Source organism: uncultured Tenacibaculum sp. (genome assembly GCF_947498805.1).
Taxonomy (GTDB): domain Bacteria; phylum Bacteroidota; class Bacteroidia; order Flavobacteriales; family Flavobacteriaceae; genus Polaribacter.
This window is the reverse complement of the sequence record NZ_CANMLT010000011.1, coordinates 1-113,332: the sequence shown is the minus strand read 5'-3', so window position 1 is coordinate 113,332 and position 113,332 is coordinate 1. Positions and strand designations below refer to the sequence as shown.

Genomic DNA, 113,332 nt, shown 5'->3' with positions numbered 1-113,332 from the left:
CAGTACGTTATACAGTAACAAATGGAAGTGGATGTAGTGATTTTGCAGATGCTTCATTAACGATCAATGACTTACCAACGGTAGCAGCGATTGCAGGAGGACAAGCAGAAGTATGTTTAAATGATACAACAGCAGCCTTTACCAATGCAACAGCAGGAGGAACATGGTCTATCGTAGCAGGAACAGGAACAGCAACGATCAATGGATCAGGAGTTGTAACTGCAACAGGAGCAGGAACAGTAACAGTACGTTATACAGTAACAAATGGAAGTGGATGTAGTGATTTTGCAGATGCTTCATTAACGATCAATGACTTACCAGTGGCAAGTTTAACTAGTAGTGATGTAGATAATACAATTTGTACAGGAGACAGTGTAACTTTTACAGGTTCAGGAGGAGATGAGTACGAATTTTTAGTAGATGGTTTAGTTGTTCAAGCGCAATCAACTACGGCAACTTATACAACAACAAGCCTAACAGATGGTCAAGTAGTGACTGTTCGTGTGGTGAATACTACTACAGGATGTGATGCAACTAGTGCAGGAATTACTATTTCAGTAAATTCAACCGTACCAACAGTAAACAATTTAATTACTAACGATACTACACCAGTAATAGGAGGTACAGCTAATTCAGCATACTTAATTATGGTAATGGTAAATGGAGTAACATATACTGAGGGAGACGGAAATTTAGTAGATAATGGTGATGATACATGGACATTAAATATTCCAGCAGGAAACGCAATTCCAGAAGGGACTTATGATGTATCAGTAGATAACGTTTGTAATGATGTAACCACAGATGAATTAGTAATCGATACTACTGCACCAACAGTACCTACAGTGAACAGTCAAGTTACTAATGATACTACACCAGTAATCACAGGAACTGCCGATTCAGCAGATACGATTACAGTAACAGTAAACGGAGTAACGTATACAGAAGGAGACGGAAACTTAGTAGATAATGGAGATGGTACATGGACATTAAATATTCCAGCAGGAAATGCAATTCCTGAAGGAACGTATGATGTATCAGTAACCGCTACAGATGCAGCAGGAAATACAAGTTCAGATGTAACTACAGATGAATTAGTAATTGATACTACTGCACCAACAGTACCTACAGTGAACAGTCAAGTTACTAATGATACTACACCAGTAATCACAGGAACTGCCGATTCAGCAGATACGATTACAGTAACGGTAAACGGAGTAACATATACAGAAGGAGACGGAAACTTAGTAGATAATGGAGATGGTACATGGACATTAAACATTCCAGCAGGAAACGCAATTCCAGAGGGAACATATGATGTATCAGTTACCGCTACGGATGCAGCAGGAAATACAAGTTCAGATGTAACTACAGATGAATTAGTAATTGATACTACTGCACCAACAGTACCTACAGTAAACAGTCAAGTTACTAATGATACTACACCAGTAATCACAGGAACAGCCGATTCAGCAGATACGATTACAGTAACAGTAAACGGAGTAACATATACAGAAGGAGACGGAAACTTAGTAGATAATGGAGATGGTACATGGACATTAAACATTCCAGCAGGAAACGCAATTCCAGAAGGAACTTATGATGTATCAGTAACCGCTACTGATGCAGCAGGAAATACAAGTTCAGATGTAACTACAGATGAATTAGTAATTGATACCACTGCACCAACAGTACCTACAGTAAACAGTCAAGTTACTAACGATACCACACCGGTAATCACAGGAACTGCCGATTCAGCAGATACGATTACGGTAACAGTAAACGGAGTAACATATACAGAAGGAGACGGAAATTTAGTAGATAATGGAGATGGTACATGGACATTAAACATTCCAGCAGGAAATGCAATTCCAGAAGGAACATATGATGTATCAGTAACCGCTACAGATGCAGCAGGAAATACAAGTTCAGATGTAACTACAGATGAATTAGTAATCGATACTACTGCACCAACAGTACCAACAGTGAACAGTCAAGTTACTAATGATACTACACCAGTAATCACAGGAACTGCCGATTCAGCAGATACGATTACAGTAACAGTAAACGGAGTAACATATACAGAAGGAGACGGAAACTTAGTAGATAATGGAGATGGTACATGGACATTAAATATTCCAGCAGGAAACGCAATTCCAGAAGGAACATATGATGTATCAGTAACCGCTACTGATGCAGCAGGAAATGCAAGTTCAGATGTAACTACAGATGAATTAGTAATTGATACTACTGCACCAACAGTACCTACAGTAAACAGTCAAGTTACTAATGATACTACACCAGTAATCACAGGAACTGCCGATTCAGCAGATACGATTACAGTAACAGTAAACGGAGTAACATATACAGAAGGAGACGGAAACTTAGTAGATAACGGAGATGGTACATGGACATTAAACATTCCAGCAGGAAACGCAATTCCAGAAGGAACGTATGATGTATCAGTAACTGCTACGGATGCAGCAGGTAATACAAGTTCAGATGTAACTACAGATGAATTAGTAATCGATACTACTGCACCAACAGTACCTACAGTAAACAGTCAAGTTACTAATGATACTACACCAGTAATCACAGGAACTGCCGATTCAGCAGATACGATTACGGTAACAGTAAACGGAGTAACATATACAGAAGGAGATGGAAATTTAGTAGATAATGGAGATGGTACATGGACATTAAACATTCCAGCAGGAAACGCAATTCCAGAAGGAACTTATGATGTATCAGTAACTGCTACGGATGCAGCAGGTAATACAAGTTCAGATGTAACTACAGATGAATTAGTAATCGATACTACTGCACCAACAGTACCTACAGTAAACAGTCAAGTTACTAATGATACTACACCAGTAATCACAGGAACTGCCGATTCAGCAGATACGATTACGGTAACAGTAAACGGAGTAACATATACAGAAGGAGATGGAAACTTAGTAGATAATGGAGATGGTACATGGACATTAAATATTCCAGCAGGAAACGCAATTCCAGAAGGAACTTATGATGTATCAGTAACTGCTACGGATGCAGCAGGCAATACAAGTTCAGATGTAACTACAGATGAATTAGTAATTGATACTACTGCACCAACAGTACCTACAGTAAACAGTCAAGTTACTAATGATACTACACCAGTAATCACAGGAACAGCTGATTCAGCAGATACGATTACGGTAACAGTAAACGGAGTAACATATACAGAAGGAGACGGAAACTTAGTAGATAACGGAGATGGTACATGGACATTAAATATTCCAGCAGGAAACGCAATTCCAGAAGGGACTTATGATGTATCAGTAACCGCTACTGATGCAGCAGGTAATACAAGTTCAGATGTAACTACAGATGAATTAGTAATCGATACTACTGCACCAACAGTACCTACAGTAAACAGTCAAGTTACTAATGATACTACACCAGTAATCACAGGAACAGCTGATTCAGCAGATACGATTACGGTAACAGTAAACGGAGTAACATATACAGAAGGAGACGGAAACTTAGTAGATAATGGAGATGGTACATGGACATTAAATATTCCAGCAGGAAACGCAATTCCAGAAGGAACGTATGATGTATCAGTAACCGCTACTGATGCAGCAGGCAATACAAGTTCAGATGTAACTACAGATGAATTAGTAATCGATACTACAGCACCAACAGTACCTACAGTAAACAGTCAAGTTACTAACGATACTACACCAGTAATCACAGGAACTGCCGATTCAGCAGATACGATTACAGTAACAGTAAACGGAGTAACATATACAGAAGGAGACGGAAACTTAGTAGATAATGGAGATGGTACATGGACATTAAACATTCCAGCAGGAAACGCAATTCCAGATGGGACATATGATGTATCAGTAACCGCTACGGATGCAGCAGGTAATACAAGTTCGGATGTAACCACAGATGAATTAGTAATTGATACTTCGACACCAACAGTACCAACTGTAGATAGTCAAGTTACTAACGATACTACACCAGTAATCACAGGAACTGCCGATTCAGCAGATACGATTACGGTAACAGTAAACGGAGTAACATATACAGAAGGAGACGGAAACTTAGTAGATAATGGAGATGGTACATGGACATTAAACATTCCAGCAGGAAATGAAATTCCAGTAGGAACGTATGATGTTTCGGTAGAAGCTACTAATGGATTAGGTAATATGAGTTCAGATGTAACAATAGATGAATTAGTAATTATTACAGATACTGATGGAGATGGAGTTGCTGATGAAGATGATTTAGATGACGATAATGACGGTATTCCAGATGCGGAAGAAGGAACTGGAGATACAGATAATGACGGTATTCCAAACAATTTAGATTTAGATAGCGATAATGATGGAATTTTAGATGTAGACGAAGGAGGAAATGGTGATTTAGATGTAAATGGAGACGGAGTTATTGATTCTAATGATGGTACAGCTGGAGATGATTTAGATGGAGATGGACAAGCAGATGCGTCGGTAGATGCGAATGAAGAGCCAGATACAGATAATGATGGTACACCTGATTACCTTGATTTAGATAGTGACAATGATGGAATTAATGACGTTATTGAAGATGAAAATGTAGATGCAAATAATGATGGTATTGCAGATGGAGCTGATAGTGATGGAGATGGTATTGCTGATAGTGTAGATCCTTTCGATGGATTTGGAGAAGGCCCAGGAGGAGAACCTGATAACACTGACAGTGATAATGATGGTACACCAGATTATTTAGATTTAGATAGTGATGATGATGGTATCAATGATATTGAAGAAGGTGGTAATGACGATCCAGATGGAAATGGTGTTGTTGATGGAGCTGACAGCGATGGAGATGGTATTTTAGATGAAGTAGATGATGATGTATCTAATTTTGGAGATACCGGAAATACAGATGTAAATGATACTGATCCTACTGATCCAGATAGTGGAGGTTCTGGAACTGTTGATGATAGTGGAACAGATAGTGATGGAGATGGTATTGCTGATAGTGTTGATGGATTAGATGGATTTGGAGATGCAGCTGATGAAGGTTGTATTAAAAATGAGAACTACATCATTAGTCCTAATGGAGATTCAACGAATCAGTTCTTATACATTCCTTGTATCGATAGTCCAGAGTTTAGAAATAATAGTATAGAAATCTTCAACCGTTGGGGTAACGTAGTATTCAAGATGAAAGGATACTCTAACATTGAAGCTGATAAGAGATTTGAAGGTATTTCAAACGGAAGAGTGAATATAAATGTAGATGAGAAATTGCCGGTTGGAACATATTTCTATATATTAGATTTAGGAAACGGATCTAAGTTAAGAAGAGGTTGGATTTATATCAATAGGTAAAAATGGTTATGAATAAAAGTTCAGTTAGAATGAAATCATTATTAAGTATATTCTTATTAAGTGTCATAGGTATTTGTATTAATTCAAATACCTATGCACAACAAGATCCGCAGTATACACAATACATGTTTAATACAATGTCTGTAAATCCCGCTTATGCTGGATCTAGAGGGCATACTGTAATATCTGCTCTAGGGAGAACACAATGGGTAGGTTTTGAAGGAGCACCAGATACTCAAAATTTAAGTTATGATACTCCTTTAGGATATACCGGTTTAGGACTTGGAGTAAATTTGGTCAATGATAAAATTGGACCTTCACATGAGATTTATTTAGATGCAAATGTGTCTTATACTATAGAAACAGGACAACAAGGTAATTTGGCTTTTGGTTTACGTTTAGGAGGAAGATGGTTAAATATAGACTGGTCTAAAGGAACCACTACAAATCCTGAAACGTTTCCTCCAGTTAATAGGGTATTACCAACAATAGGAGCCGGGTTGTATTATCACGAGCCTCAATGGTATATTGGTTTATCTGTACCAAATATTATAAGAACAGAGCATTATGATAATGATTTACCAAGTGGAGAAGTAGCATTAGAAAGAATGCACTTTTTCCTTATATCGGGTTATGTATTCGATTTGAACGAAGATTTAAAGTTTAAGCCAGCAGTTTTAGTAAAAGGAGTTTCTGGAGCCCCTCTATCGATAGATGTCTCTGCTAATTTACTGTTTAGTGAACGCTTTAGAGTAGGTGTAGGTTGGAGATGGGATGATTCTATAAGTGCATTATTAGGATTCCAAGTTTCCGACTCATTACTATTAGGATATGCGTATGATTTAACTACTTCAAATTATAACGTAGTAAATTCTGGGACGCATGAAATTATGTTACGATACGAAATATTTAAAGAAATAAAATATAGGTCTCCGAGATTTTTCTAAGGAGAAAATAAATTATTTAATCCCCCCATTTTTTTTAAATTTATATTAAAGGGTATGAATATTAGGTTATGGCCTATACTATTATTAATAGTAGGGGGAAATGTTTTTGGTCAAAGTTTAAGAGTAGCAGATCGCTATTTTGATGAGTTTTCATTTGTAGAATCTGCAAAAATTTATGAGGCGCTTGTACTTCAAAAAGGAGATAGTTCTAAGCATGTACTATCAAGACTAGCTGATTCTTATTATAATAATGCAGACACGGAGCAAGCAGAGAAGTGGTATGAGAAACTAGTGCAAAATTTTGAAGAAATAGATAATTACTATTTATTTAAATATGCACAAGTTTTAAGAAGTAATGGAAGGTATAAAAAATCAGACTCTATCCTTCAGATTTACGCTTCAAAAGGAGCATATGGTAATTTGAGTGACGAACTTGAAAATGAAGATTACCTATTAGATATTTCAGAAGATAAGGAAAAGAGAATTAGTGTAAGAAACCTTGGAATAAATACGCCATTGTCTGATTTTGGAGGTTTTTTATTAAACGGGAAAGTGTATTTTACATCAGCTTTACCTAAAAACACTAAGAGAGAAAGAATCTATAAATGGAATAACCAGCCTTTTTTAAATATTTATAAATCTGATGAAGATATAACTACATTAGAGGAAAGTAAAAAAGATACCATTTTAAGATTAGTAAATCAAGAGCTTTTTGAAGCTCCAATTACTACAGATTTACATGAATCGACACCGGTGTTTACGAAAGATGGAAAGACTATTTATTTCACTAGAAATAACTCCAATGGTAAGAAAATTGGAAAAGACAAAAAGAATACTTCAAACTTAAAAATTTATAAGGCAGATTTTGTGAATGGTTATTGGATCAATGTTACAGAATTACCTTTTAACAGCGATGAGTTTTCTGTGGGACATCCAGCATTAAGTACCGATGAGAAAACCTTGTATTTTGTTTCCAATATGCCAGGAGGAAAAGGAGCCACTGATATTTATAGCGTTACCATAGATGAAGATGGGGCTTATGGAGTACCAGAGAATTTAGGCGATAAAATTAATACATCGGGTAGAGAGATGTTCCCTTTTGTTGGCGCGGACAATACATTATACTTTTCATCAGATGGACATTTAGGATTGGGCTTATTGGATATTTTTCAATCTAAAATAAGAGAGGACAAAACATTCTCTACAGCGAAAAATTTAGGATATCCATTTAATAGTAAAAGAGATGATTTTTCGTTCTTTATAGCTGAAGAAGGAAAGAAAGGTTTTTTCTCATCAAATAGAAAACAAGGAAAAGGAGATGACGATATCTACAGCTTTTTTATATATGCAGACCCACCTATTTGTTATCAAGAGATAAATGGAGTTATTTCAAATTCTAAAACAAATGATTTAATTGATGGAGCAGTTGTTAAGTTAGTTGGAGCTAATGGAGAGGTGTTAAAAGAAACAGTCTCAAATTTAGACGGATCATATGTTTTTAATGAAGTTTTGTGTGGTGGTAAATATACGGTTCAAGTAAGTAAGTTCGACCATAGATCAAATAAAACATCAGTTTCTGTAGGAGCTAATAGAGGGGGAAAAGTTAAAAAGAATGTTACTCTTACACCATTGATTATAGGAAATCAAATAGTTATTAATCCTATTTATTTTGATTATAACCGTGCTTTAATTAGAGATGATGCACAATATGAATTGGAGAATATTGTTACGGTAATGACGAATCACCCAGGTGTAGTTATTAAAATAGAATCGCATACTGATAGTAGAGGAGGAAAAGATTATAATAGAAAGTTATCAGATAGAAGAGCTAAGGCAACACGTGATTATATAGCTTCTAGAGGGATTTCTAAAGATAGAATTGAAAGTGCGATTGGTTATGGAGAAGATCAGTTATTAAATGATTGCGATGACTCTAATAAAAAGTGTTCTGATGCAGACCATCAAAAGAATAGACGTTCTTATTTCTATATTGTAAAAGGAGGAGAAAATATCAAAGCACGTCAGCAAGCTGAAAAAATTAAAGTGCAGAAACGAGTATCTAGAAGAAATAATTTCTTACAGTTTTTAAGAAAGAACTTTAAAAAGACAGATAATAGAGGTAATAACAAATGTTTAAAAGAAGAAGAAGATTGTACTGAGGATAAAACACTCAATCAGATGAAGTTATAATTTTAAGTTTCCCCTTAAATTCAAGTCGTAGTAATACGCGTCTGAGCTCCGTTATTTTAACGGAGCTTTTTTTATGGATATATAATAAAAACAAAGAGAACAAGTTATAAGAGTAAACATTAAAAGTATAAAGTATATCATGAAAAAAATAATTTTCCCTTTAGCAGTACTTGCTGTATTAACTAGTTCATGTGTTTCAAAGAAGAAATATGTCGAGCTAGAACAGCGATATAATGATACCAGAGGCAATTTGCAAAGAACAACTCTTGAGAAGGAACAGTTAGAAGCGAAGTTTGCTAAAATAGAATCCAGAGTTGATGATTATAATAAGAAAATTAATTCTTTAAGAAATGTAAATGCTTCTTTGGAAGAAGAAAATGAAGTGAAGCTAGATATGGTTGAAAACACAGTAATTTCTAATTCTATGAAGAAAAAGATGAGGGCTACCTTGTCTAAGGTGGATCCATCTGAATTGGAGAATGCTAAAACGTTAAAAGACTCTATGAATGTTGCTATCGCACATAACTTGAAGAAATCTATTGACACTACAGAATTAGAAAACTCTGATGATATTAATATAAATATTGATGAAACTGTAGTAATGATTTCTGTATCGGATAAAATGTTGTTTAATACAGCTAGTTATAGAGTAAAAAGAAGTGCTTATAAGCTAATCGAAAAATTGGCTAATGTTATCAAATCAGAACCGAGTATGGATGTAATGATAGAAGGACATACGGATTCTCGCAGTATTAATACACCAGTTTTACAAGACAATTGGGATTTAAGTGTTAAGCGAGCAACTTCTATAGTGAGAATATTGGAAAAGAAATTTGGAGTGGAGTCTAGTAGGTTAATCGCTTCAGGTAGAGGAAGTTCTGTTCCTTTAGTAGAAAATAATTCAAGAGCGAATAGAGCAAGGAATAGAAGGACTAAAATTGTAATTTTACCAAATTTAGATAAGTTTTTTGGCCTACTAGCTCAAGAGGACCAATTGAAGCCTTAAAAAAGCTAAAAAGCTTTTTACAGGAAAGAATTTTAAAAATAAATAAGGCTCAAAGAAATTTCTTTGAGCCTTATTTATTTTATTTAGATATTTAATGTTTTAGATTCCTAAATCATCAAACATATCTATAAGTTTTTCACCTTGAGATGGGAATGGAGCGTTTGAACTAACTATATTTCCATCAGGATCAATTAAAATAAACTTAGGTAATCCTTTAATTAAGAAGTTCTGTGCCCACGGTAAACGAAGATGACTTTGTCCACTGAACAATTGAACTCCTGTCATTTCTCTATTAACAATTGTTTCTTTCCACTTTTCAAGATCATTTGCTTTATCAACACTAATACTAACAAATTCGATATTTCTACCGTGGTATTCCTGCTCCAACCTTTTTAATAAAGGAATCTCTCTCTTACAGAAACCACACCAAGTAGCCCAAACATCAATATATAAATACTTTCCTTTTCCTAATAAATCATCTAAAGAAGTTTTACCTCCATCATAATTAACAAAATCTTTAAACTTAGGAGCTGGTTTACCTTTAGCTACAGTTTTTAATAAATTGTAATCTTTGGAAACTTCGTCTTTATGGGTTTTATTAGTAGAGTACCCCATAAATTTATTGTAGTACTCTTTTAAGTTTTCAGTATATGTGATATCATTTTTAACTCGCTTGTATAATAAGTCATTCTTTATTAAACTATCAGTTACTTCTGTTTGAATAGTTTCTAAATAAGTTAAGTAATAATCTTCACCTTCTTTATTATTCTCCTTAGCCTTTTTCTGAAGTTCTTCAGATATCAACTTGGAATAAGAAAAAGAATCCATGTAGTTATCAGTTTCATTAAAAGATAATTCATCTAATATGTTAGGGAAGTTTTCAGAAACTATATATTCATTATCTCCAGAAAGTAATCTATAGTTTTTCTGATATAAGCTTAAGTTTCTTAAACACTCACTATCGATGTTTTGTACTTCTCTTTTTAAGAAATCAGCTGGTAAATCACTTGCGATAGTTAATTCGGTTAAAGCCTCTTTATACTCATCAACTTTATCTAAGAAATCAGCTTCTTCTAAAGAATAAAGTTTACGAGGACTTTCAAAAACTTCAGGATATACTTTAGCTCTTTTAATAAAGTAAGCGTTAATTTTTGCATTTTTTCCTTCAAAATTAACAACATCCGATTTTTTTGAATCAAAGACAATTCCTGTATCGTCTGTTTTTGAAAGGTATAGCGTTAAAACTTTGTTTTTATCATAGATAAGGTTATAATAACCATCTCTATCGATTTTAAGAGTGTCAACAAAAGAACTAGTTTTTCTATCGAATTTTATTCTTTTCTCAAAGTTATAACCAGTTAGTGTTAGATTTCTCTTTTTAAGATTTTCTATCTTTCCTGAAAGAACTAAATAATCTTTAGCAGGTTTTTCGTCCTTACACGATACAATAGCTAATCCTAAGAGAGTTAGAAATGCTAATTTTTTCATCTTACGTAGGTTTTTAGGGTTTATTAAATATAATAAAATATCTAATATTTTGGGGTAATGATACTTTAAATAAGAGCCGAAAATACTTTTTTTACGGTTCTTTTCAAAGAATTTAACAAAATATTTAAGTTTTGGAGACAATAACTGATTTTTTCACCTTCTTAGACATCAAATCTGGGGTCTAATAATAGTATTTTAAATGGTGTAGATAAAAATAAAACCGAAGTAGCAGCTTCGGTTTTTAGTTTTTCTTTTTTCATAACAACTCTCCCCCAGAATGTAAACTTAAAAGTAGATAGTTTATCATAGTATAGATGTTTTGTTAAGACAATGTTAAAACAATTATTGTGCCGAAATCATATTTTTTGGGTTAAAAAATTGTATAAATCGCAAAAATAAAGTTAATAGTTTGGTAGAGTTATACTTAAGGAGTGCAAAAAAAAGATTTTCTTAATTAAGTATAAAAATATTTAAAAGAATAAAGCTGTTTTAGACTCTAAAAATTTAAATATTGAAGTAAAACGTTATGTTTTAAACCACTAGACTGATTGAAAAAAGAACTTTTATAGAATTAGCTTGTTAATTTTTTCAAAGAACTGCTTTTTATACGTATCACCAATTGGTAAATTTTTTCCATTAGTTAAATAAACGGAAAGAGAATCTGTCTTCGAAATATGTTGAATGGCTACAATAAAAGATTTATGAATCTTTACAAAGCTTTTTGAAGATAGTTCTGTTTCAAAATGCTTTAACGTACTGTAAGTGATTATTTGATTATCATTTAGATGAATAGAAACATAGTTTTTCAAACTTTCAATGTATAAAATTTCATTAGTATATACCTTTTCAAAATTATTTTTACCATCAGTTTTGATAAAGATAAAGTTATCGCTATTAGTTATAGGCTTTGTCTCTTGAGTAGGTTGAATTTTTAAAATAGCTTGGTAAAAGCGTTCAAATTCAAAAGGCTTTAAAAGATAATCAACAGCATTGAGCTCATAACTTTCCAAAGCAAATTGTGGATATGCTGTTGTGAAAATAATACTGATTTTATCTTTAACAATTTTTGAAAGTTGAATACCAGTAATTGTTGGCATTTGAATATCTAAAAAGACCAAATCCAAATCTTCTTTTTCTATGAAACTAATGGCTTCAATAGGATTTGTTGTGGAACCAACTAACTCTAAAAAAGATACTTTTTTTACATATGATTCCAACAATCGTATTGCAGGAGCTTCATCATCAACAATTAAACATCTTAAGGTTTTCATAGTTTATTGGTTTTAATTGGTAATTTTAGGTAAGTAGAATAGGTATTATTCAATTCTTTATGTTCAAATGAAAAGTCGTTGTCAAATAGTAGTTCTAATCTTTTTTTAAGGTTTTCTCTACCTATTCCGGTACTACTATAGTTTTTAACATTAGAAACTTTGTTATAGGTTTTTAATTCTAAAGAGTCTTCTGAAATATTGATCGAAATTTCAGCAGGATTCTCTTTGTCATTAATGATACCATGTTTACATATATTTTCAATAAAATGAACCAATACCAATGATGGAATTTCTTGATCTTTTATGGTTCCTTTTATAGAAAGATCTAAAAACAAATTATTCTCAAATCGTTTCTCATAAAAATAAATATAATCCTTAATGAATTTTATCTCCTTTTTTAAAGGCATATAGTCCTTTTGAGCCTCATAAGTTAGATATCTCAATAGTTCAGATAGCTTATGAATTCCTTTTGCGGTTTCAGGTTGTGTTTCTGCTAATTCTGAATAAAATACATTTAATGTATTAAACAAGAAATGTGGTTCTAATTGTGTTTTTAAAGCATCTAATTCAGCTTTTTGATGTTCTAATTTAAGTTCATGAATTTTGTTTTTGTTTTCAAGAAAACGAAACAAAAGATAAATAAACGTACTAAATAAAATTACTTTTAAACTATAGTAAGAATTGTCAAAAATATAATACCAAAAAGTACGTGAACTATCTGAGTAATTATGAAAACCACCAATAGAGTATATAATAACCTCTTCTAAAAGGAATCTAATTGCTGCAAATATGAAGAACAATGATATTTGACCTAAAACAAAATAAACGAGGTTCTTTTTTACTAAGGTTCTTGGACAGATAATTCCAACATTAATAGCATATACACTAAAAAAAGTAATGTAAAAGGTAGTTTTATATAGAAGTCCAAGTTGAATGTTTGAAAAGAAACGATCATGCCCACCTGTAACATAAGCTCTAAAAAAGTCCATAGCAACAATAATGAAACCTAGTATAAGGTGGTATTTAAAGGTGTTTTTTAATTCCATAGTTCAAAAGTAGGCATAAAGGTAACTTTCTTTTTCTTTTTAAGATGTAGTTTCTGTTTTTTAGGACAAACCGGTAAAACCATACAACGAAATGAATGATGTAATTTTTTGTAGGGTTGATACCAAATATTTTGGTGTTGGTTGAAACTTAAATTTTCCAGCGATTAGTCTCAATACATTTGAAGTATCAAACTCAAAAAATAGAGAATCATGAAATCAAGAATTTTATTAATCGTTTTATTAATTACTACTTCATTGTTTGCTCAAAAGATTCAAATAGAAGAGCATTTTAAAAATATAAAATCATCAGACTTATTAATCTTAGGGTCGTTTCATTTTGCGAATCCGCAATTAGACAGTTACAAGCCTAAACATACTGTTAATATATTTTCAGAGAAACGTCAGAAAGAATTAAGAGAATTATTGGATGTTATTAAGAAGTATGCTCCCACAAAAATAGGAGTAGAGTGGAAGGCCAGTAGACAAAAGAAACTTGACTCTTTATACAATGCTTATTTAGCAGGAGATTTTAAATTGAAATCTAATGAAATTTACCAAGTAGCTTTTCGGTTAGGAAAAGAATTAGGACATAAAAAATTATATGCAGTTGACGCACCCTCTAGGAATTTTAAAAGTGATTTAACAAAAAAGGAATATAAGGACAAGAAGAACTATTATGTTCAGAAAGCAGGGTCAGCTAAGTTTAAAAGAGAAATGGAAATTAATGATACATATTTCGGTTTGTATGAGAAAGGAGATAAGTTAAAAACAGAAATCACCTTAATCGATTACTTTAAGATTATGAATAATCCTGATGTTGTAAGTCATAATCACGGACATTATTTAATTGGAGAATTTAAAATGGGAGAGTCAGAGAAAGGAGATTATTTTGGAGCAGATAATTCAATTTGGTGGTACAGCAGAAATTTGAGAATCTTTCAGAATATACTCAATATTAATAAAGCAGGGGAAGATAAAGTATTTGTGCTAATGGGGGCAGGCCATTTACCAATATTAAACTTCTTAGCGAAGTCATCGGTAGACTTTAATTTAAAAAGCTTTGAAGAAATTACTAAACAATAAAAAATAAGTAAAATGAAAAAAGGATATTTAATACTTGTAGCTATAGTCTTATTAATGAGTTCTTGTGTAAAACAAAAAACAAATGAAGCTACTAACGAAAAAACTATCAAACAAGAAAAGCAAAGTGATTTAAAGAAGATTTCGGTTTTAAATTTTGGGACCTTTCATATGGGAGAAACCGCAGATGCAACTAAAACGGAATTTGATGAGCATGATAAGAAGAATCAAAAAGAAGTGCATAAGATTGCAGCAATGCTAGCAGCCTTTAAGCCAACTGTTATTATCGTAGAAACACCTCTTTCATATAATGAAAAGTTACAGTCTTTATACCAGCAATATATTGATAATCCAGAAATGGATTTTAAAAGACCAGATGAAGTAGAATTGTTGGCTTATGAGTTGGGAAGATTATCAAATACGAAACGTATCTATGGTATAGATCATAAAATGAGTTATAATTATAATGTAGGAGCTGAAATTAAAAATGAGTTGGATCCTGCATGGCATGATAAATATTACAAGAACCCATTAAAATTTTATCCAGAGGTCAATTATGATGAAAATGAATTAAATCTTTTAGAGAAGTTGAAACAAACAAACCATGATCGATTTTTAGATTTCTTAATTACTGTGAATGCAGATATGTTAACACACGCAGGAACAAAAGATAATTTCGAAGGAGCAGATGAAGCAGCAAAATATTATCAAAGAAACTTAAGAATGTACTCAAATTTAAACAGACTAGAACTTAATGAAGATGATCGTGTATTTATTTTAATGGGAGCAAGTCATACAGCATTTTTTAGAGACTTTATTAGTAGAAGTCCGAAGTATACAATGGTAAATACTTTTGATTATTTAAAATAAAAACGATGATGTTCTATAACTAAAAACCTCGCAATTTGCGAGGTTTTTTATATCTATTTTGTTGATTTTCGTTTCTAAAAAACTAAAAGTATTTATATTATAAATGATATTCAATACCAAGACTAAAAATAGATGGTTTGGCTAAATCATCCCTTTCTAAAAGGCCTAAGAAATACCTTGAGTTTACTCTTAATTTTTTAGAAATATCAAAGCCAATACCTATATTAAAACCTATATCTAACTTATCGTAATCTTTTTCAATTACCGGATTTTCATGCGTAAGACTACCAGTGAGGGTCTCTTTTCTATTAATAATATATCCAAATTGAGGACCACCTTCTAAACTGAATTTTTCATTCAAAAAATATTGTAGGACTACTGGAATAGAAATAGTAGATTCATTGATTGTAGATTCAAAGTCTCCAGTTGCTATGTTCATACCATTAGCGTCAGTCAAAGTAATATTGTCTATAATAATTCTAGTTCCTTGGGTACTATATAACAGTTCTGGTTGAATTCTAATTTTATCAGAAATAAAAAAATTGACATAAGCACCAACATAGTATCCAACTTTAAATTGATACTCGGATATTATTATGTTTCCAATACGCTTTTCGGGAGTATATTTAGATAAGTTTACACCGGTTTTTGCACCTAATTTGACATTAGTGTTTTGAGCTTGTATTGAAAAACAGGCAAGAAGGATAACAAGAATAAGAGTTGTTTTTTTCATTTTTTAGCAATTTTACGGGTTTCATATTTTTTTGAAAGTACAAAGTAAGTTTGTATTCCTTTTTCGCATGCGAAATTATTTAAAAATAGGAAGGTAAACAACGAAAATAAAAACAAAAAACCTCGCAATTAGCGAGGCTCTTTATATCTATTCTCTTGATTCTTGTTTCTAAAAATCTAAAAGTCTTTATACTCTATTATAAGTGAATTACTTCATCATAAGCATCAGCAACAGCTTCCATAACTGCTTCACTCATTGTTGGGTGAGGGTGGATAGCTTTTAATACTTCATGTCCGGTAGTTTCTAATTTACGAGCAACAACCGCTTCAGCAATCATATCGGTTACACCAGCACCAATCATATGACATCCTAACCATTCGCCATATTTAGCATCAAAAATTACTTTTACAAATCCATCAGGAGTTCCAGCAGCTTTCGCTTTACCCGAAGCAGAGAATGGGAATTTACCAACTTTTAACTCATATCCAGCTTCCTTAGCTTTCTCTTCAGTTAAACCTACAGATGCAATTTCTGGAGTAGCATAAGTACATCCAGGAATGTTTCCGTAATCGATAGCTTCTGTGTGTACACCAGCAATCTTTTCAACACAAGTAATTCCTTCTGCAGAAGCAACGTGTGCTAATGCTGGCCCAGGAGTAACATCACCAATAGCATAATAACCAGGAATGTTTGTTTGGTACCAATCGTTTACTAAGATTTTATCTCTATCAGTAATAATTCCAACATCTTCTAATCCGATGTTTTCGATATTTGTTTTAATTCCAACTGCCGATAAAACAACATCAGCTTCTAAAACTTGCTCACCTTTCTTTGTTTTAACAGTAGCTTTTACTCCATCACCAGAAGTATCAACAGACTCTACAGAAGAGTTAGTCATTACTTTAATACCAGCTTTCTTGAAAGAACGTTCCATTTGTTTAGAAACATCTTTATCTTCTACAGGAACAATATTTGGCATAAACTCAACAATAGTAACCTCAGTTCCCATTGAGTTATAGAAATGAGCAAACTCAACTCCAATAGCACCAGAACCTACTACAATCATAGATTTTGGTTGTGTTGGTAAACTCATAGCCTCACGGTATCCAATTACTTTTTTACCATCCTGTGGTAAGTTAGGTAACTCACGAGAACGAGCACCAGTAGCAATAATAATATGGTCAGCACTGTATTCAGTTACCTTTCCATCTGTACCAGTAACATCAACTTTCTTTCCAGGCTTTACCTTTCCAAATCCGTCAATGATATCAATTTTGTTTTTCTTCATTAAGAACTGAACACCTTTGCTCATTCCTTCAGCAACACCACGACTACGCTTAATAACAGCTTCAAAATCTTTATCAATAGCTTCTGCTTTTAATCCGTAATCATCAACATGTTTTAAATAATCATATACTTGAGCAGATTTTAATAATGCTTTGGTAGGAATACATCCCCAGTTTAAGCAAATACCACCTAAGTTTTCTTTTTCAACTACGGCAGTTTTAAATCCTAATTGTGATGCTCTAATAGCGGTTACATAACCTCCAGGACCACTTCCAATTACTAATACGTCGTATTTCATGATGTTTAATTTTCTTGTTGTTTGTTTTAATATTGTTTTGGGCGTTCGAGCGGGCTTTCATTACTCGCCGTTGCATTCTTCAACGAGCTCAAACAAACCATTCAATCCCTAACGCTATACTCTTAATTTAATTACAAATTATAATTCACAATTCGTAATTACAAAAATTACATTCTCTCAGGAACCTGAATTCCTAATAATGCGAATGCAGATTTTATAGTATCCGCTACCTTTTTAGATAACTGAACTCTAAATACTTTTTTATCTTGATTCTCTTCTCCTAAAATGGATACGTTTTGGTAAAAAGAATTAAACTCTTTTACTAAATCATAAGTATAATTAGCAATAACAGCTGGCGAATAATTCTTAGCTGCTTGCTGAATCACTTCAGGATATAATTCTAATTGTTTGATTAACTCCTTTTCTTTTTCGTGTAACTCAACACTTACTTGAGCTGAATAATCAAATGTTGCCTTACGTAAAATCGATTGAATTCTCGCATAGGTGTATTGCACAAAAGGACCAGTGTTTCCTTGGAAGTCTACAGAAGCTTGTGGGTCAAACAAAATTCTCTTCTTAGGATCTACCTTTAAAATGAAATATTTTAATGCACCTAAACCAATCACTTTGTATAATGCCTCTTTTTCGTCATTAGAATATCCTTCTAATTTCCCTAATTCCTGAGAAATTTCGCGAGCAGTACCTGTCATTTCATCCATTAAATCATCTGCATCTACTACAGTACCTTCACGAGACTTCATTTTACCAGAAGGTAAATCAACCATACCATAACTTAAGTGGTATAATTGGTCTGCCCAAGAATAACCTAATTTCTTTAAGATTAAGAATAATACTTTAAAGTGGTAATCTTGTTCATTTCCTACTGTATACACCATACCGTTTAAATCGGTAAAGTCTTTTGCACGTTGAATGGCTGTACCAATATCTTGTGTCATATATACTGCAGTACCGTCAGAACGTAGAACTAACTTTTCGTCTAAACCATCTTCTGTTAAGTCACACCAAACAGAACCATCTTCCTTTTTAAAGAAAACACCATTCTTTAAACCTTCTTCAATAATATCTTTTCCTAAAAGGTAGGTGTTACTTTCATAATATAATTTGTCAAAATCAACACCAATGTTTTTGTAGGTAACATCAAATCCGTCATATACCCAACCATTCATTGTTTCCCATAAAGAAACAGTTTCAGTATCTCCAGATTCCCATTTACGTAACATTTCTTGTGCTTCTAAGAATAAAGGAGCTTGTTTCTTAGCATCTTCTTCAGAAACACCAGAAGTAACTAAATCGTTGATTTCTTTTTTATATTCTTTATCGAATTTTACATAGTAATTACCAACTAATTTATCTCCTTTTAATCCAGTAGACTCTGGAGTTTCACCGTTTCCAAAACGCTTCCAAGCCAACATCGACTTACAAATGTGAATACCACGGTCGTTGATAATTTGAGTTTTGTAAACCTTATGTCCAGCTGCTTTTAAAATTTCTGCAACAGAATACCCTAATAATACATTACGAACATGCCCTAAGTGTAACGGCTTGTTGGTATTAGGAGAAGAATATTCTACCATACGACTATCTACTGAATCTGCTTTTGCAAATCCATAACGTTCATCTGTAGAAATTTGATTAAAAAAATTCGTGTAAAAACTATCCGCAACAACTAAGTTTAAAAAACCTTTTACTACGTTGTAACTAGTAATGTCTTCAACATTTTCAACTAAGTAGATTCCTAAATCTTCACCGATTTGAACTGGATTTCCTTTTTTGTACCGCAATAAAGGGAAAACCACTACAGTGATATCTCCATCAAAATCTTTACGGGTTGCTTGAAATTCTACACTCGGAATTTCTACATCATACAAGGCTAAAAATCCTTCTTTTACTTTAGTTTCTAGTAATGTTTGAATACTCATTAGTTAATTAAAATTGAAGTGCAAAATTACATAATTTATTTGGATGATATTTAAACTCATTCTAACAATTTATATAGGTATTTTTGTGGAGTGTTTTACCTAAAAAGAATGTTTAAAAATATAGTAGTAATAAGTTGTGTTTTTTTGATTTTAGCATGTTCCCAAAACAAGAAAAATAGTACAAAAATTCCGAAAGCTAAATTGCTAGAAATTATTGAAGACACAATTTTGGAAAAGAATAGCCCAGATTTTTTAGATCTATCAAAACATCAAATATTTATTGATACTACTAGGAGTTCAGATATTTATAAAAGTATTCTTTCTTGGAAAGCATCAGATTTAGATAAGGAGTTGATAAATGCCTCAATAAAAGAGTTAGGAGGAGGTTTAAAGACCAACAGTATTCAGATAAATGATTTTCCAATTCATTATATTACTTTGAGAAGATTGAATAATGAATTTGTATTATATGATCCATGTGACGGAATAGCAACTAGATTTGCGATAAAAAAGAATGTCTTTCTTTTTTATGGACCTTTAGAGTCCTATGCTGAAGTAATCATTAGCTCAAATTTAATTTCTAAGAATAAAGTTAGATTGGAATTAAAAACGCATAAATCATTATCACCGGATCGAAGGTCTATTATAGAAATAGAAAGAATGGAAGATTTCTTATATAGAATGACGTACCAGAATAAAAATATTAAAGAAGAACATTATTTAACCAGTGTAGATTATATAAAAGATTTTGATGTGGTTGTAAATCATTGCCCAACTATGAAGATGCCTGCCATAATTAACAGGTTTGATGACTATGTTGGAAATGAAATAATTGAGATTGTAGAATAATAAAGAATGGATTAATGGACAAAGATTTAGAAAACTTAAAAAAGTTATCGGAAGATAAGTTAGATGAGAATAAAAAATACTTTCAACGCTTAAAAAAGAGAACACCTAAACGATTGGATTTAGTCGTTCAAGAAATTCACGAAGAAGAATTTGAACGTACCGACTGTTTAGACTGTGGAAACTGCTGTAAAACTACAAGTCCGATGTTTACCTATAAAGATATCGAACGTATAGCAAAGCACTTGAAAATGAAAGTGGCCGATTTCAAAGATCAATACTTAGAAATTGATTCAGATGATTTTCATGTGTTAAAAACAGCTCCATGTCCGTTTTTAGATTTAAATGATAATTCTTGTTTTATCTATGATGTACGTCCTAAGGCATGTGCCGAATATCCACATACCAATAGAAGGAAATTTATTCAACTAGCTAATATAACTATCAAGAATACAGAAGTGTGTCCTGCTACTTACCGAATTGTAGAAGAGTTAAAAAAGAGATTGCCAATGTCCGGAAGTAAGAGAGGATAATATGTTGCTATGAATAAGAAAAGATTGATTCAACATCATTTATGTTTTTTAAAACAAAATAGAGGAACACATCAAAGTTTTAAAAATATAGAAACAATTGTTAGTAAAAGAACAGAGTTTAATATCAGTATTATATTAGATCAGAATTTCAGTTTAGAACATCCTAGCGATTTTTTATATATTCCTGATGAAGGTGAGATCGTTCCTGAGAGTACTTATGCTTTGGTAAATAATATTACCTATATGACGGCTTCTTCAGAAGTAGTTAGTGAATGGGATGAAAACTCTTCTATACTTGTGAGAAAAGTTGAAAACTTAGATGATTTAGAAACTTTTAGCGAGGTGCAAGTAAGAGGGTTTAATGAAACAGAAGAAACTTATTTAGATTGGTATCCTTGGTTAAGAACAATGAATATTCAAGGGTTTGGTTTTGAAAATCAGCATTATTTTATTGCATACATTGATGAGGTGCCGGTAGGAGTGTGTTTGATAGTTGAAGACAAAGAGATTTACGGATTATATGCTATTGCAACCAATCCTAATTATAGAAAACAAGGAGTAGCTACTACTGTAATGAAGAAATCATTAGAAGCGTGTCAAACTCCAAAAGACAGTGTATTAGCACTTCAAGTATTGTCTAGTTCAGGAGCTGAACGCCTATACCGAAATTTAGGGTTTACAAAAGAGTTTTCTTTTGATATGTATCGAAAAGAGCACTAAAAGAAAAGATCGGATAACCTTTTGAACTATAAGGAAATTGAATAGCATAAATAACTATTCATCAGAAATTACTATTTTTAGAAAAAATATATCATATTGGAAACCCTTGTAAACTATTTCGAAACGATCCCCTCAACGCATCGAGCACTTATTTTAACTGGAGGAATTGCTTTTTTCTGGTTGTTAGAAAGTGCGGTGCCTCTATTTAAATTTGATTATAAAAAGTGGAAACACGCTTGGCCTAATTTGTTTTTTACAGGAACTACGGTAATTATCAACTTTATATTGGCCTTTTTATTGTTAAAAACTTCAGAATGGGTAGTTGCGAATGATTTTGGATTGATTAATTGGTTACCAGAAATGCCTTTGTGGTTATATGTATTGCTTGGAGTATTGTTTTTAGATTTCTTTGGAGCGTATTTAGCACATTTAGTAGAGCACAAAGTAAGACCTTTATGGATGGTACATTTAGTACATCATTCAGACCATAAAGTAGATACTACCACAGCGAATAGACATCACCCTATAGAAAGTGTAATCCGATTTACCTTTACTTTAATGGGGGTATTCTTAGTGGGTACACCAATAGCTATTGTAATGTTGTATCAATCATGCTCATTAGTATTAACTCAATTTAATCATGCTAATATCAAGTTGCCAAGAAAACTAGATAAAGCATTAAGTTATATCATCTGCTCTCCAGATATGCACAAAGTACATCATCATAATTTATTACCATATACCGATTCTAATTACGGAAATATCTTTTCTATTTGGGATCGTTTATTAGGTACGTATATGGAGTTGGATAGAGAAAAGATAGTATATGGAGTAGATACTTTTCCAGATGAAGAAAAGAACTCGAGTTTAAAGGAGTTATTAAAACAACCTTTTCAAGGGTATCGAAAACCAACGAATTTAGAAGAATTATCATAATAAAAAGCGAACCAAATGGTTCGCTTTTTTTAGTTAAATCAATATAGCTACTGAGTAGCTGAGTAAAAAAGAAATTGTTATGTGTTAGGATAGCAATCATATCCATTTAACATGGTATTGCTAAAATAATATGTCCCACCAGCTTGATAATTTTTTGGATAACATCTGTACTTCCAAGTAGGAATATAATCGTCTGGTTCATTATAAATTGGAGTAGAATTACCTTCGTTGGTACCTCCAGTCCAATAGTTACTCCAACCTACAATAATTCCACCTTGTGTGTTTTTTAAATCTTCTTTTGATAATTCTTTGACTCCTTTTAGGTCTAAAATGTTTTGTTTCATAATGTTTAAAGTTAGTATTTACACGAATTTAAAATGAAACAAAGAATTTTGGAATGGAAACTTTCCGAATGCCATGTTTTTGCTTTCTAGTGGATTATGAAAGAGAGGTAAGGATACTTACTAAGTTAAGAGGATAAAATAAATTCGGTTCGAACTTTTATTTTTCTATCTTTTTTTATAGCCTGTATTAATTGCTTTAATTCAAAGTAATCTTTCAAGTCTAAGTTTGGATTGATACTAATAAGAAGATTTTGTTTATCTAATGATGTATTCAATAAATGAAAATCTTCTTTGGTGTTTATTGTAATTTGTTTTGGATAATATTTTTCGAGATAATAATCCTTATTGTTTTCTTTTAATAATGGTTGTCTTGGATAGGGACTTAATTTATTTATTGAAATATAATTTTGAATTTGAAAATCCCAAAAATCGAATCTTTCAATGATACCAGAATACGTATTTTTTTCAAAATCGAAATCTGTAATTAATAATACTTGTCTAAGATTAGTTAAAAACAACTCTTGATAACAGGATGTAATGAGGTCTTTTAGTGTTATGTCTTTTCCAATATAAATAACAAAACTAGGTATATCAAAGTGAGCATTAGTATTATGAAGAATAAATTCTATTAATTTTTCTTTATTATGAGTATAAGTGTTATCTAACTTAAAAGTTAATGAGTCAGTAGTATCTTTAAAAATGTGAAAGCCACTTTCAAACCTTTTAATATAATTTGATTGTATTTTACTTTTAGTTTTTACTCCAATCAAATCATGGTCTATAATGTCGTTAAAGATGGAGTTATTTTTCCAGAGGTTGTATTTATGGTTGTCTAGATATAATATCAAATTTTTACTTTCGAATGTAACTTTTTGTACCAGAGTGTCATTTTTAAAAAAGAATGATATTTGATTATTGTGAATTTTATACTTACTTTTTTTTGCGTATTGATATACATCAAAAAAATAAGCAGAATCGTTTTTAAAGATAACGGAAGGTAAGTTAAAGCGGTTGTCAGTATTATCGTTATGAAACCAGAATCCATTGAATTTATGAGGTTCAAATTTTTCGTGACAAGCAAAAAAACTTGTAATAATTAAAAGTAAAGCAATTTTTTTCATAAGTATAAATATAGAAAATATATGCTGTAGTAGTGTGAAGTATACTAAACAAAAAAGCGAACCATTTAGTTCGCTTCTTTGTTTTAAGGTCTGATACCGTCAAAAGGATACAGGTGCACATCTTCTTCAACAACTGCAATTGGTGTACAGTGCACAGAAGAAGAAGATACATCTGTACTTGAATTAAAAGTGTTTCCTTTGGCGTCCCAACAATAATAATCGTTGGCACCACCATTAATGCTTACTAAGTTTTCTTTACTTAATTCTTTAATACCACTTTCTTTTAACATCTTTTTTAATAACATACTTTATAATTTATTTGGTTAATTGTTTTCTAAAGTAATTTGATAGTTAAAGTTTTAAGGAAAAACATTTCCAAATGATATAAATGGTTTTCCGAATGAAAGTTTTATAAAAAGAAAAAGCACCAATCTAAAGATTGATGCTTTCTTGAAACAATTAATTAGTTTTTAAACTATTGGTTTTTTGTTGGCATTAATGTTAGAAACATCATAACCCCCAAAATTCTTCATATAGGTTTCTATAGAGGTACCAAAAGCATCTTTAAATTTGTTTTGACCATTTGATCTCAAATACTTTTTAACATTACCAGCACCACTTAAATGAGCAGCTGCTAAAATACCAGACTCAGTAATCTTTATTCCGTTTATTGTTTTTCCAACACTTCTTCGAATATCTTTACGTAAAATCCATTTGTTTACCTTACAATAAGCAATAAATACTTTTTCCTGTAATTCTGGATTCGTTAAAAATTGTTGTGTGTTGTAAACTCTAAAACGTTTTAAAGTTTCTCTACCGAATTGATACTTTCCTAAATAACCTAATTTATTTACGATTCTGTATCTACCTTGCGACTCTTTAAAAGCAACTGCTTCTTTAAAACCTACAAAGTCATTTTGTAAAAAAGGAATGTTTACTTTTTCAACTTCGTTTAAAAAAGTAACCGTTGCGGTTGTAGTAGTTGTAGTTTTCCCCTTTTTTGTTGTTTTAAGTTTTGTAAAACCGCTTAGTAATACAAAGCTTATCATAATTAATACTAAATTTCTAATAATAAATTTCTTTCTGTTTAGCGGTACAAAGGTATGTCAAATAAGTGTAATAAACTAAAAATCAGAAATTTACAGTGTTTTTCATATTGTCAAAATAGGAAAAAAACGGTGTGTTTATTATGAGGATATGAATAGAATTAAAGAATAATTATCAACTTGATAAAATTTAACAAATCCTTTTGAAAATAAATTTTTGTTAAAATTATTTTTTAATTCCCTGTTGATTAATCCATCTCTGATATTTTGCAGCATTGCGATTATGTTGTGCCAGAGAGTTGGTAAAGTCATGAAACCCAATTTTATCTACGCTAGCACACATAAAGTAATAATTGTGCTTTCTTGGATTTAAAACAGCATCAACGGCAGAAATATCTGGCATTGCAATTAAAGTAGGAGGTAAGCCTCTGTTTTTATAAGTGTTATATGGAGAGTTTTTAGTCTCTTCAATATATTTAAACAAAACCCTCTTAATAACAATGCTTTTGTCTTGTTGTTGCTTTGCATAAATAATGGTAGGGTCTGCTTCTAGAGGCCATCCATCTCTTAAGCGATTTAAATATAGTCCTGCAACAGTTGGACGTTCACTTTTTTGAACTGTTTCTTTATGAACAATAGAAGCAAGTGTAATAACTTCTTGTGGAGTTAAATTTTGTTTTTTTGCTTTTTCTAATCGAGAAGTATTCCAAAAACGGTTATACTCTCGTAACATCTTATCTCTAAATTTTTCAGCAGAAGTATTCCAATATAATTCATAACTATTTGGAATATACATACCCAATGCCGATTTCTCAGTAAAGTTATTTTTAGTTAAAAAGTTAGCATCTGTAAAAGCTTTAATCAAAGCAGTAGAGTCTGCTTCAATCTGTTGGGCAATTCTACCTGCTAATTTTTCTAAGCTATCTTGATTGTTAAAAGCAACCTTAACCGGAGTTTGGTTTCCGCTTCTTAATAAATTCACCACATCATTCATATTCATCCCTTTTTTAAGTAGGTATTTTCCTCCTTTAGGTTTGGTGAATTTTTTCTTTTCAGCCACCCAAACAAAATTTTCAGGTTTGTTTATATACTCAGTCAATAATTTTTTTACATCTATTAAATGGTAGTTAGAACCAATATATATGGCTCCGTCTTTTTTAACAGCCGTACCAAATATTTTTTGATAAAAGTTAAATCCGATAATTCCACCTATAGCAAATAAAGCTAAAACTGATATGTATATAATTTTTTTATTCATTGATTAACTGAAAAAGTATCTCGTCTTTATATGTTTTGTTACTGTAAATCCAATCTTTTTTAATTCCGATTTGTTGAAATTGATGTTTTTTAAACAAATCCAAACTGTTTTGATTAGTGGCTGTAATATTAGCATATAATTGATGTAAATTCAAATGATTGAAACAATATTTTATCAAACATTGTAAAGCATCTGATGCAAATCCGTTTTTTTGAAAACTAGGATGAATTAAAATACCAATACCAGCTCTTTTATGTTGTGGATTGAAATCGAATAAGTCAATCATTCCTACAGCTTGTTTGTGCTCAGTTTCGATAACCAATCGCAATTGCTTAGCTTCATAAATATCTAAATGAGCATTTTCTAGATACTGCCTAAGTAAGAATTTTGAAAATGGAGTTTGAGTATGACTAACTTCCCAAAACTCTTCGTTGTTTTCAATATCAAACAAAAACTGAAGGTCTTCAGGTTCTAGAGCTCGTAAACGAATATGTTGTCCTATTAAACTTTCCATTTAAATCGAAATTTGTCCTTTAAAAACAAATGTGGCTGGTCCGCTTAAGTAGATATTAGAATAAGTTCCATTATGTTCTTCAAAACTCACCGAAAGTATTCCGCCCTCTACAGGAAGTGTAATATTTTTTTCAGTTGTCTTATGAGTAGCGTGCATTGCCAAAGCCACGGCGGTTACACCAGTACCACAAGCTAAGGTCTCATCTTCAACACCTTTTTCATAAGTTCTTACTCTAAAGGTTTTAGCATCTAATTGTTGTACAAAGTTGACATTACTTCCAGGAGCACCATAAACATCATATCTTATTTTTTTACCTTTTTCAAAAACTGGAAAGTTGGTTAAGTCCTCAACAATTTCAACATGATGCTGTGTGCCTGTATCTGCAAAAACATAATCGTCATGAATCTTTACTTTGTCTACATCAATCATATGTAAAGAAACAATCCCTTCTTCAGATACTTCAGCATAATGCTCACCATCATAAGCGGTGAAGTTGGTTTTAGAATCGATAATACCTAAATACTTAGCAAAGGCCACCATACATCTTGCACCATTACCACACATTGTTTGCGTTCCGTCGGCATTGTAGTAAATCATTCGAAAATCAGATGTCTCATGCTCTTCTAATAACATCACACCATCTGCTCCTATACCAAAATGACGATCGCATAATTTAGAAATTAATGCTAGGTTATTTTTTGGAAAGGTTTTTGCACGGTTATCGACTATAACAAAGTCGTTTCCTGTTCCTTGATATTTATAAAAATCTAAAATCATTGCACCAGCAAAGATACATATTTATAGAGTAAAACAGGTGTGTTAAATAGCGGTTAAAATGCGTTAAATTGAAGTTAAACGTATTTTGTTAAAATGTTAAAAATGTATATTTGAACTATAAAATATTTGTAAGCATATGAAGAAATTTTTTGGAATATTAGGAGTAGCGTTTATAGGTGGCGCAGTTGCGCTTACAGGCTACAAAATGTTAATTGAAAAGCCTCAGGTTATTGTAGAACAAGCAGAACCATCAATACAAACTGTAAAAGCGAGTTATACGCCTACAGTAGTGAATGCAACAGCTACACCAACCGATTTTACAGAAGCAGCAGAGAAGACAGTGAATGCGGTAGTGCATGTTAAAAATACAGCTGTACGCACGAAACAAGATCCGTATAGTTTCTTTTTTGGAGGAAATGGAACACGTGAGTATAAACAAGTAGGTACAGGAAGCGGAGTAATTATTTCACCAGATGGATACATTGTAACAAACAATCATGTTATTGCAAACGCAACTGATATAGAAATAACCTTAAATAATAGAAAAAAAGTCAAAGCTAAGTTAATTGGAGCTGATGAGAAAAATGATATTGCTCTATTAAAGGTTGATGTAGATGGAGATTTACCAAATTTACCATTCGCAAATTCAAATAATGTAAAAATTGGAGAATGGGTATTAGCTGTTGGAAATCCATATAACTTAACATCAACGGTAACAGCAGGAATCGTTAGTGCAAAAGGAAGAGATTTAGATGGAAATAAAAATATAGAGGCCTTTATACAAACAGATGCTGCAGTTAACCCAGGTAACAGTGGAGGAGCGCTTGTAAATACAAGAGGAGAATTGGTTGGAATTAATACAGCTATAAGTTCGAGAACAGGTTCGTTTATAGGGTATTCATTTGCGGTACCTTCGAATATCACTAAGAAAATTGTAGACGATTTATTAGAATTTGGATCAGTACAACAAGCATTGATTGGTTTTAGACCAGATTTAACAGATTCTTCTATTGAAGGAGTTAAAATTGGAGAGGTATTTAAAGATGGAGGAGCAGGAAAAGCTGGTTTGAAAGACGGGGATGTTATTACAAAAGTAAATGATGTAAAGATTTCTAAATATTCAGATTTAAAAGGACAGTTAACCGCAAAAAGACCTGGAGAATATATCAATGTAACTGTTGATAGAGATGGAGAAGAATTAACAAAAGTAGTAGAGTTAACCGAATTGATAGAATTACCAATTAGTCAGGTATTACAAACAGAGTTTGAAGAGGTGACTAAAGAAGAGAAGCAAAAGTTTAAAATAGAAGGAGGGGCCAAAATTAAAAGAACTGAAAATGTTGCGTTCAAACAGTTTGATGTTGGAGAAGGTTATATTTTAACAAAGATTAATGGAAAACAAGTGTCATCAGCTAAAGAAGCTGTTAAGATGTTGGATACTAATTATAGCAGAAACAAAAGATTGTTGTTAGAAATGGTAAGTCCTTCAGGGCAAGTTGAAAGATTTAGATATTAAAAATAAAGTTTAAATTATAAGTATAAAATCTCATCAAATTTTGATGAGATTTTTTCTTTTATAAAAGGTGTACGAAATCGTTTGAAATAACTACTTTTGCACCAAATTTTTAAATTTAGTTAACACACAACTATGTCAACAATAACAAATTACGAAAAAGAAGTAGTAAATCAAGCACAGGTAAGAAGAGCTACGGTTGAGTTTATTAATATCGTTAATGATTTATGGTATGATAAATCAATTGAGTTAGTATTATTTAGAAATCCATTGGTAGATAAAAGAGCTAGTGAGGTTTTAAATTTGATCAACTATGCAAAGGAGTTTGTAGCAAAGCCAATTACCATTGAAGATGCTTTAGCTATAGCTAAAGCAATTCAATCAATTGACTTACCTGCTTCAAAATTAGATATAGGTAAATTAGCTTACGAGTATCATTTAGCTGAAGATAGCGCTATAGACACTGTTGATTTTGTAAAAAATCAATTGGCAGATGCTACAGGAGCGGCAGATATCCAACCAAAAGATGTTGTATTGTATGGTTTTGGACGTATCGGACGTTTATTAGCTCGTGAGTTAAGTAGTAAAATGGGTAAAGGTTCTCAATTACGTTTAAGAGCTGTAGTTACTCGTGGAGAAATTAATGAGGCAGTTTTAGAAAAAAGAGCTTCTTTATTAAGTATTGATTCAGTACACGGAGATTTCTTAGGAACAGTTCAAGTAGATGCTGAAAACAATGCTTTAATCATTAATGGAACTACTGTATATATGATTTCTGCTGCAAAGCCAGAAGATATTGACTATACAGCATACGGAATCAATGATGCTTTAATTATAGATAATACAGGAGCATTTAGAGATCAAGAAGCATTAAGTCGTCATTTGGTACCAAATGGAGCAAGTAAAGTGTTATTAACTGCACCAGGAAAAGGGATACCAAATATTGTTCATGGAGTAAATCACTTAGAAAACAATCCAGATAATATCGATATTTTCTCAGCAGCTTCTTGTACAACCAATGCTATTACACCAGTATTAAAGGTATTAGAAGATAACTTCGGAATTAAGAAAGGGCACTTAGAAACAATTCATGCATATACAAACGATCAGAACTTAGTTGATAATATGCATAAGAAATACCGTAGAGGTAGAGCAGCAGCTTTAAATATGGTAATTACAGAAACTGGAGCAGGAAAGGCAGTATCAAAAGCATTACCAGCTTTAGAAGGTAAGTTAACTTCTAGTGCGATTCGTGTACCAGTTCCAAATGGATCATTAGCTATCTTAAATTTACAGTTAAACTCTACAACCACTGTAGAATCTGTAAATGCAATTATGAAGCAAAATGCTTTAGAAGGAAACTTAGTAGAGCAAATTCAATATTCATTAAGTAATGAATTAGTATCATCTGATATCGTTGGAACAACAGCTCCTTCAATTTTTGATAGCAAAGCAACTATTGCAGATGGAGATACTATTGTTATTTATGTATGGTATGATAATGAGTATGGATATTCGCATCAAGTAATGCGTTTAGCGAAGCATATTGCTAAGGTTCGTCGTTATACTTACTATTAACATAGTTTAAGAAATAAATAAAATTAAAACCGAAACATTTGTATGTTTCGGTTTTTTTGTTATTTTTGAAACGTAAACCCCTAAATATCCCCAAATTATGAAAAAAGTACTTACACTTTTTGTGAAGGTATTCTCTATTTTCTCATTCCTTTTAATTATCTCAACCTTTACGTACGCTCAAGAAATTAACGAGCTAGATTTTTTAACTGCTGGTAAGTGGTCAGTAAGTTCTGTTCAAATAGGAGAACAGAAAGAAGATTTTACTCAGAAAGAAAGCTGGATGCATTTTTATGCAGATGGAAAGTATCAAATTCAAATGAGTAATGATCAAAAAGAAGGTGTGTGGAAGTTTGATGAAGAGGAGAAAGCCGTAACATTTGAAGATGAAGAGGCATTAGCTGCCGGATTCAAGATTGAAAAATTAAATGATAAAGAACTATTATTTTCTGCAACTGAAGGAGACGTTGTGTATACAATGACCTTGAGAAGATAGTGTTATATAATGTTAGAATAGTTAAAAACCGAAGTAGAAATGCTTCGGTTTTTTTGTTGATAATAGAAAGATATCCCCAATAAAATACTCAAAAGTTTTCTTTAACTTAGCCCTTAAACTACGAGTATGAAAACAATTATTACATCTTTTTTATTATTTATATTTTCTATGGCTATGAATGCACAAGATTTACCATATTATGAAATACCAGAAGCTCCAAAAGAGTTTACGCAAGGAACTGTAGCAGGTAGATTGGTAGATGGATTAGGGTTTCGTTATTATTGGGCAACAGAAGGATTAAAGGAGGAAGATTTAAAGTTTAAGCCGAGTAAAGATGCTAGAAGTTTGTTTGATACAGTAGATCATATTTTGGTGTTATCTATCATGACATTAAGTGCGGTTGAAGGAACTGAAATGAGTTTTCCAAAGGAAGGTTCATTAACCTTTGCAGAAATGAGAAAATTAACCTTAGAAAACTTTAAAAAAGCAAGTGATATTTTAAAAGCTTCAGACGATTTATCAAAGTTTGTAATGAAGATACCTAGAAGAAATGGAGAAGTTGCTGAATATCCATTTTGGAATCAATTAAACGGACCAATAGCAGATGCAATATGGCATTGTGGTCAAATAGTATCTTTCCGTCGTTCTGCAGGTAGTCCTTTACCTAAAGGACCAAGTTTTTTAACGGGAACAGTAAAAAAGTAGAATGAGAAGAATACTACTATTGTTGTTCATTGTTAGCATTGGATGTAAGAATGCAGAAACAAAGAAAGAAATAAAATCTCAAGGTAATATTGATACGAGACCTGTTTTTTATGTGCAGGATGACTGCATATTGTTTCTTAAACCTTTAGAAAAACATCTAAATGAAAAACTCAAAGATGTTGAAGGAATTGCTGAGGTAGATGGAGACTTTAACTACTATGCAAATCAATTTTATAAAGAACAAAAAGAGCAGTATAAAATCTATTTTGTGGAACAACGCTTGGTTGCGTTGATTGATTCAAAAAAAGACACGCTTTATATAGACAGAGATAAAAAGGAATTAGACTATGGTGTAGTACTTCAACAAAAAGATTCAGTACAAATTTTAGAGGGAGTAAATACCGATATAGATATTAAAATGGCTTTAGGGATTTTTAATCCTGAAGGGTAAAAGCTAATTATTAGAATGACAATCGAACAAAAAATACAAGAATTACGAGAAGAATTACGTCAACACAACCATAATTACTATGTGTTAGATAATGCAACTATTTCAGATTATGAATTTGATATGAAGCTGAAGGAGTTGGAGAAGTTAGAAGAAGAGAATCCACAATTTTTTGATGCAAATTCGCCAACGCAGAGAGTAGGAGGAGATATTACAAAGAATTTTGAAACAATCGTTCATAAAAACCGAATGTATTCATTGGATAATTCTTATTCTAAAGAAGACTTGTTAGATTGGGAAAAGAGAATTCAAAAGATATTAGGAACCACCGATATTGAATATACTTGTGAGTTAAAGTACGATGGAGCTTCCATAAATTTAACCTATGAAAATGGAGCATTCCTTAGAGCGGTTACCAGAGGAGATGGTTTTCAAGGAGATGAGGTAACTACAAATATTCGAACCATAAAATCAATTCCCTTAGTACCTAATGGCGATTTTGTTTCTGACTTTGAAATGAGAGGTGAGATTATTTTGCCAATTGAAGGATTCAATAAAATGAATGAGGAAAGGGTAGCTAATGGAGAAGAGCCTTATAGAAATCCTAGAAACACAGCAAGTGGAAGTTTAAAACTACAAGATAGTGGAGAGGTAGCAAAGCGTCCGTTAGATTGTTTACTATATCAGGTTGTAACGAATGAACGTAAGTATGCTTCACATTATGAAAGTTTAGAAGCTGCTCGTAGTGTTGGATTTAAAGTGCCGAAAACTATAGAATTAAAAAAGTCAATAGAAGAAGTACTAGCCTTTGTAAATGAATGGGATGAGAAACGACATGACTTACCATATGAAACGGATGGAGTAGTGATTAAAGTAAATTCTTTTCAACAGCAAGATGAATTAGGCTATACCTCAAAGGCACCACGTTGGGCTATTGCATATAAATTCAAAGCAGAGCAAGTTTCAACAGTGTTAAATGAAATTACCTATCAAGTTGGACGTACAGGGGCTATAACACCTGTAGCCAATTTGGAACCAGTGCATTTAGCAGGAACAGTGGTAAAGAGAGCTTCTTTACACAATGCAGACCAGATTGAAAAATTAGACATTCGTTTAGGAGATACAGTTTTTGTGGAAAAAGGAGGGGAGATTATTCCAAAAATAATCAAAGTAGATCTTACCAAAAGGAGCAACGATTCTCAACCTACAGTATATGCTACTGATTGTCCAGAATGTGATACAGAACTTATACGAACAGAAGGAGACGCAAAACATTACTGTCCGAATGAATTTGGATGTGCTCCTCAAATTACGGGTAGGATTCAGCATTTTATTAGTAGAAAAGCAATGGACATTGATGGGTTAGGAGGAGAAACGGTTGACCTATTAAGAAAAGAAGGACTGATTCAGAACTATGCTGATTTATATGAGTTAAAAGTAGATCAAGTAATTCCGTTGGAGAGAATGGCAGAGAAATCAGCACAAAATATGATCAACGGAATAGAAAAGTCTAAAGAAATTCCGTTTGAAAAAGTACTGTATGCATTAGGAATTCGATTCGTAGGAGAAACTGTAGCTAAAAAATTAGCCAAACATTTTAAGTCGATTGATAATTTAATGGCTGCTGATTTTGAAACCTTAGTGGCGGTCGATGAAATTGGAGATAGAATAGCACAAAGTATTATTGATTTTTCTAATGATTTAGGAAACATTCAATTAGTAGATAGATTGAAGTCTTATGGTGTACAACTAGAAATTTCAGCGGAGAGTTTAGAAGGACAAACCGATAAATTAGCAGGAAAAGTATTTGTGGTTTCAGGAGTATTTCACCAGATGAGTAGAAATGAGCTGAAAAAGGCCATTGAAGATAATGGAGGAAAGGTAAGTTCATCTATTTCCAAAAAAACAGGTTATGTCGTTGCAGGAGATAATATGGGACCAAGTAAGTTAGAGAAAGCACAAAATCTTGAAATACCAATTATTTCGGAACAGGATTTTATTGATATGATAAACTAAAAAATAATTCAATGACCAAACAAACTAAAACTACGCTGGCTAGCCTTGTCTTTTTAATAGCGGCTATCGCAGATGTGTATGCGGTAATCACACAAAACAAAAATTTAGAAATGATTTTTAAACCTTTACTAATGACAACCCTAGCGGTAGTGTATTTAGTGTCGGTTAAGAAACCTAGTTTTTGGGTATTGTCCGCCTTGTTTTTTTCGTTTTGGGGAGATGTGTTTTTGTTGAATAAAGAGAAGTTTTTTGTTTTTGGGTTAGCTTCTTTTTTATTAGCACATGTTATTTATATAAAAATTGTGACAGATCTGTTACATAAAGAACTCACTACCAAAATGATTACATCTGCCATTCCATTTGTAGTATTATTTATTGGTTTGTTAAGTTTAATCTATGTAAATCTAGGAGAAATGTTAGTTCCTGTGATTGTATATGGAATAACGATATCAACTTTTGGAACAGCTGCTTTATTACATTATAGACAAGGTAAGTCTACCTCAAGTTCTTGGTTGTTATTAGGAGCTGTTTTGTTTATTGCTTCAGATAGTTTAATAGCATTGAATAACTTCTATACTCCTAAAAGACTTTTCGATATTTCGATTATCGTTTTGTATATAGTAGCTCAATACTTAATCGTAAAAGCATTGATAGCAAAAAGTAATTAAATTATACAATGGAAAAGCCGAGACTTACTAGGTTAACCAAGATAGTTACCTTATTACAGTCAAAAAGACTACTTACTGCTAGAGAATTAGCAGAGAAGTTTGAAGTAAGTATTCGGACCATATATAGAGATATAAGAACACTAGAAGATTCTGGTGTTCCTGTCGTAGTAGAAGAAGGAAAAGGATATTCTTTACAAGAAGGATTTCAATTACCTCCTGTAATGTTTTCAGAGGAAGAAGCCAATGCTTTAATTACAGCAGAGCAATTGATATTAAAAAATAAAGATGCGTCATTTGTAGATAACTATAGCAATGCCATTACTAAGATTAAAGCCGTTTTAAAATATTCACAAAAAGACAAAGCAGATTTGTTATCGAAAAGAATTGTTTTTCGAATGAATCAAGATAATGAAAGGTCTAGTAGTTATTTAATGGAACTTCAAACGGCAATTACAAACTTTCATTTGATAGAATTAGAATATTTATCACTTCAAAATCAATTTACCAAACGAATTGTAGAGCCATTTGCTATGTATAGCACCAATTTAAATTGGTTGTTAATTGCTTTTTGCAGATTGCGAAATGAGTTTCGAGCTTTTAGGATTGATTGTATAAAGAATATGCAATATACGGGAGCAAATTTTGAACCTCACAATTTAACCTTAGAAGAATATTTTAAAATTTGTGAAGAAAAATACAATACCCCCTGACAAACCCTTGTCATGGTCTGCTTCTATTTTTGTGTAAACATTAAAATATAAAACAATGAACACATTAAAAAAAGAAGCATTTTACGTAGTTGGAATTTCCGTTAGAACTACAAATGAAAATGGAAAAGCAATGCAAGACATTCCTGCTTTATGGCAACGATTTATGACAGAAAAGGTAGGTGATCAACTTTCTAATAGAATAGGAGAAGAAAGTTATGCGGTATATACCGATTATGAAAAAGATCATACCAAGCCATATACCATGATTTTAGGATACAGAGTAGAAAACTTAAATGATATTCCTGAAGGAATGATTGGAAGTAAAATTGAAACTGCGAATTACAAGAAATTCATAGCTAAGGGAGATTTAACAAAGGATGCTGTGGTAAATGAATGGATGAAAATTTGGAATTCAGACCTTCAAAGAACATATTCAGCAGACTTTGAAGTGTATGGAAGTAAAGCACAAAATCCTACTGATGGTGAGGCAGAAATTTTTATTGCAATAGAGTAAATCTTAGGAGAAAAAATAAGCGGTTTTAGAATAACTCTAAAACCGCTTATGGTTAACAAATCAAATTAAATTAAAAACTATAATTTATTTCCTATAATAGGAATACTCTTTCTATTTAATATAAGTAAAATACCTCCTGCAACTAAAGTTATAACAGCGCAAATAAACAATCCGCCACCATCTCCATTATGCTCAATACCAATCTTTGTTAAATGACTCATAACAGCCCCTCCCATTAAACCAACGGTAAGAAAAGCTCCTAACCAAGTCTTGTTGGGAACAAATAGTAAAATAGAAGCTATTAACTCCAAAACCCCAGTTCCAATTCGCATCAAAGCTTCGTTTTCTCCAGCGAGTTTAGTGAACAAATCAACACTTTCTTGAGCACCGGTAAATTTGAAGAACAATGTTTGCAGCATAATAATTGCAGCAATAATTTTTAAAATTATAGGTAGATACTTATTCATTATATATTGGTTTTACAATTTTAGACGAATTGCTTTTTAATCCTTACACGAATTAATTAAATAGTATTTTTGCATTATGAAGAAAAAAATACTTTACACCCTTGTTTTTATAGTTACATTTCTTAGTTGTAAAAAAGAACAAATTACCCTTACCTATATTGATGAATATGTAGTTAAAGATTCACTTAGTTTAAGCAATACAACTATAGGAGGTTTATCGGGAATTGATGGTTATAATGGTGAATATTATATGGTAGTTGATGATGCTCGAAATCCTAGAATTTTAACCGCAGATATTGAAATTGAAAATGATAAAATTACTTCGGTAAACTTTAAAAAAGTTATTGAGCTTAGAGATACTACTTCTAGTTTTTATAAAGAGCATTTTTTGGATTTAGAATCTATTTTTATAGATGCAGATGGGGAATTTAATTTAGTTTCTGAAGGTTCTATTAGAAAGGGAAAAGATCCATCTGTTTTTTCAGTAGATATAGAAAATTCAAAGATTGAAAAATATTCAATTCCTTCATATTTCAAAGCAAATTCAAATGGACAACCAAAACACAATGGGGTTTTTGAAGGCTCTTGTAAAAGTGTTGATAACAAAGGTTTTTGGGTTGCAATGGAAGCACCTTTAGAAGTTGATGGAGAGGAACCAACATTTCATAAAACACAATCACCAATTAGAATAACATACTTTAATAAAGAAAAGAAAGAAGCTGAGAAGCAATATGCTTATGAATTAGAGAAAATTGATAAACCTTCAAAAGGTAACGTGAACCTCAATGGAGTAACTTCAATCTTGGAATATAAAGAAGGAGTGTTTTTTGTAATAGAAAGAATCTATCAAAGTGGTTACGGGAGTTATGGTAATGTGGTACGAATTTTTAAAGCTTCTGTAGAAAAAGAAACAACGAATACATTAGAAATAACATCCTTAAAAAATCAAAAATATGTACCGTTAAAGAAAGAATTATTAATTGATTTTAGTACAGTTCAAGAAAAATTAACAGATGGGATTATAGATAACATAGAAGGGATAACTTTCGGTCCTGACTTATCGAACGGAAACCAATCAGTTATTTTGGTTTCTGATGATAATTTTCAAGTATATGGGAAACAATTGAATCAATTTATTCTTTTAGAAATTAGTAATAAATAGTGTATTTTTAGCGTCCGCAATTTTTAACAATGATATCCAAACTTAAACAAAAGTCTATTCAAAAAGTATTTGACAAAATGATTCGTAAAACGGTCATTAAGCGTCAAGACTCTAATAAAATAAAAAAAGTAGCGATTGTATTAGATAACGAATCTCTCATAAACATTGTGTTGGCTAACTTAACCAACAAACTTCCCTTTACAAACGAACAAATATCCGTTTTTACTTTTAGAGAATATTCAAAAAAACAAGAAGCTTCTTCTGAATTTTTTACTGATAATGATTTTGGTTTTAAAGCAAGTTTAAAATCAGACAATCTTAAAAACTTCGTTAAAAATGAGTATGATTTGCTTATTAATTATACCAAATCATCTAATATTTTTACAAATATGGTAACTTTGTTGTCGCAGGCTAAATTGAAAGCAGGATTTGCAAATATTGATGATAGATTATTTGATATTGTAGTGTCTGATGAAGCTTTTAATGAAGCAGTTTTGAATGAAGAATTAAAAAAGTATTTAACCATATTAAATAAAATATAATGCAACAGTTTTATGGGCTTGGTGTAGCATTAGTAACTCCATTTAAAGAAGATTTAAGTGTAGATTATGATGCATTAAAAAAGTTAGTAAATTATAATATTGAAAACGGTACTAATTATTTAGTAATTAATGGAACCACTGGAGAAAGCGCAACAATTACAAAAGAAGAAAAAGAACAAATCATTAGAGTTGTTGCGGAAGTAAATAATAAACGTTTACCGCTAGTTCTAGGAGTAGGAGGAAATAATACACAAACGGTTGTTGAGGAGTTAAAAACGTTAGACTTATCTGAAATTGATGCAATACTATCAGTAGCACCGTATTATAGTAAGCCAACTCAAGAAGGTTTTTACCAACATTTTAAGGCAGTTGCATTGGCAAGCCCTAAACCAGTTATCTTGTATAATGTACCTGGAAGAACAGCTAAAAATATGGAACCAGCTACTACGTTGCGTTTAGCAAATGATTTTGCAAATGTAATTGGAGTGAAAGAGGCAGGAAATAATCAACAACAATATTATAGCTTGTTAAAAGATAGACCAGAAGACTTTTTGATCATTTCAGGAGATGACGATTTAGCTTTAGGTGTGGTTTTAGCTGGTGGAGCGGGAGTTATCTCGGTAATAGGTCAAGGTTTACCAAAAGAATTTTCTCAAATGATTCAATTAGGATTGGAAGCAAAAGCTAAAGAAGCTTTCGGTATACATTATAGATTAATGGATGTTATAGATTTAATTTTTGAAGAAAATAATCCTGCAGGAATTAAAGCAGTGTTAAAGAAGTTAGCGATTACCTCAGATAAGGTACGTTTACCATTAGTACCTGCAAGTAAAGATTTACAGCATAGAATAGGGAGTTTTATAGATAACTTATAAAAGAATTGTATTCTAAAAATAATTAAAAGACCATAGTATAAACACTATGGTCTTTTTTGTGTCTATTGTAAAGTGAAATACAATAGACCTCTAAGCATAAGAAAATAATTACTAAAAATTACTAGACGTACATTTTCTTAACATGGAATTAGGGGGTATCTCGAAATCGTAAAATCACAGTAAAGTTTAATTTCTTTTTAAAGCAATTTTTTACTTATGTTCTAGATTTAGAAATATGTTACCCTCTTTTTTTATTTTTTTTGAATAAGAGAATACGATAAAATAGAAACATTATTAAATTAGAAATACTGCGATAGGTTTACAGCTTTTTTTAGCATATTTGTATTATAAAAATATAAGATCAATTATGTTATCAAAGAAAATAGAAGAGGCATTAAACAAACAAATAAAATTAGAAGCAGAATCATCTCAAGTATATTTATCAATGGCATGTTGGGCAGAAGTTCAAGGTTTTGAAGGAGTAGCTCAATTTATGTATGCACATTCAGATGAAGAGCGCATGCATATGCTTAAATTAGTTAAATTTGTAAATGAAAGAGGAGGACATGCTAAAGTATCTGATTTAGCAGCACCACCAACAGAATTTGGATCTTTTAAAGATATGTTTCAGGAGTTATTTGACCATGAAGTAATGGTTTCAAAATCAATTAACGATTTAGTGCATATAACATTAGAAGAAAGAGATTATGCAACTCATAACTTTTTACAATGGTATGTTTCTGAGCAAATCGAGGAAGAAGCTTTAGCACGTAATATTTTAGATAAGATTAATCTAATTGGTGATGATAAAGGTGGTTTGTATTTGTTTGATAATGATGTAAAGCAATTAGTTGGAGCAGATGCAGGAGGTGCTGCGCCGCAATAATTTAAGATTAACAAACATTTAGGGTTTCTTTACCTTTTTACTAACATAAATTATGGTTTATTGCGGTACACAATTTGATGTGTAAAAAATCGTTTTAATAATCCATAATTAATCATTAATTTTGCCGAATGCAAAAAATTAAAAATTTAGCGTATTTATTAGTCATTACTTTATTGTTGTCTTCATGTGGAGAATATCAAAAAGTATTGAATAAAGGAACTGTAGAAGAGCAATATAAAATGGCTACAAAAATGTACGAAGCACAAAAGTACAACAAAGCCATTCGTTTGTTTGAAAAGATCGTTCCATCTTATAGAGGGAAACCACAAATGGAACGTATTCAGTATATGGTAGCTCAATCTAATTTTAATGTTAAAAACTATAGTTTAGCAGGATATTATTTTGAACGTTTCTCAAGAAACTATCCAAAGAGTTCTAAAAGAGAAGAAGCAGCTTTTTTATCTGCTTTAGGATATTATAAAGCAGCTCCTAGATATAGTTTAGACCCTACAGATACGAATAAAGCTTTAGAAAAATTTCAAGCGTTTATAGATGCTTATCCGAATTCGGATAAAATTGAAGAAGCAAATGAGTATTACCGTGAGTTAAGATATAAGCTTGAAAAGAAAGCTTTTGAAATAGCTAAAACGTACTATAGAACGGCTGAAACTTATCCAAGAAACTATAAGGCAGCAATCGTAGCGTTTGATAATTTATTGTCAGATTATTTAGGAACTTCTTTTAAAGAAGAAGCCCTATATTATAGATTGAAAGCCGCGCACGACTTTGCAATGAGAAGTACGAAGAGGAGAAAAGAAGAAAGAATTAAGGTAGCTATTAAGGCTTACAATAAATTAAAGAGGAATTTCCCAGAATCTAAATTTATGGGAGAATCTAATGATATGCTTACGGCATTACAACAAGAACAAGAACAATTAGTTAAAAGTTAAGTGATGGATTATAAAGAAACTAAGGCACCTGTATCTACAGTAACTTACAACAAGGAACAAATAGAAACTCCAACAGACAACATCTATGAAGCTATTTCGATTATAGCGAAAAGAGCTACTCAAATTAATTCTGACCTTAAAAAAGAGTTAATTGATAAATTAGATGAATTTGCTACTTACAACGATAGCTTAGAAGAAGTTTTCGAAAATAAAGAGCAGATAGAAGTTTCTAAATTCTACGAGCGTTTACCTAAACCTCATGCAATTGCAGTAGAGGAGTGGTTAGAAGAAAAAATCTATTTTAGAAATTCAGACAAGAAATAAGAATGTCTGTACTTAGCGGGAAAAAAGTTTTATTAGGAATTACTGCAGGAATTGCAGCATATAAAACAGCAAATTTAGTCCGTTTATTTATAAAATCAGGCGCAGAGGTCAAAGTAGTAATGACTCCTGCGTCGAAAGATTTTATAACACCTCTTACCTTATCTACCTTATCAAAAAATCCGGTACATTCAACTTTTTATGATTCTGAAGACGAAAATGAACTTTGGAATAATCATGTTGAATTAGGTTTATGGGCAGATTTAATGATTATTGCCCCAGCAACAGCGAATACTTTATCTAAGATGACTAATGGTACCTGTGATAATTTACTATTAGCTACCTATTTATCGGCAAAATGCCCTGTGTATTTTGCCCCTGCAATGGATTTAGATATGTATAAGCATCCTTCAACAAAAACAAGTTTTGAAAGATTACAAAGCTTTGGAAATATTATGATTCCATCTACTTCTGGTGAATTAGCAAGTGGATTAGTTGGAGAAGGAAGAATGGCAGAACCTGAGGATATTATAGGTTTTATAGAAAAAGATATTGTTTCTAAATTACCATTAAGAGGAAAGAAAGTTTTAATAACAGCAGGGCCTACATATGAAGCTATTGATCCAGTAAGATTTATAGGAAATCATTCTTCTGGAAAAATGGGATTTGAAATAGCTAAAACAGCTGCAAATTTAGGTGGCGAGGTAATTTTGGTTTCAGGACCATCACACCAAACAGTAACACATTCTTTTGTTCATAGGATCGATGTAAAGTCTGCCAAAGAAATGTATGATGCTTGTCATAAATACTACAAAGATGTTGATGTGGCTATACTTTCAGCAGCAGTTGCAGATTACAGACCAAAAAATGTTGCTACTCAGAAAATAAAAAAGAAGGAAGCAGCGTTAAATATAGCGTTAGAACCTACCCAAGATATTTTAAAATCGTTAGGAGAAACTAAAAATAAGCAACTGTTAGTTGGTTTTGCTTTAGAAACAGATAACGAAGAAGAAAATGCAAAAAGTAAAATAGAACGTAAGAATTTGGACCTAATTGTGTTAAATTCTTTACGAGATAAGGGAGCTGGTTTTGCGACAGATACAAATAAAATCACTATTATTGATGCAGATTTTAATAAGAAAGAATTTCCTTTAAAGTCTAAGAAAGAAGTATCTAAAGATATAATTAACGAAATCATTCAAAAATTACATGGGTAAGTTTTTATTAGGAGTCATCTTTTTCATTTCATCGTTTGTACAAGCGCAAGAAATAAATGCGTTGGTAACCATTAATGCAGATAAAGTACAAAGTTCAAATAAGCAAGTTTATCAAACTTTACAAAAAGCATTAACCGAGTTTATTAACCAAACGAAATGGACAAATAAAAACTTTAAAGCACAAGAACGTATTAATTGTGCGTTTACAATCATTATAAACGAGCAAAATAATAATCAGTTTTTATCAAGCTTACAAATTCAATCAACAAGACCTGTGTATGGTTCTTCATATGCAACGCCAATATTAAATATTAACGATACGGGATTCAATTTCGAGTACAATGAGTTTGATCCTTTATTATTCAATCCAACAAGATTTGATTCAAATTTAATATCAACCATTGTTTTTTATATCTATACTATATTAGGAGTTGATGCAGATACTTTTGCTTTAAAAGGAGGGCAAGAATATCTTAAACAAGCAGAAAATGTAATGTTACAAGCACAGCAAAGTGGTGATACTAATTGGCAAAATCAAGTAGGAAAGCAGAATAGATTTGCTTTGATAGATGGGTTATTGTCTTCAAAGTTTGAAACATTACGCAAAATATACTACAATTACCATCGTCAAGGGTTTGACTATTTTTCAGAAGATGAAACGAAGGCAAAGCAAGCTATTGAAAATTCAGTTATAGAGCTCGAAAAGATGCATAATATTACTGTAGGAAACTATATGATTCGAGTGTTTTTAGACGCAAAATCTGATGAAATAGTAAGTGTTTTCTCTGATGGAAGACCTTCAAGTAATCAAGCTAAAATGGTTGGGATATTAAGAGATGTTTCCCCAACATATTCAGATAAATGGAAAAAGATTAATTAGTAAATAACTATATAATTATTAAAAGCCTGCTGTATTAAACAGTAGGCTTTTTTATTTGTAATTAATTGGTCTTTTGAACAAAAAGTTTTTAAATTAGTGTGATTATTAGAGAATCGATATCAGATAGTATTATCTGTTTGATAAATCTACTACCCATAGATTCTTTAACCTTCCAGTTTTTTATAAGATGTAGACCTTATTCATTTTTGAATGAAAAGGAATTTAAGTAAGTAATGAGCGATAATGTTTGGCAGCTCATTTGAATTTAATGTAGATAATCAATCACTAAATAAAATCAATGAAACATTTTAAATGGCTGTTAATTTCGTCTTTAGCAATAGCTGTAATTGGTAACTATTTTTTTTATCAAGATATGCCTCCAATAAGTGTTTTTGAACAAAATAACTTGTTATTGATAACCACTGTAAAAATAATAGTTGCAGGTATTGATATGAATATTGTAGTACTATTTCTTATGAGTTTTATATCGAGTGGTCTATTGACCATGTCTGTATTGTTTATAAAAGATTACAGTAAATAGAGTAATAAGAGAGTTGATATATTGCCTGTATAACGAAGTTCATTGTTGATTTTTAAAAGAATTCATATAGTTTTTAGTTAAAAAACTTCTCTTTTTAGTTTGTTAAAAATCCGTACTTTTATTGTTTTTTAAAGAGTAAAATTTGTTAGCACATTTAACTATACAAAACTACGCGTTAATCAATCAGTTATCAATTGATTTGACCAATGGATTATCGATAATTACAGGGGAGACCGGAGCAGGTAAATCTATTTTATTAGGAGCTTTGGGATTGGTTACTGGTAATAGAGCCGACTTATCTTCTTTAAAAAATACAGATAAAAAATGTGTAATAGAAGCACAATTTTCTATAGCCAATTATAACCTTCAAGAATTATTTGAAGAATTAGATATAGATTTTGAAAGCGAAACTATTATTAGAAGAGAAATTTTACCTTCAGGAAAATCAAGAGCATTTGTTAATGATACTCCAGTAAACTTATCTGTATTACAATCTTTAAAAACAAAATTGTTAGATATTCATTCGCAACATCAAACAATGGAATTGTCTGATAGTAATTTTCAGTTTCATATTATTGATGTTTTGGCTAAGAATCATACAAAAATAGCATCGTATAAAAGAGGGTTAAAAAAGTATAACAGTTTACAAAAAGACCTAAAAGAGTTGTTAAACTCTCAAGAAGAAGCGAAGCAACAATACGAATACAATTTACATTTGTTTAAAGAACTCGAAGAGACAGATTTGCAGCTTGGTGAGCAGGCAATGATTGAAGAGAAGTTAGATAAACTTAATAATGTAGAAGAAATTAAGTTAAACTTATCTGAGGCTCTTGAAAAAACGGTAAATGAAGAAGTTGGAATTCAAACCATGTTATATTCACTAGAAAATAACTTGCATAAAATAAGTTCTTTCTCAAAGGAGTATGAAGAATTAAGCAATCGAATTTCTAGTATCAAAATAGAACTTGATGATGTAGCCAAAGAAATTGAAAATGCTAATGAGTTAATAGAGTATAATCCAACAGAAATAGAAGAACTGAATGATCGTTTGCAATTGATTTATAATTTGCAAAAAAAGCATTTTGTGAGTTCTATAGAAGAATTGCAAAAGATTCATGAAAATTTAGCAGATAAGGTAGCACAGGTTGAGGATGCCGGAAGTATTATTGCAAATAAAGAAAAAGAAATAGAACAAGTAGCTGAAAAGTTGGATGGATTGGCAGAAAAAATTTCTAATGCTCGTAATAAAGTGATTCCAAAATTGAAAAAAGAGTTGGAACTTTTATTGACAGATTTAGGAATGCCAAACGCTAGTTTTTTAATTGAAGTAAGTTTGTCTGATTCATATTTTGCAAACGGTAAAGATCAATTATCATTTTTATTTTCTGCAAATAAAGGAGGGAACTACGGAGAATTAAAAAAAGTAGCCTCAGGAGGAGAGCTATCAAGAATAATGCTCTCGATCAAGAAGATATTATCAGAAAATAGTAAGTTGCCAACAGTTATTTTTGATGAAATTGATACAGGGGTATCGGGAGAAGTTTCTAATAAAATAGCAGCTATTATGCAACAAATGAGTAATCATATGCAGGTAATTACAATTACACACTTACCTCAGATAGCGGCCAAAGGAGTGCAACACTACAAGGTATACAAATCCGAAGTCAATGGTGTTACCGAATCTAACTTAAAATTACTAGCTACTCAGGAAAGAATTGAAGAGATAGCAGAAATGTTAAGTGGAAAAGACTTCTCTGAAAGTGCCTTAACTCATGCTAAAGAATTACTAAATTAAACTATATTTGCCTAACAAAACTAAATACTAAAACAAACAGTATGTATAATTTATTAAAAGGAAAAAAAGGAATTATTTTCGGAGCTTTAGATGAAAACTCTATTGCTTGGAAAGTAGCAGAACGTGCTCACGAAGAAGGAGCAGAGTTTGTGTTAACTAATGCTCCTATTGCAATGCGTATGGGACAGATTAAAGAGTTAGCTGCTAAAACTAATTCTGAAATTATTCCTGCCGATGCAACTTCAATGGATGATTTAACGAATTTAGTGGAAAAGTCTATGGAGATTTTAGGAGGTAAAATAGATTTTGTTTTACACTCAATTGGTATGTCGGTAAACGTACGTAAAGGACGTCATTACACAGATTCTAAATACGATTTTACAACAAAAGGATGGGATGTTTCTGCAGTATCTTTCCATAAAACAATGAATGTTTTATATAATAAACAAGCAATGAACGAATGGGGAAGTATTGTAGCTTTAACATATATGGCTGCACAAAGAGTATTCCCAGATTATAATGATATGGCTGATAATAAAGCATATTTAGAGTCAATTGCTCGTAGTTTTGGATATTTCTTCGGAAGAGATCATAAAGTACGTGTAAACACGATTTCTCAATCTCCAACACCTACTACAGCTGGTCAAGGAGTAAAAGGTTTTGATGGATTTATCTCTTATGCAGAGAAGATGTCTCCATTAGGAAATGCTACAGCTTTGGAGTGTGCTGATTATACAATTTCATTATTTTCAGATTTAACTAAGAAAGTTACTTTACAAAACTTATTCCATGATGGAGGTTTCTCTAATATGGGAGTTAGTGATGCTGTAATGGAGAAATTTATAGAAGAGTAATCACTTACAAATTAAGATAATCAAAATGCAAATCGTTAGATTTGCATTTTTTATTGATAGGTATTTATGAACAGAATTTCATTTGTAGAAAACGAATTAAAAGCTTTAAGAAAAGAGTTAAGAGAGCATAAGTTATATGAAGCATTAAAAAGTATTGAAGATGTTCAAACTTTTATGGAATCTCATGTATTTGCAGTATGGGATTTTATGTCTCTTTTAAAATCATTACAGCAAAGTTTAACTTGTGTTACCTTACCTTGGATTCCAAGGGCAAATGCAAAAACAGCACAATTTATTAATGAAATAGTGCTAGGAGAAGAAACAGATGTAAATGAATTAGGTGTTCCAAAAAGTCATTTTGAAATGTATATAGATGCTATGAAGCAAACCGGAGCTAGCATTGAAAGTATTTCTAACTTTATTTCAGAAGTATATGATGGAAAGGAAATTGAAGAGGCTTTAAATACCGTTGCCATAAGTAAAGAAACTGTAGATTTTGTATCATTTACGTTTGATGTAATACGTACAAATCAACCACATATTATAGCATCATGCTTTACCTTTGGAAGGGAAGACTTAATACCAGATATGTTTTTAGAAATAGTTAAAAACACAGAAGAAGAAAATAATGTTGATTATAGTAAGTTAACATATTATTTAAAAAGACATATTGAGTTAGATGGTGATGAACATGGACCTTTATCATTACAAATGATTGAAGAATTATGTGGCGATGACGAACAAAAATGGGATGACGTATTGTATTATGCAAAAGAGTCGTTACAAAAGAGAATTAATCTATGGGATGGTATTGCCAAAGAAATTAATACGGAAGTTTTAGTATGAGCACAATAAAATTATCACTGATAATTCCGGTGTATAATAGACCTGATGAAATTGATGAACTTTTAGAAAGTTTAACGAAACAAGACTTTCAAAAGGAGTATGAAGTAGTCATTATAGAAGATGGGTCAAGTGAATCATCAGAAGAAGTCATTCAAAAATATAATACTCAAATAAACATCAGTTACTATTACAAAGAAAATAGCGGGCCTGGAGATTCTAGAAACTATGGAATGAAAAGGGCAGCAGGAAATTATTTTATTGTTTTAGACTCAGATGTAATTTTACCAAGCCATTATTTATCAACCATAGATGATTTTTTAGATAAAAACTATGTTGATTGTTTTGGAGGTGCAGATGCAGCACATGATAGTTTTACAGACTTACAAAAGGCAATCAATTATACAATGACTTCTTTTTTTACAACTGGAGGTATAAGAGGAGGGAAGGTTAAAGTACAAAAGTTTGAACCGCGAAGCTTTAATATGGGGATTTCAAAGGAAGCATTTGAAGCTACGAAAGGGTTTTCAAAAATACATCCAGGAGAAGACCCAGACTTATCACAGAGAATAGTAAATAATGGATTTACCACTGGTTTTTTGCCAGATGCATATGTATATCATAAGAGAAGAATTTCTTGGGAAAAGTTTCATACTCAGGTAAAAAAGTTTGGAATGGTAAGGCCTATTTTAACCAAATGGCATCCAACAACCGCAAAAATAACCTTTTGGTTCCCTACACTATTCGTGTTTTTTACATTGGCTTCAATATTAGGAGGAGTTCTATACTCTCCAGTGGCTTTAGTTCCATTAGGAGGCTATTTAGCATTATTACTAATTCATTCAACTCTATTAAATAAGAGTCTCAAGGTAGGTTTTTTATCGATTTATGCAGTATTTATTCAATTTTTTGGATATGGATTGGCTTTTTTGAAATCTACTTTTTACATTCGCTTATTAAATAGGAATCCAGAAGAACAATTTCCAAAATTATTTTTTAAATAGGTGAAAAGAATATTAGTAACAGGAGGAGCAGGTTTTATAGGTTCGCATTTATGCGAGCGATTATTAAAAGAAGGAAATGAAGTAATTTCTTTAGATAATTACTTTACAGGAAGTAAGAAAAATATAATTCACCTTTTAGACAATCCGTATTTTGAAGTTGTAAGGCACGACATTACTGAACCTTATTATGCAGAGGTAGATGAAGTTTACAATTTAGCTTGTCCAGCTTCACCAATTCACTATCAACATGATCCTATTAAAACAATCAAGACCTCTGTTGTAGGAGCAACAAATATGCTAGGTTTAGCTAAGCGAATAGATGCTAAGATTCTTCAAGCTTCCACAAGTGAAGTTTATGGAGATCCACATATACACCCACAACCAGAAACGTATTGGGGAAATGTAAATCCAATTGGTTTACGATCTTGTTATGATGAAGGAAAACGTTGTGCAGAATCCTTATTTATAAATTACCATAAGCAAAATGACGTTCGTATTAAAATTATAAGAATTTTTAATACCTACGGAACTCGAATGAATACTAATGATGGTAGAGTAATTTCGAACTTTATTGTTCAGGCATTAAAAGGTCAGGATATTACTATCTATGGAAAGGGAAATCAAACAAGAAGTTTTCAGTATGTAGATGATTTGGTTGAAGGAATGATTCGTATGATGAATACCAATGATTCTGTAACGGGACCTATTAACATAGGAAACCCTGGAGAATTTTCTATTTTAGAATTAGCGGAGAAGATTATTAAAATGACGAATTCTTCATCTAAAATTGTATTTGAACCTTTACCCGAAGATGATCCAATGCAGCGTAAACCAGATATTTCATTAGCTAAAAAAACATTGAATAACTGGGAACCGAAGGTAAGTTTAGAAGAAGGATTAAAGAAAGTAATTACTTACTTTGATGAAGAGTTAAAATCAATATAAAAGATAAAAAAAGCATTCAATTTTGAATGCTTTTTTGTTTTAGATAATCTCTAATATTTTTTCGGTTGGGCGTCCAACTACAGCCTTATTTCCATTTATAATTATAGGACGTTCAATAAGTTTTGGGTTTTCTATCATTGCAGTAATAACTTCAGCATCTGATAACTCTTTCCCTTTGTAATTTTCTTTCCAGATTTTTTCGTTCTTTCTTACCAAATCGATTGGAGAAATTCCTAACATATTAATTATTTGAGAAAGTTCTTCTTTAGAAGGTATATTTTCTAAATACTTTACAATTTCAAACTCCTTTCCAGATTCTTCTAATAATTGAACTCCGTTACGAGATTTACTACATCTGTTGTTATGGTATATTTTAATCATGATGATTTCTTTTTAGTTAGAGGTTTCTTTTTGTCCCATCATCATAAGATAGGCTTTTAAAAACGGATTAATATTTCCGTCCATTACTGCATCTACATTTCCAGTTTCATGTGCAGTACGAACATCTTTAACCAATTTATAAGGGTGCATCACATAATTTCTAATCTGACTTCCCCATTCATTTTTCATTTTATTTGCTTCTATTTCTTCTCTAGCAGCCAAACGTTTTTGCAGTTCAATTTCATATAATTGAGACTTTAACATCTGTAAAGCTGTAGCTCTGTTATCATGTTGTGAACGTGAATTAGAACATTGAATTTGTATTCCTGTTGGTTTATGTAATAATTGAACTTTGGTTTCTACTTTATTTACATTTTGTCCTCCAGCTCCACTTGAACGAGCAGTGGTAATTTCAATATCAGCAGGATTTACATCTATTTCAATAGAGTCATCAGCTACTGGATATACATACACTGATGAGAAAGAAGTATGACGTTTAGCGTTACTATCAAAAGGTGAAATACGTACCAAGCGATGTACACCATTTTCTCCTTTTAACCATCCAAAAGCATAGTCTCCATCAATTTCAATCGTAACCGTTTTAATTCCAGCAGTATCTCCAGCTTGATAGTTCAAGGTTTTTAATTTAAACCCGTGTTTTTCAGCCCACATCGTATACATACGAGTTAACATCTCGGTCCAGTCGCAACTTTCCGTACCTCCTGCACCTGCTGTAATTTGAATTACTGCGCTTAAGTTATCACCTTCCTCAGAAAGCATGTTTTTAAACTCAATATCTTCTAAAAAAGTACTTGTTTTTTCAAATTGTTCAGTAACTTCTTGTTCATCTACATCTCCTTCTTTATAAAAATCATATAAAACAACAAGGTCGTCTTGCATTGTTACTACTTCGTTATAATCGTTTACCCATTTCTTTTTTAAACGCAACGATTTCATTAAAACTTCTGCTTCTTTCGGATTGTTCCAAAAATCAGGATCAGCCGTTTTTTCTTCTTCATTAGTAATTTCAATTAACTTCTTGTCAATGTCTAAATATCCTCTTAACTTGCCAATTCGTTCAGAAATATTTTTTAATTGTTCGTGTGTAATCATACTGCAAAAATACACTTTAAAATTATAGATAGAAATGGAAATAAACTTAATAAGCGATACCGTTACCAAACCAACAAAAGAAATGCTAGATGTTATGATGAAAGCTAAAGTAGGAGATGATGTTTTTAAGGCAGATCCTACGGTGAATTTATTGCAAGAAAAAGTAGCAGATATGTTTGGAATGGAAGACGCATTATTTTTTCCATCGGGTACCATGGCCAATCAAGCGGCTATAAAATTACACACACAACCTGGAGATCGCATGTTTTGTGATAAATGGGCGCATGTATACAATTATGAAGGAGGAGGTGCAGCATTTAACTCAGGAGTAACATCGCACTTAATTGATGGGGATAGAGGAATGTTTACAGCAGCACAATTACAACAAGCTGTTTCTGGAAGAGCAGATATTCATGTACCTTTTAATAGATTGGTTTGTATTGAAAATACTACAAATAAAGGAGGGGGAGCATGTTGGGATTTTGAAGAGTTAAAAAAGATTCAAAAAGTAGCAAAGGATAATAATTTAGCATACCATTTAGATGGCGCACGTTTGTTCAATGCTTTGGTAGCAAAAAATGAAACTCCAGAACAGTACGGAAAATTGTTTGATACCATTTCTATTTGTTTATCTAAAGGATTAGGAGCTCCTGTTGGTTCAGTTTTAATAGGAACAAAAGAACATATAGCACAGGCTTTACGTGTTAGAAAGCTATTTGGAGGAGGAATGAGACAAGCTGGGTTTTTAGCTGCTGCTGCAATACATGCCTTAGACAATCAAGTAGATCGTTTAGCAGAAGATCATAAGAAAGCAAAGGAAATAGGTAAAGTATTAGAAACCTGTTCTTATGTAAAAAAGATAGAACCTATTGAAACGAACATTGTAATATTCTATGTAAATGATAGTATAGATTCAATGGAGTTTATTAAAAGAATGGAAGATAAAGGAATTCTTTTAATATCTATGGGAGAAGGTAAAATTAGAATTGTAACACATTTAGATTATACAAATGAAATGCATGAAATATTGTTAAAAGAGCTTGTCAATTTTAACTAATAAAAAAAGAGCAGTTTTAAACTGCTCTTTTTTTATATTGATTCGTCGTGTATTTTAGCCAATTCTTTATAGTTTTTATTAAGCTTTTTCAATAAAGAACCATAAACCACTTTATAGAATAACCACAGAATTAGAGACATTATACCAAGCATAACAACCATAGTTATGATCAGGGAAATTAATAACTGATTTTTATCAGTAGGAGCTGCAATTCCATGGTTCTTATAATACGCTATTAACCCATCTAAATCTGAGAAAATTACACACATAATAACTACATTAGCTAAAATCATATAGCCTAAATTAAAATACACATAATACTGAACTGTTTTTCTAGTTCTTAAGATTTTATTAATCAGTTTTTTAGTATTGTCTGAAACTGAAATAGATTTATAGTTTTTGTAAAATAGTATTAAGAATAAGATAATTGCAATATAATGCAGGTATATACTTAGTTTAACTATAGTTTTAAGGTGAAGTTCTTCATATACTTCGGCATATGAGTTACCAACAAAAATCACGTTTATAATAGCCCAAAACAGTAATTCTAAAATCCCTACAATAAATATCCATTTAACTATTGAGGAAGATTTAGAATGAGCCATTTTATAAATGTCTATTTTAGAAATAGCATTCTCTTCTTTAGGTTGATTGTCCCAAGCCTTTTTGTATTTGTCTAAAGCATCCATTTATGGGTTCAATGTTTTTTTGAGTTTATCTTTAGCTCTATTCATTTTTACTCTTGCATTTACCTCACTAATACCTAAGGTTTCAGATATTTCTTTATAAGGTTTGTCTTCCAAATACAAAAAGATAAGAGCTTTATCAATGTCGTTTAACTTACGAATAGCTTTATATAAAGCTTTCAATTGTCGTTCTTCTGTATCATCATATTCTTCAGCTTTGATTTTAAAGGAATAATCGGTAAAATCTTGTGTTTTAACAGTTCTACTTGATTTTCTATATAAAGAAATAGCGGTATTTAATGCAACACGATACATCCATGTGCTAAATTTAGCATCTCCTCTAAATTTGCTGAAATTTTTCCACAACTGTATGGTTATCTCCTGAAACAAATCATTGTGGGCATCTTGATTAGTCGTATAGATTCTACACACCTTATGCACAATGTTTTGATTGGCTTCAAATTCAGATAAAAACTTATTTTCTAAATCTTTTTTCACTAAGTTCTTTTACAGTTGGTTTAATATTGATGCTTTATAAGTAGCTCAAAAATATAAAAAGTTACAACTCATCCTAAAAAAAATACAGTTCAGTGAGAATTTGTTTTAAAATCTAGCTTTCTGAAACATATTTGTAGTGTAATTAACCATAAAAAAATAGAAATGATGAAAATTATAACACACATTTTAATAGTAACATTATTCTTTGTGGCGAAAGTAGTAAGTGCTCAAGAATATAATATTACAGCTACCGTTGTAAATGTTACTTCAGATCAGGGGAAAGTTAGCTATGCATTGTATGATAAAGAGAATTATATGAAACAGCCTATTCAAGCAAAAAAAGCAACAATTGAGAATGGTAAGAGCACTGTAGTTTTTGAGAATGTACCTTTAGGTGAGTATGCTGTTATTTGTTTTCATGATAAAAATGAAAATAACAAGATGGATTTTGAACCGAGTGGAATGCCAATGGAAGATTATGGAGCATCCAATAATGTGATGAGAATGGGACCTCCAATGTACCATGATTCAAAGTTCTTACTAACCGATAAAGATGTATCTTTAGAAATCAAATTTTAAGACATAGAATATTTTAACGATAATGGATAGTAAAGCAGATATTTTTTCAACTAAAGAATTAAAAAGTGGGTTTATAATGGCCCTTAAAATAACATTGATATTTGGAGTATTCTTTTATTTAATAGGAGGAAGTCCATATACAATAAAAGGATTTGTTATATCAATTGGAGTTTCTGCTTTATATTCCTTTGGACTAGGGTTTGGACAAGGTGTTTTAAATGATTTTTTAAGTAAAAAATGGGATTGGGTAACTCAAACAAACCAACGAGTTTGGACTGGAATTATTCTTACTATTGCTTATACCATACCAGCAATTTTAATAATACATTATATTTTATTTGTTAAAATTCAAGGAGACAGCATTGATAATTTCTTCAAGTTTCCAATGATATGGATTCATTTATTCTGGATTATCTTTTCGTTTGGAGTTTCTGCTTTTTTACATGCAAGGGGGTTTATGCTAGAATGGAAAAAAGCCACAAATCAAGAAACCACCGAGCAAAAAATAGTAGCTAAGACAGAAACAGCGAAGTTTGAAACTTTAAAGAGTCAAATAGATCCACACTTTTTATTCAATAGTTTGAATGTTTTAACCTCTTTGATTGGAGAAAATCCGTATCAGGCAGAAAAATTTACAACTAAGCTTTCTAAAGTATATCGTTATGTTTTAGAGCAAAGAAATAAAGAGTTAGTTCCAATTTCAGAAGAACTACAATTTGCGAAAACCTATATGGAATTATTGCAAATGCGTTTCGAAGATGCTTTAGAGTTTTCATTACCGAAAGAAATAGACCCAGAGTTAAAAATGGTGCCATTATCATTACAGTTGCTGTTAGAAAATGCTGTAAAACACAATGTAGTATCGTCAAGCAAACCATTGCGTATTTCAATTTATGAAGAAGATGGTTTCTTAAAAGTTTCAAACAATGTAAACCCTAAAGAAGCAATTGGTAAAAAGAGTACCAAAGTAGGATTGCAAAATATTGCAGATAGGTATGGTTTAATTACTTCACTACCTGTTGAAATTATAAACAATAAAAAGACATTTACTGTAAGCTTACCATTGCTTACAAAAATTAACAATATTATGAGAACATCAGAAGAATTTGAAAATAGTAACTATGTAAGAGCGGTAGAGCGTGTGGAAAAACTCAAAGAGTTTTATCAAAACTTAGCTACTTACTGTGTAATGGTTCCAGTGTTTATTTTTATAAACTTACGCTTTTCACCACAATTCCATTGGTTTTGGTTTCCAATTGTAGGATGGGGAATAGGAGTTGTATTTCACGGATTAGAAGTTCACAATTATAGCTTGTTTCTAGGTAAAGATTGGGAAGAACGAAAGATAAAAGAATTAATGGACGATAAAGATAATTTTAAGTAATATGGATAATTCTTTTAAACAAGAGCAAAGCTATATTAAAGCAAAAAAGAAGGTAAAAGGAATTAAAGCTTTCTATATTCATTTAGTTGTAAATATTTTTTCAATAGCCATCATTGTAACAGTTAATCTATTGTTTTCACCACAATATCATTGGTTTTGGTTTGCAGTTATAGGAATTGCTATAGCACAGCTTATTCATGGCTTAGTAGCATTTGATTTTCCGAATTTTGGTTTAGGAAAAAAATGGGAAGAGAAAAAGATTAAAGAGTTAATGAAGAACAAGGATAATTTTAAGTAAGATGAAGGATAGAAGAACTGAAGAATATCGATTTATAAAGGCAAAGGAAAAGGTAAAAAAGATAAAAGGATTTTATGTTCATCTTGCAGTAACCATTTTTATAATTCCAGTAATCATTTTTATAAACTTAAAATTTGTTCCAGAATTTCATTGGTTTTGGTTTGCCATAGGCGGAATTTCATTCAGCATTGTAATGCATTGGCTTACTGTTTTTGGCTTTGATAAGTTAGGTTTTGGAAAAGACTGGGAAGAGCAAAAGATTAAAGAATTTATGAACGAAAAAAGATAGAAAGATGGACCACAAAAACTATATAGAAGAACAACGATACGTAAAAGCTAAAAAAAGAGTAAACGATATAAAAGGCTTTTATGTTCATTTAACAGTATACATTTTAGTAAATATTTTTATTAGTGGAGTGATTGTTTATGGATTAACAAATGATGATGGAAGGAGTTTCTCTGACGCAATTACACATCCTGGAGTATATATGACATGGATGGGATGGGGAATAGGAGTATTTTTTCATTGGTTAGGAGTTTTCGGATTTCCTTCAGTAATGACAAAAAGTTGGGAAGAGCGTAAAATTGAGGAACTAATGAAGGAGGAAGAAGAAAGAAGTAACAGAATAACTAAAAAATAAGTTATGAAAGTTATTGAACCTAATGCTGAAGAAGTAAAATACCTTCAAGCTAAAAAAAGAGTAGAAGAGTTAAAAGGATACTATTGGCACCTTGCTGTTTATTTAATAATAAACACGCTTATTTCTTGGAAAGATATTTTAAGAGGTATAGGAAATAATGAAAGTATTGTAGAAATATTTTACGATTATAAAATTTCCTCTTCATGGATTATTTGGGGTATTATACTGGTAATTCATACAATTAGAGTTTTCGGATTTAATAATTCTTTTACCAAGAGTTGGGAAGATCGTAAGATTAAAGAATATATGAATAGGTCCAACTAAAGAACAAAACAACCAACTAACCTACACAATTATGAAACGAGATTATTTAAGAGGAGAACGATACAATAGAGCTCAAAAGAGAGTTCAAGATATTAAACAATTTTATAAACACTTAACGGTTTATTTAGCTATAAACGGATTTTTAATAATAAGAAGAATTTACAAGGATATTCAATACGGAGATTCAGTTTTCGAAGCTTTAACAGATGCTTCTAATTACCGATTTATATTTTGGTGGGGAGTAATAGTAGTTTTTCATGCAATAGGAACTTTTGGAATACCAAACCTATTCGGTAAAAACTGGGAAGAGCGAAAGATTAAAGAATATATGAATGAAGAACAAAGAAGATAACTTAAAAACAAAAATTGATGAAAATTAAATTACTATATACCCTACTATTTATAACCTCATTTGTATTCTCACAGGAAAGTTTTGTGATAAACAATGTAAGACTATTTGATGGAGAAAAGGTAAAAGAGAATGTCTCAATATTAATTGCTGATGGGAAAGTTTCTAAAATAGCGAATGAGCCTATACAGCATCAAAATATAATTGATGGAAAAGGAAAAACATTACTACCAGGGTTAACCAATGCGCATGTGCATGTTTGGGCTCCGGCAAGTTTGGAACAAGCTGCTCAGGCAGGAGTTTTAAACTTATTAGACATGCATGCAGTAGAAACGTTGATTCCTATGATGAAAGGTTTTAGAACATCAAATAAGCACGCCGATTATTACTGTGCAGGAGGTGCTGCAACTGTACCAAAAGGGCATGGAACTCAGTATGGATTTCCAACTCCAACTTTAACTAAACCAGAAGAGGCAAAAGGTTTTGTTGAAGGAAGGGTAAATGCAGGAGCAGATTATATAAAGATTATTAGAGAACCTTGGAAAGCAACATTAAATAAAGAAACAACTAAGGCTTTGATTGAAGCTACTCATGAAGTAAATAAAAAAGCAGTCGTTCATGTTGCTAAAGCAGCTGATGCACATGAAGTATTAAAAAATAAGGCAGATGGATTGGTACATATATGGGAAGATACATCCTTAACCAAGGAACAATTTGACGATTTAAAAGAAGAGAAATTCTTCGTAGTTCCAACACTTTTAACCATGCAAAAAGTACAAGAACTTTTTTATAAAAAGACCAAAGAGCAGGCTTTAGAAAAAGTAAAAATTATGCAAGCGGAGGTAAAAAGATTACATGAAATTGGAGTTCCAATTTTAGCAGGAACCGACCCACCAAATGGGAATATTAACTACGGAACCGATTTGTATAAAGAATTGAAGTTGTTAAAAGAAGCAGGCTTATCTACTGTTGATGTATTAAAATCGGCAACATCTTTACCAGCGATTCATTTTAATTTAAAAGGCAAAGGATTTTTAAAAGAAGGTTATAGAGCAGATATGGTTTTAGTAGATGGAAATCCGACGGAAAACATCGAAGATATAGCTAAAACAAAGCGAGTTTTTAAACAAGGAAAAGAAGTAAAATAATATATTAGTAGCACCAAACGAGAGATAGATGAAAGTATTAATTATAGAAGATGAAAAACCAGCAGCAAGAAGGCTAAACAGAATGTTAGCAGCACTAGATATTCCTGTGCAAGAAATGTTACATTCGGTAGAAGAAGCAATTAACTGGTTTCAAAATAACGAACATCCTGATTTAATTTTCTTAGATATTCAATTATCAGATGGATTATCATTCGAGATTTTTGAAGAAGTGCCTGTGAAGTCTGCTATAATTTTTACAACTGCTTATGATGAATATGCTTTAAAAGCCTTTAAATTAAATTCGATAGATTATTTGTTGAAACCTATTGATGAAGATGAGTTGAAAGTTGCAGTAAATAAGTTTAAAGAACAACAACCTAAGCAAACCGATTTAAGAGTAGATATTGATGAAATTCGTAAGCTTCTAATTAACCCAATTGATAGAAAATTTAAAAAACGATTTACCATCAAAGTAGGTCAACATCTTAAGATTATTCATACTGATGAGATAGAATGTTTTTATTCAGAAAATAAAGCCACATATATTCATACGAATGCTAACAGGAATTATTTAATAGACCATTCATTAGAGCACTGGATTGATGAGTTAGACCCAGAAAAATTCTTTAGAGTTAATAGAACTTTTATAGTACATATAAACTCGATTAATGACATCGTTTCTTATACAAATTCACGATTACAATTGAAATTGAACTCGTTTAAAGAGCAAGAAATTATAGTTAGTAGAGAACGTGTAAAACAGTTTAAGGAGTTTATTCAATAGAATTGAAAATTAACGTTACTATTTTAAGGACTTATAATAGAAATGATTGTCAAAATTTTCAGCAACAAAATATTCTGAAGGCGTTAACCCTGAAAAATATTTGAACTCTTTGATGAAATGACTTTGATCGTAATATCCAGAATCTAAAGCAGTGTGTAAATAGTGTTTGCTCTTGCTTAATAAAACATTCTTAACTGTTTTTTGTAATCGAGTGATACGTTGAAACTTTTTAGGAGTAATACCAAAATGTTGTTTAAAATTTCTTTCGAACTGTCGATAGCTTAAATTACAATGATTGGCGAGCTCATGTAAAGTAATCGTATTGTAGTTTTTGTATAAGTTTTTAATAGCGCTATTCCAATTAACAGGTTCGTGATTTAAATTTTTAACTAACTGTTTACATAAAAAAGCATCTATTAGTTGTATTTTTTTGTGAATAGTACTCAAATCATTTAATCTGCTTAGAAGTTCTGTACCTTCATTACGCCAAATATCCTCAACGGTTAGGTAATGATTAACAATGTATTTATGTGGTATATTGGTAAAGTGTCTAAAAGTGCCGCTGTGAAAACGTACAGAAATATAGTTTACATTATTAGTAGTATCAAATAACAATCTTTCTCTCGGACAAATGGTATGTGCAACACCTAACTTTTTATTAGTTATAGATAAGGAATCTTTTAAATGAAAAAGCAGTTCTAAACCAGTACCAGGTAAAATTAAAGGAAGCCCTTTATTTTGTGAACAAACAAAATACCTATCTATATAATTAGACAGGTATTTTGACGGTTTATAGTGGGTTCTACTCATTAATTAGTACATGTTAATAATTGGCGCTTTGGTTAAAAGGGGAGTAATAGCATTAATAAAACTACTGAAATGAATTGAGTTATTATGATGATTAACGGCTTCCTCATTTATATATTCTTCATAAAATAAAAAACTATTAGAGTCAAATACATCGTTATGTAGTTGATATGTAATGCACCCTTCTTCAGAATTACTAGTTGTTACCATATCTTCAGAAAGGTTTAAAAATTGCGCTTTATACGCTTCTTTTATACTTAATTGGGCTATAATTATTTTTTTCATATAGATTTATGTTTATAGACTCAAAAGTAATTTGATAAAAGAAGCTTTAATTGTAAAAAAACGACATTCTCTTTTAGTTTATCTAAGAGTTTTTAGCTTTTATAAAATCAGAAATTAAATAAGAAATAAACTTTCCTACTTGTCCATTAGCAATTGCATCTTTCATTACTGCTGGAGCACCTTCACAAATATGTAAATAAGAAGCATTGTTGTTTTTTCCAAGAAAGTAAACAAACCTACGTGCTTGTTGAGGTTGAAAACCACTTGGTGTCATCGCACTGCTAGGAAAATGTTGAATACAATCTAAATCGATTTCAATACCGAAAGGTTTTTCTTGAATAAAATTTTCTGAACGTTGTAGTTCGTTTTCAAAAGAAGTTGTTTTATAAACTTCCAATTCCTCATATAAATTATAATCGATATTTATATTACTATGAATCTCATCAAAAATGTATTGTGGCGTATAGTTTTCATGTAAACCAAACATAAAATATTTATCAACGTATGTATGTTTAATGGCATAAGAAAAACCATTACCACTATGACGCTCTTCTAAACGACGTAAATCTGTATGAGCATCTAAGTTAATTACATTTATAGGTTGATTTTTTCCTTCAGAAAGTCCTTTTAAATTTCCATAAGCATTGTTGTGTCCTCCGCCTATAATTATTGGAACTTTACCAGATGCTACAATGACTTTGATAACTTCAGATAGCTTTTTATCAATAGCTTTTACTAAATAATCACCTTTTTCACGATCAGATCCATCAAATTTAGCAACCTCTTCAGCATAATCTAGATAACCAAGTATCAGAATATCCTTTCCGTCGATAAATTGATTTTGTTGTGTGTTTAAAAAAGATTTTAAAGCAGGAGTAAAAGCTGTTTGTGCACCTCCATTTCCGTAATTCATTTTTACACCAATATCTTCAGGAACACCAAGTATAATATAGTTAGCTGAGGTATTATTCAACTCATCAAGACTAGAAATGGTTTGTACTATTTCACCTAATTTTATTTCTCCTTCTCTTGGACTTACAAATGCTTGAATTTCTGCCTTAGAAAAAATACGTAACATATTAAATCGCTTTTCCGTTAATGAAAACTGAATCAATCAATACAGAACCAAAATTATATGGAATAGCTCCATAGCTTAAAATCTCTTTGGTAAGAATAAAATTCGCCTTTTTTCCTTTAGTTATACTTCCAACTTCTTCAGAAAGATTCATGGCATAAGCTCCGTTAATAGTAGCAGCATTGATAGCTTCTTCAGGAGTCATTTTCATTTTAATACAAGCCGTGGCAACTACAAAATTCATGTTGCCAGATGGCGTAGAGCCAGGGTTAAAATCTGTAGCCAATGCTAAAGGTAAACCTGCGTTCATAATCTCTCTTGCAGGAGTATAAGGGATACTTAAAAAGTATGAGCAAGATGGTAATGCTACTGGCATGGTTTTCGTTCCTTTTAAAGTTTCAATATCTTCTGCGTTCATTACTTCTAAATGGTCAACAGATAATGCATCATGCTTTACACTCACTTGTACACCTCCAATAGTGGTAAATTGATTCACATGTACCTTCGGTGTTAATCCATATCTTTTACCAGCCTCTAAGATTTTATCTGTGTCCTCTACAGAGAAATATCCTGTTTCACAAAATGCATCGATAAATTCAGCTAAATTTTCTTCAGCAATTTTAGGTAGCATTTCGTTAATGATTAAATCAATATAACCTTCTTTGTTGTTTTTATATTCCGTAGGAAAAGCATGAGCTCCTAAAAAGGTAGCTTTAATAGGGAGCTTATAGTTTTCTCTTAACTTCTTAATAACACGAAGCATTTTTAATTCAGCTTCTACCGTAAGTCCGTATCCTGATTTAATTTCAACAGCTCCGGTACCTAACTGCATTACTTCTTCTAAACGTTTAGAAGATTGTTCGTATAAATCATCTTCTGAAGTTCCTTGTAGTTTTTTAGCGGAATTTAAAATTCCACCTCCTTTATTAGCGATCTCTTCATAGGTAAGTCCGTTAATTCTATCAACAAATTCTTGTTCACGGTTTCCGGCATAAACAATATGCGTATGAGAATCACACCAAGTAGGTAAGATCATTTTACCAGTACAATCAATGGTAGTATCTGCCGAAGAAGGCACATTCTCCATACTTCCATAGTCAATAATTGTATCATCTTCTAAAAGTAAAAAAGCATTTTTGATCGTTGGTAAAACTTTCATATCAGCTCCAGATACCTTTTTAATATTGTTTTCTCTAACTTGTATTAATTCCTTGATATTTATCAATAAAGTTGTCATGTGTTGTTCTTAGTTTTGTAAGACAAACTTACATTAAAAACTACAATTATGATTTATTTTTTAGGGGTGATTAGTGTTTTAATTCTCTTTTTTATTTCGGGGATTCATTTTTATTGGGCATTTGGTGGAAAATGGGGAGTAGCCGATGTTTTACCAACAAAAAGCAAAGACCAAAAGGTATTGAGTCCACCAATGATAGCTACTTTATTAGTTGCTCTGGTAATGATGGTTTTTGCAATTATATACACAGAAAAAGTGGGATTGGTTAGTCTAACTGTTTTTCCAAATTGGTTACAGATTTATGGAATTTATATCATAGCCAGTATATTCATTATAAGAGCAATCGGTGAGTTTAAGTACGTCGGTTTTTTTAAAAGAATTAGAGATACCCGATTTGCAAAGAACGATACTCAGTATTTTTCTCCGTTATGTTTGTTTTTAGGAATTGTTGGACTATTACTTTCTACACTTTAGAAATTTATTAGACTTCAACGTTTTCAATTTTTACTGCGTTGTCATTTGGTAAAATTTGACAACCTAGTTTTGCACTGAGTGTGTAGACAAACGAAGCTCCTAAAAAAATGATTTGAGAAGTATAATATACCCAAAGCATGATAAGAGCTAATACACTAGCGGAACCAAAGGTAGAAGAAATATGACTTTTTCCTATATAAAGTCCAATAGCAACTTTTCCAATCATAAACAAAAATGCTGTAAATAAACCTCCAAACAAGGAAGCTTTCCAATGTACTTTTGCATCGCCTAGAAACTTAAACATCATTCCAAATACTAGACTGAATACAATAAACGATAAGGTATGCTCATAGATATATGAAAACTCCAATTGATAATGTCCTTTGTGAGTTAAACCAACTAAAAAAGTATTAATTGTAGTACTAATAAGTATTATAAAGAAAAGAACGATTAATAAAATAAATGAAGCAAGGTGTTTGGTGAAATAGCTTAGAATACTACTTTTGGGTTTGGCTTTTATATTCCAAATGCTATTGAAAGCATTATGAATTTGAATAAACATTCCAGAGGCACTAAGTGCTAGCGTAAGAAACCCTATACTCGTAGTTAGCACATTATTATGTTGCGTGTGTTGATTTTTAATAATGTTTTGTATTTGATTGGCTGCGTCACTACCTAAAGTATCTTTAAGTTGATGGTATATTTCTCCTGAAACGGCTTGCTCACCAAAGAATACCCCTAAAAGAGAGGTGATGATAATGATAATGGGTAATAAGGAAAACACTGCATAATATGCTAAAGAGGCTCCTTTTTGAAAAGTATTACTATTAAAGAAATGCGAAAATACTTCTTTGATAAATTGAATCATTAGGACGTTTTTTTTCGATCTTCTAATTTTTTATAAACGAATTCAATTACAAAACTAAACACAATAATTCCAATAGCAATAAAAACGTCTGTTTTACTTACTGAGTAATGCTGTATTAATAAAGCTAACATAGCAAAGAAGCATAGTATGGCTCCTATTAAAGGAATGAGTTTATTACTTCCAGTATCTTTGGCAAGTTTGAATCCGACAAAATTAACAATAGAAAAAATCAATAAAAAGCCAACACTTCCTGCCGTAGAAATACTTTCTAACTGTAAAGTGTTTACTAAAACAAGTGTTACAATAGCAGTGATAAATAATCCAATAGGTTGATTCCATAATTGACAGGTAAATTGCTTCGGAAGTTCATCATCTTCTGCAATTTCATAGTTCACTCTACTACCTCCATACAAAGAAGCATTGATAGCAGAGAAGGTTGATATTAATGCGGCAATCGTAATAATTGTAAAGCCCATTTTACCTAACATAGGTTTGGCAGCTTCTGCTAATACATAATCCTGAGCGGTAGCAATGTCCGCAAAATTTAAAGAACCAACCGTAATCGCCGCAATAATTATATATAGAAATATTACAAAAATAACAGACCAAAAATAGGCTCTCGGAATATTTTTCTTGGGATTTTCAATATCTGGAGCAGCATTGGCGATTAACTCAAAACCTTCATAAGCAACAAAAATGACCATTCCAGCGGTTAATAACTTAAACGAAGATTCCCAATGTTGCGGAGATAATTGTTCTAAATGCGGGTTTCCAACTAAACCATATAAACCAAAACCAACAAAGGCTAATAAAATTACCAATTTAATCACCACGGCATATGATTCTATCTTTCCAACTACAGTAATGCTATAATAATTAATTACTGTTGCTAAAATTACAATTGCAGAAGCATATATGTGTGTATCTAAAACCTTATTACTGGTGATTTCATATAAGTTAGGAGCATACGAACCAAAAGCAGAGGCATACAAGGCAAGCATGATAATATAACTTATCCATAATAAGTTGTTAATAGCTCCACTAAAAATAGTAATTCCAAATCCTTGATTGATAAACTTTACAGTACCACCTCTATCTGGATACCTAAGTGATAGTTTTACGTAACTGTACGAAGTTATCAAGGCTATTAAACCAGCAATTAAAAAAGAAACAGGTGTACCACCTTTAGCAAGTGCTACCGCTAGTCCAAGTACCGCAAAGATACCGCCACCAACCATTCCGCCAATTCCAATAGAAATAGCTTCTTTTAGTCCAATTTTTTTAGTCATTATAAGTAAGGTTTAGGATAGTTTTCGTTTAAAGGTACTAAATTTTTCCATCATGAAATCCAGCTCTTTTCCAATTACCATTTTGCAATACCCAAACATTTGTTACTCTGTATTCCTTTGTTGTTACCTCGTTGTTTTCTTTGTTGGTGGTTGTTATTTTAGCAGAAACAATAGCTGTTGATCCAAAGAATTCTATTTGTACTTCATCCATTTTATATGCTAGCACCTCAATGTTTCCAGTGGCTATTTGTTTTTGTCTTTTGCTTAAGTAACCTAACCAGTCTTCTTTCTTTATAGGCTGAGAACTCCCGTTTGTATGTATATAGTTATCAGTAATCATAGTTTTCAAGATAGCAACATCTCCTTTTTGAAAGGCAGTGTTAAATTGAGTAATGGTTTCTAACAATGTTTCTTTTGTTAGTTCAATATTTTTATTGGTTCTATCAACATTGTTACAAGAAGACAAAAAAACGATTATGATCGTAGCCAAAAATACTTTAGGAATTCTCATAGATATTAATTTGTATGTTATTGGTTAAAGTTAACTTTTTAATCGGTAGAGAAACTATAAAACTGATAAAGTATTCTTAACTTTTAGTTAGTTTCATAAAGAATTGGAATTTTACTTTTCAATTATAATACTTTAAGCTCTAGAGTTTAGAGCTTACTTTTTGGTCTTTTATTCAAAATGATATAAGTTATTAGTCCAATTCCAATAATACTCATACTAGTTATTGCAAATTTTAAGCCTAAAATAGGATTATCAATAAACTTATTTTTAAATAAACCTAAAATAATATAGAGCAATTTAGAAGGTAAAAACACCAAACTAATAACAATTGCTAGGTATTTGGGGTTTGAATATTTTGTTAAAACTGAATGAACTATTGGAGCAATATGGATTTCTGAAATACTTAGCAATAGTATTGCAATATAATATAGTACTGCATGATGTTCTGTTACTGTTTGCGGGATAATAAGTAATACTCCTATGTACAATATACCGAAAAGAAACCCTAATGTAAGTTTGAAGAATTGAGAACTATAAAAATAATTCCATAAAATAAAAAGTATGATACCAATGGGAAAAGTAACCCACGAATCTAAAGAAAGCCATAATTCTCTTGGAATACCAATACTTGATATTCCCATGAATTGAGTTTGTAAATCATTTAGTCGAATGTTTACTATTTCATGAATAGTCCAAAAAATACTAACAAGAAGAATAACAACTAAAATACTTGAAACTCTTTTGTTTAAGTTGAAGTTTGTTGTTGGATTATTATTATGTTTTATTTCTTGTGAATTAACTATAGGGATTAGTGAACAAAGCATTAGAATTCCACAAAGAATAAATCCGATTCTATAGCCTAACTTTTCTCCTAAATAACCGATTAGCATAATACCAAAAAAGGTACCTAAATTTACTAATAAATATAGGAGTGTAAACCCAGCGTCTAATAGTGTTGTTTTTTTAAAATAAAGTTTCCCAAAATTAGCAGTCAAGTTAGGTGAAAATAAACCATTTCCTAATATCATTAGAAAGACTCCTATATATACGCCAGTGGTTGTGGGAATGAATAAGCTAAAAATCCCCATTACTTGAAGAATCCCTCCGATTAGAATTGTTCTTCGATTGCCTAGTATCAAATCACCTAAAAGAGCTCCAATTACCTTAGAAAGAATAGTTGATCCTGTAAGCAGACCAATTATAGATAGAGCTAACATTCGATCCATAGCTATAGTTTCTCCTAATAAATAGATAATTAGTAAAGCTCGAAAACCATAATAAGCTCCCCTTTCTAGCATACTAGACAAGGCATAATTGATAGCTCCTTTTGGATGTGTATTGTTTTGTATTCTTTTTAACATAATTACTAGAAAAGACTATAATTTAATTAGTTTTGTGTAAAGTAATAACAACGATTCCAGCACAAACTTTGTCGGTGTATTTTTTAACTTCATGTTTAGATTTAATAACTCGAACTTCTTTAATTGAATTGGGATCTATTTTTTTTAAATCACTTTCGGAAATTTCTTTTTCTCGAATAAAAAATAATACGTTTTCAGTTGATTTAGCACTATTATCTTGTGAATGAGATTGAATTAAAACAACTCCATTGATAGCTTTTTTACCATAAATTTCAGTCATTGTTTTATTTCCTTTGCTGATTAATTTAATTTCTCCAAAGAACTCCTGTTTATTGTTTATTTCTTCAATGTCTAAAACTATTTCTTCATTCAATACAAGAAGCGGGTTTTTATTGATTTTGCCTTCTTTTTTAGACTGTTCTATAAACTCAATTAGATCCTTTTTAGTAATGATTGAAGCATTAGAGTTTTGAGAAAATAATCCAAGAGATATAAATAAAAATAAAAGTGTAAAAGTTACTTTTTTCATAGACTGTACATATTAAGTTAAACGTTTTAAAAGCAATTTGTGAAGCTAAAAATAGTAAAAAAAAGGATTTTATAATCCTCTAATACTCCTAAACTCTCTTTTATGCATAAAACTATCACACTTATACCATTTTATATAAATGATAGGAGAAAAAAATGCAAATTTGAGTAATCAAACTTAAAAACTAACATAATGAAACTAACCAAAAAAATCCCTCTGGTTATCATAGCCAGTGTATTCGTATTCTATGCATGTAAAAAGAAGGAAAAGTCACCTTCAAAAGATGAGATTAAAGAAGAAGTTATAGCAACTTATAATAAAGTATCAGATGCATCTTTATGTGAACCATCTTGGTTTCCTCATAGTCAAACCCCAGCTCCAGAGGAAGGAAAAGGAAGTCCGTTTGATGTATCAAGTACTACCAATGGTATTTTTCACCAATGGTCTTGGCAAAAATTTTTATGGCTTACAAAACCAGATGGAGATGCTAAATTGCCATTATTCTTAAATCCAAGTGAGACTTATCAAGTAGATTCTCATTTAGGAAAGATAGCCCCAATTTCTGGAGCTTCGGTAGTTTTAGAAGATACTGCACAAGCTGGTTCTTCCGGAATTTTAAGAACAAATCCAGCGTATAACCCTAAAAATAATGAAGAAGAGACCGTATTTTATTCAATACACGTTTCTCCAACCTTATACGATGCAGCTCAAAAATTTAAAGATTCTATTATTAGTGGTAAACTAGGAAAAGATAATTTATCTTCTTTTCCTGTAGGATCATTAGAGTTAAAGGTGTCATGGGTTACTGTTGATGCAATTCCTGAAAATAAAAGAGCAAATTACTTTACAACAGTAGGGGCTATTAATGATGGTAACGGAAACTTTACAAATACCCAAGTTGCATTATTAGGGATGCATGTTGTAGGAGTGGTGGAGAATCACCCTGAGTTTATCTGGGCTACTTTTGAGCATGATGATTTAGCACCAAGTTATAACTGGAAAGAAGATAAAGCAAGTTCTGATTCTGATAAGTTGTTATTTAAGAAAGGAAGTACTACAGGTATCAAAGGAATTTATTGGGATACTATTACGAAACAACCTTTAGAGTTATATAAGAATTATGATTTGTTTAAATATGGTGTACCTGTAGATGCTAAAGGTGATTTCATGAAGACTTGCCAACAAGAACCTATTAATTTTGACAATATTAAAAGGATCAATGCTTGTGTAAAGAAAAATTTAGACAAGGAAGCAGGTCCTTGGAAACATTATTTCTATAATGGTTCTATCTGGATTGATACAGATGGTTTAAATACGGAGGCACAAGCTAAATTATTAGTGAAATATGGTGATACTTTAGACGTATCAACACCAGGTGCAATAGCGAGAGGTTCTCTAAACAATGCCAATGTTACAATGGAAACATATACGCAAACATTTAATAATTCGTTGTCGGAAATTGATGCAGATAATTTAGCAAATTGCTTTAGTTGTCATAATGCAGTAAGTTATACAGGTGATAAATCACCAATATACATTAGTCATGTTTTTGATGCTTTTATCAAGAGAGCAGAAGGGAAGTCGAAGTCTCAGGTTGAGAAGTTAAAGGCGAAACAAGAAATGGAAGATTATATGAGAAAAAAGTTAAATTAGAAGTTGACTATTAATTTTTGTAATGACCTCTTCATTGAATTTTCTTCAGTGGAGAGGTTTTTTATTGTAAGAATAGATTAAAAATGGATTTTCTAGAGAAGGAAACTTAAACTGATTAGAGTACGGTTAAATAGTTTCAGGTTTTAGAATTACTTGTTTTCTTCGATTCCAAAAAGGAGCATCTTTCCATCTGTTTTCTATTTTATAAAAAAGGTTTTTATGTTTTAAATAATGCTTCCAGATGGTATTTATTTGTTGGTTATATGCATTACTGAAAGCTTCTTTACTAGCAGTTGTATTGTCTTCTATGAAATTGTACAGATCTAATAGCTCTTTTACTTGCATGGCACAGGCCATGGCATTAAACATTCCTTGAGAAGATAATGGATCAAAACTAATGGCGGCATCTCCTAAAGCAATCCATTGGTTACCGGCAGCTGTATCTAACTGTGTTGAATTAGCGCTCACTGTACCATGAAAATTGATAGCTTCTAAAGAAACAGATTGTATAAGTTGTTTCATAACAGTATTAGTCTCAATGAGCTTTAAGAAATTCTCTTTATTCTTAAAAGTAGCGCGATCTACTAAATCTGGATCCGTCTGAAAGGAAAGAATTCTTTTGTTGTTTGGAACTACAGCACTATACCACCATCCTAATTTATCTGAAACAATGGTACTCATTCCGTTAATTTCTTTATTAGGAAGACTTATCCAGCAAGAAACAAGCGTATCTAAATATGTACGATTTACACCTAATGAACGTGTGAAATGACTGTTTCTTCCCGTAGCGTCAATAACAAGCTTTGCTGAAATATTTTGTGTTTCTCTTTGATGTTTATTATCTGATTTTACAGTGATATTCCATGCTGAATTTTCGTAATTGTTGCTTTGATATCGATAACCCCATAAACAATTCACTTTATACTGGGTAACGACATTTCTTAAATAAGATTCAAAATTCTTTCTATCTAAACTTAAAGAAGCTCCATCGGGGTTTCTTAAATGATCAACAAATTGTACTTGATTGCTTCCCCAATACGATTGCATTCCGAGATTATGAATAAACAATTGTTGTTTTACTTCTTCTGGTTCGTTTTCTAGAATATTTAGTTTTTTAAAAATTCGTTGACTAGCTGGAGCTAAGGATTCTCCCACACGATCTAAAGGTTGTAAAAGTTTATCAACAATGGTAATTCGGTATTTATCCGCTAAAGAGATGGCAGCAATGCAACCTGCAATGCCGCCACCAATAATAAGTATGTCTGTTTTTTGTAACATGTGTTTACCGTATCACAATTTTACTTTGGAGTATATCTTGAAAAACGTGTCATCTTCTCTGGAATACCCACTTCCACCTTTTGAACAGGAGCTTCTTGATGTGATTTTGATTGGTTCATTTTATGAAGCTTAGAAGCAATTAAATGTATTGTTTTAGTAACATTTGGAGTTGCTTCAAAATCTTTAATCAATTCATCTTCTACTAAGGTTAGTAATTCATTTTGTGTGTTTTCTAACAAGAATTGTTCATTAAGTAAATGTTTGTCAGATAGCTTTTCTACAGCAGCTTTTACAGTTTTTTGAGTTTCACTACTTAACTTTTTACTATTTAAAACAGTATCTAAATCGCTCAAAGTAGCTTTTAATAGAGTAGCTTCTTGTTCTGGTGTAGGAGTAATTCCGACTTGCATTTCATCAGGGAAATTAGGGTCGTTATGTACTCCAGGCCTTTTTTGAACTACAGCCAATTTATCAAAGTACTTAATCATACTGTTAATTTGATTGGTATAGGTAGGTGATTGACCATCTAAAGGAAGGTTGTCTAACCAATCTGCTCTAAAAGCAAAAGCTTCCATTCTAGTTTCTTCTTCTAAATTTGAATCTATAGTTTGCTTATATCGTTCTTCATTTAAGATGTTATTCGGAACTCTAGCTGGCCAGAATGTTGGTAAGTACGGATCATACTCACTGGTATAACCATCTCTACAACTAGCAGTATCTGTTTGCCAAGGAATAGCCATCCATCTGGTAATTCCACCGGCCACTTGTCCTCCTAAAATAGGCCCTTTGGCTAGCGGCAATACATCATTATTCATAAGAGGTCCGTAATAATGTGTATTAACAGGAGGTGTTTTTGGCGCATGTTTTATTCTAAAAGGAGCCATATACATTCCTGAAGAACGCATTGGCCATGTCATTTCACATCCAGGGTGAAAGGCATCAGCTAAACAAAATTCCATGGCAGCTTTGGTTAACATATCTGGTTGTTCAGCAATAGGAAGTTCATCTATTGTTGGTGTTTTTGGAGTGTGCGGACATCCAGTCATGTCTACATAATCAGCATCAAAATCTCCTTGCACCCATTGGTCTAAAAACTCTAGTTGTAAATTAGATAGTGTTGCATGTTGACGAACAGATCCTGTTGAAGGAATACTAATAGCATCTCCATATAACCAAGGCCATAACTGTGGAGCTTCTGCTCCTGAAACATCAAATCTTCGGAAATTGTTAGAAATGGTTCTACGCATTTCCATAAAGGCTGATGATGGGTTTCCTAATTTTTTAATCCATTCATTTGTAGTGTAATTAAACTGCCCACCAAAACCGAAAGCTCCAGCAAATCCGGCATTTACCCATTGTAAATCGGTCATACGTTGGAAAATAGGCAATATATCTTTGGTAAAGGACGGTCGAGTAGGACGCACTAGCATTTTTGATTTTACGGCTACGTCTCGCATTAAATCCCACATTGTTCTTACTGACTTTTGCATTGGTGCATAATCAGGTGGGGCACAAACTACCCAAGCTGGATCTACTTTTAATTTGGTCCCGTTATATTCAACTTCAGCAGTAACCGGTCCGTCAGAAGTATCATCATACCAACCTTCATTATTAGCAAAAGTAATGGCAATATCTCCATGAATATTTTCAGATTTTCCATGTCCACCTAACATTAATAAACGTCCTTTTTCATCAGTACGCATTTCTCCTAAATACACTTTTTTAGATAGAAATTCTCCTTCAAAGAATGGACCATCACTAATATTCATTCCTGAAATTGATTTTGGACCTCCATCAATTAACAAGTCGTTTCGATCTTTTACATCAATATTTCTTAGCATAGAAGGAGGGGCGTCTGCTGCTTCTGGAATATCTAAGGCAATATTAAATTGATACCAAGAAGCTTTTTGATTTGCTAAATGACAATGCCATTTAATTGTTGCATTTTCAGCTGTTAACTCCTTAACTGCTTTTCCGGCTGCATTGAATCCATAGATTCTAAATTGAGCAGCTTGTCTTTTTAAAGCACCTGTTTGATCTCTATAAGCATAGGGATCAGTTTGTGGATCGGGATTATCGATTAACGGTCCTATATAGTATTCGTCTTTACTATTACCAACTCTCATGATACCAATAGGAGGGTATATTCCAGCTTTTACAATACAACCACTATCCTCATCAGTATTTCCTTCAAACTTAGGATTGATTTCTTTAGGTTCTTGCATTTGCTGTCCGTTGGCTTGATGTCTAGCTTCAGCACTGGCAGCATAAACAACCTTTCTAGCCTGAGCTATAGAACCTAAAGGCTCATGTTCTGGTAAGGTTCTCCAAATGTTAAAAGAAAGATTGCTTCCAAATTCAGCTTGTCCAATACTACATACATCTTGTTGAGGTAAATGTAATTTGGCAATGCATATATATGGACTTTCTTCAGTGCTCCATACTTTTTGAGCATCATCTAAAGGCATGGTAGCATCATTGGTACGTAGCTGAATTTCAAAACGGAAAGTTGCCGAACCTTGTAATAAACGTTTTTGTAAATCTAAAGCAAGATAATTATTGTCGTTAAAAGGAGCACCTTTATAGGTGTCTTCCGGAACTAAGCGATATTTAACAATTTGAGAATTCCCTAATTTAAAAGGTAAAATAGCCCAATAATTAGCACTTAAAACACTTGCTTCCTCTTTGGTCATTGCTTTTAAGATTTCAGCTAACTCTGGATGTTTTTCAATATAAGCGCTATAATCTCTATCAATAACACCTGCAGTGGTGAACGAGCACATTTGTTGTGCATCTCGAGCAAAAAAGCGATCAATGTTTTGGAAAATAAAATCGGCATTTGTTCCTTCTCCAAATAGCTTCGGTCCGTCTACACCAAAAAGTTTTAGACCTACACCTAAAGTAGAATGTAAATCAGGTGAAGTAGGGGAGGTATCACTTGAAAAACGTACGGCACATTCATATTTATCTCCAGCAAAAATTCCAACTTTGAACTTTTCATCAATGTCTTTATTTATAATAAAATGTCCATATGTAATTCCGTGTTGTTTTCTAAAAACGGCTCTTTCTGCTGGTTGCTGTCCATTTTCAATTCGGGTTTTTTGTCCCATTTCAACAAACATCTCTTTAAGACGTTGTGTAACAACACCAATGTCTCCATCGCAATTCCAGCATGATGAAGACCTTTCATTCGAAGGTTTAGTCATAGTTAGTTAATTTTTAAGTTTGGTTATCTATAAATCTACAACTAAAATTAAGAATTAAGGAATAAGCTATTGTAAAAGAATCCTTAAGAGTATGGTTTTTGGGTATGAATGAAAAAGCCTTTACAATTTCATGCAAAGGCTTTTAATTTTATATATTTAAATTGAATTAATATTCAATCTTATCATCTTTTTCAGACCATTTTTGAAAAGGTTCTAAAGCTATTTCACGTCCTACTTGCTCAAACGGAATACTTCTCTTTTCATATGGTAATGGAATTTCTTTATAAATAAATTCATCATCAAAACCAATATTGGCAGCATCTACTTGATTACTTCCATAGAATACTTTATCAGGTCTAGCCCAATAAATAGCTCCTAAACACATAGGGCAAGGTTCGCAAGAGGTGTATACAACACATCCATCTAATTGAAAAGAACCTAAGTTCTTACAAGCATCTCTAATTGCAGTAACTTCTGCATGTGCTGTAGGATCGTTTGTTGAGGTAACTTTATTGTTTCCACGTCCAACAATTTCTCCATCTTTAACAATAATACATCCGAAAGGACCTCCTTCGTTGTTTTGCATTCCGCGTAAAGCTGCTTTTACAGCTTCACTCATATATTCTTCGTGTTTGTTCATCTTCATTATCTTATATGGTTAATTTTTCTAGCTAAAAAAAGCCGCAAAAATTTTGCAGCTTTTAAGTTCTATACAAAAGTACTGATTTACTCGATAATCGAGGTTAAAAACCTTAGAAAATCACTTTAATATAAAAAGTTAGTTTTTCAGAAGGTATTTAGTGTACTTCTACCAAAGTAGTTTACTTTAAACTACCTGTCATGTCTTCTGGTTTTACCCATTCGTCATATTGCTCAGCAGTTACATATCCTAAATTGATAGCTTCTTCTTTTAAAGTAGTTCCGTTAGCGTGTGCAGTATTTGCAATTTCTGCTGCTTTATAGTATCCAATTTTGGTGTTTAAAGCTGTTACTAACATTAATGAATTGTTAACCAATTCTGTAATTCTACCATGATTTGGTTCAATACCTGCTGCACAGTTTACATCAAATGATACACAAGCATCACCAATCAACTGAGCCGATTGTAATACGTTGGCAGCCATCATTGGTTTAAATACATTTAATTCATAATGTCCTTGAGTTCCACCAACAGTTACAGCAACATCGTTCCCCATTACTTGAGCACATACCATGGTAATTGCTTCTGCTTGTGTTGGGTTTACTTTACCTGGCATAATAGAAGACCCTGGTTCATTTGCAGGAATGATTAATTCTCCAATTCCAGAACGAGGTCCTGAAGCCATTAAACGAATATCGTTGGCTATTTTATTTAAAGAAACAGCTAATTGCTTTAAAGCACCGTGTGTTTCAACTAAAGCGTCATGTGCTGCTAAAGCTTCAAATTTATTTTCAGCAGTAACAAATGGTAATCCTGTAAATTCTGCAATATACTTAGCTACTAATACGTCGTATCCTGCTGGAGTATTTAATCCTGTACCTACGGCTGTACCTCCTAAAGCTAATTGTGCTAAATGAGCTAATGAATTTTTTAAAGCTTTTAAACCAAAGTTTAACTGTGCTACATATCCAGAAAATTCTTGCCCTAAGGTTAACGGAGTTGCGTCCATTAAGTGTGTACGTCCAATTTTTACAACATCTTTAAAAGCTTCAGATTTAGCTTGTAATGTGTCACGTAATTGTTCTACACCTGGAATAGTTACTTCAACAATCTTTTTATAAGCTGCAATGTGCATTCCAGTAGGGAACGTATCGTTTGATGATTGTGATTTGTTTACATCATCATTTGGTTGAATTGTTTTATCTCCTTCACCAATTACTTTACCTGCAATTTCATGCGCTCTATTGGCAATTACTTCGTTTACATTCATATTAGATTGTGTACCCGAACCTGTTTGCCAAATTACTAAAGGAAATTGGTCATCGTGCTTTCCTGCTAAAATTTCATCACAAACCTTACCGATTAAATCACGTTTTTCCTCTGCTAAAACTCCTAATTCACAGTTTGTATAAGCAGCCGCTTTTTTTAAGTAAGCAAATCCATATACTACTTCTAAAGGCATAGAAGCAGGTGCTCCAATTTTAAAATTGTTACGAGAACGTTCTGTTTGTGCTCCCCAATATTTATCTGCAGGTACTTCTACCTGACCCATTGTATCTTTTTCAATTCTATATTTAGTCATGTTGAATTGTTTAAATTGCTTAAAATTAACGAAGTCCAAAATTACAAATTCTAATAGTTTTAGATGTCGATTTTTGTGAGATTTTATTGGTTGTAAAAAAAAATAGTTTTAATTTTGTCGCGTAACAATTATTAAGAAGAAACAAATGTTAGATTTTTCAGAATTTTCAGGATTAGTATTATTCATGTTTATTTTTACAGCTGGATTTTGGTTGTTAATTTTCTTATTGACATTTGTAGTACCTTACTGGATTGGTGGAACCATCTGGGAAAACTGGAAATTAAAAAAAGAAGCTAAGAAAGCTGCTGAAGGTAAGTAAGCATCTTATTCAACAATATTAGAAAGCTCGTTCGTTTGAACGAGCTTTTCGTTTTTATTCTGGTGTCTTGTTGTACGATTCGAATAAAATAGTTTACATTTAGACATCTGATAACTTTCTATGAAGAAAATATGTCCATTGATTTACGTTTAGATATTCCAGCATTTATAATTTTTGTTGGAATTGTATTAGGGTTTTTATTATCGTACTTTTTTATTCAAAAATCTTTTAAATACAATAAGTCTAATCTATTTATGGGACTGTTATTACTAACTTTTTCATTTAATATGTTAGAAGGTTGGTTGAATTATACTGGGCTTATTTTTAAATGTTTACATCTAACTAACTTTTCAGAACCCACCAATTTTATCATAGCTCCGTTGTTGTATTTTTTTGTGTCTCGCCAGTTAGGCGAGCAGCGTAGTAGTAAGGAATGGTTACATTATATTCCGTTTGTGTTTTGGCTGTTTTACTGTGTGTTCTTTTTTATTCAGTCTGAAGCATTTAAATATAATTCCAATATTTTTTCATTAGGTTTCGATTTAGAGCCCTTACCTGTTGATTACTCAAAAGAAAATGATAACCCTTTAGGGATACGAAATTATGTGAATGAATTAACAATTCTTCAAATAGGAGTATATTCATTTATCATTATTCGAAAAATAGTATTAAAAAGTAAACCTTTAGGAGAGTCTATATTTAAAACGACCAATCATACATTAAAATCATTACGAAGTTCTATTTTACATTTTACATTACTTTTTTTATTACTTGTTATAGTGAAAGCTACATTTAAAGATGATTTTGGAGATTATATATTATATGTGTATTTGTCGTTTATTTTATTATTTAATGTAATTGCTATTATGAATAGCTCTACTTATTTTCAGCAATCTTCGTCTTTTTTAGAATTCCCAAGTTTAAAGTATCAAAAATCTTCATTGACAAAATCTGACAAAAAAGTGATTGCAGAAAAGATTAGGACAATCATGGAAGATGAAAAGTACTTTACTAGTAACTTGGCATCTCTTTCTAACTTGTCATTTACTATTAATGAAAGTTCTCACCATGTTTCCCAGACAATAAATGAAGATTTAAACATGACTTTTTTCGAGTTACTAGCCTTTTATAGGGTAGAGGAGGCCAAAAGTATTCTTTCTTCTAATGAAGGAAAGAAACTAACTATAGAAGAAGTTACAGAACAGGTTGGATATAACTCAAAATCAGCGTTTAATACGGCTTTTAAAAAGCTAACTTCTCAAACTCCTTCTGCATATAGAAAAAGTAGTTAAGGAGCTTCCCGATAAGCACGAACATCTACTTTATAAGGAAATACGATAAAAAGTGATCTTTGAAATTAGGTTTGTATGTACAAAATTTAAAATCATATGGAACCTATTAAATCTAATAAAAGCAGTCGACAGTTTTATATCGATTGGCTTAGAATTCTTTTAATTTTTAGTGTATTTCTTTTTCACATTGGCATGTACTTTAATTCATGGGAATGGCATGTTAAAAACAATATAACCGTTACTTGGTTAAATCGATTGATGTGGTTTTTACATCTTTGGCGAATGCCTTTACTTTTTTTAGTTTCAGGTGTTGGAACATATTATGCGTTGGGACATAGAACTGTAAAGAAGTATTTAAATGAACGTTTTACCCGACTTTTTATACCTTTTGTAGTGGGTATTATCACTTTGGTTCCAGTGCAAGTTTATATTGAGAAGATTGAAATGTATTCTTCTTTAGGAAGTTTCTATCTGGAGATGTTTAATGGAGTATATCCAACAGGGAACTTTAGTTGGCATCACTTGTGGTTCATATTGTATTTATTTTTGATTTCATTACTGATATCTCCCTTTTTGAATTATTTAAGAAGTGATCGATTTAATACTCATCGACAACGATGGATTTTGTTGCTTCAAAAGCCATTAGCTTTAAACTTGTATTTAGTATTATTAATTGGATCACAAGCTATATTAAGACAATGGTTTCCTGAAAGTACACATGCATTGTATAATGATTGGGCTTACTTTATATATTATATATTATTTTTTATTGCTGGATTTATTTTGATTACTGATCGAAGTTTAGTGAAGGCAATAGAAAATCAACGACGTTTGTATTTAATAGAAACAGTTATAGCAACCATATTTCTATTTTCTATTTCCTCTTTATTTACGCATCAAAAGTTGATGGATTGGTTATATGGTATTACAGGTATTATTATTGGTTGGAGTTGTGGTTTAGCTGCTTTAGGATATTCAAAAAAATACTTTAATAAAGATTCTCGCTGGCGAAAAAGATTAAATGAAGGAATTTACCCTTTCTATTTATTGCATCAACCTGTGATCATAGTTTTAGGATATTACTTAAAAAATATTGAATTACCTATTATAATTAAAATGTTGGTGTTAATACTAGTTAGTTTTGTTGTTGTAGTGTTACTCTATGAGTTATTGATAAAACGTTTTAATGTATTGAGAGTTGTTTTTGGAATGAAGAAAGTAAAAGTGTAAAAGTAAAAAAGCTCTCAGAATTGAGAGCTTTTTTATATATTATCCACCAAATTCTTCACCACCACCATCAAACTCTCTACGAGTACGTTGACGTTTTTTCTTTTGGTTGAATCTGTAGGTAAAGTTTAAAGATATTTGACGCTCTCTCCATTGAAAATCTCCTTCAGAAATTCGAGTAGGGTTTTCTCTGTTGTTAAAGTAGGTTTTACTCTGACGCATACGAGAGTTAAATAAATCACTTACATTTAAAACTAAGGTAGCTTTGTCTTTAAATAAATCTTTACTAAAAGAAAGATTGGTCACAAATATTCCTTCTCTATCTGTTTGAGCATTGGCTTGTGGCCCACGATATAAAATACGTGTTTGCCATTGAATTTTTGCCGGTAAGGTAATTCTTGAGTTAAATCGAGCAAACCAACTACTTTCATTTACTTCATCTAAATTAGTGGTTACTTGATTTCCGTTAGCAGCAGTATAAGTATATGTAAAAGCATCTGTTTTAAACTTGAAATAATTAAATGAAGCAGATAAACGCACTTTTTTAGAAACATTATAATTACTCGTAAATTCTACACCATAACGTTGCTCATCATTTAAGTTTAATGGCTGTCTAACAAATATACCAACCCCATTTCTTTCTTCTAATATTGATATAGGGCGAATTAAGTCTGTTGAAATTTGATAGTATACAGAGGCTCCTAAGTTTAATTTTTTTACTTTGGTATTATACCCTAAATCAAAAGAACTTGTGAACGTTGGAGTTAAATCAGGGTTTCCTCTAAATACACTAGTATTAGAACTTCTACTTTCAAAAGGGTTTAAAAACCAATGACGAGGTCTTCTTAATCTTCTACTATATCCTAATGTAATATTGTCGTTATCATTTAATTCATACCCAAGGTTTACGGTAGGAAACCATTCTGTAAAGTTTTTATCTGATGTTTGATTGGTGGTAAGAACATCTAAATCAATATCTGTAATTTCTGTTCTTAACCCAAGTAGGTAAGAGAATTTATTTATTTTACTTCCGAATTGTGCGTAAAATGCATAAATGTTTTGTTTGAAATTGATAGCATTTGAAGGGTCAAAGAGTATACTCGGATCTAAAATATTTACTTTAAAATCAGAGTTTAAATCTTGTAAGGTGGTTTTGTGTCCAACTTCAAATTGACTTTTCTCTCCTAAAGGCAATACATAATCTATTTGTAATAGTTTATCCGTAGATTTTGTTATTTGCGAATTGTCTTCAGTTAAAACTCCATCCGTAGTAATAGGTGAAAGTTCTGTTTCATCGCTTTCTCCATATTGTAAATCAATGCTAAGTTTCTGTCCTTTACCATCAAAATTATTGGTATAGTTTAATGAATATTGTTTATCAATTCCTTTTTCATCTTCATTTTCAATACGAATGCTTGATTTAGGATCGGTAAACATGATTTGTTCAATATTGTTGGTAGCAATATCATCACCATTCGAATCTCTATAAAAGAAGGTACCTGTTATAGAACTATTTTTAGACAGGTAATATTCTAGCCCCAAGGAAGCATTAAAATTTCTATTTGTTCTATCAAAAGTTCTGTCTTCAGTTTGAATACTATCTACATTTCCATTGGTTAAATAAGAAAATTTAGAGAATGAATTTCCTGGACCTTTTCTGTAAGAATAACCAATGTTAGAAAAAAGGTTGATCTTTTTTGTACGATAGTTTAGGTTAGGGGCAATTCCTAATTGATCTGGATGCCCAACTGTTAAATTTACAGATCCGTTAAACCCTGTGATTTTTCCTTTTCTAAGAATAATATTTAAAATTCCTGCAGTTCCTTCAGCATCATAACGAGCAGAAGGGGAGGTGATTACTTCTACTTTTTCAATTGCGTCAGCAGGTAAGTTACGTAGTGCATCTGTTCCGTTTAAACCAACCAAAGCAGAAGGTTTACCATCTATTAAAATACGTACATTTTCATTACCACGTAGGCTAACGGCTCCTTCAGCATCTACATTTACAGAAGGGACATTATCTAAAACGTCAGAAGCGTTTCCTCCTTTAACTGTCATATCTTTTCCAACGTTGTAAATCTTTTTGTCTAAGCGTATTTCTACTGTTGATTTTTCAGCAATGATTTCAACCTCGTCAAGCGTTTCAGTGTCTTCAGATAGTGTTACTGTTCCTAAATTAGTGTTCTCTGAGAAAACTCTAGGAGTTAAACTTTTAGTTTTAAAGCCAATAAACTCAACTTTAATATCATATTTTCCTTTTGGAATTTCAATAGAAAAATTACCTTGTTCATCGGTTACTCCACCGGTAACTCTCTTACTTTTTGCATGTGTTAAAACTATGGTAGCATATTCCAATGCTTGTTTTGTATTCGTTTCTACCACTTTACCAGTAAGTGTAATTTTAGGAATATTTTTGCCCTTAAAGTTAGGTCTTTGCGCAAAAGCAATACTACTTATAAATAGTAGAAGTATGGTTATGTGTTTCATTAAAATTATTAATTGTTCGATTAAACCAGTAGGACTACAAATGTCTGCAGAGGTTTAAAGCTTTATTGTTAAAACTGTGTTAAATAAAAACTAACGTTCAGTTTTAGAATAAATATAAATACTCTTCTTGTTGTTTTTATCGAGCAATCGTAATTTATTTTGTGTTTTTTCTGAAATAAGATGAAACTTTTTGTTTGGTATGATGATATTGAATGAATCCTCATTCCTTTTAATCTTTTCTTCTAATTCTACATCAGAAATACTTTGAACTTTACCATTTGAATAAAACTGACTAGAATAACTCTTGGTTTGTAGATGATATAATTTTGAATTGTCAGTAGTATTGGCTTGGATTAGGTATTTATCGGTAGGAGCAAGTTGCTCAATATATCCTAAAAACACTGCAGGAACACTTACCAATAAGCAAAGTATAGGAAAAATAAGAGCTACTTTTATTGAAATACTTTTATTCTTAAATGATTTGAACCAATGCGTTATTAATAATGCAATTGGTACCATTACAGGTAAAATGTAAGGGTGGATAAGGCTTTTAGAAAAGGTAAAAAAGAAAGGTGTCCAGATTAACCAAAGGATTAAAAAACCTATCCATTTTTGTTGCAAAATTTCACTGCGGTTTTTCCATATTTTATACAAAACAATTTGAATCCATGTTAAAGCAAATATGAATAGGAAAACCCATACCATTCCTAAGGGTTGTGATTTAGGAAAACCATATTTATCTCCAGACCAACTGGAATCAAAGAAGCGTTTAAAATGTTCTCCAACCACAAAATAATCTAAAAATCCAGGAGTACTTTGCTCAGCTAATAAATACCAAGGTAATGCAATGGCTAGCATAATTAATGGCCCTGTAATTAAAGGGATTTTTTTGAAGGCTAAAGAGAATTTTTTATAAACAAATAGCCATACAATTATAGGAGGAATAGTTAAAATACCTACGATAGGTCCTTTAGCTAGTAATCCAAACCCTAAACCAACGAAAATGAGGTATTTCCAGTACCATTGCGCGTTTTCTCTTAGTGTTTCCCAAAAGCTTAGCATGGTTAAAGTTACACAAAAGGCTAAAGCGGTATCTGTAGAAACAACACCTGCATGCAATAAAAATTCTGGAATGGTTAGTAAAACAAATCCAGGAAGAAAAAATGGAAGTTGTACTCTTTTTGCATACTTACCTACTAAAAAGACCATTGCTATCGAAAGTAACAAATAAGGAAATCTAACAGCAAATTCATTATTTCCAAAAATGCTCAAACTTAATGCAGATAACCAGGTTGATAGCGGAGGTTTAGCCCAAAAAGGAATACTATAATCTATATGTGGAGTGATCCAATTGTTTGTTTCAGACATGATACGAGCTATTTCTGCATAGCGCGCTTCTGTTTTATCCATTAAGGGAAGTACTGCATTCAAATATGTTCTTAACAGTAGTAGAGAAATAATAGCATACCCAAAAAAAGAGTTTCTATTCCAATATTGTTTCATTTTGTTCGGATAATTGTTTGTTAGTGTTTTTGTAAGCTTTGCCAATATTTCTTAAATCAATCCATAGTTTAAAAAAGTAACTTAAAGGAACTTTAGAGTCATCAGTATCACACCAAGATTGTAGTGGGATCTCTTTAGCAATATCTTTTAATTGGCGTCTACCATAAATAGCTATTAATCGATGAAAAAGTTCTACATCAAATAGCCAGCGAGAAATAAACTTTTCTTGAAACAATAGCATTCCAAGAGATTGCTTAAATACTTTGCAACCACATTGCGTATCGTATATTTTTAAATTTAACTGTCTTGAAATAAGTGTAGCGATACATCTACCAATTAAAAATCGATAGTGTTTCCTGTCTATAGTACAGTCTAATTTTGCAATACGTGAACCAAAGGCAAAATAGGTTGATGAAGATAATTTTTCACTAATCTCTAGACACTCTTCCAGCGAAGTCGATAAGTCAGCATCTAAATAGGCTATTTTTTCTGCATAAAATTCTTTCCCACAATGTAACACACCTGTTCTAACTGCTTCTGCTTTTCCTTGATTTTTGCTTTGATTAATAGCAAAAACTTGAGATGGGTATGCACTTCTAATTTCTTCTAAGACTTCAAGAGTTTCATCGGTACTTCCATCATTTACAAAACAAATAAATGCTTTAGGGTGCTGTTTTAGAAAGCTTTTGTAATGTGCTACTCTAAGTCTTTGCGCTTCATTGTAACAGGGTATTACAATGGCTAAATCGAAACGTGTGTTCATTATTTAATTTTTAGAGTAATTATGTTCATACACTTTAATAAGAGCTACTATTAAAACTATTCAAGGTTTTAATTTGGTGAAAATATAGATAAACTTTTAATCAAATGTAAAGGGTATGCAAATTGTTTAAAAATAAATTAGGTTCAAAATACGTTTTTAAGACGGATTTTGAATATTTTAATTCTAAATATTTGTTTATGAGTTTTTTGAATTTGTTTTTTGAAAAGGTCAAAATGGTTCAAAATTCGTATTCTGAACGGTTTTATAATTTTAAATGAAGGTTTTGATCGATATATTTATAGAATTGGTAACTCTTTTTTGTACTGACTTGGAGTCATACCCATTAGTTTTTTAAAAGTAGTATTGAAAGATGACTTTGAGCTAAATCCAGCTTCATTTGCTATGGCTAAAAGAGTATAATCTTTGTACATATCATTCTGAAGACAATGAATAAATTCGTCAACTCTGTATTTATTTAAAAAATCTTGAAATCCTGTTTGCATATGTACATTTAAAACTTCAGAAATCTGTTGTCTAGGTACACCTAACTCTCTTGCCACTTCATTAACGGTTAATTTTTGATTTTTAAACCACTTTTCTTCAACGATTAATCGGTGTATCGCCGTTTTTAAGTGGGTTATTGAAAGTTCATTTAAATTAGAAGATTTGTATTTATTGTGGCAGGCTTGTGGAAGTATATCTTTTGGGTCTATAATTAACTTATAAAGTACGAGATAGAATAAGAAAATAGCAGTAAGTATAAGACCGTAACTTTCTAAGAAAAATGGAGTTTCATGTGATTTAGTAATCAAATAAGTAAATTCTGCAATGATAAAAACAAAGGCTAAAGGAATTAAAAAGAATAACAACCATTTTTCTTTTTTCCTTTTTAAAATATCATAAAGGGTGTAGAGTAACATTCCCATGAAAACAAGTTCTATGAGCCCATCAAAAAATAATACAATGTAATTGTCTGCTAGTATTGGAATATCTTCTGCGAGATTTAAAAATATGTTTAAGATATAAGGAACAATGAAAATGCTATCTTTTTTATCAAAGCTATTTTTGTCTGATTTATAATAGCGAACCAGTAAAAAGAACATGGTAATAATTAAAGGTTCGTGAAACAAAAACCAATTTGACTCTGAAACAAATAAATTGTAATTATCATCACCAATAGCAAATAGAATAACGGAAGAAATTGCTCCAAGAAGTAGCCAAAAATTTACTTGTTTATATAATCTCTTTCTTTGAAATAATATAAAAAGTAGAAATATCCCTTGAAGTATTGCAACAATTTGTAAGGTTTTTAGCATCTATAGTATTTAGCATTGGCAAACTAACGGCAAAATAGCAATTATATTTTTCGGATTGTACATAAAAAATCCCAAATCTTATTGATTTGGGATTTATACTATTCAGTTATTAATACCGAATTATTTTTTGTTTTTAGCTTTTGTCTTTTGTTGTGCAGCCTGTTGTTCTTGAGCTTGCTTCATAGCAGCATCTAAACGCTCTCTGAACTTACTCTTCTTTACAGGTTTCTTTTTGTTTGCTTCAATTTTAGCGTGAATTTTAGCTTCATCAATTACATAGTTCTTAATTACAAACATAATTGTGATTGTAAGTAAGTTAGAGATGAAATAGTATAAACTTAATCCACTTGCATAGTTGTTAAAGAAGAATAACATCATGATAGGAGAGAAGTAAATCATATACTTCATCATTTTACTCATATCTGGCATACCTTCTTGTGTTGGAGCTTGCATATTTGCTTGCTGACTTTGGTTCATTTTCATATAGAAGAAAATAGCAACCGAAGCTAAGATTGGGAATAAACTTACGTGATCACCATAGAATGGGATATTAAAAGGAAGTTTAGCAACAATATCATAAGAAGATAAATCATTTGCCCATAAGAAGCTCTTCTGACGTAAGTCGAAATTCGTAGGGAAAAACTTAAATAAAGCAAAGAATACTGGCATTTGCAATAATGCAGGAATACACCCGGACATCATACTTACACCTGCTTTTCGTTGCACCGCCATGATTTCTTGTTGACGCTTCATTGCGTTTTCGTTTCCAGGATATTTTTTGTTAATCGCTTCCATTTCTGGACGAATAACTTTCATCTTAGCACTTGAAACATAAGATTTGTATAACACTGGAGACATAATAATACGAACTACAATTGTCATTAAAATGATAATGAGTCCAAAGTTTCCAATAAATCCTTTTAGCATATTAAATACTGGGTAGAAAATAGTACGGTTTAAGAATCCAAAGATTCCCCAACCTAAATCACTAATTTCAGCTAAATCAGTTCCTTTGTATGTCTTTAATAAATTATAGTTCGAAGGTCCGTAGAACCATTCCATGTTATAGTTTAACTCTCCATTCATTAATTGTAATGGAGTTTTTAAAGCAAATGTTTTCATGTAAACAGAATCTACATCTTCTCCTTTAAAATCTGTTGAAGTAATGGTTGCTCCGTTAAATGGAGTATCACTTAATAATGCAGAACTAAAGAAGTGTTGTTTATAAGCAACCCAATCAATATCATTTGCAACTTCAGAATCATTCGGATTTAAATACTCAACTTCATCATCAGCTTTATAGTAATAATAAGTATACATGTTTTCAGTCTTCTGACTTTTTTCATGTCTAAACCCTTTTAAATTCCAGTCTAAGTTAATCTGTTGTGAAGAATTAATAACATTGCTTAACCCTTGAGAACGAACAGCAAATCCAACTCTATAATCGTTAGGTTTCATTTCATAACGATACTCTAAAAATTGACTATCAGATACTTTTAACTTCATAGAAAGTATCTTGTTTTCTCCGTTTTCAGAATAAGAAGGTTCAAATAATAAATCTTTTGTATTTAAAATTCTATTATCTGTTGTTCCGAAATTAATATTGAAAGAAGCGTTCTTGTCTTTAATTAAATATAAAGGTAAAGAATCATACGTTTGTTGGTTTTTGATCAAAGCCTCAACAATTTGCCCACCTTTAGTATCAATGGTTAATTTTAAAACATCGTTTTCTAAAACCTTAGTTTCTTGTTTTGTTTGTAGAGCACTAAAAGCAAAGGCTCCTAATTTATTTTTTAAAGCAATAGCACGTAAAGAGTCGTTTTCTACTAGTGCTTCACTTGTTGTTGTTTCTGTAGTTGTTGGTGATGATGCTACTTGTTCAGTAGTCGTAGTTTCTTCAGTAGCAACTTCTTCTTGAGAGTTCTTGGTCCACCAAAATAAGATAAGACCAATTAATAACATTCCTATAAAGGATTTAAAATCAAAATTTTTTTGTTCCATTGATATATTTTATAAATGTCAACTTGTCAGTAAACGTTTTCTTTTCTTAAGAAAACCCGACAAAGGTAGTAAAACAAGGTATAAATTAATGGGTTTTACTACGATTAATTTAACTGATGTTATATAGTTCAAAGGGTGTTCCGTTTTTCTTTAAAAAAGAAAAAATCCTGCAAAGGGCAGGATTTGTTTTATTTTTTAGATTGCTTTAAAGAAGCTTTTATAAAGCTCACAAAAAGTGGGTGTGGATTCAATACCGTACTCTTGTATTCTGGATGGTATTGAACACCAACAAACCATGGGTGAGAAGGTATTTCTACGATTTCAACTAAACCAGTCTCAGGATTGATTCCTGTAGCCTTCATGCCAGCTGCTTCAATTTGTTCTTTATATACATTATTAAATTCATAACGATGGCGGTGACGCTCGCTAATCAATTCAGATTTATAAGATTCATATACTTTAGAATCTTGAGTTAATTGACAATCCCAAGCTCCTAAACGCATCGTTCCTCCTTTATCTGTAATATCTTTTTGTTCTTCCATTAAGTTAATCACTGGGTGCTTAACTTTTGAGTTCATTTCTGTGGAATTAGCATCTTTCAGTCCTAGAATATTACGTGAATATTCAATAACAGCCATTTGCATTCCTAAACAAATACCTAAGAATGGAATATTATTTTCTCGTACATATTGTACTGCTGAAATTTTGCCTTCAATACCTCTGTCTCCAAAACCAGGAGCAACTAAAACTCCATTTAAACCTTCTAACATAGAGGCAGCATTAGCTGGAGTTAGTTCTTCAGAATGAATCCAACGTACATTTACTTTTGTTTTGTTGGCAGCACCAGCATGAATAAATGCTTCGGTGATTGATTTATAAGAATCGTGTAATTCTACATATTTACCAACTAAACCTATTTCTATAGTTGAAGTTGGGTTTTTATGCTTGTCTAAAAATTTATTCCATGCAGTTAATCTAGGTTGTTTTCTAGTAGATAAGTTTAATTTATCTAAAACTACATAATCTAAACCTTCTTTAAACATTAAGTTAGGCACATCATAAATCGTTTCTGCATCTAAAGATTGAACTACATTTTCTTTCTTTACATTGCAAAACAATGCTAACTTACGTTTAATATCATCCGATATTTCATGTTCAGATCTACACACTAAAATGTTAGGACTAACACCACTTTGCATTAACATTTTTACTGAGTGTTGTGTAGGCTTGGTTTTTAATTCACCAGCAGCAGCTAAATAAGGAACTAAAGTTAAATGAATAACAATAGCATTGTCTTCTCCTAATTCCCATTGCAACTGACGTACAGTTTCTATATAAGGCAATGATTCAATATCACCTACTGTTCCTCCAATTTCTGTAATAACGATATCATAGTCGCCTGTATTACCAAGAATTTGAATTCTGTGCTTTATTTCATCTGTAATGTGAGGAATTACCTGTACGGTTTTACCTAAAAACGCTCCTTTACGCTCTTTATTTATTACCGACTGATAAATTCTACCAGTAGTAACATTGTTAGCTTGAGAAGTAGGAATATTCAAGAAACGCTCATAATGCCCCAAATCTAAATCTGTTTCAGCTCCATCGTCGGTAACATAACATTCTCCATGTTCATATGGATTTAATGTTCCTGGATCAATATTAATATAAGGGTCTAATTTTTGAATGGTTACTGAGTAGCCTCTTTGTTGTAATAACTTAGCTAATGAAGCTGCTATAATTCCTTTTCCTAAGGATGAAGTTACGCCTCCCGTTACAAAGACATATTTAGTGTTATTCATGGTGTTGTTAGGTTTGGGCAAAAGTAAGAAGTCTGTCAATACGAACAAATAAAAAAAATAAAAAAAAGGTTATATTGCAGCTTATTTCTTCGAAGAGAAAAAATAATTAAAAAAAATAAAAAATGGATTTGTCAGACTAAAAAACTGTTGTATATTTGCCCACGCTTTTAGCAGACGGAATTTCACGAAAGCAGTTAAATTAATAAACAAGACATTTAAAAAATTTAGAAATGCCAAAAAGAACGTACCAACCATCGAAACGCAAGAGAAGAAACAAACATGGTTTCAGAGAAAGAATGGCTTCTGCTAATGGTCGTAAAGTATTAGCAAGAAGAAGAGCAAAAGGAAGAAAGAAAATATCTGTTTCTTCTGAAACAAGACATAAAAGATAATGATGTTAGTCATTAAATAAAGGTGTTACTTTTTTATAGTAACACCTTTTTTTATACCTATTCAATTTATATTTTTACAGAACACACACAACACACTATTAAAAATGCCTAAAAGACAAGACCTTAAATCAATTTTAATTATTGGATCTGGACCTATCGTAATTGGTCAAGCATGTGAATTTGACTATTCAGGATCACAAGCATTACGCTCATTAAGAGAAGATGGAATCGAAACAATTTTAATTAATTCGAATCCAGCAACTATTATGACAGACCCTTCGATGGCGGATCATGTGTATTTATTACCATTAAATACAAAGTCTATTATTCAAATTTTAAAAGAACATCCACAAATTGATGCAGTTTTACCTACTATGGGAGGTCAAACAGCGTTAAACTTGTGTATTGAAGCAGATGAGAAGGGGATTTGGAAAGATTTTGGAGTAGAAATTATTGGAGTTGATATTGACGCAATTAACATAACGGAAGATAGAGATAAATTTCGTTTGTTAATGGAAGAAATCGATGTACCAATGGCTCCTCAAGCTACAGCCACTTCGTTCTTAAAAGGTAAAGAAATTGCACAAGAGTTTGGTTTTCCATTATGTATTAGAGCATCCTTTACTTTAGGTGGTGCAGGTGCCTCAATTGTATATGATGAAGCTGAGTTCGAAGAATCGTTATCTAGAGGATTAGAAATTTCTCCTATACATGAGGTAATGATTGATAAGGCAATGATGGGGTGGAAAGAGTATGAATTAGAATTATTACGTGATGATAATGATAACGTAGTAATTATCTGTTCTATCGAAAATATGGATCCAATGGGAATCCATACTGGAGATTCTATTACCGTAGCTCCAGCAATGACACTTTCTGATAAAACCTATCAGAAAATGCGTGATATGGCTATTAAAATGATGCGCTCAATTGGTGAGTTTGCAGGAGGATGTAATGTTCAGTTTGCAGTTTCTCCAGATGAGAAAGAAGATATTATTGCTATTGAAATTAACCCACGTGTATCTCGTTCATCAGCATTAGCTTCTAAAGCAACTGGATATCCAATAGCAAAGATTGCTGCGAAATTAGCTATCGGATATACTTTAGATGAATTAGATAACCAAATTACTAAATCTACTTCAGCTTTATTTGAGCCAACATTAGATTATGTGATCGTAAAAATTCCTCGTTGGAACTTTGATAAATTTGAAGGATCTGATAGAACTTTAGGATTACAAATGAAAGCTGTAGGAGAGGTAATGGGAATTGGACGTTCTTTCCAAGAAGCATTACACAAAGCTACGCAGTCGTTAGAAATTAAACGTAATGGTTTAGGAGCTGACGGAAAAGGATATAAAGATTATAATCAGATTATAGAAAAGTTAACCTATGCAAGTTGGGATCGTGTGTTTGCAATCTACGATGCTATTGCTATGGGAATTCCTTTAAGTAAGATTTATGATATCACTAAGATTGATATGTGGTATTTAAAACAATATGAGGAGTTGTTCCAGTTAGAGAAAGAAATCTCTACATATACTATTGATACTTTAGATAGAGAGTTATTACTAGAAGCTAAGCAAAAAGGATATGGAGATCGTCAGATTGCACATATGTTAGGATGCTTAGAGAGTGAAGTATATAAAAAGCGTGAAGAATTAAAAATAAAGCGTGTATACAAGTTAGTAGATACTTGTGCTGCAGAGTTTAAGGCACAAACTCCTTATTATTATTCAACTTTTGAAAATGAAGTTGAAACTGCAGATGGTGAGAAGTTACCAGCAAATGAGAGTATTGTAACGGATAAAAAGAAAATTATAGTACTTGGTTCTGGGCCTAACCGTATCGGACAAGGAATAGAATTTGATTATTGTTGTGTGCACGGAGTATATGCAGCCAAAGAATCTGGATATGAAACAATTATGATTAACTGTAATCCAGAAACTGTTTCTACAGATTTTGATACTGCAGACAAATTATATTTCGAACCAGTATTTTGGGAACATATCTACGATATTATTAAGCATGAGAAGCCAGAAGGTGTTATTGTGCAGTTAGGAGGACAAACAGCCTTAAAATTAGCTGAGAAATTAGACCGTTACGGAATTCCAATTATCGGAACAAGTTATGAAGCGTTAGATTTAGCAGAAGATAGAGGAAGTTTCTCAACTTTATTAAAAGATAACAATATTCCTTATCCAGAGTTTGGTGTAGCATCTACAGCAGATGAAGCATTGAAATTAGCAGATGAGTTAGATTTCCCAATATTAGTGCGTCCATCTTACGTATTAGGAGGGCAAGGAATGAAGATTGTGATTAATAAAGAAGAGTTATTAGAGCACGTAGTAGACTTATTGCGTAAGATTCCAAATAACAAATTATTATTAGATCACTATTTAGAAGGAGCAATTGAAGCGGAAGCAGATGCTATTTGTGATGGAGAGAATGTGTATATCATCGGAATCATGGAGCATATTGAACCATGTGGAGTACACTCTGGAGATTCAAATGCAACATTGCCTGCTTTTAACCTAGGAGAATTAGTTTTAGAGCAAATTAGAGAGTATACGAAAACAATTGCTTTAGCATTAAAAACAAAAGGATTAATAAATATCCAGTTTGCTATTAAAGATGATAAAGTATATATCATCGAAGCAAACCCAAGAGCATCTCGTACAGTGCCATTTATAGCGAAAGCTTATAAAGAGCCTTATGTAAACTATGCTACGAAAGTGATGTTAGGAGAGAAGAAAGTAACTGATTTTGATTTCAATCCTCAATTAGAAGGATTTGCAATTAAGCAACCAGTATTCTCATTTAACAAGTTCCCGAATGTAAATAAGAAGCTAGGACCAGAGATGAAGTCTACAGGAGAAAGTATTTTATTTATTGACTCATTAAGAGATGATACTTTCTATGATTTATATTCAAGACGTAAGATGTACTTGAGTAAATAGAAAAATACTTAAATTATATATTATAATCCCCAAAGGAAGTTCCTTTGGGGATTTTTATTGATATCTTTTTAGTAATATTCTGAAAAAAATCTATAGGTTTTAAGGTCTATTTTTTGTTTAAAAACGAAGCTAATTCTTTAGAATTTATTGTGTATCTCTTTGTGATGAGTTGTTTTTGTTCTAATGTAGCGAGGCTTTTTATTGATTTGATTTCTGTGTCAAAGTTTTCTACATATTCGTTGACTTTATAAATGAAAATAGTAGCATCGTTTATTTTTGAAAACTCTTTCGGAAGATTAATGTTTAATTGAGCTTTGTCAATCGTTTGTTCTAGCTCATTTTCACCAATAGATCTCATAACTAACGGGTCGTCTAGTTCGCTAAGAAATAACAACTTATTGTCTTTATAAGCTACAAGAAACATATCTGTAGGAGTTTGGATGTCAAAAGAAAGATTACCATCATTTATGTTTTTTGAAATAAATCGATATGTATGTTTAGTGAATTCAAAAGTAACAGTATAATAGTAATTTTGGACATCACTATTTGTTATAGGTTGACTTTGCGCACTTGAATTTGTTTTACAATGATTAAGTGAAAGAAAAACAGTTAGAAAAAGGAATATAAAATACTTCATGATAAGATTTTAAGATGGTATAATACTATAACGTATATAAGATACAAGAATTTTAAAACTTGCATTATTTGTTTGGTTTTAACGATGAGTTAAAATGGAAATAGAACAAAATCTATATTTTTAATTAAAAGAAGAAATAACACAAATATGCAACCTGTGTTATTTCTTTTAATGTTGTTTATCTTAATGGACTAGTACCAGCCATAATCATGATGTTTAAAGGCATGAATATAGTCTTTGTACATTCCTTTTATATACATATTTGAATTACCAGCCCACATATACGAAAACCAGTTTGTATTATGTATAAAAAGATGATCTCTTCCTGTCTTACGGTTGTCTACAATAAGTTTATCAGAAGCGCCTAAATTCCAACCTCCAATCCAATCGGTTTGGTAAGAAACGCTAACTGTACTTCCGTTCGTAATTACACGACCTAAGTACTGAGTAGACCAATCTTGATTATTAAACACATACAAATCGTCTTTACCATCTCCATTAATGTCGGCAACATAAAACTTGTCTCTATTGTTCATGTTCCAACCTGGTAGCGCATCGTTGTATCTTTTAATGTATTTGTATTGTGTACCGTCAGAACGTAGTAATAACAAATACTCTGGTCCCCAATTGGTTCCATTGAAAACATAAAGGTCATCTTTACCATCTCCATTGATGTCGGCAATGTAATATTTATCTCCAGGTTTACTAGTCCAACCAGGTAGGCTAGCAAAGTATTCTTTTGTTTTCGATAAGGAAGAACCTGAAGATTTAAACATTCTGGTAACTTTAGAATTAGGATTAAATAGAACTAATTCTTCTTTATTATCTCCATTGAAATCGGCAACATAATATTTGTCTGAAGAAGTCATAAAATGCCCTGGTAAGTATTTGTCATAGCGTCTAGCTAAAGAAAAATTGCTTCCGGTAGATCTAAACATTCCCATATACCCTTGATTCCAGTTTGTTCCATTGAAAATATAAAAATCATCTTTTCCGTCTCCGTTAAAATCTGCAATAAGAAAACGATCTCCGTTTCTCATTTGCCATCCTGGAAGATTGTAGTATATTTTTCTAATACATTCAAAACCAGTTGGTGTAGATTTTAAAATTCCCAATCTAGAATATTGTTTGTTTGGATAGAAAACTAGTAAATCATCAAACCCATCTCCGGTAAAATCACCTACAAAAAACTTGTCTTTTTCAGAAACATACCAAGTACCTCCCGGACCTTTAACTTTTTTAGTGGTCATGTAGGAGTTAGCCGGTCTTGTGGTATTAGCACCGCTACCTGTAAATCCTCTAGGTCTTTCTGTTGGGTATGCTGCGATGTATTTTCCGTAATGCAATACTACATCATTGTAGCTATTTCCTTGGAAGTTTCCAATGATAGGTTTATTAAAGTTGTATTTACTTTTTGATTTATTTCTTTTCCAAAACTCGTTATAACTTGGAGGGTTAAACAAGCTGGTGTTTCCTCTCATGGTACTATTACTAGAAGGTCTGTAAATACATTCTTTTTTATATCGTCCACCTTCGAATCCATCAACATTATATTCATTAGGAGCTCCTGTTGTAACGGTGCTTTTTGCAAATTTATTCCATTTACCCGGATTACTACTTTTATCTACATTGACAGCAGACGGATTTGAACCACCAAAACATCCAGGTCTGTCATATTCATCAGCTAGTTTACCTACAGAATGACCTAATTCATGTAATAAAACATTGTTGCTTGTAGTTTTGGTGATGGATAATACTTTTCCGTAAGAACAACCTCCAAATCCAGATTCGTTTAAAATAACAACTACAAATTCTGCTCCAGATAAACCTACTGAGCTTAAAGCGTTATTAATTTTAGAGTCGGTATTTCCAGATTTCGCCATCCAACAGCAATTCCAGCATCCTGAGTATCTAAAGTTTAATGCAGTGTTTCTGCTACTAGCTGTATTATTGCTACAATCATCATTGTCGCAGGTGTATTGTGTAACCCCTGTCTGTGCAGAATTAAGGTTTACACGATAGACATTAAACGCATCTTGTAATTCTGATAATACATTGTCTAAGTTTCCGTTGTCGTGGGTAAACATGGCCTTAAAATAATCGTCTACTAGATTATTAAACTCACTTTGGTTTGTTGAGGTGAATCCATCCCCCATAAAAACGATGTCAAATTTTGATGCAGAACTTCCATTGTATAGTAAAGTTCTTTTTGTTTGTGAATAACAATTGATCACAAAAAATGTTATCAATAATGTTAATATAATATGTGATTTTTTCATTTTGTAGCGAATTAGTTAGTAGTTCTAAGTTTAGTAAAGTCAACTTTAGGAGCTGTTCTTAATATTTGAAAAGATCTGTTAAGTTCACTTTTTCGTAGTTGTTTGTTTTTTACTTTTTGTAAAAGATTTGTGGCTTTTGAGAAGTCTTTAAATTTTACGAGTTTAAGATCAAGCTTTTTAGAAGTTACTTTAGATTTGAACTTTAAAGGCATTTTTACTGTTACATAGGCCTCTTTTGCAGTAAACTCTTTATGATCACTTCTTTCAGGATCAAAAATGGTACGGTAGCTTAGCGGGTTTTCAAAGGTTTCTGCAATGACAGCATTGTCTCCTTCTAGTCCGATAATCCCCCAATCTCCTGAAGTTTCGGTTGATAGTTTATAATCTCCATCTTCTTCTGCTTTAGATATAGGTGTAATACCATTCTGAGTTATTTTATAAGTAACTACCAAGTGTTTTTTACCCGATTTTTTTCTTTTACTTAAAAGAAGGTTTGGAACTTGAAGATCAATCTTTCTTACTCTACTTTGTAGAACGGGTTTAATCCTTCTTACAGTACTCATCTGAGTAGAACCTCTGAATTTTATGTTTTTTGGTTGTACAGGATCCTTTACTTTTTTAGAAGTTTTAAGGATGTTAATGTTTTTTAAGCTAATAAGTTTCTTAGCAGTGTTTAATTGCGGTTTATTAGTGTCTTTAGTTGCATTTTTATCACCAGATTGTTTAAAAGTGATTAACTGAGGTCTGATTAATGTTAGTTTTTTTACTTGAGAAGTCTTAGCAATTCTATTTCGTTCTCCTTGTTTAGAATCGACTTTGTAGAAGTATTTGACTTTAGAAGGAATAATTTTAGAAAGAGCAGCATCTACAGGTGTGTTGGATAGTTGTCCATTAACATTAAAATTGCGGTTATCACCAACAATAAACAAGTTTAAATCTTGTTTAGAAAGCGCATCAATTAGTTTAGAAATAGGAACTTTGTTCAATGTTCCCGTTAGAGAATGGTTGTTAGGGTTGTACTTAATATTAACTTGTTGAGAAAACAAATTAAAGGAAAGAAGTAAACCAATAACTACTAAAGTTAGTTTTTTCATGGTTAAAGTTTTGATTAGTGTTAATTAATTTTTGCGTTCCAAAATTAATTTGAAGAAGTATTTTTACTACAATGTAAAACCACCAATTCACTCAGGAAGTAGACTTTAAATAAAATAGGAAAAGGTAGGGGGAAGGCTAGAGAGAAATTACTTTTAAGGTATAGGGGAAAACAAGAAAAATAAGTTTTTTTTCCTGTTATTTAATAAGTGGTTTTCTTTTCTTTATGAGTAGATTTAAATCTAAAAAAGAATAGTGGTGATAAATAATTTTGATGTTTTATCTAGATAAAAAAGATAAGTTTTAAGGTAATTACAAAGTGATTTTTACATTGTAATTTTCCAAATCTTTCATATGGTCTTTTGGAGAGAAGTTCTCACTATCAAAATCTATTAGACGATTCTTTTTAGTTTCATTTCTATGAATTGCTTCTAAAAATCTTCTCATTTCATTTTCGTTACTAATAATAATTCCAGGAACTTTAGAGTTGTTTCCCTTGTCATCTTTAGCAACCATGGTAAAATAAGAAGAGTTACAATGTTTTACTTTTCCTGATTGAATGTTTTGAGATTCTACACGGATTCCAACGACCATAGAAGTGTTTCCAACATAGTTTATAGAAGCTCGCATAGTAACGAGTTCTCCAACCTCAATAGGATTGATAAAATTCACGGTATCTACCGAAGCAGTAACACAATAAGTACCTGAATGTTTGGAAGCACAAGCAAATGCAATTTGATCCATTAAATTTAATATGTAACCACCATGAATCTTACCGCTAAAGTTAGCATGTGAAGGAAGCATTAACTCAGAAATGGTAATGCAAGTATCTTCTATGTTTTTAAAATTATTCTTCATTTTCTTTTGTAACGCCTCTAAAGTGAGGAGATTGCTCTTCTTCTACTTTTGTAATAAAATACTTTGTGTCACCCAACCAAAAAAATGTTCCAAAGCGTTCTTTATAATGTACCTTTACGTATCTACCTTGGAATTTTTGTAAGTCGTTAATAACCTGTTCTTCCTTATCTTCTACAGAAAAAGAGAAGATCTGCGCGCCAGAAATACCTTGACTAATTTCTCCTTCCCATGTTTTTACAAGTACTCCTTTATAACTAATTTTAATCAATTCACCAGAGCGAACTCCCTCACTATAAGGAATAAAATAGATAAAAGAATAGTATAGAGCAGCAATTAAGGTAATAACTACAAGTATCAACGCTAAAATTTTCTTCATAAAGCCATATTTATTTTAAGCTTAAACAAATGTAAGATTAATATTTTGACTTGTAAAATGAATGGAAATTGGTAAGTTTGCTATACTAGAAAATAGAAACTATGAATTATATCTTATTTGATGGTGATGTGCGTAATGCTTTATTACCATTTACATATACAAAACCAGTAGCTGACATTAGAATTGGAATCTTAACTATTCGTGAGAAATGGGAGAAGTTTTTAGGGTATACAACTACAACAATTACTGAAGAGTATTTAGAAGAAAAGTACCCAATGGTTGAAATGGAAGAAAATGTATTGTTAAATGCTTCTTTTTTACCAACAAAGTCTTTAATCGAAGTAATTAAGAATCTAGGACCAAATCAGGCTGTTTTTAAAGGTGAGGATGTAATTGCATTTTATACAACAGATACACAAGAGGAAGTAGATTTTTCTTCTTATGAAGAAATTGAATTTGAGGATGAAATTTTGCAAGTCAAAAATACTTGGGATATTTTCTCAATGAATGATAAAGTGATTCGTGCCGATTTTGATTTGATTACGGAAGGAAGAAAATCCGCACCGATACCAGAAACGGTAAACTGTATCAATAGAGATGATATTTTCTTAGAAGAAGGAGCTAAGCTAACGTTTGCTACTTTAAATGCTTCTACAGGGCCAATTTATATAGGAAAAGGAGCAGAAGTTATGGAAGGAGTAGTGGTACGAGGAGCATTGGCTATGTGTGAGAACTCTGTATTAAAGTTAGGAGCAAAGATTTACGGTGCAACTACTTTAGGTCCATATTGTAAAGTAGGAGGAGAGGTGAATAACTCGGTTTTAATGGGGTATTCTAATAAAGGACATGATGGATTCTTAGGGAATTCTGTTTTAGGAGAATGGTGTAACTTAGGAGCTGATACGAACAATTCGAATTTAAAGAATAATTATGCTGAAGTTCGTTTATGGGATTATCAAACAGGACGTTTTGCTAAAACTGGATTACAGTTTTGCGGTTTAATGATGGGAGATCATTCGAAGTGTGGAATCAATACCATGTTTAATACAGGAACAGTTATTGGTGTTTCTGCAAATATATTTGGTAGTGGATTTCCAAGGAACTTTGTGCCATCGTTCAGTTGGGGAGGAGCTTCTGGTTTTACCGAATACAAAACTAATAAAGTTTTTGAAGTAGCTGAGGTCGTAATGAAGCGTAGAAATGTGGAGTTTGATGATAAAGAACAGCGAATTTTAGAACATGTTTTTGAACAAACAAAACAATATAGAAATTATTAAAAAAAAGCCTCATTTTAAATGAGGCTTTTTTTAGTTTACTTTATAAATAGGCAATCTCTTATGTGCCTTTTCATAATGTGGTGTTTGTTGATAAATCCAATAGAGTTGTGCCCTTGGATTTTTAGCAAAGTCTTCTTCAGTGACTAACTTTTCTTCAAAAGCTGCTTTAATTTTTGGATTCTTCTTTAAAAAAGTTTCTGCAATGTCTTCAAAGACATACGCTGAATATCCTTCTTTTTGTTGTAAAATGGTATCAAAGAAATTCCAGTTAAAAAAAGAATCTGTAGCTTCAGCTTCTAGTGTTTCAATAATATATCGGATTCCTAATTGATTTGTTGGAATATATATGTCACCTTTTCTAAACTTTATTTTTTGAATAGAAGAACTTACTTCGGTATTATAATGTAAGTAATGTCCTTCGTATGGCGATTTTCTAGTTTCAAAACTCTTAATATGGTTTACGGTTACATTAATAACAGTGTCGTTCTTAAAACGAGAAAACTCAATTTGGTTATTTTGTAATCGATCAACTACTTTATGCCAACCTTGTTGTAAAATATAGGCTTTCGGTATAGGTATTTCTTTGGTAGCTATATAATTGTTATAATAATTAACTTCTTTAGTGTATGGTTTGGTTTGATCGTAAAATAAGCGTTTACCATTGGTAACTTTACTATCAATCAGTTCACCTTCATAACCTTTGAAATTAAAAGTTGAAGGATGTTCTTTATCAACTTTGAAAGCCAAAGGATAAGTGCCTTTCGCTATTATTTTTTGTGACGCTTGTGTACGTAACTCTTTTATTTTTGCTGAATGTGTTTCAGCTATATCTAAAGCAGAAAACATTAGTTCATAGGTTTGTTCTACACGTGGTTTATAGGGTTTTAACATATGTGTTTCCACCATTAATCCAAGAGTATTAAACAACGTGGTGTATCCCGTTGAGTACCTTGGAGAATCATAGAATTGATTCCAACCACTTTCAGGTGTGGTGCCCCAAACATTTACATAAGGAGTAATATCTATGTTTTTATTGTTTAATGATTTTTCCATTTCAGGACGCATAGTTTCTTCTAAGAATTTACCTAAATCTCCTCCCAATTTATTGTGTTGGGTAAACAAATGCGTTAAGGTGTATTGGTAATCTGCTCCATTACTTACGTGATTATCAATAAAAATATCTGGATTTACTAAATGAAAGATTTCTGCAAAGGAAGCCGCATTTTTAGTGTCTTGCTTAATAAAATCCCTGTTTAAATCGTAGTTTCTAGCATTCCCTCTAAAACCATATTCTTTAGGTCCATTTTGATTAGCTCTGGTGTGGGAATTTCTGTTTAAAGCTCCTCCAATATTATATACAGGAATAACACAAATAAGGGAGTTTTTATACAGTTTTTTTAAAGAGTCATTTTGAACAATGTCTCTTAATAATAACATAGATGCGTCAATTCCGTCGGATTCTCCAGGATGTATACCATTATTAATTAAAATTCGATTTTTTGGTGAAGATTTTAATTGTGATTTACCAATGCTTCCTTCAGCATTAAAAACGACTAGATGTAATGGTTTTTCAGCATCCGTTTCTCCCATTTCGAAAAGTGAAATTTCTGGATATGAAGTGGCTAGGTTCTTATAATATGAAATGACCTCTTTATATTCTGGAGTTTCCGTTCTGTTTGATTTTTCAAAGGTAGTAGTAAAATCTACAGGAGCTTTTTCTTTAGTAGTCTTACAAGAAGCTAACAAAGAGATAGATAGTAAAAGAAATAGTTTTTTCATAAAAAGTTAAATTCTAACAGCGTCAGGAACCAGACCTGTATAATCACCATTGTTTCGAATAACGTCTCTTACAATAGAAGAGGAGATATAACTTTTTCCTGAAGATGTTAATAGGAAGACGGTTTCTATTTCAGAAAGTTTTCTATTGGTATGAGCAATGGCTTTTTCAAATTCGAAATCAGCAGGATTTCTTAAGCCTCTTAGAATAAATTGAGCTTCTTGTTCTTTACAGAAGTTAACAGTTAAGCCACTGTACGTAACTACTTTTATTTTAGGCTCATCTTTAAAAGTATCTTCAATAAATTGTTTTCGCTCTTCTAAAGAAAACATATATTTTTTATCGGCATTTACACCAATAGCAATAATTAATTCATCAAATAAAGTAACACCACGTTCAATGATGTCAACATGTCCTAAGGTGATTGGGTCAAAAGACCCTGGGAAAATAGCTCTTTTCATATGTTAGTTGTTTAAAGCTGTTTCAATAGCGTTTCCAAAAAGTTGTGATAAGCTAATACCAGCTTTGTTTGCTTGTTGTGGTAATATACTTGCTTCTGTTAAACCAGGAACGGTATTCATTTCTAAAAAATGAGGAATATCATTTACAAAAATGTACTCCGACCGAGAAAAGCCACTCATATTTAAAATTTCGTATACACGCTTCGCGGTTTCGATTACGTTTTCTTCTTGTTTTTTAGATAATCTTGCAGGAGTAATTTCTTGCGATTTTCCTTCGTATTTAGCTTCGTAATCAAAGAAATCGTTTTCAGAAACTATTTCTGTAATAGGTAATACTTTAGTTTCGTTTTCATAATCAATTACACCAACAGAAACTTCCGTTCCATCTAGAAAACTTTCAATTAAAATTTCCGAATCTTCTTTAAAAGCTTTTTCTATTGCTGAGGCTAATTCTTCTTGTTTGTTTACTTTAGAAATACCAAAACTAGAGCCTGCATTATTTGGTTTTACAAAACAAGGTAGCCCTACTTTATCAATAATTTCCTTCTCCGATACATTATCTCCTTGATCAAAATAAATAGAAGTAGCGGTCGGTATTCCGTATTGTTTTACAACGCTTAAGGTGTCTCGCTTATTGAAGGTAAGTGCCATTTGGTAGAATGGAGCAGAAGTATGTTTTAATTTGATTAAATCGAAATACGCTAAGATAGTTCCGTTTTCACCTGGAGCACCGTGAATAGCATTGAATACACAATCAAAGGTGATTTTTGTACCATTTACTTCCGCAGAAAAATCATGTTTGTTTATAGGGTATTCGTGGTTGTATTCATCAACTAAAACCCATTTTTCTTTTAAAATATGAACTTTAAATGCGTTGTATTTTTCTTTATCAAGATGTTTGTATACTACATTTCCACTTTTTAAGGATATTTCTACTTCCGATGAATATCCTCCCATGATAATGGCTATATTTTTCTTCACTGTTTAGTTTCTTTTGTAGAAGTTTTTAAAAAACGATTATGCTTCAATTTTGAAGCTCATATACAAACTTACCAAAAAAACTCGTTTAATTGTTTAGTATTTAAAAATACTAATATTTTTATGGTAAATTTGTCCGACCTTTTAAAGAATAACTATGAGTAATTTTTCTGAAAACATTAAAGGATTGTTTCAATTTATAAAGAGTAAAACATTTTTAAAACAAATCATTTTTGCTATTGTAGGTATTTTGGTTTTTGTGTTTTTATTGCAATGGTGGTTGGGTGTAACAACCAATCATGGTCAAAAAATACAAGTACCTAATTTGCATAAGATGTCATTGGCAGATGTAGAAACTAAATTGAATGAATTAGATTTAGAATTTGTAATTATTGATAGCGCAAGTTATAATGCGAATTATCCTAAAAAATCGGTGTTAGAGCAAAATCCAGAACCAGGAGATTTTGTAAAAGAAAAAAGAAAAATTTACTTGACATTAAATCCGTCTAAATATAGAGATGTATTAATTCCAGATTTAAATGGTCGTACAAAAAGACAAGCAACAACACATTTGCGTTCGATTGGATTTAAAGTAGGAACCGATGTTAGCTATGTTAGAGATATCGGAAAAGATGTAGTAAGAGGTTTGAAATATAAAGGGAAGAAAATAGAATCAGGAATGAAGTTACCAAAGCAAACGACCATTGACTTAGTTTTGGGAGATGGTAATGGTAATTAAGAATGAAATGTAGATTGATTTATTGATGAAAGAACACGGAACAAACGATATAGAAAACGACGATTTATACGAGCATTATAGATTTGTAGCAACCGATGGTCAAGAGCCATTACGAGTAGATAAGTTTTTAATGAACTTTATTGAAAATGCTACTCGAAATAAAATTCAACAAGCAGCGAAGGCTGGAAACATTTTAGTAAATGATACTGTTGTAAAATCTAACTATAAGGTAAAACCAAAAGACGTAGTTAGAGTAGTATTGGCATATCCACCACATGAGAACTTATTAGTAGCAGAAGATATCCCATTAAATATTGTTTATGAAGATGATGAAGTAATCGTTGTAAACAAAGAACCAGGGATGGTAGTGCATCCTGGGCATGGAAATTATTCTGGAACTCTGGTGAATGGATTAATTCATCATATTGAAAACTTACCTAATAATAGTAGTGATCGTCCTGGACTGGTACATCGAATAGATAAAGATACGAGTGGACTTTTAGTAGTTGCAAAAACAGAATTTGCAATGGCACATTTATCAAAACAATTTTTTGACCGTACCACAGAGCGTTTGTATTATGCTTTGGTTTGGGGGAATATAGATGAAGATACAGGAACTATTGAGGGTCATATTGGTAGAAGTTTTACGAATAGAATGCAAATGGCTGTTTTTCCTGATGGAGAACATGGGAAGCCTGCAATTACTCATTTTAAAGTCATAGAACGTTATACTTATGTAACTTTAGTACAGTGTAAATTAGAAACCGGTAGAACACATCAAATTAGAGCACACTTTAAGCATATTGGTCATACATTATTTAATGATGAACGTTATGGTGGAGATCGAATTTTAAAAGGAACTACTTTTACAAAGTACAAGCAGTTTGTAGACAATTGTTTTAAAGTTTTACCAAGACAAGCGTTACATGCTAAAACATTAGGGTTTACACATCCTAAAACAGGAGAGTTTATGCAGTTCAATTCAGAAATTCCTAAAGATATTACGGATTGCTTAGAGAAGTGGAAGCGTTACTCAGAAAACTCTACGTTAGAACTAGAAGATTAAAAGATATACATAAAAAAAGCAGTGAAAATTTCACTGCTTTTTTATGCTTTTATAATTTGTCGTTTACCAAACTCATGATGCGTTCAAACTGTTCTTGAAGTCCCATGTCGGAATTATCAAATTCAATGGCATCATCTGCTTTTATTAATGGAGAATCTTCTCGGGTAGAATCAATTCTATCACGTTCTTGAACGTTGTGTAGAATTTCTTCATAATTCACTTTATCACCTCTGTCTATGAGTTCTTTATAACGGCGTTTTGCACGTTTGTCAGCAGAAGCAGTCATGAATAATTTTAACTCTGCATCTGGGAAAACTACTGTTCCAATATCACGCCCGTCCATTACAATTCCTTTGTTTTTTCCCATTTCTTGCTGTTCGTTGACTAACTTTTTACGTACTTCAGAAATAGCAGCTACTTTACTCACTAATTTAGAAACTTCAATGGTTCTAATTTCCTTTTCTACATTCTTTCCGTTTAAAAACATTTCTGCAAAACCTAAGGTTTCATTAAAAGTAAAAGAAAGAGAAATATTGGATAAATCGGCTGTTAAATCAACTATATCAAAATGCTTTTCAGAAACATAATTTTGTAGCATAGCATATAGGGTAACAGCCCTATACATAGCACCTGTGTCTACGTAAATATATCCTAGTTCTTTAGCCAGTTGTTTAGCAATAGTACTCTTTCCAGTAGAAGAAAAACCGTCTATAGCTATGGTGATTTTTGAAGTCATATTGTGTGAAAAATAGAAGGCAAATATACGGGAGATTTCTAATAGTTTTTGCCCTTTAAGAACTTAGTTTTTCACAATTTTCTTGAGTGCTGAAAATCAATTGACAGATTATATAATTTTATGTTTTTTTTAACGTTATGCATAATAAGTTGCACATGTAGTGTGCATTTTATATTTTTAACTGTTAATATTTGTTCAATTTTTGAGTGAATACTAACAATAAAAGTGTAATTTTGATTTTCCCTTAAAAAGAACCCTCAGATGTATAAACACATTAAGGCACTTACTTTTTTTATAATTGCTATTGGCCTCCTATATAGCCATCATGTTGTTGGACAAACTTTATTAAAACCAGAATTGTCTTTTGGGACGAGCGCATGTGATGATACCAACGTTAAAAAGGACTTTGTTATAACAATTAGAGTTGGGGGTAGCACTTTTGATAGTGATAATAAATTTACGATAGAACTTTCAGACGCAAATGGGAGTTTTGCATCTCCAACCATTGTTAGGGAAATTACCGACGCAAGTATAAACAGTCAGTTTAATCCAGCAGTATCTTTTCAATTACCGGATGGAACCTTTGGTTCTGGATATAAAATAAGAATTAAAGCAGATAAACCAGCAGCGACAAGTCCAGAGTCTGATGCTTTTTCAGCATATGATATGATTGGCGATGGACCTATACTTATGTTGGTTAATGCTAATGCAACTTTATGTGGAACAGATACTTTTACTATAGAAATTGCAAGTATATCTGGTGAAACAGGAGTTTTTGAATGGTTTAAAGATGGTGCATTAACGCCTTTTACAACAACAACAGAGCCAAGATTAACAGTTTCTCAAGCTGGGGATTATCAAGCTAGAATTGATTATGGTGTTTGTGGTACACGACAGAGTATAATTGCAAAGGTAGTAGGTCTTACTGTTGCAGACGCTCAAATAATTGGAGCTAATGAGATAGAAATTTGTGGAAATGAAACACATACATTCGAAGCAACTACGCAAAATACGGCATTGTATAATTATCAATGGTTTCGAGATGGTACAGCCATTAATGGAGCAACAAGTCCTACCTATGAAACGGTTGCGGGTCAGTTTGGGAAATACAAAGTACAAATAAGTTCTAAAGATGGAAGTTGTTCTGTAGAATCATCTGCTGAGGTAGAGTTAAAACAAAAAGGAGGTGCAAGTTTCAGCGTAAACAATGTACCTATTGATAATAATATAGTTTTACCTGGAGAAGGGAAAAAGTTAGAAGTTACGATAGAACCATCATCTGTAGCTGTAACTTATCAATGGTTTAAAGATGGTAATCCATTACCATCTACAAGTAGTGAATGGACTGCGGTTGAACCGGGGTGTTATTATGTACAAGTAACTAGTACGGCATCATCGTCATCGTCATGTCCTGAAATTGTAAATTCAGAAGAGGTTTGTTTGTTAGGAGTAAGTGAATTCATTACAACTATTATTGCAGATCCTTATATAGAATGTCAATCAACAAACACTACATTAAAAATTATAGGGATAGATGTAAAGGCCACTGATGATAAAACGTATGGCTTGAGTGATGCTCAATTAAATGCAACGCCTGCATTACTTTCGTATCAATGGCATAACGCTACCGGACCAATTACAGGAGCTACAGGAACTACATATGCTATTGGTTCATATACAGAAAATGGTTCGTATTTCTTAAATGTAGAAGCAGGAAACAAAAATACAAATTCAGACCCTTTAGATATAAAATTAATTGCACCAGATCCTATTATTGATTCTAATCAGGCTTCAAATTCTTTATGTGATGGTGGTACTATTAGATATACTATTAGAGATGGTTTGTTGGCAGGATATACTTATGAATGGTATAAAGACGGTGCAGCAGCGCCGTTTGCAACTAATGTAGATTTTATTGATGTTACAGAGGTTGGTTCGTATACCTTAAAATTCTTTGATGCAAATTGTTCAAAAACGTTAGACCCTATTGAAGTGGTTCCGTTTGATGAATCAGTAGTACAGGTAACTCCTTCAGAAATAGTGGTTTTACAGGTAGGGCAAACGGTTACGGTTACTGCTAGTGGGGCAGAATCGTATGTGTGGTATCAAGGAGATGGTACTACAGGAACAATTTTATCTACCAATGAAACGTTAGATGTAAGTGCTTTTGGTTTTTATACAGTAGTAGCAACCGTGGGAAGTTGTACTGTAGAAAAAAAGATAGAGGCTGTAGAGCAGGATGATCAACTTATCGTGCCAAATATTGTTTCTCCAAATGGAGACGGAATTAATGATACCTGGCAGATAACCAATAGATTGGCTTTTCAACCGACAGTTGATATTATTATTTTTAATGCCAATGGTAAGGAAGTGTTTAAGACAACCGATTATCAAAATAATTGGCCTCAAGAAAATTTAGGAAACCAAAAAGTATTTTATTATAAAATAATAAGAGAAGATGTACTTGTCAAAGCAGGTACAATTTCTGTTTTAGATTAAAAAGTATGGTGAAAAAATACGTAGTTTATACTTTGTTGTTTTTAAGTTTGTTCAGTGGAGCTTTGCTTCATGGGCAAACAACGAATAGTGGACAAGAATATAACACCTTTAATTCTCGTAGCTTTATGAAGTTCAACCGTTTTTTAACGGTGCCAACTTTTTCTGCTTTAAGAGAAAATAAAACTTCATTAACAGCTATTGTTCGAAATAGTAATATTGAGTTTGAAGATAACCCAAGAGTTTATATTGGAGCGTATTCGGGGAAAATGCGTGATAATGTTGGAGCAGGTATAGCTATATACCAGCAAGAAGTTGGAGTTTTTAAAGATTTTGGAGCCATTGCTAATTACGCACAAAGATTACGTTTAAATGAAAACATGGATTTAACCTTTGGGTTTAATTTTTTATATAGTAGAAGAAGTGCAGATGCAGTAAAGGTAAATTCTACAGTTCCAGATCCACAAGTAGCAAATTTTCAAGACATTCCAATTGTGATGTTGCAACCAGCTGTAACAGTTTCTTTTGGAAAGTTTGATGTTGGGGTGTTTTTTGAGAACTTGGTAGATTTTAACTTGAAAGAGAGCAAAATGGCCACTTCTTTTGGAGAAAAAACATATTCTGCACATGCAATGTATTCACATGAGTTTACCTATGCAACAGGAATGTTAGAAGGTGCCGATTTACGATTTTTAGGTATTGCAAGAAAACCAGGAGAAGGAAGCTTTGGGTATGCAGCAAATGTTATTTTTGATTTACCAAAAGCAGGTTGGGCAAAACTAGGATATGATAAAGATTTTGGGATTTCTGCTGGTGTAGGTGTTAATATATCAGAGAAGCTTGCTATTGGTTTTAGTTATGAAAAATCAAGTTTTGCTGCAACAAATGAAGTAGGAATTATTTATAATTTTGGTAAGAAGTCATTTAAACCTAGAAGAATTCCACCACGTAGATCTGGAAAAGTAAAAGTTTCATTGCCAGAAAGAAAGCCTGAGACAAAGAATGAGTATAATAATCCAGAACACAACGATTTATCGGATGAAATTCAAAGAGCACAAGACTCTATAGATATTTTAAATAAGAAAGTTGATGAAATTTTAAAGTTATTAAAGAATCAACCAACCAATACAACTACAATTATTCAGCAACCTAAAGAAGATGCTGAAGAAAAGGATACTTCTTTAAAACGAAGAAGTGATAAACCTTGGAGAAAGAGTTATGTTGAAAGAGCTGGAGGTGGTGGTACTATGTATTATATTGTTTTAGACCAGTTTAGAAACAAGAAAAATGCAGATGCTTTAATTAATAAATTTAAGAGCAGAAATAAAGATTCGGATATTGTTAAATATGTATTTGAACCTAATAAGAAAATCTATTATGTTTATGTAGATAGGTTTGCCAAGGAAGAAGATGCTGATGAAATGCTTGAAGATTTTAACGATAGTACGAGACAGTTTGAAAACGAAGATGAAGATGATGTTGTAATTAAAGTTAAAAAGGAAGTTAAAGATCCAGTTTATAAAGTAAAAATTACCTTAGGAGGAGAAGCAGGTTCTTACAGAGAACCAAAGTCACAACCCCCTGCAAGAGTAAGAACATTATCTAAGTCAGATGGTATAGAGCCAGGATATTATTTACAAGTATATGTAAATGGTTTAAAATCATATGCAGATAGAAATGTAGACGAGTTAAGAAGTGATGGTATTGATGCAGGATATTTTATAAATCCAGCAACAGGATATTATCATACCTATATATTTAAAACGAATAGTAGAGAAGAAGCTATTCGTATGTATAATAGTAATTTAGATGGTGCGTTTTATGATAGGAAATCTATAATTCACATAAAATAATCTAAATTTGCATATAATAAAATAATTATAAATTCAATTCCCCTTGAATATGATTAAAAAAATACACTTAGTATTTGCCGCTTTTTTATTTGTGTTAAATACTTTTTCACAAATAAAAGATCAAAAAGTTACAGAAAGATTAACTGTCAACAGAAGGCCAGACGTTGCCTTTACAAATCGTTTAGGTGCTGGAGGTTTAAATGTAAGAGGAGATATAACCTTTATTGCTAATAATATTCTTAGTAGAGATGATAGTAGTGGTTCTCCAACTGATCCTTATGATGGGTCAGATTCCAATGGTAATGTAAATATGCAATATATTGACATTGATGGTATGGTTGATGAGAATGGTGATGGAGATGATGACACTTTTTGTTCGTCTAAGTCGACACTAAACTTACCGAATTGTTCTAGAGTAGTGTTCGCTGGATTATATTGGGGAGGAGTATATCCTTATGATAATTGGGAGGATGAAAACCCCAGGGGAGATGAGTACAGGGATATGAAGTTAAAACTTCCGGGAGATACAACCTATAGAGATATAAATGCAGGAGTTAGTGAAGTAATTTATGCTCAAAATGATCTTCCTAGTGCTAGACCATATGTTTGTTTTAAAGATATAACAGCAATGGTTTCTGGATTAGCAGATCCTAATGGAGAGTATTTTGCAGCAAATATTAATGCAACAGTTGGAGAGGATGAGGATAACGGGCTTGGAGGCGCTGGAGGATGGACCATAGTTATTATTTACGAAAATGAAGGGTTGTCTAGTAAAAACATATCTGTATTTGATGGGTTTGCTACAATTAATCCAACTTCAAATCCATTTACAGATATTTCATATTCAGGATTTAAAACAATTCCTGTAGGACCTGTAAGAGCTAAGATTCTGGTAGGTGCTTTAGAAGGTGATAATAGTATACCTGGAGATAGTTTTCAAATTCAAGATACCAATGGAGATTATGTAGATCAAACTACTCCAAATATAAATCCAGCGACCTTTGGCTGGGTATGGGATGCCACTATTGGATGGTGGGTATGGGATAGAATATATAACTTTTTTAATGGTTCTATAAGTGAAAATGATACCTTTTTAACAGGGCCTGGAAGAGAACCTGATAGTGAGAATACATTAGGATTTGATGTAGATTTATTTGAGGTAGATAATGGAGGAAGTAATGGAATAATAGGGAATGGTCAAACTAGCGCAAATCTCCGATTTACAACCGATGGGGATGTCTACTGGCCTTTTCTAAATGCGTTGGCAGTAGAAGTTATAGAACCAAAACTACGTTTAGTAAAAACAATTGATGATGGTGCTGGAAATGACTTATCAGGTACAGCATTAAATTTAGGTGATTATTTATGGTACGAAGTAAGTTTCCAAAATACTGGAACGGACGATGCCTTAGATACTGAGTTAATTGATAGACTTCCTAAAAATGTTGATTTAATAGAAGCAGATATTGATTTATCTCAAGCACCTGGAGTAACCTATACTTATACAGCTCCTTCTTTAGCCAATGGGTTTAGAGGAGAATTAAACTTTGATATTCCAGATAATTTAGTAGAGGAAAATGACCCAGCATATAGAGTTAGGTTTAGAACTCGAGTAGTAACAGATTGTAGTCAGTTAAGAGACGTTTGTTCAAATAGAATTCAAAACCAGGCTTTTGCAAATTATAGTAGAGATGAATCTGCTACGGGTGATCCTGCATATGATAGAATTATAAATGAACCAAGTTTCGCAGCCATTGATGCCTGTGATTTTGGAGTTGTGGGTACTTCAAACTTCTTAGTAGATACCAGTGGATGTGTTTTCGAAAGAGACCAAGTAATTTGTGGTAGCAGTGTAACCTTAACAGCAGGAAATGGTTTTGATACCTATGTATGGACGGATTCTTCCGGTACCGTTATAGGAAATTCACAATCAGTTACCGTTAATGGACCTGGAAGGTATACCGTAAATACAACAGCACCAGTAGGTTGTGTTAATACACAGGAAATAGTAAATGTTATTTCATTTAGCTCAGAACCGAACCCACTTCAACCATTTGCAGACCGTTTATTAACAAGTTGTCCGAGTAATAGTTTTGATCTTGCAGAAATTTATTTATGTGGAGATGGTAGTGCGAGGACGATCAATTTACCTTTTGATCCAGCCTCAGCAACAACAGTACGTTGGTTTCAGTTAGATGAAACATCATGTCCAGATGAAACCGTAACGGGATGTGCAAATATTAATACCGCATGTACTTGGAATGAAGTAGGTTCAGGAGAATTATCTCAAACATTTACAGATGCAGGTGAATTTAGATTAGATGTTTTATACGATGGGCAATGTCCAAGAAGTTTTTACTTCAATGTATTTAAAGCAACCTTAAATCCAAGTATCGTAGTAAATGATATTACTTGTAGTGCTCCAGGAGAAATTATTATAAATAATATTCCTGTAGATTACGAATATAGTTTAAGTGGTGTTGCAGGAACAGCTACAGATGGATATTTTGTAGATTATCAAACAAGCAACACATTTGCAGTTACTCAGGCAGGAGATTATAATTTATCAATTAGACTAAACAATCCTACTGCTGCATCTTGTGTATATTCATTCCCATTAATAAATGTTAGAAGTTTAGATATTGATTTAGATGTGATTACATCTAATATGGCATGTGCTAATGAACCAGCATCTATTCGTGCACAGGTTAATAATGTGCCAGGAGATTATACCTATACCTTATCGCAAGGAGGAAGTGTAATAGGAAGTCATGGACCGGTTGCAGATAATAATTATGTGTTTAATGTAACCGATGGAGGAACTTATACAGTTACTGTAACTACACCACAATGTACTGCTACAGAAACGGTAGTAATTACTGAGCCTGCCGAACTTACTTTAAGTGCAGTTAAGCTGAAAGACATTACTTGTTTAAATGGAACTTCCAATGGAATTATTGAGTTAACTGCTGGAGGAGGAACAACAGATCCATCTTCTGGAATTTTATATTCGATGGCAGTTTGGTCTAGCCCGGCTATAGGAACACCTTATACAGATATTACCGATGTGCCGGCTTCAGAGTTTGTTAGTATGGCAACAAATACATTTACATTTGATGTTCCTAATGGAAATGAAGGAACTTATCAATTTGCAATCGTAGATGACAACAATTGTTATCTTCTTTCTCAACCTGTTGAAATTCTCGTAGAAGCACCGTTAACATTTACAAATTCTGCGACACCAGTATCTTGTAATGGAGGAACGGATGGAGTAATTAATGTTGGAGTAAACGGAAGTTCATTAGGGTATACTTTAGAATATAGTATCGATGGAGGAACCAATTGGAATACTACTGGAATATTTAATAATCTAGCTCCAAATACATATACAATTGATGTAAGAGCATCAAGAGCTACATATCAATGTACTTATTCAATTCCAAATATTGTAGTTACAGAGCCAGATGCAATCAGTGCTACAGCGAGAATTACACAGAATTATACCTGTACAGAAACAGGAGAAATTACTATTGAAAATGTAACAGGAGGAACCGCTCCTTATATTTATGAAATAAGTGATGGTACAAATACAAGTGCTTCAAATAACCCAGTTAAAGGAGGGTTAACAGCAGGTACCTATACATTAACTGTTCAAGATGCAAATGGATGTAGATTTACAATTAATCCAAGTATTACTATTGCAGGGTTACCTGGAGCGCCTGCTCTAACAAGTGGGATTGTATATAATTGTGATGGAACAGGAAATATAACAATTACACCAAATCCAACAGGAACATATACATATAGTTTAGATGGAGGAACAGCTCAATCAAGTAACGTGTTTAACAATGTTGCTGTTGGTGGGCATACTATTACAGTAGATTACGGTAGTAATTGTACTGAGGATATTAATGTAACAGTCGCTCCAAATAATGAATTTTCAGCAACTGTTACCGGAAGTACAAATGCAACGTGTCATGATTCAAGTGATGGAACAATAACCATTACAGGAACTAATTTTATAGGAGCAAATTATGAGTATTCTATAGATGGGGGAGCAACATGGGGTGTTGCAGTAGATAACCCTTATAGAATAATTGGACTATCTGATGGTGTATATGATGTAAGAGTAAGAGAAACAGATGGAGCTGTAAATTGTGATATTAGTTTAGGTCAAGTAACCCTTACAGAACCAACACCATTAACTGTAAGTGCAGCAGTAACACAAGTAGCATCATGTTCAGGGCCAGGTGCAACAATAACAGTAACGGCTAATGGAGGTACACCTCCATATACATATTCTATTGATGGAGGAACTACTTGGCAAACATCAAATGTATTTACCAATGTAGCAGCTAGCGCAACAGATTATACAATTGAAGTTAGAGATAGTAGAAATTGTACATTGTGTGGATGTAATACAGATGCATTCCAAAATGGAAGTTTTGAAGATGTACCAACAGCATTCACAGGATTTAGGCTTATAAATGAGAATGATATTCCTGGATGGGATTCAACATCTGCAAATAGCAGTATACCATCAAATAACATAATTGAAGTATGGAGATCTGGATTTAATGGAGTTCCTTCTTCTGATGGAGATTATTTTGTTGAGTTAAATGCATCTCAGGAAGCATTATTATACCAAGAGTATTGTACAAGACCTGGAGACGTAATCTCTTGGTCAGTAGATCATAGAGGTAGGGCAGGAACAGATGTTGCTTCTGTTAGAATTGGTTCGGACTTAGTTTCAGCAAGTGTTGTAGAAACGATGACTGATGGGACTAGTGCTTGGGGATCATATTCAGGAACTTATACTGTTCCAGCAGGACAGACCACTACTGTTTTAATCTTTGAAGCAGTTTCAGCGGCAGGAAGTATTACTGTAGGTAATTTTATTGATAATGTTGGAATTTCTATTGCATCAACTACCTGTGTACCAGTAAATGTATCAGTAACTGCTCCAGATCCAATAACTTTTGACGTAGTACCAGAATCGTGTTATGATGGTACGAATGGTACATTGGCAGTAAATGTAACTGGAGGAAACGGAGAATATCA

The 113,332-nt window shown here is 32.0% G+C and carries 101 protein-coding genes and 1 pseudogene; 56 read left to right on the top strand and 46 right to left on the bottom strand.

All coding sequences use genetic code 11. The features are described from left to right. The 4 genes from Q0873_RS17735 to Q0873_RS17720 form a co-directional block, all read left to right on the top strand. A partial coding sequence (locus tag Q0873_RS17735; RefSeq protein ID WP_299110024.1) for an Ig-like domain-containing protein occupies nt 1–5,372 on the top strand: 5,372 nt, incomplete at its 5' end. A 29-nt stretch (nt 5,373–5,401) separates the two neighbouring features. Beyond that, nucleotides 5,402–6,319 (top strand): type IX secretion system membrane protein PorP/SprF, encoded by a 918-nt coding sequence (locus Q0873_RS17730; protein ID WP_299110022.1) that lies wholly within the window; start codon nt 5,402–5,404, stop codon nt 6,317–6,319. A gap of 54 nt (nt 6,320–6,373) precedes the next feature. Continuing rightward, the gene (locus Q0873_RS17725) at nt 6,374–8,509 is read left to right on the top strand and encodes an OmpA family protein (RefSeq protein WP_299110019.1); all 2,136 of its coding nucleotides are present in this window, start codon (nt 6,374–6,376) and stop codon (nt 8,507–8,509) included. Between the two features lie 139 nt (nt 8,510–8,648). Then, complete coding sequence (locus Q0873_RS17720) at nt 8,649–9,515, top strand: OmpA family protein (RefSeq protein ID WP_299110016.1); 867 nt, start codon at nt 8,649–8,651, stop codon at nt 9,513–9,515. A gap of 99 nt (nt 9,516–9,614) precedes the next feature. Here Q0873_RS17720 and Q0873_RS17715 read toward each other — a convergent pair whose 3' ends face one another. The 3 genes from Q0873_RS17715 to Q0873_RS17705 all read right to left on the bottom strand — a co-directional run bounded on the left by Q0873_RS17715 (nt 9,615) and on the right by Q0873_RS17705 (nt 13,320). Then, complete coding sequence (locus Q0873_RS17715) at nt 9,615–11,003, bottom strand: TlpA disulfide reductase family protein (RefSeq protein ID WP_299110014.1); 1,389 nt, start codon at nt 11,001–11,003, stop codon at nt 9,615–9,617. Between the two features lie 563 nt (nt 11,004–11,566). Further along, a complete protein-coding gene (locus tag Q0873_RS17710) occupies nt 11,567–12,274 on the bottom strand; it encodes a LytTR family DNA-binding domain-containing protein (RefSeq protein WP_299110012.1) in 708 nt (235 codons plus the stop codon). Then, complete coding sequence (locus Q0873_RS17705) at nt 12,271–13,320, bottom strand: histidine kinase (RefSeq protein ID WP_299110010.1); 1,050 nt, start codon at nt 13,318–13,320, stop codon at nt 12,271–12,273. Before Q0873_RS17705 ends, Q0873_RS17710 begins: the two co-directional genes overlap by 4 nt. A gap of 210 nt (nt 13,321–13,530) precedes the next feature. Between Q0873_RS17705 and Q0873_RS17700 the strand changes: the two genes are divergently transcribed. Together Q0873_RS17700 and Q0873_RS17695 are read left to right on the top strand one after the other, a co-directional pair. Then, the gene (locus tag Q0873_RS17700) at nt 13,531–14,403 is read left to right on the top strand and encodes a DUF5694 domain-containing protein (protein ID WP_299110007.1); all 873 of its coding nucleotides are present in this window, start codon (nt 13,531–13,533) and stop codon (nt 14,401–14,403) included. A gap of 12 nt (nt 14,404–14,415) precedes the next feature. Continuing rightward, nucleotides 14,416–15,270 carry a DUF5694 domain-containing protein gene (locus Q0873_RS17695; RefSeq protein ID WP_299110005.1) on the top strand — a complete coding sequence of 285 codons (855 nt, stop codon included), beginning with the start codon at nt 14,416–14,418 and terminating at the stop codon, nt 15,268–15,270. A gap of 97 nt (nt 15,271–15,367) precedes the next feature. Here the strand turns inward: Q0873_RS17695 and Q0873_RS17690 are convergent, their stop codons facing one another. The 3 genes from Q0873_RS17690 to argS all read right to left on the bottom strand — a co-directional run bounded on the left by Q0873_RS17690 (nt 15,368) and on the right by argS (nt 19,528). Further along, nucleotides 15,368–16,003 carry a porin family protein gene (locus Q0873_RS17690; RefSeq protein WP_299110003.1) on the bottom strand — a complete coding sequence of 212 codons (636 nt, stop codon included), beginning with the start codon at nt 16,001–16,003 and terminating at the stop codon, nt 15,368–15,370. 196 nt (nt 16,004–16,199) lie between these two features. Continuing rightward, entirely contained in the window at nt 16,200–17,588 is a 1,389-nt protein-coding gene (lpdA, locus tag Q0873_RS17685) for a dihydrolipoyl dehydrogenase (RefSeq protein WP_299110000.1), read from the bottom strand. Nucleotides 17,589–17,755: 167 nt separating this feature from the next. Beyond that, nucleotides 17,756–19,528, bottom strand: a complete 1,773-nt coding sequence (argS, locus tag Q0873_RS17680; RefSeq protein WP_299109998.1) for an arginine--tRNA ligase — start codon at nt 19,526–19,528, stop codon at nt 17,756–17,758. A gap of 201 nt (nt 19,529–19,729) precedes the next feature. On the opposite strand from argS, the gene Q0873_RS17675 reads away from it, so the two are divergent. The 4 genes from Q0873_RS17675 to Q0873_RS17660 all read left to right on the top strand — a co-directional run bounded on the left by Q0873_RS17675 (nt 19,730) and on the right by Q0873_RS17660 (nt 22,563). Continuing rightward, entirely contained in the window at nt 19,730–20,377 is a 648-nt protein-coding gene (locus Q0873_RS17675) for a hypothetical protein (RefSeq protein WP_299109996.1), read from the top strand. Nucleotides 20,378–20,391: 14 nt separating this feature from the next. Beyond that, nucleotides 20,392–20,907 carry a YkgJ family cysteine cluster protein gene (locus tag Q0873_RS17670; RefSeq protein WP_299109994.1) on the top strand — a complete coding sequence of 172 codons (516 nt, stop codon included), beginning with the start codon at nt 20,392–20,394 and terminating at the stop codon, nt 20,905–20,907. Between the two features lie 9 nt (nt 20,908–20,916). After that, complete coding sequence (locus Q0873_RS17665; protein WP_299109992.1) at nt 20,917–21,627, top strand: GNAT family N-acetyltransferase; 711 nt, start codon at nt 20,917–20,919, stop codon at nt 21,625–21,627. A gap of 96 nt (nt 21,628–21,723) precedes the next feature. Further along, nucleotides 21,724–22,563 (top strand): sterol desaturase family protein, encoded by an 840-nt coding sequence (locus tag Q0873_RS17660; protein ID WP_299109990.1) that lies wholly within the window; start codon nt 21,724–21,726, stop codon nt 22,561–22,563. Between the two features lie 77 nt (nt 22,564–22,640). Here Q0873_RS17660 and Q0873_RS17655 read toward each other — a convergent pair whose 3' ends face one another. From Q0873_RS17655 to dapF, 7 genes are all read right to left on the bottom strand, one after another. Further along, the gene (locus tag Q0873_RS17655; protein WP_299109988.1) at nt 22,641–22,907 is read right to left on the bottom strand and encodes a hypothetical protein; all 267 of its coding nucleotides are present in this window, start codon (nt 22,905–22,907) and stop codon (nt 22,641–22,643) included. Nucleotides 22,908–23,032: 125 nt separating this feature from the next. Beyond that, nucleotides 23,033–24,028, bottom strand: coding sequence for a hypothetical protein (locus tag Q0873_RS17650; protein WP_299109986.1), 996 nt, complete (start codon nt 24,026–24,028; stop codon nt 23,033–23,035). Nucleotides 24,029–24,111: 83 nt separating this feature from the next. Then, on the bottom strand, nt 24,112–24,333 hold the full coding sequence (locus Q0873_RS17645) for a hypothetical protein (RefSeq protein ID WP_299109983.1): 222 nt from the start codon (nt 24,331–24,333) through the stop codon (nt 24,112–24,114). A 165-nt stretch (nt 24,334–24,498) separates the two neighbouring features. Beyond that, nucleotides 24,499–25,077, bottom strand: a complete 579-nt coding sequence (locus Q0873_RS17640) for a peptidoglycan-binding protein LysM (RefSeq protein WP_299109981.1) — start codon at nt 25,075–25,077, stop codon at nt 24,499–24,501. A gap of 223 nt (nt 25,078–25,300) precedes the next feature. Beyond that, complete coding sequence (gene mltG, locus Q0873_RS17635) at nt 25,301–26,332, bottom strand: endolytic transglycosylase MltG (RefSeq protein WP_299109979.1); 1,032 nt, start codon at nt 26,330–26,332, stop codon at nt 25,301–25,303. Continuing rightward, nucleotides 26,325–26,846 carry a GNAT family N-acetyltransferase gene (locus Q0873_RS17630; RefSeq protein ID WP_299109977.1) on the bottom strand — a complete coding sequence of 174 codons (522 nt, stop codon included), beginning with the start codon at nt 26,844–26,846 and terminating at the stop codon, nt 26,325–26,327. The genes mltG and Q0873_RS17630 overlap by 8 nt, the downstream gene beginning before the upstream one ends. Further along, nucleotides 26,847–27,623: a diaminopimelate epimerase gene (gene dapF / locus Q0873_RS17625; protein WP_299109974.1), complete on the bottom strand. Its 777-nt coding sequence runs from the start codon at nt 27,621–27,623 to the stop codon at nt 26,847–26,849. It abuts the gene before it with no gap. 136 nt (nt 27,624–27,759) lie between these two features. On the opposite strand from dapF, the gene Q0873_RS17620 reads away from it, so the two are divergent. The 9 genes from Q0873_RS17620 (at nt 27,760) to Q0873_RS17580 (ending at nt 36,268) form a co-directional block, all read left to right on the top strand. Further along, nucleotides 27,760–29,139: a trypsin-like peptidase domain-containing protein gene (locus Q0873_RS17620; RefSeq protein WP_299109971.1), complete on the top strand. Its 1,380-nt coding sequence runs from the start codon at nt 27,760–27,762 to the stop codon at nt 29,137–29,139. A 132-nt stretch (nt 29,140–29,271) separates the two neighbouring features. After that, nucleotides 29,272–30,714 carry a glyceraldehyde-3-phosphate dehydrogenase gene (locus Q0873_RS17615; RefSeq protein WP_299109969.1) on the top strand — a complete coding sequence of 481 codons (1,443 nt, stop codon included), beginning with the start codon at nt 29,272–29,274 and terminating at the stop codon, nt 30,712–30,714. A 97-nt stretch (nt 30,715–30,811) separates the two neighbouring features. Next, nucleotides 30,812–31,207 (top strand): hypothetical protein, encoded by a 396-nt coding sequence (locus tag Q0873_RS17610; protein ID WP_299109967.1) that lies wholly within the window; start codon nt 30,812–30,814, stop codon nt 31,205–31,207. 126 nt (nt 31,208–31,333) lie between these two features. Continuing rightward, complete coding sequence (locus Q0873_RS17605) at nt 31,334–31,912, top strand: hypothetical protein (RefSeq protein WP_299109965.1); 579 nt, start codon at nt 31,334–31,336, stop codon at nt 31,910–31,912. Between the two features lies 1 nt (nt 31,913). After that, a complete protein-coding gene (locus tag Q0873_RS17600) occupies nt 31,914–32,363 on the top strand; it encodes a hypothetical protein (RefSeq protein WP_299109963.1) in 450 nt (149 codons plus the stop codon). Nucleotides 32,364–32,378: 15 nt separating this feature from the next. Continuing rightward, nucleotides 32,379–34,376 (top strand): NAD-dependent DNA ligase LigA, encoded by a 1,998-nt coding sequence (ligA, locus tag Q0873_RS17595; RefSeq protein ID WP_299109962.1) that lies wholly within the window; start codon nt 32,379–32,381, stop codon nt 34,374–34,376. Between the two features lie 11 nt (nt 34,377–34,387). Beyond that, nucleotides 34,388–35,044, top strand: a complete 657-nt coding sequence (locus Q0873_RS17590; protein ID WP_299109959.1) for a lysoplasmalogenase — start codon at nt 34,388–34,390, stop codon at nt 35,042–35,044. A gap of 8 nt (nt 35,045–35,052) precedes the next feature. Continuing rightward, a complete protein-coding gene (locus Q0873_RS17585; RefSeq protein ID WP_299109958.1) occupies nt 35,053–35,754 on the top strand; it encodes a YafY family protein in 702 nt (233 codons plus the stop codon). Nucleotides 35,755–35,809: 55 nt separating this feature from the next. Then, nucleotides 35,810–36,268: a GyrI-like domain-containing protein gene (locus Q0873_RS17580; protein ID WP_299109956.1), complete on the top strand. Its 459-nt coding sequence runs from the start codon at nt 35,810–35,812 to the stop codon at nt 36,266–36,268. Between the two features lie 77 nt (nt 36,269–36,345). On the opposite strand, the gene Q0873_RS17575 is transcribed toward Q0873_RS17580, so the two are convergent. Further along, entirely contained in the window at nt 36,346–36,735 is a 390-nt protein-coding gene (locus tag Q0873_RS17575; protein WP_299109954.1) for a DoxX family membrane protein, read from the bottom strand. A 76-nt stretch (nt 36,736–36,811) separates the two neighbouring features. On the opposite strand from Q0873_RS17575, the gene Q0873_RS17570 reads away from it, so the two are divergent. From Q0873_RS17570 to Q0873_RS17505, 14 genes are all read left to right on the top strand, one after another. Next, nucleotides 36,812–37,897: an esterase-like activity of phytase family protein gene (locus Q0873_RS17570; protein ID WP_299109952.1), complete on the top strand. Its 1,086-nt coding sequence runs from the start codon at nt 36,812–36,814 to the stop codon at nt 37,895–37,897. Nucleotides 37,898–37,926: 29 nt separating this feature from the next. Next, on the top strand, nt 37,927–38,439 hold the full coding sequence (locus Q0873_RS17565) for a hypothetical protein (protein ID WP_299109950.1): 513 nt from the start codon (nt 37,927–37,929) through the stop codon (nt 38,437–38,439). Then, complete coding sequence (gene dapA, locus Q0873_RS17560) at nt 38,439–39,314, top strand: 4-hydroxy-tetrahydrodipicolinate synthase (RefSeq protein ID WP_299109947.1); 876 nt, start codon at nt 38,439–38,441, stop codon at nt 39,312–39,314. Before Q0873_RS17565 ends, dapA begins: the two co-directional genes overlap by 1 nt. 367 nt (nt 39,315–39,681) lie before the next feature. Further along, nucleotides 39,682–40,200, top strand: coding sequence for a ferritin (locus tag Q0873_RS17555; RefSeq protein ID WP_299109943.1), 519 nt, complete (start codon nt 39,682–39,684; stop codon nt 40,198–40,200). A gap of 128 nt (nt 40,201–40,328) precedes the next feature. Further along, nucleotides 40,329–41,150, top strand: a complete 822-nt coding sequence (bamD, locus tag Q0873_RS17550) for an outer membrane protein assembly factor BamD (RefSeq protein ID WP_299109940.1) — start codon at nt 40,329–40,331, stop codon at nt 41,148–41,150. A 3-nt stretch (nt 41,151–41,153) separates the two neighbouring features. After that, a complete protein-coding gene (locus Q0873_RS17545) occupies nt 41,154–41,474 on the top strand; it encodes a DNA-directed RNA polymerase subunit omega (protein ID WP_299109937.1) in 321 nt (106 codons plus the stop codon). 2 nt (nt 41,475–41,476) lie between these two features. Beyond that, nucleotides 41,477–42,688, top strand: a complete 1,212-nt coding sequence (coaBC, locus tag Q0873_RS17540) for a bifunctional phosphopantothenoylcysteine decarboxylase/phosphopantothenate--cysteine ligase CoaBC (RefSeq protein ID WP_299109934.1) — start codon at nt 41,477–41,479, stop codon at nt 42,686–42,688. Beyond that, complete coding sequence (locus Q0873_RS17535; protein WP_299109931.1) at nt 42,681–43,568, top strand: DUF4835 family protein; 888 nt, start codon at nt 42,681–42,683, stop codon at nt 43,566–43,568. Before coaBC ends, Q0873_RS17535 begins: the two co-directional genes overlap by 8 nt. Nucleotides 43,569–43,866: 298 nt before the next feature. Next, complete coding sequence (locus tag Q0873_RS17530) at nt 43,867–44,109, top strand: hypothetical protein (protein ID WP_299109929.1); 243 nt, start codon at nt 43,867–43,869, stop codon at nt 44,107–44,109. 142 nt (nt 44,110–44,251) lie between these two features. After that, on the top strand, nt 44,252–45,904 hold the full coding sequence (gene recN / locus Q0873_RS17525) for a DNA repair protein RecN (protein ID WP_299109926.1): 1,653 nt from the start codon (nt 44,252–44,254) through the stop codon (nt 45,902–45,904). A gap of 41 nt (nt 45,905–45,945) precedes the next feature. Further along, a complete protein-coding gene (locus tag Q0873_RS17520) occupies nt 45,946–46,758 on the top strand; it encodes an SDR family oxidoreductase (RefSeq protein WP_299109923.1) in 813 nt (270 codons plus the stop codon). A gap of 66 nt (nt 46,759–46,824) precedes the next feature. Then, entirely contained in the window at nt 46,825–47,604 is a 780-nt protein-coding gene (locus tag Q0873_RS17515; RefSeq protein WP_299109920.1) for a DUF3050 domain-containing protein, read from the top strand. Continuing rightward, a complete protein-coding gene (locus Q0873_RS17510) occupies nt 47,601–48,605 on the top strand; it encodes a glycosyltransferase (protein WP_299109917.1) in 1,005 nt (334 codons plus the stop codon). The genes Q0873_RS17515 and Q0873_RS17510 overlap by 4 nt, the downstream gene beginning before the upstream one ends. Further along, complete coding sequence (locus tag Q0873_RS17505) at nt 48,606–49,550, top strand: UDP-glucuronic acid decarboxylase family protein (protein ID WP_299109914.1); 945 nt, start codon at nt 48,606–48,608, stop codon at nt 49,548–49,550. Nucleotides 49,551–49,589: 39 nt separating this feature from the next. Here Q0873_RS17505 and arsC read toward each other — a convergent pair whose 3' ends face one another. Both arsC and prfB read right to left on the bottom strand, forming a co-directional pair. After that, nucleotides 49,590–49,931 carry an arsenate reductase (glutaredoxin) gene (gene arsC, locus Q0873_RS17500; protein WP_299109911.1) on the bottom strand — a complete coding sequence of 114 codons (342 nt, stop codon included), beginning with the start codon at nt 49,929–49,931 and terminating at the stop codon, nt 49,590–49,592. A 12-nt stretch (nt 49,932–49,943) separates the two neighbouring features. Further along, a complete protein-coding gene (gene prfB / locus Q0873_RS17495) occupies nt 49,944–51,044 on the bottom strand; it encodes a peptide chain release factor 2 (protein ID WP_299109908.1) in 1,101 nt (366 codons plus the stop codon). A 34-nt stretch (nt 51,045–51,078) separates the two neighbouring features. On the opposite strand from prfB, the gene Q0873_RS17490 reads away from it, so the two are divergent. Then, a complete protein-coding gene (locus Q0873_RS17490; RefSeq protein ID WP_299109905.1) occupies nt 51,079–52,101 on the top strand; it encodes a GntG family PLP-dependent aldolase in 1,023 nt (340 codons plus the stop codon). A gap of 32 nt (nt 52,102–52,133) precedes the next feature. Here the strand turns inward: Q0873_RS17490 and Q0873_RS17485 are convergent, their stop codons facing one another. Beyond that, nucleotides 52,134–52,790 carry a hypothetical protein gene (locus Q0873_RS17485; protein WP_299109902.1) on the bottom strand — a complete coding sequence of 219 codons (657 nt, stop codon included), beginning with the start codon at nt 52,788–52,790 and terminating at the stop codon, nt 52,134–52,136. Continuing rightward, nucleotides 52,791–53,285, bottom strand: coding sequence for an RNA polymerase sigma factor (locus tag Q0873_RS17480; RefSeq protein ID WP_299109899.1), 495 nt, complete (start codon nt 53,283–53,285; stop codon nt 52,791–52,793). Between the two features lie 162 nt (nt 53,286–53,447). On the opposite strand from Q0873_RS17480, the gene Q0873_RS17475 reads away from it, so the two are divergent. The 9 genes from Q0873_RS17475 to Q0873_RS17435 are packed head-to-tail and all read left to right on the top strand — an operon-like array spanning nt 53,448 to nt 58,792. After that, nucleotides 53,448–53,864 (top strand): DUF2141 domain-containing protein, encoded by a 417-nt coding sequence (locus tag Q0873_RS17475; protein ID WP_299109896.1) that lies wholly within the window; start codon nt 53,448–53,450, stop codon nt 53,862–53,864. A 22-nt stretch (nt 53,865–53,886) separates the two neighbouring features. Beyond that, nucleotides 53,887–55,248: a 2TM domain-containing protein gene (locus tag Q0873_RS17470; RefSeq protein ID WP_299109893.1), complete on the top strand. Its 1,362-nt coding sequence runs from the start codon at nt 53,887–53,889 to the stop codon at nt 55,246–55,248. Nucleotide 55,249: 1 nt separating this feature from the next. Further along, nucleotides 55,250–55,546, top strand: coding sequence for a 2TM domain-containing protein (locus tag Q0873_RS17465; RefSeq protein WP_299109890.1), 297 nt, complete (start codon nt 55,250–55,252; stop codon nt 55,544–55,546). 1 nt (nt 55,547) lies between these two features. Then, a complete protein-coding gene (locus Q0873_RS17460; RefSeq protein ID WP_299109887.1) occupies nt 55,548–55,835 on the top strand; it encodes a 2TM domain-containing protein in 288 nt (95 codons plus the stop codon). A 4-nt stretch (nt 55,836–55,839) separates the two neighbouring features. Further along, on the top strand, nt 55,840–56,187 hold the full coding sequence (locus tag Q0873_RS17455) for a 2TM domain-containing protein (protein ID WP_299109884.1): 348 nt from the start codon (nt 55,840–55,842) through the stop codon (nt 56,185–56,187). Between the two features lie 3 nt (nt 56,188–56,190). Continuing rightward, nucleotides 56,191–56,511: a 2TM domain-containing protein gene (locus tag Q0873_RS17450; RefSeq protein ID WP_299109881.1), complete on the top strand. Its 321-nt coding sequence runs from the start codon at nt 56,191–56,193 to the stop codon at nt 56,509–56,511. Between the two features lie 31 nt (nt 56,512–56,542). Next, a complete protein-coding gene (locus Q0873_RS17445) occupies nt 56,543–56,863 on the top strand; it encodes a 2TM domain-containing protein (RefSeq protein ID WP_299109878.1) in 321 nt (106 codons plus the stop codon). 17 nt (nt 56,864–56,880) lie between these two features. Further along, nucleotides 56,881–58,008, top strand: a complete 1,128-nt coding sequence (locus Q0873_RS17440; RefSeq protein WP_299109875.1) for an amidohydrolase family protein — start codon at nt 56,881–56,883, stop codon at nt 58,006–58,008. Between the two features lie 28 nt (nt 58,009–58,036). Then, on the top strand, nt 58,037–58,792 hold the full coding sequence (locus Q0873_RS17435; RefSeq protein WP_299109873.1) for a LytTR family DNA-binding domain-containing protein: 756 nt from the start codon (nt 58,037–58,039) through the stop codon (nt 58,790–58,792). Nucleotides 58,793–58,810: 18 nt separating this feature from the next. Here Q0873_RS17435 and Q0873_RS17430 read toward each other — a convergent pair whose 3' ends face one another. The 4 genes from Q0873_RS17430 to hutI all read right to left on the bottom strand — a co-directional run bounded on the left by Q0873_RS17430 (nt 58,811) and on the right by hutI (nt 62,196). Further along, nucleotides 58,811–59,602, bottom strand: a complete 792-nt coding sequence (locus Q0873_RS17430; protein WP_299109871.1) for a helix-turn-helix transcriptional regulator — start codon at nt 59,600–59,602, stop codon at nt 58,811–58,813. Nucleotides 59,603–59,605: 3 nt separating this feature from the next. After that, nucleotides 59,606–59,884, bottom strand: coding sequence for a putative quinol monooxygenase (locus Q0873_RS17425; protein WP_299109869.1), 279 nt, complete (start codon nt 59,882–59,884; stop codon nt 59,606–59,608). Nucleotides 59,885–59,966: 82 nt separating this feature from the next. Continuing rightward, complete coding sequence (locus Q0873_RS17420; RefSeq protein ID WP_299109866.1) at nt 59,967–60,962, bottom strand: formimidoylglutamase; 996 nt, start codon at nt 60,960–60,962, stop codon at nt 59,967–59,969. 1 nt (nt 60,963) lies between these two features. Further along, entirely contained in the window at nt 60,964–62,196 is a 1,233-nt protein-coding gene (gene hutI, locus Q0873_RS17415; RefSeq protein ID WP_299109864.1) for an imidazolonepropionase, read from the bottom strand. 48 nt (nt 62,197–62,244) lie between these two features. Between hutI and Q0873_RS17410 the strand changes: the two genes are divergently transcribed. Further along, a complete protein-coding gene (locus tag Q0873_RS17410) occupies nt 62,245–62,670 on the top strand; it encodes a DUF3995 domain-containing protein (RefSeq protein WP_299109862.1) in 426 nt (141 codons plus the stop codon). A 7-nt stretch (nt 62,671–62,677) separates the two neighbouring features. Here Q0873_RS17410 and Q0873_RS17405 read toward each other — a convergent pair whose 3' ends face one another. The 5 genes from Q0873_RS17405 to Q0873_RS17385 all read right to left on the bottom strand — a co-directional run bounded on the left by Q0873_RS17405 (nt 62,678) and on the right by Q0873_RS17385 (nt 67,228). Beyond that, on the bottom strand, nt 62,678–63,538 hold the full coding sequence (locus tag Q0873_RS17405; protein WP_299109859.1) for a YihY/virulence factor BrkB family protein: 861 nt from the start codon (nt 63,536–63,538) through the stop codon (nt 62,678–62,680). Then, complete coding sequence (locus tag Q0873_RS17400; protein WP_299109856.1) at nt 63,538–64,827, bottom strand: APC family permease; 1,290 nt, start codon at nt 64,825–64,827, stop codon at nt 63,538–63,540. The genes Q0873_RS17405 and Q0873_RS17400 overlap by 1 nt, the downstream gene beginning before the upstream one ends. 37 nt (nt 64,828–64,864) lie before the next feature. Next, complete coding sequence (locus tag Q0873_RS17395) at nt 64,865–65,338, bottom strand: nuclear transport factor 2 family protein (RefSeq protein WP_299109854.1); 474 nt, start codon at nt 65,336–65,338, stop codon at nt 64,865–64,867. A gap of 146 nt (nt 65,339–65,484) precedes the next feature. Beyond that, entirely contained in the window at nt 65,485–66,699 is a 1,215-nt protein-coding gene (locus tag Q0873_RS17390; RefSeq protein WP_299109852.1) for an MFS transporter, read from the bottom strand. 22 nt (nt 66,700–66,721) lie between these two features. After that, the gene (locus Q0873_RS17385) at nt 66,722–67,228 is read right to left on the bottom strand and encodes a hypothetical protein (RefSeq protein ID WP_299109850.1); all 507 of its coding nucleotides are present in this window, start codon (nt 67,226–67,228) and stop codon (nt 66,722–66,724) included. Nucleotides 67,229–67,420: 192 nt separating this feature from the next. On the opposite strand from Q0873_RS17385, the gene Q0873_RS17380 reads away from it, so the two are divergent. Further along, on the top strand, nt 67,421–68,881 hold the full coding sequence (locus Q0873_RS17380; RefSeq protein ID WP_299109847.1) for a hypothetical protein: 1,461 nt from the start codon (nt 67,421–67,423) through the stop codon (nt 68,879–68,881). 126 nt (nt 68,882–69,007) lie between these two features. Here the strand turns inward: Q0873_RS17380 and Q0873_RS17375 are convergent, their stop codons facing one another. The 4 genes from Q0873_RS17375 to fumC all read right to left on the bottom strand — a co-directional run bounded on the left by Q0873_RS17375 (nt 69,008) and on the right by fumC (nt 75,587). After that, nucleotides 69,008–70,159, bottom strand: a complete 1,152-nt coding sequence (locus Q0873_RS17375) for a tryptophan 7-halogenase (RefSeq protein WP_299109844.1) — start codon at nt 70,157–70,159, stop codon at nt 69,008–69,010. Between the two features lie 20 nt (nt 70,160–70,179). Beyond that, nucleotides 70,180–73,365 (bottom strand): LodA/GoxA family CTQ-dependent oxidase, encoded by a 3,186-nt coding sequence (locus tag Q0873_RS17370; protein WP_299109841.1) that lies wholly within the window; start codon nt 73,363–73,365, stop codon nt 70,180–70,182. Between the two features lie 166 nt (nt 73,366–73,531). After that, complete coding sequence (locus Q0873_RS17365; RefSeq protein WP_086030913.1) at nt 73,532–74,005, bottom strand: nucleoside deaminase; 474 nt, start codon at nt 74,003–74,005, stop codon at nt 73,532–73,534. Nucleotides 74,006–74,186: 181 nt separating this feature from the next. Next, the gene (gene fumC, locus Q0873_RS17360; protein WP_299109839.1) at nt 74,187–75,587 is read right to left on the bottom strand and encodes a class II fumarate hydratase; all 1,401 of its coding nucleotides are present in this window, start codon (nt 75,585–75,587) and stop codon (nt 74,187–74,189) included. A gap of 145 nt (nt 75,588–75,732) precedes the next feature. Here fumC and Q0873_RS17355 point away from each other — a divergent pair, with 145 nt between their 5' ends. From Q0873_RS17355 to Q0873_RS17345, 3 genes are all read left to right on the top strand, one after another. After that, on the top strand, nt 75,733–75,906 hold the full coding sequence (locus Q0873_RS17355; RefSeq protein ID WP_198938429.1) for a hypothetical protein: 174 nt from the start codon (nt 75,733–75,735) through the stop codon (nt 75,904–75,906). A gap of 131 nt (nt 75,907–76,037) precedes the next feature. Further along, nucleotides 76,038–77,198 carry an AraC family transcriptional regulator gene (locus tag Q0873_RS17350; protein WP_299109835.1) on the top strand — a complete coding sequence of 387 codons (1,161 nt, stop codon included), beginning with the start codon at nt 76,038–76,040 and terminating at the stop codon, nt 77,196–77,198. A gap of 96 nt (nt 77,199–77,294) precedes the next feature. Continuing rightward, nucleotides 77,295–78,428 carry an acyltransferase family protein gene (locus Q0873_RS17345; protein ID WP_299109833.1) on the top strand — a complete coding sequence of 378 codons (1,134 nt, stop codon included), beginning with the start codon at nt 77,295–77,297 and terminating at the stop codon, nt 78,426–78,428. Between the two features lie 39 nt (nt 78,429–78,467). Here the strand turns inward: Q0873_RS17345 and Q0873_RS17340 are convergent, their stop codons facing one another. From Q0873_RS17340 to Q0873_RS17315, 6 genes are all read right to left on the bottom strand, one after another. After that, a complete protein-coding gene (locus tag Q0873_RS17340) occupies nt 78,468–80,912 on the bottom strand; it encodes an outer membrane beta-barrel family protein (protein ID WP_299109831.1) in 2,445 nt (814 codons plus the stop codon). Nucleotides 80,913–81,002: 90 nt separating this feature from the next. Then, a complete protein-coding gene (locus tag Q0873_RS17335; RefSeq protein ID WP_299109830.1) occupies nt 81,003–82,415 on the bottom strand; it encodes a glycosyltransferase family 39 protein in 1,413 nt (470 codons plus the stop codon). Further along, complete coding sequence (locus Q0873_RS17330; RefSeq protein ID WP_299109828.1) at nt 82,396–83,178, bottom strand: glycosyltransferase; 783 nt, start codon at nt 83,176–83,178, stop codon at nt 82,396–82,398. The genes Q0873_RS17335 and Q0873_RS17330 overlap by 20 nt, the downstream gene beginning before the upstream one ends. A 296-nt stretch (nt 83,179–83,474) precedes the next feature. Then, nucleotides 83,475–84,494, bottom strand: a complete 1,020-nt coding sequence (locus Q0873_RS17325) for an AraC family transcriptional regulator (RefSeq protein ID WP_299109826.1) — start codon at nt 84,492–84,494, stop codon at nt 83,475–83,477. A gap of 120 nt (nt 84,495–84,614) precedes the next feature. Beyond that, nucleotides 84,615–86,495, bottom strand: a complete 1,881-nt coding sequence (yidC, locus tag Q0873_RS17320; RefSeq protein ID WP_299109822.1) for a membrane protein insertase YidC — start codon at nt 86,493–86,495, stop codon at nt 84,615–84,617. A gap of 188 nt (nt 86,496–86,683) precedes the next feature. Then, nucleotides 86,684–88,297 carry a CTP synthase gene (locus Q0873_RS17315; protein ID WP_299109820.1) on the bottom strand — a complete coding sequence of 538 codons (1,614 nt, stop codon included), beginning with the start codon at nt 88,295–88,297 and terminating at the stop codon, nt 86,684–86,686. Between the two features lie 230 nt (nt 88,298–88,527). Here Q0873_RS17315 and rpmH point away from each other — a divergent pair, with 230 nt between their 5' ends. Both rpmH and carB read left to right on the top strand, forming a co-directional pair. Further along, a complete protein-coding gene (rpmH, locus tag Q0873_RS17310; protein ID WP_088352940.1) occupies nt 88,528–88,689 on the top strand; it encodes a 50S ribosomal protein L34 in 162 nt (53 codons plus the stop codon). Between the two features lie 104 nt (nt 88,690–88,793). Further along, entirely contained in the window at nt 88,794–91,646 is a 2,853-nt protein-coding gene (gene carB / locus Q0873_RS17305; protein ID WP_299109806.1) for a carbamoyl-phosphate synthase large subunit, read from the top strand. Between the two features lie 106 nt (nt 91,647–91,752). On the opposite strand, the gene Q0873_RS17300 is transcribed toward carB, so the two are convergent. The 5 genes from Q0873_RS17300 to Q0873_RS17280 form a co-directional block, all read right to left on the bottom strand. Beyond that, a complete protein-coding gene (locus Q0873_RS17300; protein WP_299109803.1) occupies nt 91,753–92,283 on the bottom strand; it encodes a hypothetical protein in 531 nt (176 codons plus the stop codon). A 191-nt stretch (nt 92,284–92,474) separates the two neighbouring features. Continuing rightward, nucleotides 92,475–94,562 (bottom strand): M64 family metallopeptidase, encoded by a 2,088-nt coding sequence (locus tag Q0873_RS17295; RefSeq protein WP_299109800.1) that lies wholly within the window; start codon nt 94,560–94,562, stop codon nt 92,475–92,477. Nucleotides 94,563–94,573: 11 nt separating this feature from the next. After that, on the bottom strand, nt 94,574–95,656 hold the full coding sequence (locus Q0873_RS17290) for a hypothetical protein (RefSeq protein ID WP_299109798.1): 1,083 nt from the start codon (nt 95,654–95,656) through the stop codon (nt 94,574–94,576). A 310-nt stretch (nt 95,657–95,966) separates the two neighbouring features. Continuing rightward, nucleotides 95,967–96,512: an acyl-CoA thioesterase gene (locus Q0873_RS17285; RefSeq protein WP_299109795.1), complete on the bottom strand. Its 546-nt coding sequence runs from the start codon at nt 96,510–96,512 to the stop codon at nt 95,967–95,969. Next, complete coding sequence (locus Q0873_RS17280; protein WP_299109792.1) at nt 96,502–96,888, bottom strand: 6-phosphogluconate dehydrogenase; 387 nt, start codon at nt 96,886–96,888, stop codon at nt 96,502–96,504. Before Q0873_RS17280 ends, Q0873_RS17285 begins: the two co-directional genes overlap by 11 nt. Before the next feature lie 101 nt (nt 96,889–96,989). On the opposite strand from Q0873_RS17280, the gene Q0873_RS17275 reads away from it, so the two are divergent. Next, entirely contained in the window at nt 96,990–98,165 is a 1,176-nt protein-coding gene (locus Q0873_RS17275; protein WP_299109790.1) for a GlmU family protein, read from the top strand. A gap of 30 nt (nt 98,166–98,195) precedes the next feature. On the opposite strand, the gene Q0873_RS17270 is transcribed toward Q0873_RS17275, so the two are convergent. Genes Q0873_RS17270 through Q0873_RS17260 form a run of 3 tightly spaced genes read right to left on the bottom strand, consistent with a single transcriptional unit; the run spans nt 98,196 to nt 101,384 of the window. Then, entirely contained in the window at nt 98,196–99,944 is a 1,749-nt protein-coding gene (locus tag Q0873_RS17270) for a M14 family metallopeptidase (RefSeq protein WP_299109787.1), read from the bottom strand. 6 nt (nt 99,945–99,950) lie between these two features. Continuing rightward, on the bottom strand, nt 99,951–100,403 hold the full coding sequence (coaD, locus tag Q0873_RS17265) for a pantetheine-phosphate adenylyltransferase (protein WP_299109783.1): 453 nt from the start codon (nt 100,401–100,403) through the stop codon (nt 99,951–99,953). Between the two features lie 3 nt (nt 100,404–100,406). Continuing rightward, nucleotides 100,407–101,384: a D-alanine--D-alanine ligase gene (locus Q0873_RS17260; RefSeq protein WP_299109779.1), complete on the bottom strand. Its 978-nt coding sequence runs from the start codon at nt 101,382–101,384 to the stop codon at nt 100,407–100,409. Nucleotides 101,385–101,538: 154 nt separating this feature from the next. On the opposite strand from Q0873_RS17260, the gene Q0873_RS17255 reads away from it, so the two are divergent. Next, on the top strand, nt 101,539–102,120 hold the full coding sequence (locus tag Q0873_RS17255) for a PASTA domain-containing protein (RefSeq protein ID WP_299109776.1): 582 nt from the start codon (nt 101,539–101,541) through the stop codon (nt 102,118–102,120). 25 nt (nt 102,121–102,145) lie between these two features. Beyond that, nucleotides 102,146–103,186, top strand: coding sequence for an RluA family pseudouridine synthase (locus Q0873_RS17250; RefSeq protein ID WP_299109773.1), 1,041 nt, complete (start codon nt 102,146–102,148; stop codon nt 103,184–103,186). A 49-nt stretch (nt 103,187–103,235) separates the two neighbouring features. Here the strand turns inward: Q0873_RS17250 and cmk are convergent, their stop codons facing one another. Beyond that, nucleotides 103,236–103,922 (bottom strand): (d)CMP kinase, encoded by a 687-nt coding sequence (gene cmk / locus Q0873_RS17245; protein WP_299109770.1) that lies wholly within the window; start codon nt 103,920–103,922, stop codon nt 103,236–103,238. Nucleotides 103,923–104,183: 261 nt separating this feature from the next. Here cmk and Q0873_RS17240 point away from each other — a divergent pair, with 261 nt between their 5' ends. The 3 genes and pseudogenes from Q0873_RS17240 to Q0873_RS17230 all read left to right on the top strand — a co-directional run. After that, entirely contained in the window at nt 104,184–106,421 is a 2,238-nt protein-coding gene (locus Q0873_RS17240) for a gliding motility-associated C-terminal domain-containing protein (RefSeq protein ID WP_299109767.1), read from the top strand. A gap of 5 nt (nt 106,422–106,426) precedes the next feature. Then, a complete protein-coding gene (locus Q0873_RS17235; RefSeq protein ID WP_299109764.1) occupies nt 106,427–108,271 on the top strand; it encodes a PorP/SprF family type IX secretion system membrane protein in 1,845 nt (614 codons plus the stop codon). Between the two features lie 49 nt (nt 108,272–108,320). Then, a pseudogene (locus tag Q0873_RS17230) lies at nt 108,321–113,332 on the top strand (hypothetical protein); the annotation flags it as partial.

Bases quoted from the DNA above. Each gene is read 5' to 3' on its own strand.
- Q0873_RS17730 (WP_299110022.1), top strand. From the start codon at position 5,402: ATGAAATCATTATTAAGTATATTCTTATTAAGTGTCATAGGTATTTGT.
- Q0873_RS17725 (WP_299110019.1), top strand. From the start codon at position 6,374: ATGAATATTAGGTTATGGCCTATACTATTATTAATAGTAGGGGGAAAT.
- Q0873_RS17720 (WP_299110016.1), top strand. From the start codon at position 8,649: ATGAAAAAAATAATTTTCCCTTTAGCAGTACTTGCTGTATTAACTAGT.
- Q0873_RS17715 (WP_299110014.1), bottom strand. From the start codon at position 11,003: ATGAAAAAATTAGCATTTCTAACTCTCTTAGGATTAGCTATTGTATCG.
- Q0873_RS17710 (WP_299110012.1), bottom strand. From the start codon at position 12,274: ATGAAAACCTTAAGATGTTTAATTGTTGATGATGAAGCTCCTGCAATA.
- Q0873_RS17705 (WP_299110010.1), bottom strand. From the start codon at position 13,320: ATGGAATTAAAAAACACCTTTAAATACCACCTTATACTAGGTTTCATT.
- Q0873_RS17700 (WP_299110007.1), top strand. From the start codon at position 13,531: ATGAAATCAAGAATTTTATTAATCGTTTTATTAATTACTACTTCATTG.
- Q0873_RS17695 (WP_299110005.1), top strand. From the start codon at position 14,416: ATGAAAAAAGGATATTTAATACTTGTAGCTATAGTCTTATTAATGAGT.
- Q0873_RS17690 (WP_299110003.1), bottom strand. From the start codon at position 16,003: ATGAAAAAAACAACTCTTATTCTTGTTATCCTTCTTGCCTGTTTTTCA.
- lpdA (WP_299110000.1), bottom strand. From the start codon at position 17,588: ATGAAATACGACGTATTAGTAATTGGAAGTGGTCCTGGAGGTTATGTA.
- argS (WP_299109998.1), bottom strand. From the start codon at position 19,528: ATGAGTATTCAAACATTACTAGAAACTAAAGTAAAAGAAGGATTTTTA.
- Q0873_RS17670 (WP_299109994.1), top strand. From the start codon at position 20,392: ATGGACAAAGATTTAGAAAACTTAAAAAAGTTATCGGAAGATAAGTTA.
- Q0873_RS17665 (WP_299109992.1), top strand. From the start codon at position 20,917: ATGAATAAGAAAAGATTGATTCAACATCATTTATGTTTTTTAAAACAA.
- Q0873_RS17655 (WP_299109988.1), bottom strand. From the start codon at position 22,907: ATGAAACAAAACATTTTAGACCTAAAAGGAGTCAAAGAATTATCAAAA.
- Q0873_RS17650 (WP_299109986.1), bottom strand. From the start codon at position 24,028: ATGAAAAAAATTGCTTTACTTTTAATTATTACAAGTTTTTTTGCTTGT.
- Q0873_RS17645 (WP_299109983.1), bottom strand. From the start codon at position 24,333: ATGTTATTAAAAAAGATGTTAAAAGAAAGTGGTATTAAAGAATTAAGT.
- Q0873_RS17640 (WP_299109981.1), bottom strand. From the start codon at position 25,077: ATGATAAGCTTTGTATTACTAAGCGGTTTTACAAAACTTAAAACAACA.
- mltG (WP_299109979.1), bottom strand. From the start codon at position 26,332: ATGAATAAAAAAATTATATACATATCAGTTTTAGCTTTATTTGCTATA.
- Q0873_RS17630 (WP_299109977.1), bottom strand. From the start codon at position 26,846: ATGGAAAGTTTAATAGGACAACATATTCGTTTACGAGCTCTAGAACCT.
- dapF (WP_299109974.1), bottom strand. From the start codon at position 27,623: ATGATTTTAGATTTTTATAAATATCAAGGAACAGGAAACGACTTTGTT.
- Q0873_RS17620 (WP_299109971.1), top strand. From the start codon at position 27,760: ATGAAGAAATTTTTTGGAATATTAGGAGTAGCGTTTATAGGTGGCGCA.
- Q0873_RS17615 (WP_299109969.1), top strand. From the start codon at position 29,272: ATGTCAACAATAACAAATTACGAAAAAGAAGTAGTAAATCAAGCACAG.
- Q0873_RS17610 (WP_299109967.1), top strand. From the start codon at position 30,812: ATGAAAAAAGTACTTACACTTTTTGTGAAGGTATTCTCTATTTTCTCA.
- Q0873_RS17605 (WP_299109965.1), top strand. From the start codon at position 31,334: ATGAAAACAATTATTACATCTTTTTTATTATTTATATTTTCTATGGCT.
- Q0873_RS17600 (WP_299109963.1), top strand. From the start codon at position 31,914: ATGAGAAGAATACTACTATTGTTGTTCATTGTTAGCATTGGATGTAAG.
- ligA (WP_299109962.1), top strand. From the start codon at position 32,379: ATGACAATCGAACAAAAAATACAAGAATTACGAGAAGAATTACGTCAA.
- Q0873_RS17590 (WP_299109959.1), top strand. From the start codon at position 34,388: ATGACCAAACAAACTAAAACTACGCTGGCTAGCCTTGTCTTTTTAATA.
- Q0873_RS17585 (WP_299109958.1), top strand. From the start codon at position 35,053: ATGGAAAAGCCGAGACTTACTAGGTTAACCAAGATAGTTACCTTATTA.
- Q0873_RS17580 (WP_299109956.1), top strand. From the start codon at position 35,810: ATGAACACATTAAAAAAAGAAGCATTTTACGTAGTTGGAATTTCCGTT.
- Q0873_RS17575 (WP_299109954.1), bottom strand. From the start codon at position 36,735: ATGAATAAGTATCTACCTATAATTTTAAAAATTATTGCTGCAATTATT.
- Q0873_RS17570 (WP_299109952.1), top strand. From the start codon at position 36,812: ATGAAGAAAAAAATACTTTACACCCTTGTTTTTATAGTTACATTTCTT.
- Q0873_RS17565 (WP_299109950.1), top strand. From the start codon at position 37,927: ATGATATCCAAACTTAAACAAAAGTCTATTCAAAAAGTATTTGACAAA.
- dapA (WP_299109947.1), top strand. From the start codon at position 38,439: ATGCAACAGTTTTATGGGCTTGGTGTAGCATTAGTAACTCCATTTAAA.
- Q0873_RS17555 (WP_299109943.1), top strand. From the start codon at position 39,682: ATGTTATCAAAGAAAATAGAAGAGGCATTAAACAAACAAATAAAATTA.
- bamD (WP_299109940.1), top strand. From the start codon at position 40,329: ATGCAAAAAATTAAAAATTTAGCGTATTTATTAGTCATTACTTTATTG.
- Q0873_RS17545 (WP_299109937.1), top strand. From the start codon at position 41,154: ATGGATTATAAAGAAACTAAGGCACCTGTATCTACAGTAACTTACAAC.
- coaBC (WP_299109934.1), top strand. From the start codon at position 41,477: ATGTCTGTACTTAGCGGGAAAAAAGTTTTATTAGGAATTACTGCAGGA.
- Q0873_RS17535 (WP_299109931.1), top strand. From the start codon at position 42,681: ATGGGTAAGTTTTTATTAGGAGTCATCTTTTTCATTTCATCGTTTGTA.
- Q0873_RS17530 (WP_299109929.1), top strand. From the start codon at position 43,867: ATGAAACATTTTAAATGGCTGTTAATTTCGTCTTTAGCAATAGCTGTA.
- Q0873_RS17520 (WP_299109923.1), top strand. From the start codon at position 45,946: ATGTATAATTTATTAAAAGGAAAAAAAGGAATTATTTTCGGAGCTTTA.
- Q0873_RS17515 (WP_299109920.1), top strand. From the start codon at position 46,825: ATGAACAGAATTTCATTTGTAGAAAACGAATTAAAAGCTTTAAGAAAA.
- Q0873_RS17510 (WP_299109917.1), top strand. From the start codon at position 47,601: ATGAGCACAATAAAATTATCACTGATAATTCCGGTGTATAATAGACCT.
- arsC (WP_299109911.1), bottom strand. From the start codon at position 49,931: ATGATTAAAATATACCATAACAACAGATGTAGTAAATCTCGTAACGGA.
- prfB (WP_299109908.1), bottom strand. From the start codon at position 51,044: ATGATTACACACGAACAATTAAAAAATATTTCTGAACGAATTGGCAAG.
- Q0873_RS17490 (WP_299109905.1), top strand. From the start codon at position 51,079: ATGGAAATAAACTTAATAAGCGATACCGTTACCAAACCAACAAAAGAA.
- Q0873_RS17485 (WP_299109902.1), bottom strand. From the start codon at position 52,790: ATGGATGCTTTAGACAAATACAAAAAGGCTTGGGACAATCAACCTAAA.
- Q0873_RS17475 (WP_299109896.1), top strand. From the start codon at position 53,448: ATGATGAAAATTATAACACACATTTTAATAGTAACATTATTCTTTGTG.
- Q0873_RS17470 (WP_299109893.1), top strand. From the start codon at position 53,887: ATGGATAGTAAAGCAGATATTTTTTCAACTAAAGAATTAAAAAGTGGG.
- Q0873_RS17465 (WP_299109890.1), top strand. From the start codon at position 55,250: ATGGATAATTCTTTTAAACAAGAGCAAAGCTATATTAAAGCAAAAAAG.
- Q0873_RS17460 (WP_299109887.1), top strand. From the start codon at position 55,548: ATGAAGGATAGAAGAACTGAAGAATATCGATTTATAAAGGCAAAGGAA.
- Q0873_RS17455 (WP_299109884.1), top strand. From the start codon at position 55,840: ATGGACCACAAAAACTATATAGAAGAACAACGATACGTAAAAGCTAAA.
- Q0873_RS17450 (WP_299109881.1), top strand. From the start codon at position 56,191: ATGAAAGTTATTGAACCTAATGCTGAAGAAGTAAAATACCTTCAAGCT.
- Q0873_RS17445 (WP_299109878.1), top strand. From the start codon at position 56,543: ATGAAACGAGATTATTTAAGAGGAGAACGATACAATAGAGCTCAAAAG.
- Q0873_RS17440 (WP_299109875.1), top strand. From the start codon at position 56,881: ATGAAAATTAAATTACTATATACCCTACTATTTATAACCTCATTTGTA.
- Q0873_RS17435 (WP_299109873.1), top strand. From the start codon at position 58,037: ATGAAAGTATTAATTATAGAAGATGAAAAACCAGCAGCAAGAAGGCTA.
- Q0873_RS17430 (WP_299109871.1), bottom strand. From the start codon at position 59,602: ATGAGTAGAACCCACTATAAACCGTCAAAATACCTGTCTAATTATATA.
- Q0873_RS17425 (WP_299109869.1), bottom strand. From the start codon at position 59,884: ATGAAAAAAATAATTATAGCCCAATTAAGTATAAAAGAAGCGTATAAA.
- Q0873_RS17420 (WP_299109866.1), bottom strand. From the start codon at position 60,962: ATGTTACGTATTTTTTCTAAGGCAGAAATTCAAGCATTTGTAAGTCCA.
- hutI (WP_299109864.1), bottom strand. From the start codon at position 62,196: ATGACAACTTTATTGATAAATATCAAGGAATTAATACAAGTTAGAGAA.
- Q0873_RS17410 (WP_299109862.1), top strand. From the start codon at position 62,245: ATGATTTATTTTTTAGGGGTGATTAGTGTTTTAATTCTCTTTTTTATT.
- Q0873_RS17405 (WP_299109859.1), bottom strand. From the start codon at position 63,538: ATGATTCAATTTATCAAAGAAGTATTTTCGCATTTCTTTAATAGTAAT.
- Q0873_RS17400 (WP_299109856.1), bottom strand. From the start codon at position 64,827: ATGACTAAAAAAATTGGACTAAAAGAAGCTATTTCTATTGGAATTGGC.
- Q0873_RS17395 (WP_299109854.1), bottom strand. From the start codon at position 65,338: ATGAGAATTCCTAAAGTATTTTTGGCTACGATCATAATCGTTTTTTTG.
- Q0873_RS17390 (WP_299109852.1), bottom strand. From the start codon at position 66,699: ATGTTAAAAAGAATACAAAACAATACACATCCAAAAGGAGCTATCAAT.
- Q0873_RS17385 (WP_299109850.1), bottom strand. From the start codon at position 67,228: ATGAAAAAAGTAACTTTTACACTTTTATTTTTATTTATATCTCTTGGA.
- Q0873_RS17380 (WP_299109847.1), top strand. From the start codon at position 67,421: ATGAAACTAACCAAAAAAATCCCTCTGGTTATCATAGCCAGTGTATTC.
- Q0873_RS17375 (WP_299109844.1), bottom strand. From the start codon at position 70,159: ATGTTACAAAAAACAGACATACTTATTATTGGTGGCGGCATTGCAGGT.
- Q0873_RS17370 (WP_299109841.1), bottom strand. From the start codon at position 73,365: ATGACTAAACCTTCGAATGAAAGGTCTTCATCATGCTGGAATTGCGAT.
- Q0873_RS17365 (WP_086030913.1), bottom strand. From the start codon at position 74,005: ATGAACAAACACGAAGAATATATGAGTGAAGCTGTAAAAGCAGCTTTA.
- fumC (WP_299109839.1), bottom strand. From the start codon at position 75,587: ATGACTAAATATAGAATTGAAAAAGATACAATGGGTCAGGTAGAAGTA.
- Q0873_RS17355 (WP_198938429.1), top strand. From the start codon at position 75,733: ATGTTAGATTTTTCAGAATTTTCAGGATTAGTATTATTCATGTTTATT.
- Q0873_RS17350 (WP_299109835.1), top strand. From the start codon at position 76,038: ATGTCCATTGATTTACGTTTAGATATTCCAGCATTTATAATTTTTGTT.
- Q0873_RS17345 (WP_299109833.1), top strand. From the start codon at position 77,295: ATGGAACCTATTAAATCTAATAAAAGCAGTCGACAGTTTTATATCGAT.
- Q0873_RS17340 (WP_299109831.1), bottom strand. From the start codon at position 80,912: ATGAAACACATAACCATACTTCTACTATTTATAAGTAGTATTGCTTTT.
- Q0873_RS17335 (WP_299109830.1), bottom strand. From the start codon at position 82,415: ATGAAACAATATTGGAATAGAAACTCTTTTTTTGGGTATGCTATTATT.
- Q0873_RS17330 (WP_299109828.1), bottom strand. From the start codon at position 83,178: ATGAACACACGTTTCGATTTAGCCATTGTAATACCCTGTTACAATGAA.
- Q0873_RS17325 (WP_299109826.1), bottom strand. From the start codon at position 84,494: ATGCTAAAAACCTTACAAATTGTTGCAATACTTCAAGGGATATTTCTA.
- yidC (WP_299109822.1), bottom strand. From the start codon at position 86,495: ATGGAACAAAAAAATTTTGATTTTAAATCCTTTATAGGAATGTTATTA.
- Q0873_RS17315 (WP_299109820.1), bottom strand. From the start codon at position 88,297: ATGAATAACACTAAATATGTCTTTGTAACGGGAGGCGTAACTTCATCC.
- rpmH (WP_088352940.1), top strand. From the start codon at position 88,528: ATGCCAAAAAGAACGTACCAACCATCGAAACGCAAGAGAAGAAACAAA.
- carB (WP_299109806.1), top strand. From the start codon at position 88,794: ATGCCTAAAAGACAAGACCTTAAATCAATTTTAATTATTGGATCTGGA.
- Q0873_RS17300 (WP_299109803.1), bottom strand. From the start codon at position 92,283: ATGAAGTATTTTATATTCCTTTTTCTAACTGTTTTTCTTTCACTTAAT.
- Q0873_RS17295 (WP_299109800.1), bottom strand. From the start codon at position 94,562: ATGAAAAAATCACATATTATATTAACATTATTGATAACATTTTTTGTG.
- Q0873_RS17290 (WP_299109798.1), bottom strand. From the start codon at position 95,656: ATGAAAAAACTAACTTTAGTAGTTATTGGTTTACTTCTTTCCTTTAAT.
- Q0873_RS17285 (WP_299109795.1), bottom strand. From the start codon at position 96,512: ATGAAGAATAATTTTAAAAACATAGAAGATACTTGCATTACCATTTCT.
- Q0873_RS17280 (WP_299109792.1), bottom strand. From the start codon at position 96,888: ATGAAGAAAATTTTAGCGTTGATACTTGTAGTTATTACCTTAATTGCT.
- Q0873_RS17275 (WP_299109790.1), top strand. From the start codon at position 96,990: ATGAATTATATCTTATTTGATGGTGATGTGCGTAATGCTTTATTACCA.
- Q0873_RS17270 (WP_299109787.1), bottom strand. From the start codon at position 99,944: ATGAAAAAACTATTTCTTTTACTATCTATCTCTTTGTTAGCTTCTTGT.
- coaD (WP_299109783.1), bottom strand. From the start codon at position 100,403: ATGAAAAGAGCTATTTTCCCAGGGTCTTTTGACCCAATCACCTTAGGA.
- Q0873_RS17255 (WP_299109776.1), top strand. From the start codon at position 101,539: ATGAGTAATTTTTCTGAAAACATTAAAGGATTGTTTCAATTTATAAAG.
- Q0873_RS17250 (WP_299109773.1), top strand. From the start codon at position 102,146: ATGAAAGAACACGGAACAAACGATATAGAAAACGACGATTTATACGAG.
- cmk (WP_299109770.1), bottom strand. From the start codon at position 103,922: ATGACTTCAAAAATCACCATAGCTATAGACGGTTTTTCTTCTACTGGA.
- Q0873_RS17240 (WP_299109767.1), top strand. From the start codon at position 104,184: ATGTATAAACACATTAAGGCACTTACTTTTTTTATAATTGCTATTGGC.
- Q0873_RS17235 (WP_299109764.1), top strand. From the start codon at position 106,427: ATGGTGAAAAAATACGTAGTTTATACTTTGTTGTTTTTAAGTTTGTTC.